Origin of the sequence: Mesorhizobium sp. NFR06 (assembly GCF_900115245.1) — a bacterium.
Lineage (GTDB): Bacteria > Pseudomonadota > Alphaproteobacteria > Rhizobiales > Rhizobiaceae > Mesorhizobium.
Window position 1 is genome coordinate 168,977 of sequence record NZ_FOVT01000003.1, and the last position, 115,343, is coordinate 284,319.

Consider the following 115,343-nt stretch of genomic DNA (forward strand, 5'->3'; position numbering starts at 1 on the left):
CCGGCAGCCGGGCAGCGCATCGCCGCGACGGCGCCGCGGTTGCCAAGCTGCTTTGCTGGCTCGATCGCCAGAAGCCCGGCTCACTCGACGAAATCGCCGTCGTCACCAAGCTCGAAGAGGTGCGCCGGCGGACCGGCGAGGAAACCCAGATGCCGCTGTGCGACGTCTCCTTCGACACGATTTCCGGCGCCGGCCCGAACGGCGCCATCATGCATTACCGCGTCTCGCGCGCCACCAGCCGCAAGCTGCAGGGCGGCGAGTTGTTCCTGCTCGATTCCGGCGGCCAGTATCAGGACGGCACCACCGACATCACCCGCACCGTGCCGATCGGTGAGCCGACGCAGGAAATGCGCGAGCGCTTCACCCTGGTGCTGAAGGGCATGATCGGCATCTCGACGCTGCGTTTCCCCGCCGGCACGCGCGGCTCGGAAATCGACGCCGTTGCCCGCATGGCGCTCTGGAAGCACGGCTGCGACTTCGCTCACGGCACCGGCCACGGCGTCGGCTCCTACCTTGCCGTGCATGAAGGGCCGCAGCGCATCGCCCGCACGGGAACTGAAAAACTGCTTGCCGGCATGATGCTGTCCAATGAGCCCGGCTACTACAAGGAAGGCGACTACGGCATCCGCATCGAGAACCTGATCCTGGTCACGCCGGCTCAGCCGATCGAAGGCGGCGACATCGCCATGCACGGCTTCGAGACGCTGACGCTGGCGCCGATCGACAAGCGGCTCATCCGCAGCGATCTGTTGCACCGCGATGAACTGCAGTGGCTCGATCGGTATCACGCCCGGGTGCTGGCCGAGATCGGCCCGATGGTCGACGGCGAGACGCTGGCCTGGCTGGAGAAAGCCACTGCGCCGCTGCCGCACGACGCGAAGATCTGATCTACCCGACGAACTGGCGCGCCAGGATCAGGACAGCGGCGCCGGCGAGGAACATCGCCATCAGGCCGCCGCGCAGCGACACCAGCGCGGTGACGACCAGCGCCGCCCATTCCGTCGGGCCGGCATGCAGCAGTTCCGGCGCGACGAGCGTCGTCAGCACAGCGGCCGGCACGGCGTTGAGGCCAGCCTCGACGCGCGGATGGATCGTCTCGAAGCGCGAGATGACGAGGTGGCCGCCGACGCGGGTTAGATAGGTGGCGACGGCGCCGGCAAGGATGATCCAGAAGGTCGTGCTCATGGCCGCTTGCCCACGCCGCTATGGTGTGGCGGCAGGATCACCGCCAGGAGAACGCCGGCGACCGCGCCGATCGAAACATGCCAGGGCGAGCCGACGGTTCGGTAGGCAATGATCGAGGCGGCGGCGCTGGCCGCGACGACGGGCGCCCAAAGCGGCCGCTTGCGGAAGCCAAGCACCAGGCCGAGGAAATAGATCGGCAGCAGGAAATCGATGCCCAGCGCATGCGTGTTCGGGATCAACTTGCCGAACACCGCGCCGAGGCCGCTTTCGATCACCCAGAAAACGTAGACCGGCAGGCCGAGGCCGAGATACCAGACGAAACCGACCGGACGGCCGGACTCTGCCCTAGCCTCCGCGATGGCATATTGCGGATCGGTCAGGATGAAATAGCCGACCGCCTGCTGCAGCACCGGCCAATGCGCGATGCGCCGGCCGATGCCGGCCGAATAGAGCACATGGCGAAAGTTCACCGCGAAGATCGACAGCACGACCAGCCATGGCGCGACATGCTGGCCGAACAGCTCGATGCCGACCATCTGACTGGCGCCGCCATAGATCATGGCGCTCATCAGGAAGGCTTCGAGGACGGAGAAACCATTGTCGACCGCGATCGTGCCGAACAGCAACGCGAACGGCGCCGAAGCGACGACGACCGGCATCGACAGCCGCACGCCGGCCCAGAAATCGCCCCCGGCCCGACCCTCAGAGATTGCTTCCGCTACCATCCATCGCTCCTTGAGCGGCCTCATGTAGGGAGCGTCGCCTTGCTTGTCACACGAATTCGCTTGAGCCGACGATCAGCGGAACTGATGGGCAGCCCTTGCTGACCGCGGATCAGCTGACGAATCAATGCTGCCATTCGGATTTTTTGCCCGCCCCCTATTGTCCCGCAGTCGCGTCTTGGCGCAAAACGCCTCCTGGCGCAAAACAAGAGAGGGGGCGACGGATGGTCGTCTTTGATTTCACCGGCAGGCATGCGGTTGTGACCGGCGCAGGCGGCGGCATGGGCGAAGCGATCGCGCTTGCGCTGCTCGAGGCGGGTGCCTCCGTCACCGCCATCGATGTCAAGCCGTGTCCGGCCTCGCTTTCCGGCTATAATGATAGGCTGACCTTCGCCCAGGGCAACCTCACCGACGCCGCTTTCGTCGAACAGGTCATCGGCGCCGCCGGCCGCGAACGCGGCGGCATCGACTATCTCGCCAATGTCGCCGGCGTGCTCTGGTTCGGTCGCGACAGGTCCGCGCTCGAGATGGATCTCGACGTTTGGGACGAGGTCTTCAACATCAACCTGAAGTCGTTCGTGCACACCGCGCGTTCCGTCGTTCCCCAGATGCGCGCTGGTGGCCGCGGCGGCGCCATGGTGCATTTCTCGACCATCCAGTGGTATCGCGGCGACCCGAAGCCGCAGGACGCCTATCAGGCATCGAAGGCGGGCGTTTGCGCGCTGTCCAAGTCGCTCGCCATGCAGCTCGCAGGCGAGCGCATCCGCTCGAATGCGATCTGCCCCGGCATGGCACTGACGCCGCTGCAAGCGCGTTGGGACACCGAGGAGAAGCGCGCCGCCGTGGCGAGCTATACTCCGCTCGGCCGCATCGGCACGCCGCAGGACATGGCCAACGCCGCGCTTTTCCTGCTTTCGGACGCCGCAAGCTATATCACCGGCATCGAACTTGCCGTCGACGGCGGCCTGCTGATGCGGATGTAAAACGCTGGCCTGATCCGCCAGGCCGGAGCGTCAGGCAGCGACCACCGTGCCTTGAATCGCCCTGCCCCAGTCGAGCAGCGGCTTGGCGCTAAGCGTGAAATCGACGAGGTCGTCGACCAGCGCCGGCGAATGGATCGTCGCCGGATCGATCTCGTGCCGGACGACAAAATGCCTGTTGCGCACGGCCTGGGCAAGATCGTCGTCGCTAACGTCCTCAAAGCCGCGCGGCGCGCGCTTCAGGCGGTCTTCCGCATCGAGCTCCAGGCCAGCCTTCTTGAGCAAGGAGACCATGCCGCGGAACGCGGCGGGCTTGGTCACGATCGCCTTGCGCATCGCCTGCAGCAGTTCCGGCGCCGGCTGCCACCAGGCAACGCCGGAAAAGCAGCGTTCGAGCCCGATATGCACATAGAAGACGCCTTGCGACATCTTGGTGCCGTCCGGCGACAGGATAGCCGACAGATGCCGGTTGTAGGGCCGCTTGTCCTTTGAGAAGCGCACGTCGCGGTTGATCCGGAACAGCGATTTCTTGCGGTCGCCGCGCAAGCCGAGCTTGGCCCCGTCGAAGCGCTCGGTAAGCGTCTCGACCAGATCGCAGAACGGCTCGTGCAGCTCGCTGTCGAAGAGCTCGCGGTTTTCCTGGAACCACTCGCGGCTCTGGTGGAAGTCGAGCGCCTTGAGGAAGGGAATGGCCTTCTGCCCAAAACCCTTGAATGAGCCCGCCATCAGCCACCCCTGCCGATGCGCTGCAGCCAGGTGTCCTCGTCGATCACCTCGATGCCGAGATCACTTGCGGTCTTGAGCTTGGAGCCGGCGCCAGGACCCGCCACCACCAGGTCGGTCTTGGCCGAAACCGAGCCCGCGACCTTGGCGCCGAGCCGCTCCGCCATCGCCTTGGCCTCGGAGCGCGTCATCTTTTCCAGCGAGCCGGTGAACACCACCGTCTTGCCGGAGACTTCGCTACCGGCTGAAATTTCCATGACATAGGGCTTCGGATGAACTTGGGCGAGCAAGGCGTCCAGCACGTCGTCATTGCGTTCGTTGCCGAAGAAGTCGCGCAACGCGTTGATCACCGTGTCGCCGATGCCGTTGATCGACGGGAACACTGTGTGCGGATCTTCGGCCTTGGCCGTCTCCTTGCCGATGCGGATCAGTTCCTCGATGGTCGAGAACTGGCGGGCAAGCACCGCGGCCGTCGTCTCGCCGATATGGCGGATGCCGAGCGCGAAGATGAAGCGGTCGAGCTCCGGTTCGCGGCGCGCGTCGATGGCCGCGAACAGCTTGTCGAGGCCTTCGTAGTTGCGCTCCTCGACGCTGCGGACATTCTTGCGGGTCTTGCCCGATGCCTCCTCGCGCAATCTCGCCTGCTCCTCGCGCCGTTCGGCCAGCGCCTTGGTGACGGCTGGGCGGCGATCTTTGAGCGTGAAGATGTCGGCGGCGGTCCTGACCAGCCCGGAATTGAAGAAGAGGTCGATGTTTTCCGCGCCCAACCCCTCGATATCGAGCGCGCCGCGCGACACGAAGTGGCGCAGCCTCTCCACGGCCTGCGCGGCGCAGATCAGCTCGCCGGTGCAACGGCGGCGCGAATCCTCCTTGCCGGTCTTCTCGTTGATCTCGCGCGTCGCGGGCGAGCCGCAGACCGGACAGGTGTGCGGGAATTCGTACGGCACCGCGCTCGCCGGCCGCTTGTCGACGACGACGCTGACGATCTGCGGGATGACGTCCCCTGCCCGCTGGATCACGACGGTGTCGCCGATGCGCACGTCGATGCCGTCGCGGATCGGCTGGCCGTTGCTGTCAAAACCCTTGATGTAGTCTTCGTTGTGCAGCGTCACGTTCTCGACCACCACGCCGCCGACCGTGACCGGCGCCAGCCGCGCCACCGGCGCCAGCGTGCCGGTGCGGCCGACCTGGATGTCGATCCTCTCGACCGTCGTCATCGCCTGCTCGGCCGGGAATTTATGGGCGACCGCCCAGCGCGGCTCGCCGGTGACGAAACCCCAGCGGCGCTGCAGCTCGAGCTGGTCGACCTTGTAGACGACGCCGTCGATGTCATAGCCGAGCGAGGAACGCTGCTCCTCGATCCTATGATAGTGGGCAATGAGCTCGTCTATGGACTTCGCCCGCACCATCAGCGGGCTGACCTTGAACCCCCACTCGGCGAATTTCTGCACCGAATCATATTGGGTCGGAGCGGGGTCGGCGGTGGTGTAACCCCAGGCATAGGCAAAGAATTTCAGGTTGCGGCTGGCGGTGACTGACGGATCCTTCTGGCGCAGCGACCCGGCCGCGGTGTTGCGTGGATTGACGTAGTCCTGGCCGCCGACGGCCGCCGAACGCTGCTTCAATGCCTCGAATTCGGCATAGGTCATGTAGACCTCGCCGCGGACTTCGATGACATCCGGCCAGCCGGAGCCCTGCAGCTTCTTCGGGATATCGGCAATCGTCTTCAGATTGGCGGTGATGTCCTCGCCGACGGCACCGTCGCCGCGCGTCGCGCCTTGCAAGAACACGCCGTTCTCATAGCGCAGCGAGGCCGACAGCCCATCGATCTTCGGCTCGGCGGTGAAGGCGATGTCGAGGTCCTTGTCGCGGTCGAAGAAGCGCCGGCCACGCTCGATGAAATCGGCGACGTCCTGGTCGGTATAGGCCTTGGCGAGGCTGAGCATCGGCACCGCATGGCGCACCTTGGCAAAGCCTTCCGCAGGCGGCGCGCCGACCCGGCGCGTCGGCGAATCGTCTCGCACCAGATCTGGGAACCGCTCTTCGATAGCGAGGTTGCGCCGGCGCAACGCATCGTACTCGGCATCGGTGATCGTCGGCGCGTCTTCCGCATGGTAGCGCCGGTCGTGCTCGGCGATCTCGGCGGCGAGCCGTTTCAGCTCATCCGCTGCCTCACTCTCGCTCAACGAATCGATGGATTTTTCCGACATGCAGCGCGGTCCTCGAACTATGGCGCGCCACTATAAATCACGATTTGTCGGGAGGGAGATAGCCTGTGGAAAAATCATTGCTCGACAGCAGGATACAGCCATCTGCTGACTCTGCCCACGAGAACAAGGGAATGCCTAAGCCGCGGCCGTGTTCTCGCGCAGCAACCGGTCCGCCGCGGCGCGCGCCTCGTCGGTGATGGTGGCGCCGGCCAGCATGCGCGCGATTTCTTCCTGGCGCGCTGCGCGGTCCATTTCGGCAATGCCGGTGGCGACACGGTCCTTGCCGCCGGATTTGGAGATCAGGAAATGTGTTGCCGCGCGCGCCGCGACCTGCGGCGCGTGGGTGACGGAAAGCACCTGCACCCGCTTCGACAGCCGCGCCAGCCGCTGGCCGATGGCGTCGGCCACCGCGCCACCGACGCCGGTGTCGATTTCATCGAACACAAGCGTCGGCGCCGAGCCGCGATCCGCCAGCGCTACCTTCAGCGCCAGGAGGAAGCGCGACAGCTCGCCGCCGGAAGCCACCTTCATCATCGGCCCCGGCCTGGTTCCCGGATTGGTCCGCACCCAGAATTCGACCTGGTCGATGCCTTCTTCCATGCGGCTTTCGGCATCGCTGCCGATCTCGACGATGAACTCTGCCCGTTCGAGCTTCAGCGCCGGCAGTTCCGCCATCACCGCTTTGGTCAGGCCGGCAGCCGCCGCATGGCGCAGCGAAGAAAGCTGCGCCGCGGAAATGTCATAGGCCTCGCGCCCGGCGGCGGCCTGTTTTTCCAGCGCATGCAGTCGCCCCTCGCCGGCATCGAGGTCGGCAAGATCGGCCACCATCGTGTCGCGCAGCTGCGCCAGATCGTCGACCGAGACATTGTGCTTGCGCGAGGCGGCGCGCAGGGCGAACAGCCGCTCCTCCGCCTTCTCCAGCCGCTGTGGGTCATATTCGGTGGCGCGAAGCGCCGCCTCGACGCCGGACTGCGCGGCGTCCAGCGAGATCATCGCCTCGTCGAGCGATTTGACCACGTCGTCGAGCAGGCCCGGCGCTTCAGCCGATTTGCGCTGCAGCCGTCGCAACAGGCTGGCAAGTTGCGGCAGGGGCGAGGACGGGCCTGACAGCGTGTCCTGCGCATCATGGATTTCGCCGGCAATCTTTTCGACGCGCATCATTTGCGCGCGCAGTTGGGCAAGCTCGGTCTCCTCGCCCGGCTGCGGATCGAGTCTTGCGAGCTCGGCGACTGAAGCGCGCAAATAATCTGCCTCCCGCGCCGCCGCCTCGACCTTGGCGCGATGCCGGGAAAGCTCCTGCTCGCAGTTTCGCCAATAGCGCCAGGCTTCGCCCGTGCCGCGCATGGCGCCCAGATGGCCGCCGAAACTGTCAAGCAATTCACGATGCGCGCCGGGATCGACCAGCGCCCGCTCGTCATGCTGGCCATGGATCTCGACGAGCGCCCGGCCGACGTCGCGCATCAGGGTGACACTCGAGGGCTGGTCGTTGACGAAGACACGCGTGCGGCCGTCGGCTGTCTGCACCCGGCGCAGGATGATGTCGCCGTCGTCCTCGATGTCGTTTTCGGCCAGCAGCGCGCGTGCCGGATGGTTGCGCGGCACGTCGAACACGGCGATGACCTGGCCTTGCGCGGCGCCGTGGCGGACGAGCGACGCATCGCCACGCGCGCCGAGCGCCAGCGACAATGCGTCGAGCAGGATGGATTTGCCGGCGCCGGTCTCGCCGGTGAGCACCGACAGCCCGGGCAGGAAGTCGATGTCCAGCTTCTCGATCAGGACGATATCGCGGATCGACAGTCTGGACAGCATCGCAAGCTTCAGGCGCCGGTGATCAGTTTCCCGGCCTTGGATATCCACGACCCGGCATTCTCGCGCGGCTCAAGCCCATTGCTCTGCAGGAGCTTGTAGGAATCCTTGTACCACTGGCTGTCGGGATAGTTGTTGCCGAGCACTGCCGCGGCCGTCTGCGCTTCCGAGGTCAGGCCCATGGCATAATAGGACTCGGTCAGACGCGCGAGCGCCTCCTCGACATGGCGGGTGTTGGAATAGCTCTCGACCACGGTACGGAAGCGCTTCACCGCGGCGATATAATCGCGACGCTCGAGATAATAGCGGCCGACCTGCATTTCCTTGCCGGCGAGCTGGTCGTTGGCGAAGCGGATCTTGTCCTTGGCGTCGGTGACATATTCGGAGTCCGGCCAGCGCGTCACCAGATCCTGCATGGTCTGGATGGTCTGGCGCGCTTCCTTCTGATCCTGTGTAACGTCCTTGATCTGTCGATAGTAGCTCAGGCCGATGATGTATTGCGCGTAGGCGGCCTCGTCGGTCGACGGATAGAGCGTCAGATAGCGCTTCGCCGTGCCGATCGCTTCGTCATAATTGCCGGCGCGATAGTCGGCGAAAGCACCCATCACCATCGATTTGCGCGCGAATTCCGAATAGGGGTGCTGGCGGTCGACCGCGTCGAACTTCTTGCTCGCTTCCTCGAGGCGGCCGGCATTCATGTTGGCCAGGCCCTGGTTGTAGAGAACGTCGGCCGGTTCGGTTTGGTCGACATAGGTCGCCAGATTGACATCCTTCTCGGAGGACATGCAGGCCGACAGCACGAGCGCGGGAGCAACCACCGACAGAGCCAGCAAAACACCCCGACGCGGCGCCATCGATTGACCAACTCGCGAAAACAACATGTTTGGATTCCGCCCCTTCGGCGTCGTTGAGATCCGGGCCGAAGCCATAGACCATTATCCCCTTGCCCGGCAACGCTATGGCCGGGCAATCGCACATTTTTGTGGCAGGCCGACGCTACGGCCCAAGCTTCGCGATTTGGCCGCCCTGTGATGCAGCCGTGCAACACAAGCCTGGCTACAAAGCCAGAAAACGGTTAAAAAATCAGATCACCCAAGGCGCATAGACCGGCCCGCTGACAGCGATCATCTCGGCCACGCGGCCGCGCTCGCGGCGCCTCGTCTCGACGATCTCGAAGGCCGTCCGGTCGGAAAGAAGCCGCCGCAGCGCCGAAGCATTCATTCGGTGCCCGCCGCGGTAGGAACGGAAGCAGCCGATGAATCGCGCCCCGGCCAGCGCCAGGTCGCCCATAGCATCGAGCGTCTTGTGGCGGGCGAATTCATTGGGGTAGCGCAGCCCGCCGACATTGATGACGCGGTTGTCGTCGCCGATGACCAGTGAATTTTCCAGCGACGAGCCGAGCGCATAACCGGCGGCCCAAAGCCGCTCGACATCCTTCATGAAGCCGAAGGTGCGCGAGCGCGCAATGTCGCGGCGGAAGATGTCGGGATTGATGTCGGAGGCGAATTGCTGCCGGCCGATCGCCGGGCTTTCAAAATCGATTTCGACCTCGAAACGCGTGCCGTCGTAGGGACGGAACTCGGCCCAGGATGCACCGGCTTCCACGCGCACCGGCTTGACCACACGGATGTAGCGCCGCTTCACCGCCAGCGTCTCGATGCCCGCCTGGTCGATGGCTTCGACGAAGGCCATGGCGCTGCCGTCGAGAATGGGCACTTCCGGGCCGTCGATCTCGATGATGAGATTGTCGATGCCGAGCCCGAACACCGTCGCCATCAGGTGCTCGACGGTGCCGATATGCTGACCCGCCGGATCGCCGAGCATGGTGCAAAGATCCGTAGCGCCGACTTCCGCGACCAGAGCGCGGAACTCGCGGCTTTCGCCGCCATTCGAAAGATGGAAGACGATACCAGCATCCGCGTCGGCGGGCAGGAACTGAACGGTGACGGGTTTGCCGCTATGGACGCCGATGCCGGTCAGCGTCGCGCGCGATTTCACTGTCGTCTGATAATCGTGCAAGAGTAACCCCATACGCCCCGACTGCCTGCGTCCGCGCCATCGGCCTTGGGTATCTTGCAGCCAGTTATCTGGCGCTCGCACAAATGCGGCAAAATAAGCAAGGGCATGCGGCTCTGATATGATCGGTAGGCCGGGCTACTCCCCGAATCCCGGCAAACCGACTTTAGTCCGTGGCGAAGATAATGGCCCGCCCTGGAGACTCCAAATCACGGTTTCTTACCCCGTGTAACCACGAAAAAATGTTAGAAACAGCTCATAACACGTTGTTTTAAATAGACTTTAAAAAGGCAACAGGCAGACGATTCTCGTCTGCCTGTTAACAACCGTTGCAGATCGTTACCGATCAGTTGGCCTGGCGGCGCAGGAAGGCCGGAATTTCCAGCTGGTCGTCTTCCTGGACCGTGCGGCTCTGCGGTGTCAGCCGGCCCTGGTCGTCGAGCTGGCCGCGGCGCGGCGCGTAGAGCTGCGGATCCTGGCTGGCTAGACGGCGCATCTCGGGCGCGGCCTGGCGCAGCTTCGGCTCGCGCGGCTGCGCCGGCTGGAGCCGGGCCGGCTCTTCCTCGCGGCGGGTGAGGCCGTTGGTCAGCCGCTTGATGAGCCCCATCGGACCGCTGTTCTCATGGTCGGCGGGCCGGGTCTTGGCTTCGACCTCGGCCCTTACGACCGGCGGAAAGTCCTCCACGCGCGGCATGCGCTGCGGCGCCGCGGCCACCGGCTGCGGCATCTCGCGCTGCGGCGCGGGCTGCTGCATGACCTGCGGCTGCGGCTGCGCCGGCTGCGGCTGGGCCGGCGGAGCCTGGAAGATCTTGCTATGCGGCCTGAAGTCGTCGACCGGCATGGGGCGCGGCTGCGCCATGGCGGCTGCGTTTGCCTCGGCAAGCTGGATCGCTTCGGCGACCGGATCGACCGCGCGCGGTTCGTAGGCTTGCTGCTGAACCGGTGCGGGGCGAATTTCCGCAGCGGGGGCCGCCGGGCGAGCGGCGGCCGGCTTCTGCGGCGCGCGGATCGAGATCGGCGCTGCGGCGATTTCGGCGGCCGACTTGTCGATGCCGGTGGCGACGACCGACACGCGGATCACGCCTTCCAGCTCCTCGTCGAAGGTAGCGCCCAGGATGATGTTGGCGTCTTGGTCGACCTCCTCGCGGATGCGGGTCGCGGCTTCGTCCACCTCGAACAAAGTGAGGTCGCGGCCGCCGGTGATCGAGATCAGCAGGCCCTTGGCGCCCTTCATCGAGGTTTCGTCGAGCAGCGGGTTGGCGATGGCGGCTTCGGCGGCGGCCATTGCGCGGCCCTCGCCCGACGCCTCGCCGGTGCCCATCATCGCCTTGCCCATCTCGCGCATCACCGAGCGCACGTCGGCGAAGTCGAGATTGATCAGGCCTTCCTTGACCATCAGGTCGGTGATGCAGGCGACGCCCGAGTAGAGCACCTGGTCGGCCATGGCGAAGGCATCGGCGAAGGTGGTCTTGTCGTTGGCCAGCCGGAACAGGTTCTGGTTGGGGATGACGATCAGGGTATCGACGCATTTCTGCAGCTCCTCGATGCCCATGTCGGCCGTCTTCATGCGCCGCTGGCCCTCGAAATGGAACGGCTTGGTGACGACGCCGACGGTGAGGATGCCCTTCTCGCGCGCGGCGCGGGCAACGACCGGAGCCGCACCGGTGCCGGTGCCGCCGCCCATGCCGGCGGTGACGAAGCACATATGCGTGTTGGAGAGATGATCGATGATCTCGTCGATGCACTCTTCCGCCGCCGCGCGGCCGACTTCAGGCTGCGAACCGGCGCCGAGGCCTTCGGTGACGTGCGCGCCGAGCTGGATGAGCCGCTCGGCCTTCGACATGGTCAGCGCCTGAGCGTCGGTGTTGGCCACCACGAACTCGACGCCGCGCAGGCCGGCTGTGATCATGTTGTTCACGGCATTGCCGCCGCCGCCACCCACACCGAACACGGTGATGCGGGGCTTAAGCTCGGTGATGTCCGGCTTTTGCAGATTGATGGTCATTGTCTCCGTCCTTTGCCTTTCCCGCCGCCTCGCCGCTGCGGCCGCCTATGGGGCTGTCCCCGTCAAATTAAAAACTGTCTCTCAACCACTGACTCATGCGATGCAGTTTTCCGCCCGTTCCGGTCATCCTGAAACCGGAAAGTCCTTTCGCCGAATGGCTCTCGAAGCTCGCCATCTGCGGATAGATCATTAGCCCGACCGCGGTCGAGAACGCCGGTCCTTTGGCCGCTTCCGGCAGGCCTGCCACGCCGAGCGGCCGGCCGATGCGCACACTGCGCCCCAGAATGCGGCGCGCCGCTTCCGGCAGGCCCGAAAGTTGGCTGGCGCCGCCGGTGAGCACGACGCGCTTGCCGACTGCATTGCCGTAGCCGGACTTGTTCAGCCGGTCGCGCAAGAGCTCCAGCGTCTCGTCGATGCGGGCGCGGATGATGCGCGTCATCACCGAGCGCGGGATTTGCAGCGGCACATCGCCCTCCTCACCGATCGGCTGGATCGAGACGAGGTCGCGGTCGTCGGCACTGCCCGGCAGCGCCGAGCCATGCATCACCTTCAAGCGCTCCGCGGCATCGAGCGAGGTCGACAGGCCCTTGGCCATGTCGAGCGTCACGTGGTTGCCGCCGATGGCGATGGCATCGCCATGGACGAACTTGCCTTCCGAGAAGACCGAGATCGTCGTCGTGCCGCCGCCCATATCGATGCATGCAGCCCCCATTTCGAGTTCGTCATCGACCAGCGAGGCAAGGCCGCTGGCATAGGGTGTCGCCACCATACGTTCGACCGACAGGTGCGAACGGTTGATGCAAAGCTCCAGATTGCGCATCGGCGCCGCGTCGCCCGTCAGCACATGCATGTCGACGCCAAGCGCGTCGCCCACCATGCCGCGCGGGTCGCGCATGCCGCGCTCGGCATCGAGCGAGAAACCGACGGGCAGCGAATGGATCACCTCGCGCTCGGCCCTCAGCGCCTGCTTGGCGCCGGCGGCGAGCACGCGCTTGATGTCGGTTTCCTCGACCTGATGGCCGCCGAGATTGATGGTCGCCGAGAAGGCTTCGCTCTTCAGCCGGCCCGCCGTCATGTTGACGAAGAGGGAATCGACCGTGAGCCCGGCCATACGCTCGGCCGCGTCGACGGCGAGCCGGACGGCATGTTCGGCGCGATCGAGGTCGACCACCACGCCCGACTTCACGCCCTGCGATTTCTGATGCCCGATGCCGATCACCTGGATGCGGTGCGAACGTCCGCGCAAGAGCTTGCCGTCCTCGTTCGGCTTGAGCTTCGCCACCACGCAGCAAACCTTGCTGGAGCCGACATCGAGCACCGTGAGCGTGCCCGACCGGCGCGAAGAAGCGTCACCGCCGCCGCCAAGCCAGCTCATATCTTTGTCTCCGCCTTGCGCTTGGCCAGGTTCTTCGGCTTGTCGCTGAGCGCCGCTTCACGCTGCGTCGCCGCTTCCGGCGAGAGCTCCACGACCAGCCGGTCGGAGAGGCGCATGTCGACGCCGGCGATGTCGCGCGTCAGCAACCCGTTGTCACGATCGAGCTTGACGAGCTCCGCGATCGCCTGGTCCTCGTTGTCTTCCGGCAGCTTGATCGTGATGCCGTTTTCAAGCCTCAGGTCCCAGCGCCGTTCGCCGACCCGGATGTAGCCTTTGACCCGTGCCGAGAGCTCGGGATAGCGCTTGATCTTGTCGAGAAATGCCGGCGCCATGGCCGGCGCGCTCGCGCCGATGATCAGCGGCAGCAGAGCCTGCTTGCCGCCCGAGAACGGCGCGATAACCTCGCCCGACCGCTCGATGACCGACACCGAAGTGCCCTGCTGCCACAGAGCGAAGGGCTCGCGCTCCTGGATGCGCACCTCCAGCGTATGCGGGTAGATCTTGCGCACTGCCGCGCCCTCGACCCAGGGCAAAGTGGCAATACGTTCCCGCGCAGCCTCCGCATCGAAACCGATCAGCGAGGTCCAGCCGTCGAGGCCGAGCCGGTCAAGCACATCGATCTCGGAAGTCTGACGGTTGCCGACCACCTTGATCTGGTCGACGGCAAAACCGGTGCGCGCCGTCACGCCCTGCACGATGCTGTCGGTATAGCCGCCGAGATAAGCGCCATAGGCGCTGCTCGACGCAATCAGCGCGGCGGAAAGGATCGCCGCCGAGAAGCGCGGCGCCTCATACTCGCCGCCGCACAGGCGCGCCAGCACGCGCATCGGCCGGCGAAGCTGACGCGGCAGGACGAAACGGTCGAATGACAGCGACATGCCGAACAGCGCGAAACCAGCCGCGCCGGCGCCATTACTCTGTCCCCACCTCAACGCAGACACGAAGCGTCCTCCACCATCCAACTCAACAAATCGCCGAACGAGTGCCCTGCTTGCGCGGCGATTTCAGGCACCAGAGACGTCGGCGTCATACCCGGCTGAGTGTTGACCTCGAGCCAGACAACCTCGCCGTTTTCAGAGTGACGGTCGTCGTAACGGAAGTCCGACCGGGAGACGCCCCGGCAACCGATGGCAAGATGAGCCTTGAGGGCCAGTGTCTGTATTTTTTGGTAAATATTCGGTGAAATTTTTGCAGGGATTTCGTGTTTTGATCCGCCGGGGACGTATTTTGAATCGTAGTCGTAGAAGGAATGCCCGGTCGGGATGATCTCGCAGACGCCAAGCGCCACATCGCCCATCACCGCACAGGTCAATTCCCGCCCGTGGATGTAGCGCTCGACCATGACGGTCTCGCCATATTGCCACTCCGTCGAACCGATCACCTGCGGCGGATGCGACTGACCCTCATGCACGATGACGACGCCGAAGCTCGACCCCTCATTGACGGGCTTGACCACGTAAGGAGGCTTCATCGGGTGCTTGTTCTTGACGGCGAAGCGATTGACCACCTTGGATTCCGCGACCGGAATGCCGGACGCCTTGGCAATTTTCTTGGCCTGCTCCTTGTTCATGGCCAGCGCCGAAGCGAGCACGCCCGAATGGGTGTAGGGAATTCCGAGATATTCGAGAATTCCCTGGATGGTGCCGTCCTCGCCGAACGGGCCGTGCAGCGCGTTGAAGGCGACGTCGGGCTTGAGCTCGGCAAGCACAGCCCCGACATCGCGCGAAACATCGACGCGGGTGACTTGATAGCCTTCATTCTCGAGCGCATCCGCACATGCCTTCCCCGAGGACAGAGACACGGGCCGCTCCGAGGAGAATCCACCCAGGAGAACAGCCACATGTTTCTTCTTCATTCCCGTCATCCCCTTCCACGCCGGGTCTGCAACCGATATTCGCGCACCGCATTTCCAAGCATTGAGTCCGAGTATTCCGGCAGGTTGCCCCCCAGACGGAAAACGCGACTTAACGCGTCGAACGACTCAAATCAGGAAACGCTTTAGGGCAGAGAATCAGAGAGTTGATTCGCTGGCAAGTACCTATGATTCCGAGAGATTCACTTTCCGCGAAAACGGATTGGAAAAGTGTGTTGTTGAGTCTTTGCGGCAACGGTTGACGCCGTTGCGACGCGCCGAAGTTCAAGTATTGCTTGAACGTCGCGAAGCGCTAAAGCAGCTGCCCGAGAAATTCCTGCACGGCGTGGCCCGGCCTGAAATTGCCGAGGCGCTTGATCTCCCAATGCAACCGGATGCCCGAATTTTCCAGCACCCTCGCCCGCACCGTCTCGCCGAGATATTCGAGGTCGTAGCCGGTGGCGGTGCCGGTGTTGATCATGAAGTTGCAGTGCATCGGCGACATCTGCGCGCCGCCGATCATCAGCCCACGGCAGCCGGCCTTGTCGATCTCCTTCCAGGCTGACGTGCCCTCCGGATTCTTGAAGGTCGAGCCGCCGGTCTTTTCACGGATCGGCTGTACCGTCTCGCGATGGTTCTGCACGGCATCCATCGCCGCCTTGATCGCCGCCTTGTCTTCTGTAACGCCTTCGAGCACCGCCGAGGTGAAGATCAGTCCGGCGGGAGCCGACGAATGGCGATAGGCATAACCCATGTCGGCATTGCTGAGCGTGTGGAGATTGCCCTTGCGGTCCAGCGCCCTCACCTCGACGACCCGCTCCCGGGTCTCGACGCCGTTGGCGCCCGCATTCATCCGCAGCGCCCCGCCGACGGCGCCGGGAATGCCATGGTAGAAGTGGAAGCCGCCGATACCGGCTTCGTAGGCCACGGCGGCGACGCGCTTGTCCGGCGTTGCCGCGCCGGCTGTGATCGTGGCCGGCCCGGTGACCTCGGCCTCGCCGAAGCCCTTGGCCGACAGTCTCACCACAAAACCGGGAATGCCACCGTCGCGCACCAGGAGGTTCGAGCCGACGCCGACCACCATGACCGGCACCTCTTCCGGCACGGCGCGCAGGAAAGCCGCGAGATCTTCTTCGTCGGCGGGCTGGAAAAGCCCCTCCGCGAGGCCGCCGGCGCGGAACCAGGTGATCTTGTCCATCTCGGCATTGGGCGTGATGCGGCCGCGCAGGCCGGAAAGCCGGTCGCCAAGCCTGTCGATGAGATCCTGGCCGCGCGTCATGAGGGTGTCCCGCCAAGTTCCTTGGGCAGCGCATAGGCCCATTGCGTGATGTTGCCGGCGCCGAGGAAGACGACGAAGTCGCCGGGCTTGGCAAGCTCGCGAATAGTTGGCGCGATCGCCGCCGCGCCATCGATATAGCGCGCGTCGCGGTGACCGCCGGAGCGGATGCGCGCAACCAGCGCGTCGGAGGTCACGCCTTCGATGGGTTCCTCTCCTGCCGCATAGACCGGCGCCACCAACACCGTGTCGGCGTCGTTGAAGCAGACCGAGAATTCCTCGAAGAGATCCCGCAGCCGGGTGAAGCGGTGCGGTTGCGCGATGGCGATCACCCGTCCATTGGTCGCGCCGCGTGCGGCCTTCAGCACCGCCGCGATCTCGACCGGGTGATGGCCGTAGTCGTCGAACACCTCGACGCCGTTCCACGAGCCGGTATGGGTGAAGCGCCGCTTGACGCCGGCGAAGGACGACAGGCCTTTCTTGATCGCCTCGGCCGAGAGGCCAAGCTCATGCGCGACGGCAATCGCCGCGGTCGCGTTGGACACGTTATGCCGGCCAGGCATCGGCAGGCGCAGGTCCTTGATCGTCGTTGAGCCACGCCCCTTGCGGTCGCGGATCGTCACATCGAACTCCGAGATCGCGCCCTGCATGCGATGGTTGGTGAAGCGCACGTCGGCCTGCGCGTTCTCGCCATAGGTGATGACGCGCCGGTCCTCGATACGGCCGACCAGCGCCTGGACTTCCGGATGATCGGTGCACATCACGCCGAAGCCGTAGAACGGCACGTTCTCGACGAATTGGCGGAACGCCTCGCGTACCTTGTCGAAGCTGCCATAGTGGTCGAGGTGCTCGGGATCGATGTTGGTGACGACGGCGATATCGGCCGGCAGCTTGAGGAACGTTCCGTCGCTCTCGTCCGCTTCGACCACCATCCACTCACCGTCGCCCATGCGCGCATTGGTGCCATAGGCGTTGATGATGCCGCCATTGATGACGGTCGGGTCGAGCCCGCCGGCTTCGAGCAGCGTCGCCACCATCGACGTGGTGGTGGTCTTGCCATGCGTCCCGCCGATGGCGACGGCCTGGCGAAAGCGCATCAGTTCGGCCAGCATCTCGGCCCTGCGCACGACCGGCAGCAGCTTTTCGCGCGCGGCCTTCAATTCCGGGTTGGACTTCTTGATCGCGGTCGAAACGACCACGACTTCGGCATCGCCGAGATTGTCGGCCTTGTGGCCGACGAAGCATTCGATGCCCTTGTCGCGCAGCCGTTGCACATTGGCGCCGTCGGCCTGGTCGGAACCCTGCACCTTGTAGCCGAGATTGTGCAGCACCTCGGCGATGCCGCTCATGCCGATGCCGCCGATACCGATGAAATGCACGAGGCCGATCGTCTGCGGCATCTTCATGCGCGCGTCCTCCTGTAGTCCGAAACCGTTTTGCCGGACGCAATAGCCTCTGTCAGATCGGCGAGCAACCGCGCCGCGTTCGGTTTTCCGGCCGAGCGGGCGGCGGCGGACATGGTCGTCAGCCGGCTCGGATCGTGCATCAGCCCGCCGACCAGCTCGGCGATCCGCTCCGGCGACAGCGTCGACTGCGGATGGACCTCGGCGCCGCCGGCGGCGGCAAGGGCCGCGGCATTCGCCGCCTGGTCATGGTCGAGCGCATGCGGATAAGGCACCAGCAGCGCCGGCCGGCCGATGACGGCGATCTCCGAAACGGTCGAGGCGCCGGAGCGCGACATCACCAGATGCGCCGCCGCCATGCGCGCCGCCATGTCGGTGAAGAAAGGCGAGACCTGAACGTCGACGCCGAGATCGGCATAAACGGCTTTCACCCGCGCTACGTCCTCGGCGCGCGCCTGCTGGGTGATCACCAGTCGCTTGCGCTGGCCTTCCGGCAGCAGCGCGATCGCCGCCGGAACGGCATCGGAAAAGAATTGCGCGCCCTGGCTGCCGCCGAACACCAGGAAGCGGAACGGCTCGCCCTCGCTCGATGCGACATAGGGGGTCTTGGCCGCCTCGAGCACCTGTGGTCTGACCGGATTGCCGGTGGTGACCGTCTTTGCGCTCGCGGCGCTCTCGCCTTCCGGCAGGAAGCCACCCGCGATCGCATCGACGCGGCTGGCAAGCGCCTTGTTGGCGCGGCCCATCACGGCATTCTGCTCATGGATCAGCGTCGGCACCTTGCGCCTCGTCGCCGCATAGAGCGGCGGCAGCGTCGGATAGCCGCCGAAGCCGACGACCGCCTCCGGCTTGATCCTGGCGATGATCCGACCCGCTTCGCGCACGCCCTGCCAGATTTTCCAGAAAGCCGAGACCACGGCGACCGGATTCTTCGAGCCCAGCGTGGCCGAAGCAATCGAGTGAACGTCCGCAGCCGGGAAATGACGGGAATAGCGCTCGGCACGGTGATCGGTGGCGAGATGCACCTTCCAGCCGCGCTCGTTCAGTTCATGCGCAAGCGCTTCGGCCGGGAACAGATGTCCGCCCGTTCCACCAGCCGCAAGCAGGATGACACCCTTCGACATCCAGCCTCATTCCGCCGGCATTGCGCGCTGGGAAAGGGCGAACCCCACCTGCTTGCGCTTTTCCGGACGCCTGCGCGTCAATGCGAGCACCATGCCCATCGAGACGGCGATGGCGATCTGCGAGGAGCCGCCGTAGGAGATGAAGGGCAGCGTCATGCCCTTGGCGGGCATCAGTTGCAGGTTCACGCACATGTTGATGGCCGATTGCAGGCCGAAGACGGTGACGAGGCCACCGACCGCGTAGCGGGTGAAATCGTCGTGCTCCTTGAGCGCGATGCTCAACCCCCGCAGCACGATGAAGGCGAAAATCGACATGATGAAGAAGCACATGATGAGGCCGAACTCCTCGCCCGCGACCGAGAAGACAAAGTCGGCATGGCTGTCCGGGATGACCCGCTTCACCGTGCCCTCGCCCGGGCCGACGCCGAACCAGCCGCCATTGATCAGCGCCTCGCGGCCCATATCGACCTGGAAGGTGTCGCCCTCGCCGGTCATGAATTTGTCGATGCGCGCGGCGACGTGCGGAAACACCGTATAGGCCGCGAACACGCCGCCGATGCCGGCAGCGCCGAGCGCGACGATCCAGAACCATGGCAGGCCGGCCATGAAGAACATCACGCCCCAGGTGCCCAGCACCAGCATGGTCTGGCCGAGGTCAGGCTGCGCCACCAGCAACGAGATCACCAGCGCAAGCAAAAGCATGGCGAAGAGGTTGCCCGGAATGTCGGGCTGGCGTTTATGCTCGGCAAACAGCCACGCGCAGATGATGACGAAGGCCGGCTTCAGGAATTCGGACGGCTGGATGGAAAGGCCGGCGAGCGAGACCCAGCGCCGCGCGCCCTTCACCTCGACGCCGATGTAGAGCACCGCCACCATCAGCACCAGCATGATGCCGATCATCACCAGCGACATGCGCCTGATCTGCCTCGCCTCCAGGAAGGAGACGGCCAGCATCACCACCAGCGCCGGAATGGTAAAGATGATCTGGCGCGTGGCGAAGTGGAAGCTGTCGAGGCCGATGCGCTCGGCCACCGCCGGGCTTGCGGCGAAGGACAAAACGATGCCCAGTCCCATCAGCGACAGGAATGCCGCCAGAAACCAGCGATCGATCGTCCACCACCAGGTTGCGACCGGACTTTTGTCGAGACGGCTTTGCATCAACGTGGCCCTCCGATGGGTTTCACCCCATCAATAGCAGTCGCAGCTTGCCTGAAGGCTTCGCCGCGAACCTCGAAATTCTTGAACTGGTCGAAACTGGCGCAGGCCGGCGACAGTAGCACCACGGCCTCGCCGCCGCTGTCGTTTGCCGCATCGTTGGCGGCATGCTCGACCGCCGCCGCCAACGTCCCGGATATTTCGTAAGGCACAGTCTCGCCGAGCGTGGCGGAAAAGGCGGGCGCCGCCTCTCCGATCAGATAGGCCTTGGCGATGCGCGGGAAGAAGCCGCGCAGCGGCTCGATACCGCCCTCCTTGGGCAGGCCGCCGGCGATCCAGTAGATGCGGTTGGCAAAACTCGACAGCGCCGGCGCCGCCGCATCGGCATTGGTCGCCTTGGAATCGTTGATGAACAGCACATGGTCCTTGCGGCCGACCTGCTCCATGCGATGCGCCAGCCCGGGGAAGCTTTCGAGCCCCGACTGGATCTCGCCGAGGTCGAGTCCGACACGCAGGCAGGCCGCGACCGCGGCCAGCGCGTTTTGCGCGTTGTGCTGGCCGCGCAGCGAGCCGATGCCTTCGAGGAAGGCGATGCGGCTGTAGCGGCCATCCACGGCTTCCATCAAATTGGTGCCGTCGGCGAAATAGCCGTCGGTCAAGGGCAGGCGCTTGGAAATGCGGACGACCTGCCGGCCCGCGCGCTCCAGCCGGTCGGCGATCTGCGCGCACCAAGAATCGTCGACGCCGACGATCGCGGTATCGCTGCCGGCGACCAGCCGCTCCTTGATCGAGGCGTAATGCGCCATCGTGCCGTGCCGGTCGAGATGGTCGGGCGTGAGGTTGAGCAGGATGCCGGCGGTCGGATTGATCGAGGGCGCGAGATCGATCTGGTAGGACGAGCATTCGACCACATAGTGCCGCGCCGGCGCCGGCGGATCGAGCGTCATGATGGCGCGGCCGATATTGCCACCCATCTGCGTGTCGCGTCCGGCCGATTTCAGAATATGCGCGGTCAGCGCCGTCGTCGTCGACTTGCCGTTGGTGCCGGTGATGGCAATGAAGGGCGCTGCGGGCGCGCTGATGATGCGCTCGCGGCAGAACAGCTCGATGTCGCCGATCACTTCGACGCCGGCGCCACGCGCGAGCTCGACCGTCCAATGCGGCTTCGGATGGGTCAACGGCACGCCGGGCGACAGCACGAAGGCGGCGAAGCGCGACCAGTCGGCGGCGCGCAGATCGCCGGTCGCAATGCCCGCCGCCGCTGCCTTGGCGACACTGTCGGGGTTGTCGTCCCAGGCAAGCACCTCGGCACCGCCGGCGATCAGCGCATGCGCGGTGGCAATCCCCGAGCCGCCAAGCCCAAAGAGCGAAACGCGTTTGCCTGAAAAGGAAGCGGCGGGGATCAAAACGGGCGTCCTATCTGAGCTTGAGGGTAGAGAGGCCGACCAGCGCCAGGATGACGGCAATGATCCAGAAGCGGATCACTACCTGGCTTTCGGTCCAGCCGAGCTTTTCGAAATGGTGATGGATCGGCGCCATCAGGAAGACGCGCTTGCCGGTCATCTTGAAGTAGCCGACCTGGATGATGACCGACAGGATCTCGACCACGAACAGGCCGCCGACGATGACCAGCACGATCTCGTGCTTGGTGGCGACCGCGATGGTGCCGATCAGGCCGCCCATCGCCAGCGAGCCGGTGTCGCCCATGAAGATCGCGGCCGGCGGCGCGTTGAACCAGAGGAAGCCGAGGCCGGCACCGATCACCGCGCCGAGCACGACGGCAAGCTCACCGGTGCCGGGAACGAAATGGATCTGCAGATATTCGGCGAAGACCGCGTTGCCCGAAAGATAGGCGATGACGCCGAAGGACGCCGCCGCGATCATGATCGGCACGATCGCAAGGCCGTCGAGGCCGTCGGTGAGGTTCACCGCATTGCCTGCGCCGACGATAACGAAGCAGGAGAATGGGACGAAGAACCAGCCGAGGTTGACGAGGAATTCCTTGGCGAAGGGAAAGGTCAGCGACGAGGAGAACGGCACCTGGCCGTTGTGCATGATCACCCAGGCGGCGATGGCCGCGATGATGAATTCGATCGCCAGCCGCGCCTTGCCGGAAAAGCCCAGATGCGACTGCTTGGTGACCTTGAGATAATCATCGTAAAAGCCGATCGAGCCGAAGCCGACGGTGACCAGCAGCACCACCCAGACATAGATGCTGGAAAGGTTTGCCCATAAAAGCGAGGATCCGATGATGCCGGACAGGATCATCAGCCCGCCCATGGTCGGCGTTCCGGCTTTCTTGAAATGCGTCTGCGGGCCGTCGGCGCGGATCGGCTGACCCTTGCCCTGACGCAGCCGCAGCGAATTGATGATCGTCGGTCCGAAAATGAAGACGATCAGCGCAGAGGTGATCAGCGCGCCGCCGGTGCGAAAAGTGATGTAGCGGAAGACGTTGAATAACGAGATCTTGTCCGCGAAATCGACGAGCAGTGTGAACATGGTCTTTCCGTCCCCCGGAGCCCGACCTAGGTCGGTTCAATGTTTGTGGCTTCCGCCGGAAATTTGCCGAGCAACGCCTCGACCAGTTTTGAAAACCCGATGCCTTTCGACGACTTGACCATCACCACGTCGCCGGGCCTGAGCGCCGCGATCACGATCGGCTTCAGCTCATCGGCGCCGGCGCGATACTCCGTCTGGACATCGGCGGGCAAGACCTCGGCCAGCGCCTGCATTTCCGGGCCGCCGAGAAAGACGTTGCGCGTGCCGGTGCCGACGATCAGTTCGGCAAGTGCGGCATGCAGCTTCGCCGAATGGCTGCCGAGCTCCAGCATGTCGCCGAGCACAGCGATGCGCCTGCCCCCACCCGAGACGGGCGTGGCGTTGAGCAGCGCCATGGCCGCCGCCATCGATGCCGGATTGGCGTTGTAGCTCTCGTCGATCAGCGTGATCGGCCCGTTTGGATGGTGCAACACATGCCGCTGGCCGCGCCCGCGTTCGGCGGAAAGATCGGCAAGTGCCGCGACCACTTTCTCAAGATCGGCGCCAACCAATTGCGCGACACCGAGAACGGCCAGCACGTTCTGCACCATGTGACGGCCCGGCGCCCCGATGCGGGCCGCTACGTCCTTTTTGCCGATCCTGGCGGTGATGTCGGAATGGTCGGCGAAAAGTTCGCAGCCGGTGAGCCGGAAGGTCGAGCGGGCGTTCTCGCCGAAGCCGAAGACGTGCTCGACGCCGGCTTCCTTCGCCATCTTCTCGAGCAGCTTCCAGCGCTGATCGTCGCGGTTGAGCACGGCGGCGCCGCCGGGCTCCAGCCCTTCGAAGATCTCGGCCTTTGCCTTGGCGATCTCGTCGAGATTCTTGAAGAAGCCGAGATGGGCGGCGGCTATCAACGTCACGATGGCGATATGCGGCCTGACCATCTTGACCAGCGGCGTGATCTCGCCCGGATGGTTCATACCGATCTCGAAGACCGCATAGTCGCAGTCCTGCGGCATGCGGGCCAGCGTCAGCGGCACACCCCAATGGTTGTTGAACGACTGCGCCGAGGCGTGCACCTTGCCGACCGCCGACAGCACGTGGCGCAGCGCTTCCTTGGTGGTCGTCTTGCCGGCCGAGCCGGTCACCGCAACGATCTTCGCCTTCGAGCGCGCACGCGCCGCAACGCCAAGCTTCTCGAGGGCGGCAAGCACATCCTGCACGACGACCATCGGCGCCGTCAGCCTGCCGAGCGAGGGCAGCTTGCGCTCGGCCACGACCAGCACGGCCGCTCCGGCCTTCACCGCCGCGGTCGCGAAATCGTGGCCGTCCATCGTCTCGCCCCTGATGGCGAAGAAGGCGTTTCCCGGCTCCAGGCTGCGGCTGTCGATGGAAATGCCGGTGATGCCTGACGGAAGCAAGCCGATCGGCCTGCCGCCCATGGCTTCGACCAGCGCTTCCGACGTCCAGAGCAGACTCATGCGGCGCGCTCCTTCAGCGCCTCGCGCACTTCCTCGTGGTCGGAGAAGTGGAAAGTTTCGGTGCCGATGGTCTGGCCTTCCTCATGCCCCTTGCCGGCAACGATGAGCGTGTCGCCGGCGCGAAGCAGCGCCACCGCCTCGTGGATGGCCTTGCGGCGGTCGCCGATCTCGATGGCGCCGGGCGCCGCGGCGAGGATCGCGGCGCGGATGGTTTCGGGCATCTCCGTGCGCGGGTTGTCGTCGGTGACGATGACGATATCGGCCAACCGCGTCGCGATCTCACCCATGATCGGCCGCTTGCCGCGATCGCGGTCGCCGCCGCAGCCGAACACCACGACGACGCGGCCCGTAGTGAAAGGCCGGACCGAGGTCAACACGTTTTCCAGCGCATCGGGCTTGTGCGCGTAGTCGACATAAACGGGAGCCCCGGCGGCAGTGGTGCCCACGAGGTCGAGCCGGCCCGGAGCGCCCTTCAATTTCTCCAGCGCGGCCAAGGCTTTATCGACCGGCGTTCCAGTCGAGATGGCAAGGCCGGCCGAGACCAGCGCGTTGGCGATCTGGAAATCGCCGGCTAAAGGCAGGTCGACCTCGTACAGCACGCCACCGGCCTCGACCTCGGCGCGCTGGCGGCGGCGCTCGTGCTCGACGCGCTTCAGCGTCAGGAATTCGCCATGGCGGCCGACCGTCAGCACCTTCAGGCCCGCAGCTTCCGCCGCCTTGATCGTCGGTTCCGACCACGGATCGTCGGCAAAGACGATCGCCGGCGCGCCCTTCGGCAGCAGCGCGTCGAACAGGCGCAGCTTGGCGCGGTGATAATCCTCGACCGTCGGATGGTAATCCATGTGGTCGCGGCCGAGATTGGTGAAGCCGCCGGCCGCGAGTTTCACGCCGTCGAGGCGGCGCTGGTCGAGGCCGTGGCTCGAAGCTTCCATCGAGGCGTGGGTGACGCCGGCATCCGCTAGTTCCTTGAGCAGTTGGTGCAATGCCACAGGATCGGGCGTTGTCAGCGAGCCATATTCGTTGCGCCCGGGCGCCACCACGCCGGTCGTGCCTATCGAAGCGGCGGCAAAACCCGCCTGCTCCCAGATCTGGCGGGTGAAGGCGGCGACGGACGTCTTGCCGGCGGTGCCGGTGACGGCGACCATGGTTTTCGGCTGGCGGCCGAAGAAGCGCGACGCGCTGAGTGCCAGCGCCTGGCGCGGATCATCGACGGCAAGAACCGGGACCGACAGACCGGGAACGGCCGTGCCCTTGCCGGCGACGATGGCGGCCGCTCCCCGAGCGGCGGCATCGGCGGCGTAGGTCGAGCCGTCGGCCTTGCTGCCGGCGAGCGCGAAGAAGAGCATACCCGGTCTTACCTGACGGGAATCGGAGGAAAGTCCGGTCACCTCCAGATCGGGGGAAGCTGTTCCCTCGACAGGCAGGACACCGGCTAGATCTTTTAGATGCATTGAGTCCCGTTCACCGCAACAAAATAGCGCGCAGTTGCCGGCGCGCCCCAAGAATCACTGATAGGAAACCAGCGTTGCACCATTTTCATGGCTGAAATCTGGCTTCACGCCAAGCATGGCCGCGGACCGCCTGATGATGTTGCCGGCCATGACGCCCGCATTGTTGGCTGCAACGTCCGTCATGCCAGGCTTTTCCGGATGCGGAGCGTCGGCAATCGTAAACACCAGATATTGCGGATCGTCCATCGGGAAGGCGGCCACGAAGGTGTTGAAATTCAAGTCCTTCGAGTAGCGGCCGTTGATGACCTTCTCGGCCGTCCCGGTCTTGCCGCCAACGCGGTAGCCGGGGACTCTGGCGTTTCTGGCGGAGCCCTTCTCCGCGTTGAGCGTGTAGAGGTAGCGCATGCCTTCGACCGTTTTGTCGCTGACCACTTTCTTGGCCACCGCCATTGCATCCTCCTGGCTGCGGACCAGGAATGTCGGTTCGATCAGATAGCCGCCATTCATCAAGGCGGCGCAACCGACGGCCGCTTGCAGGGGGGTCGTCGACACGCCATGGCCGAAGGCGATGGTGAATGAGTTGACCTGTTTCCAGACCTTCGGTTCGGTCGGCCGCGCGACTTCCGGCAGTTCAGTCTGCATCTTGTCCAAAATTCCAAGGCGATGCAGGAATTCGCGGTGCCCCTCGATGCCGACCAGCTCGGCCTCCCTGGCCGACCCGATGTTGGACGAATAGAGGAACACCTCCGGCAACGACAGCACACGGTTCTTACCGTGGAAATCGTGAATGGCCTGATGGCCGACCCGGATTGGATGCGAGGCGTCGAAGCGGCTCGCCATCGTTGCTTTGCCGGAATCGAGCGCCATGGCCGAGGTGAAGCTCTTGAAGGTCGAGCCCATCTCGTAGAGGCCCGCCGACATACGGTTCAGCCGGTCTTTCTCCTGCGCATTGTAAGGATTGTTCGGGTCGAAATCCGGAACCGAAGCCATCGCTATCACTTCGCCGGTCTTGACGTTCAGCACGACCGCGCCGGCGCCGATGGCGCGATAGCGCTCCAGGCCGGCGGCGATCTCGTCGCGCACCACATGCTGGACGCGCAGATCGATCGAAAGCTTGACCGGCTTGAGATCCTTGGCCACCGCCAGCCCCGACGCCTGCAGGTCGCTCAACCCCTGCTCGTCGATATACTTCTCCATGCCGGAGATGCCTTGGTTGTCGATGTTGGTCAGCCCGACGATATAGGACGATGTCTCGCCGCTCGGATAGAAGCGGCGCTTTTCGGTGCGGAAGCCGAGGCCGGGAATGCCCAGCGACAGGATGTCGGCCTGCTGCTTCGGCGTCAGCTGGCGCTGCAGCCAGACAAAGCCGGCGCCGCTCTTGAGCTTACGATAGGTCTGCTCGTAATCGATCTCCGGCAACACGGTCGACAATCTCTCGATCGCTTCGTCGGCGTCGACGATACGGCGCGGCTCGGCAAACAGCGACGCCGTCTTGATGTCGGTCGCCAACACCTCTCCATTGCGATCGACGATATCCGGACGCGATGCCGTGACCCGGCTCTCCGGACCGCCCGAAAGGTCCGGATTCTGCAGGCCGAGATAGACGAGCCTGCCGGCAATGGTCGAATAGATCGTGAAGAACACCGCCATCGTCATGACGATACGCGTCTTTGCCTTGCCGCCCGTCGCCTTACGGGCGGCGTCGACGACGATCGAGCCGTCCCCGGCTGCCTTCTTCCGGCGCTTCAGCAGGTCACCGATCCTTGGAAGCGTGCCGATCATTGAACCGTGCTCCCGGTGACCACTGAATCCTTGGCGTCCGAGGGCTCTTTGGCGGAATTGTCGGCCATGCCGCCAAGCCGTTGCGAGGAGAGGTCCTCGATGGTCACGGGTTTCACGGGAATGTCGTCAAGACCGCCGATCTGGTGCGCATTGACCGGCTCGAGTCCGAGCTGGCTCTTATAGACATCGGCAAGTTTCTGCAGCCGCGACGGCTGGGTGAGCAGGCTCCAGTCCGCCTTGAGGAGGTCGATCGTTTCTTCCTCGTAGTGGATCTGCGCCTGGATCTTCTGCACCGCCGCCAGTTGCTCTTCGGCTTCGCGCTTCGTCTTGTAGGTCAGGGCCGCGGCCGAGACCATCACGGCGATCAGGACTATGTCGCTGGTACGAAACACGTGCTCACCTCTCCCCCGACCGTTCGACGGCGGGAAGCTTTGGAAGGCCGAAGATCGAAAAATCGCCGGCGCGCGCCGGCGCCTCGGTGCGGATTGCCGCGCGCAGCCTGGCCGAGCGCGCCCGCGGATTGGCCGCTGTCTCGGCCTCCCCCGGCGTCACGCCACCGCCGGCTTTGCGGAAGGTGGCGACGCGCGTGGGTGCATCGGGCATGTGCCGCGAGCCGCTGGCCGCCTCGGAACGGTCGGCGATGAAGCGCTTGACGATGCGGTCTTCCAGGGAATGGAACGTCACCACGGCAAGCCTGCCGCCGGGCTTCAACACACGCTCGGCAGCCAGCAGCGCCCTCGCCAACTCGCCAAGCTCGTCGTTGACGAAGATGCGCAGCGCCTGGAAGACGCGCGTGGCCGGATGGATCTTGTCCTTCGGGCCTCGTCCGATATGCGTCTCGATGGCGTCGGCAAGATCGAGCGTGCGCTCGAACGGACGCTTCTCGCGCCGGCTCTCGATCATCCGCGCGATGCGGCCCGCGTGACGCTCCTCGCCGAGAAAGCCGAAGATGCGGGCAAGGTCGCCGGCCTTGAAGGTGTTGACGACGTCGGCGGCGCTCAGACCGGCTTGCGCCATGCGCATGTCGAGCGGTCCGTCGACGCGAAAGGAAAAGCCGCGCGCGGCCTGGTCGAGTTGCATCGACGAGACGCCGATGTCGAGCACGACGCCATCGGCGCTCTCGACATGCTCGTCCAGCGTCGAGAACGGCGCCTGGACAAGTCTCAGCCGGCCGCCGGCCCGCTGCTCGAGCGCCCTGCCCGACGCGATCGCGTCCGGATCGCGGTCGATGGCAACGACGGCGGCGCCGCTGTCGAGGATGGCCCTGGTGTAGCCGCCGGCGCCGAAAGTCCCGTCGACGATCGTCTCGCCGGCCTTGGGCGCAAGCGCCTCGAGCACCTCGGCAAGGAGGACCGGAATGTGACGGGCCAGTCCGCCAACGGCGTGAGGATCATCGCCGTGGCCAGCCATCATTCCGATCGCTCCGCTGGCTTCGTCCCCTGCCGAAGCTGCAAAAGCCTGGCCCGCGCCTGCGCCCCGTAGGCGGCAAGCCGTCCCGGCTCCCAAACTTGGAAGAAATTGCCGCGACCGACAAAGGCCACCTCGCTCGAGATGCCCGTATGCTCGCGGATGAAATCGGTCATGGTGATGCGGCCGTCCTGGTCGAGTTTCAAGAACGTCCCATCCCCATGGCAGAAGAACGACATGTCGTCCGCCGCCTGCAGAAAGGGGTCCTCCAGCGCGATCCGTTGCTCGTAGCGGTCGAGCAGGTCGAGCCCGCCGACATCCATCGCCGGCAGATCCAGGCAGCGCAGCGCGTAAAGCTCTGAATAGCCGCGTTTCTGGACCACCGCGCGGAAATGCGCCGGAACGGACACCCGCCCCTTCGCATCGATCCTGTTCACTGAGTTTGACAGAAATCGGTCCAAAACACACTACAGCCGCTGTCGCCGCCGCACCCCTTCCCATGTTGTTCTCCGCGCCGTCGCCGCACTCGCGACAAATCGCTTCGTTCACCGAGGCGAAAAACCACAAACGCGCAGCCGCCGCGGCTGCCCGATTGGCGTACGCTTCACCCTGACGCGGAACGAAAGCTTGATGCGATTGGGATATCATGGGGCACTATGGGCGTCAACGGGAGCAGGCATCACAAACACGCGCATCACAACCAGAAGGAGCAGGCTGAAGGCACGTCTCGTCTTTATCGTCTATTAAGCCTAACGAAGCGTTTAGAGCCCTCTGGCCCAAAAAGACGCAGCTTGCTGCGAACAGCCGCCGCGCCTAGCGTCGGTTGAGGCCTTTCTGGTCAAAAGAGGAACGAACCGATGTCTGACAATGCGAAGTCACGCGCCGCGTCACTTGCCCATCTGCGCAGCGCCGATTTCGCCAAGGGCGACCCCATCCCGTTGCCGCTGACCATGGCGTCGATCTTCCATGCGCCGGGCGACGCGACCGGATTCGACCAATATGGCCGCTTCAGCAACCCGACCTGGCATGCGGTCGAGCACGCGCTTGGCCATCTGGAAGATGCGCAATGCGTTGCCTTTCCTTCGGGAATGGGCGCGATTTCAGCGGTTTTCTTCGCGCTCCTCAAATCGGGCGACCGCATCCTCTTGCCGTCGGACGGCTATCACACGACGCGGGCGCTGGCCGAGCGTTTCCTGAAACCGCTCGGCATCGCCTATGAGGCGAGGCCGACGGCAAGCATGCTCGATGGCGGTTTCGCCGGCTACCGGGCGGTTTTTGTCGAAAGTCCGTCGAACCCCCGGCTGGACATTTGCGACATCGCCGCCGTCGCCAAGGCCGTCCACGCGCAAGGGGGGATCCTGATCGTCGACAACACGACGATGACGCCCTTTGGCCAGCGCCCGCTCGACCTTGGCGCCGACATTGTGGTCTCGGCTGATACCAAGGCCATCAATGGCCACTCTGACGTGCTCTTCGGCCATGTCGCCAGCCGCAATGCGGACATCGTTACTAGGGTGAAGGATTGGCGCGAGACGGCAGGCGGGATCCCCGGACCCTTCGAGGCCTGGCTCGTGCATCGCGGTCTCGAAACGCTGGAAGTGCGCTTCGACCGCATGTGCTCGTCGGCCGAAACGATCGCGCGGCGGCTGCAGGACCATCGCGCCGTCAGCGGCCTGCGCTTTCCCGGCCTCGAGGGCGATGCCTCGCACAATCTGGCGCGCGTCCAGATGGAGCGCTTCGGCTTTTTGATTTCTTTCGAGCTGGCCTCCGAGGAACAGGCCGAGGCATTTATCGACAATTGCGCACTGATTGAATCGGCGACGTCCTTCGGCGGCGTGCATACGTCGGCCGAACGGCGTTCGAAACGCGGCGATGCCGTGCCGCCGGGCTTCATTCGCCTGGCGATCGGCTGCGAGCCGGTGGAGGAACTCTGGCAGGCGATCGAGGCGTCGCTGGACAAGCTCGGCGCCTGATTTTCGAAACATCGACCCGTCGAACCGCGGCATTCGGATTTCGTTCGGTGAAATAGCCCCGGTGATTTCCAGGTCGGGTTGCGCCCGAGGCCGATGCTTCACTCCCCGATCGCACCGGCTTCAACGAGCGGGCCGACCCAAACACTGAATCAAAAGGCCCGCCTTTCGGCGTAACCTTCTGATTTCCTGTGGCCGTCGCAACTTTGGAAAAATGCCAGCTGGCCTGTAAGCCGGGTTCTGTATGGCCCTCGCCTTGCGGCGAGAACGTGGCGGCCATTCATCTTGGGCGCATGTTGCCATGCGCCTCACGCAACCTACCCGGGCGGTGGGCCGGAAACAGCCCTCGAAGGTTTCCCCTCGTACCGCCCCTATTCGGTTTTGCTCCCGGTGGGGTTTGCCCTGCCGCTCCTGTTGCCAGTCGCGCGGTGGGCTCTTACCCCACCCTTTCACCCTTGCCGCGGCCAAAGCCCCGGCGGTTTGCTTTCTGTGGCACTTTCCCTGGGGTCGCCCCCGCCGGCCGTTAGCCGGCACCGTGTCTCCATGGAGCCCGGACTTTCCTCACCCGCAGCCTTTCGGCTCTCGCGGGTGCGGCCGCCCGGCCAGCTGACAAGGGCGTATAAAGAGGTTCCCGCCTGAAAACGCAAACGAAAAGCTGGCCCGTCTCGCCCAAAATGCGCGGCGGTTTTTGGGACGACGACATGCATGACAACACGCATCGCCCAATTCCGCCCCGATGGATGCGCCTCAGGCAGGTGAGCCTAGCGCCACCAACTGCACCTTTACCTTGCTGCAATAGGCGGCCGAAACCGGGTTCATCCGCGTCGCGCCATGACCCGCATTGTATTTGAGGATCGTGCCGCAGGTGGTGCCGCCGCCGAGGTCTCGCGCCATGGCGAGGTACTTCATGCCGTATTTGATGTTGGTGTCGGGATCGAACAGTCCCTTGGCCGAACCGGTATAACCCATCATGCGCGCCGTGGCCGGCTTGATCTGCATCAGGCCGATCTCGCCGGCGCCGCCGACGAGGTTCGGCCGATAGTTGCTTTCGATCTTGATGACGGCCTTGGCCAGCGACACCGGCACGCCATAGCTTGCGGCATAGCGGGCAATGATCGTCGAATACTGGCCATCGCCGGCCGCGGCGGACGCGACTACGGCGGTCTTGCCGGAGTTGATCGAAGCGGTCGTGGTGAGGTCGATGGTCCTTCCGCCGCGTTTGGTGCGTTTGGCCGTCGATTTTGCCACCCTGGTCGCGGCGGCCTTCTGCACCCGTGCCGGAGCAGCTCTCGCGGTTTTTGGTGTTTTGGCGCTTGAGGCGGCCTTTGGCGTCAACGGGGCGACCGCAAAGCCATTGTCTGCCCTGGGGCTCAGAGGGGCACTGTTGGCCTGGTTGAAGGCAAAACTTATCACTCCGGCAGCAACAGCTGCCGCTACAACGGTCAATTTTTGCATGTAGTCCTGTTCTGTTGGACCGCGCGAAGAACTTCACGCAGTTTGTGTCAATTAAATATCGGAGCGTCCGGGAGGATAGATATCCGACGACTTGCGGAAGAGGCATTTGGCGGCGGAATTGGCGGCAATGAAGGCGGCGCAATTCACTTTAAATGACAGATTGTAACTTAAGGAGCTTATCGCGATTGTTTGATGGCGGCTGCCTTTACGGAAGCAAGCAGCCTCTCCAGCGTGCGGATCGTGGAGTTGTCCGCCACGCCATCCACCCGCCGCCGCCGGAAATGCCGCTGGAACGCCCCCACCACGATTTCCGTCTGCCTGTCGTAGGCACCCGATATCTCGACGCCATAGCCGTAGAGCGCCAGCATCGACTGCAGCGCCTCGACATCGGAGCCGGTGTCGCCGGTTTTCAGCGCGGCGCCCGGTACGATCGGCGCTGCCGGCACCAGGTGACCGACGCCGGCGGCAAACAGCGCCTTCCACGGAAATTTCTCGCCGGGATCGATCTTGCGGCCCGGCGCCACGTCGGAGTGGGCGAGCACCCTTGCCGCCGGTATGGAATAGCGGTCGACAATACCCGAGCAGAGCTCGATCACGGCATCGACCTGCCGTTTCGGGAAAGCCTTGTAGCCCAGCGAGTGCCCGGGATTGACGATCTCGATGCCGACCGAACAGGAGTTGATGTCTGTGTGCCCGAACCAGGAGCTCTTGCCGGCATGCCAGGCACGGTCGCTCTCGCGCACCATCTGGATAATGCGGCCGTCCTCGTGAACGAGGTAGTGCGACGACACTTCGCTTGCCGGATCGCACAACCACGCCTCGGCGCCGGCGCCGCTCGCCATGCCGGTATAGTGCAGTACGATCATGTCTGGCCGCGGCCTGTCGCGGCGCGGACCGAAATTCGGTGACACCCGGACCTCGGCACCTGGCTGGTCGGGCAGAAAACCGCTCATGCGTGCCTGAGGCCCCGCTCGATCATCTCATAGGCGGCATTGATCGCCGCGACCCTGGTCGTGGCGATCTTGATGAATTCCTGCGGCAGGCCGCGCGCGATCAATCTGTCGGGATGATTGTCCGAGATCAGCTTGCGATAACGTTTCCTGACCTCCTCGAACGGCTTGCCGCGCTCTATGCCCAGGACCACGTAAGGATCGGCGGCGCCAAGATTAACGTGCCGAGACAGGATCGTCTCGTAATGCGCCTCGTCGATCCGAAAAATCTCGGCGATCCGGTGCAGGAAGTGCCCTTCCCGCTCATGGATGAGGCCGTCCGCCTTGGCGATGTGGAACAGACCGTCGAGGATGTCTTCCAGCATCATGCAGTTCGCGTGGCCGGAACCGCAAAGTTGCGCCATGCGCTGGGCATAGATCTCAAACCCGGCAACGTCCCGCTTGGCGATGTCATAAAGCCGCGCCACGTTGCGTGTTTCGCTTGGCGGCACCTCGAAGATTTCCTGGAAGGCGCGCACCTCGTCCTGCGTGACGATGCCGTCGGCCTTGGCCATCTTGGCCGACAGCGCGATCATGGCGACCGAGAAGGCAACGCGCCGGCGCAGGTCCGGGTCGCCCGAAAATACCGTACGCACGGCTTCGACGACATCCGCGACGCCCGAGGACGCCGACGACGAAACACGAGCGATGAAGTCCCCAAGGCGGTCCCAAATCGACATGCGGGCTTCATAGTGCGAACCGGGCGGTTCTATCAAGCCGGGACGTTGCCGCAGGCTGTATGCATGATCAGCGCAAGAGGAAGGCCGGCAATGCCGGCCTTCCTCGATTATTCGGTCAGCTCTTACTTCGCAGGTGCGGCAGGAGCCGGATTTGTTGCCGGAGCCGGTTCAGCAGGCTTGGAAGCGTCGGGCGAAGCCGGCTTCATCGGCTGCTCGGCGGCCGGCGGGTTGGTGCTCTGGGTGGTGGTGTTGTCGGTGCCGGTGCCGCTCTCGCTGCAAGCCGCAACCCCCAGCAGGGCGAGCGCCGAAACAGACGCCAGAATGAGCTTCTTCATGGTATCTCTCCTTCAACAGACGCTCACATTTCGGTGAGCGGTCGGAAAGGAAATGCTTCAGTAGGCTGCCGGTTTCGTAACGATGCGTTTCCAGGTGTAACATCAACTTGCGATTGCTGGCGCCGAAATCCCGAACTAACAGAACATACGCTCGAAGACACAATGGATAATCAGAATGCCGGCAACCTCGGGGACGCAGAAATGGGACTTCTGGATCGACCGCGGCGGTACCTTCACCGACATCATCGGCCGTGACCCGCAAGGCCGGCTGCACCCCCGAAAACTCCTGTCCGAAAATCCCGAAGCTTATGCGGACGCCGCTATCCAAGGCATCCGCGACCTGCTGGGGCTGAAAGCAGGCGCCGCCATTTGCGCCGACGCGATTGGCGACGTCAAAATGGGCACCACCGTTGCCACCAATGCGCTGCTCGAGCGCAAGGGCGACCGCGTGCTCCTGCTCATCAGCAAGGGTTTTCGCGACGCTTTGCGCATCGCCTACCAGGCACGGCCGGACATCTTCGCCAAGCAGATCATCCTGCCGGAACTGCTCTACGAGCGGGTGATCGAGATCGACGAGCGCGTGCGCGTCGACGGTCGCGTCGAGCGCCTGCTCGACATCGCTGCCTGTCGCCCGGCGATCGAGCAGGCCAAGGCCGATGGCATCGACGCGGTCGCCATCGTCTTCATGCATGCCTGGAAATATCCCGATCACGAAAAGGCCGTTGCCAAGGTCTGCCGCAAGATCGGCTTCAGCCAGATCTCGGTCTCTCATGAGGTCTCGCCGATGATCAAGCTGGTCGGTCGCGGCGACACCACCGTGGTTGACGCTTACCTGTCTCCGATCCTGTCACGCTATGTGCAACGGGTGGCGGGAGAGCTGGGAGCCGGCCCGCGCCTGATGTTCATGATGTCGTCGGGCGGGTTGACCGCCGCCGACATGTTCCAGGGCAAGGACGCGCTGCTGTCCGGACCGGCGGGCGGCGTCGTCGGCATGATCGAGACGGCCAAACTCGCCGGCTTCGGCAAGGTGATCGGCTTCGATATGGGCGGCACCTCGACCGACGTCGCCCACTATGACGGCGAATATGAGCGCGCCTTCGACACCGAGGTCGCCGGCGTGCGCATCCGCGCGCCGATGATGCGCATCCACACGGTCGCCGCAGGCGGGGGCTCAATCCTGCATTACGAGGCGGGCCGCTTCCGCGTCGGGCCCGATTCGGCCGGCGCCAATCCCGGGCCGGCCGCTTACCGGCGCGGCGGCCCGCTCGCCGTCACCGATGCCAATGTCATGCTCGGCAAATTGCAGCCCGATTTCTTCCCGGCGATCTTCGGCCACGGCCAGGACCAGCCGCTCGACGTCGACACGGTTCGCGAAAAATTCACGGCACTTGCCGCCGAAATCGCCGACGGCCGGACGCCCGAGGCCGTCGCCGAGGGTTTCATCACCATAGCGGTCGAGAACATGGCCAACGCCATCAAGAAGATTTCGGTGCAACGTGGCTACGACGTCACCGAATATCTCCTCAACTGCTTCGGCGGCGCCGGCGGCCAGCATGCCTGCCGGGTTGCCGATGCGCTCGGCATGGAAGCTGTGCTGATCCACCCCTTTTCGGGCTTGCTTTCGGCCTATGGCATCGGGCTGTCCTCGGTCTTCGCCTCGCGCCAGCAGGCTTTGCTGCAGCCGCTTGCCGAGGAATCCCGCCCGGCGATCGAGGCACTTATCGTCGCCTTGCGAAACGACGTTGTCGCCGAGCTTGGCGAGCAAGGCATTGCCGCGGACGTTGTCTCAGCGAAGCCTGTCCTGCATATCCGCTACGATGGCACCGACACGGCGCTGCCGGTGAATTTCGAGCATGGTTCGATCTTCCGCGCCAGAAGCGATTTCGAGGCCGCGCACAAGTCACAGTTCGGCTTCGTCTATGACGACAAGCCCATCGTCGTGGAAACCGTCGCCGTCGAAGGCATCGAAGCCGCTCGACAGGACAAGGCTGAAGCCTATGCGCCTGCCGGACCGGCAGGGATCGAGGCCAAACCTCTGGAAAGCCGGCGCTTCCACACCGAGGGCGATTGGCACGAGGCCGGCGTCTACCGGCGCGAAAACCTGCGCCCTTCCCACACGGTCGCCGGACCCGCGCTGATCATCGAGCCGAACCAGACCATCGTCGTCGAGCCGGGCTGGCGCGCCGAAATCACCAATCTCAACCACGTCGTGATACGCCGCACGCAACGAAAAGCGCGTGCCGCCGCGCTCGGCACCGAAGCCGATCCGGTGATGCTGGAGGTCTTCAACAACCTCTTCATGTCGATCGCCGAGCAGATGGGCGTGACGCTGCAGAACACCGCCTATTCGGTCAACATCAAGGAACGGCTCGATTTTTCCTGCGCCGTGTTCGACCGCCATGGCGCGCTGGTCGCCAACGCGCCGCACATGCCGGTGCATCTGGGTTCCATGGACCGTTCCGTCGAAACCGTCATCCGCCTGAATTCCGGCGACATCCATCCCGGCGACGTCTTCGCGCTCAACGCCCCCTATAATGGCGGCACGCATTTGCCCGACATCACCGTGGTGACGCCGGTGTTCGACGATGCGCGCAGGCAGATCCTGTTCTGGGCGGCCTCGCGCGGCCACCACGCCGATATCGGCGGCACCGCGCCCGGCTCGATGACGCCTTTGGCCACCACGGTCGACGAGGAAGGCGTGCTGTTCGACAATTTCCGCATCGTCGATCGCGGCCGCTTCCGCGAGAAGGAGCTGGAGATCCTCCTGACCGACCACCCCTACCCGGCGCGCAATCCCGCCCAGAACATCGCCGACCTCAAGGCGCAGATCGCCGCCAACGAAAAGGGCGTCGCCGAACTGCGCAAGATGGTCGTGCATTTCGGCCTCGATGTCGTCGAGGCCTATATGGGCCATGTCCAGGACAATGCCGCCGAGAGCGTGCGCCGCGTGATCGAGCGGCTTCCTGACAGCGCCGCGTACGAATACCCCACCGACACCGGCCAGGTGATCAAGGTGAAGATCACCGTCGATCGGCAAAAGCGCGAGGCGACCGTCGATTTCACCGGCACCTCGCCGGTGATGAAGAACAATTTCAACGCGCCGGAGCCTGTCGCCCGCGCCGCCGTGCTCTACGCCTTCCGCGTCATGGTCGAGGACATGATCCCGATGAATGCCGGCTGCCTGAGGCCGATCAACATCGTCATCCCCGACGGCTGCATGCTCAAACCGTCCTACCCTGCCGCCGTCGTCGCCGGCAATGTCGAGACCTCGCAGCATGTCACCAACGCCTTGTTCGGCGCGATGGGTGCGATGGCCAACGCGCAAGGCACGATGAACAACCTCACCTTCGGCAACAATCAATACCAGTATTACGAGACGATCTGCTCCGGTTCGCCGGCCGGGCGGATGAATTCGGGGCGCGGCTTTGCCGGCACATCCGGCGTCCACACCCACATGACCAATTCGCGGCTCACCGACCCGGAAGTGCTGGAACTGCGCTTCCCCGTCGTGCTGGAAGACTTCCACATCCGCGAGGGGTCCGGCGGCAAGGGCAGGTGGAACGCCGGCGACGGCACCAGGCGCACGATCCGCTTCCTCGAAAAGATGGAGTGCGCAATTCTCTCCTCGCACCGCAACCGCCCGCCCAAGGGTCTGGACGGCGGCGGCGACGGTGAAGCGGGCTCGACCAAGGTCAGGCGCAATGACGGCTCGGTCGACGTCCTGAAGGCCTGCGACCAGACCACGCTCGACGCAGGCGAGGCCGTAATCGTCACCACCCCGACGCCCGGGGCCTTCGGCAAAAGCTGATGCATGTCGTCGAAAGCCGCGGAGCGGTTTTGGGACGACGACATGCGTAGAAACGAAGCCACGGCGGCAAGCGCACGCACCGGAGCGTCGACTTGCCGTCAACAGGCTGTCACCTGCCTGTCATGACGCTGCGCTACCCGCTTGCGCCAACGCGAACGGGGAATCACCTTGCCATGTCGGATGTTTCGGGAGAACTCGTTTATCGCCGGGGCAAGGAAGTCGGAAAGGCCGTCTACCAGAACCGCGCATTGTCGAAGGACGGCATTTCCGAGCGGTTGTTCGCTTTCCTGTTTTCCGGCCTCGTCTATCCGCAGATCTGGGAAGACCCGGATGTCGACATGGAGGCCATGCAGCTCGGCGCGGGTCACCGGGTCGTCACAATCGCGTCGGGCGGCTGCAACATTCTGGCTTACCTGACGCGCTCGCCGGCGAGGATCGATGCCGTCGATCTCAATGCCGCGCACATCGCGCTGAACCGCATGAAGCTGGAGGCGGTGCGCCACCTGCCGTCTCAAGGCGACCTGTTCCGCTTCTTCGGCGCCGCCGACACCAGCCACAATTCGGATGCCTATGATCGCTTCATTGCGCCGCATCTCGATCCGGTCAGCCGCCATTACTGGGAGCGCCGCAACTGGCGCGGCCGCCGCCGTATCTCGGTCTTCGACCGCAACTTCTACCAGACCGGCCTGCTCGGCCTGTTCATCGCCATGGGCCATCGCGCCGGCAAACTGTTCGGCGTCGATCCGGCCGGCATCATGAAGGCTGAGAACCTCGGCGAGCAGCGGCGCTTCTTCAACGAGGAACTGGCACCGGTCTTCGACAAGAAGCTCCTGCGCTGGGCGACGTCGCGCAAGGCTTCGCTGTTCGGTCTCGGCATCCCGCCGGCGCAGTATGACTCGCTGATTACGTCGGGCGACGGCTCGATGGCGAGCGTGCTCAAGGCACGGCTGGAAAAGCTCGCCTGCGACTTTCCGCTGAAGAACAATTATTTCGCCTGGCAGGCCTTCGCCCGCCGCTACCCCGAACCCGGCGAGGCGGCGCTCCCCGCCTATCTGGAACAGCGCAATTATAAGACGATCCGCGACAACATCGATCGAGTCCACATCCACCACGCCAACTTGATCAAGTTCCTGGCCGCCAAGGATGCCGGCACCGTCGACCGCTTCGTCCTGCTCGACGCGCAGGACTGGATGACCGACGATCTGCTCAACGCGCTGTGGACCGAGATCACCCGCACGGCTTCGGTCGGCGCACGCGTCATCTTCCGCACCGCGGCCGAACCCAGCTTGTTGCCCGGCCGCGTTTCCAGCTCGCTGCTCGACCAGTGGACCTACGAGAGCGACGCCTCGCGCGAGTTCTCAGCCAAGGACCGCTCGGCCATCTACGGTGGCTTCCACCTTTATGTGAAGCGCGCCGCATGAGCACGACGGAGCTGCAGGCCAGCCATGCCGAACTTATGGACGGCGTCTATCGCTGGCAGCGCCACATCTATGACCTGACCCGCAAATATTACCTGCTTGGCCGCGACCGGCTGATCGACGAGCTGGACGTGCCGCAAAACGGCAGCGTGTTGGAGCTCGGCTGCGGCACCGGCCGCAACATCGCGCTTGCCGCCCGGCGCTATCGAAATGCCCGCTTTTTCGGCCTCGACATCTCTGCCGAAATGCTGGAAACGGCGAATGCCGCAATGGCCCGCGAAGGTCTGGCGGCCCGGGTCGGCCTGGCGCGCGGCGACGCTACCGATTTCGATGCCAAGGCGCTTTTCGGTGTCGAGCGCTTCGACCGGGTTTTCGTGTCCTACTCGCTGTCGATGATCCCCGGCTGGGAGAAAACGGTTGCGGCCGCCCTTGCCGCGCTTGCGCCCGGCGGCTCGCTGCACGTGGTCGACTTCGGTCAGCAGGAAGGATTGCCGCGCTGGTTCAGGGCGCTGCTGCGCGGCTGGCTGCGGAAGTTTCATGTCATGCCGCGTGATTCACTACGCGACGTGCTTGAATCGGAATCCAAGCGGACCGGCGCAACCTTCCGTTTCAGAACACTTTATCGCGGCTATGCCTGGCTGGCGGTGGTCGGCGCGCCAAAATAGCAGCGCTACTGATGTAGCGCCTTGACCAACGCAGTCACCATCGTCTGCGGCCGGTAGTTGAGCTTGGTCGGTGTCAGCCCAAGCCTCACCACGACCAGTTGTTCCGAGGGAATGATCGCCACCGTCTGGCCGTCATGGCCTTCCATCCAATAGGTGTCCTTCGGCAAGCCGGCGGCAGTGCCCGCGCCGGGATTTTCCTCGTCGCCCGGGCCTTCGATCCAGACCTGGCCCTTGCCGTAGACCTTCGAAGCGGGCGCCGGCTCGCGCATCCAGTCGACGAAGCCGGCGGGCAGGATCTGCGCGCCGTTCCAGACACCGCCCTGCAGCAGGAACTGGCCGAAGCGCGCCCAGTCATGGGCCGTGGCGTAGAGATAGGACGAGCCGACGAACGTGCCCTGCTCGTCGGTCTCGAGAACGGCGCTGTCCATGCCGAGCGGCTCGAACAGCGCCGTGCGCGGCCATGCCAGCGCCTTTGCCTTGTCGCCGATCGCGTCCTGCCACAGTCGCGACAGCATCACCGCCGTGCCGCTCGAATAGGAAAACACCTTGCCGACCTCGCCGGTCAGCGGCTTGGCCTCGGCGAAGCCCGCCATGTCCGGCTCGAGATAGAGCATGCGCGTCACGTCGGCGACGTCGCCATAGTCCTCGTTGAACGCCAGCCCGCTCGACATCGCCATCATGTCGGCAAGGCTGATGGCGGCGCGGCCGTCTACCTTCCACGGTGCGAACAGGCCCTTGCTGTCGACCGCCATCTTGCCGTCCCTGACCAGCGTGCCGACGATCGCGGCATTCACCGTCTTGGTCATCGACCAGCCAAGCAGCGGCGTCTTGGCCGAGAACCCCTCGCCATAGCGCTCCGCGACGACGCGGCCGTTCTTTACCACCACGACGGCGCGCATGCCGACGCCGGCCATCGCAACGTTGCCAATGATCTTCGACACTTCCGGATTTTGCGAAGCATCCACCCGCTCACCTTCGGGCCAGAGCGCATCGGGCGGCGCGGCTGCCGTCGATGGCGCCGGTCGCAGCGATATCTGACGCACCTTGCCGGTATCGCCATCCGGAACCGACGCGCAGCCGACGCCGTCGCGCTCGACCGCGACGCTCTTGCCGAGAACCCAGAGCAGGCCCGCCGAAACCAGCCCCCTCTCCTTGTCGACCGAGACCTTCATCAGGCGCAGCAGCGGATGGCCCGGCGCCTGCACGTCGACCGCCAGAACTTCCTTCGGGTCTCGGCCGGCGATGAACACGTTCGAGCAGACGATCTTGGCCGAATAGCCGGAGCCGACGCGGATCAGTTCGGGCGGCGCCAGGTAAAGCCAGGCGAAGAGCGCCACCACCGCCAGCACAATGAGGGCCAGCAGCGATTTGATGAATTTCACGACAGCCCGCATCTTTTCGCGCCCTTGGATTTCCGGCCCGCTTTATGTCATCGATTTGCCGCCATTGCTTCCGCAAAATCATGACCGATGTCGAGCGCCGTCAATGGATTATCAACCATGTTCGGCGATCACGGAGGGATGTCGCCCAAAAGTGCCAAGCTGCTTTGGGACAACGACATGCATGAAGAACGGGCGGTCCTGTGGGGCGATCGTCCGGAGGGGGCACGCGCAAGCGACCACCATCAGTGAGGACCCATCAGCGGCCGGCTGATCCCGGCTCGGGGAATGCCATGCGCCGTCTTGCGGCCATCCTGATGCTGACGCTGTTGGGCGCCTGCTCGACGGTCGATGACCTTTCGCCGTTGTCGCCGTCATCGCAGACGGCCGTGGTGCGCGCGCCGAAGTTCGAGGACTCCAAGCCGCACGAGTGGGACAGCGGCACGCCGTGGAATTATGCCATCCACGGCACAGACGTCTCCAAATACCAGACCTCGGTCGACTGGCCGACAGCCCGGGCCAGCGGCATCTCCTTCGCCTTCATCAAGGCGACGGAAGGCGGCGACCGCTTCGACGACTATTTCAACGAGCACTGGGCCCGCTCCAGGGCCGCCGGTGTCCCGCGCGCCGCCTATCACTTCTTCTATTTCTGTACGCCGGCGGAAACCCAGGCGCGCTGGTTCATCGCCAATGTCCCCAACGACCCGTCGGCGATGCCGCCGGTGCTCGACATGGAATGGAACCCGAACTCGCCGACCTGCAGGCTGCGCCCCGACCCGGCGACGGTGCGCAGCGAGATGACGACCTTCCTTCAAATCGTCGAGCGCCACTACGGCAAGAAGCCGATCATCTACACTTCGCTCGACTTCTTCGACGACAACCAGTTGGCGACGTTCCGCGGCTATCCCTATTGGCTGCGGTCGGTCGCCGGCCATCCGCGCGAGAAATACGGCAGCCACCCCTTCACCTTCTGGCAGTACACCGGAACCGGCATCGTGCCAGGCATGACCGGCAAGTCGGACATCAATGTTTTCAACGGCTCGGAAGCCGCCTGGAAGAAGTGGCTGCGGCAGAACACCCGTTGACATCGGCCGCCCGGCCTGCTTTTCGACACGGCGGGCGGCGAACATGCAACCGCTGGTAATCTGGAGCGGCGCGCTCGCGCGAGTGCCTAACGCGGCTCCTGAATTTTGAAATCCTCGCATGCGCCTGTCCTATCCTGTCCGGGTTATGATGGGCTCATGTGCCGGTCTCGAAAGGAAAGCGATGCGATTGCGCGTTGAAATCCTGGCGGCGCTGTTCGTCGGCGCGTGCGCACTGCCCGCCGCGGCACAGGAATGCGGTGGGGATTTCGAGGCCTGGAAACAGGGCGTGGCGGCCGAAGCCAAGGCGGCAGGCGTCGGCGCTGTCGGCCTCGACGCGCTCGAAGACGCCACCATTGACCAGCGAGCGTTGGCGCGCGACCGCGCCCAGGGCGTCTTCACCCAGACTTTCACCGAATTCGCCAACCGCATGATTTCGGGCTACCGCCTGAAGCAGGGCGCGGCCAATCTGAAGAAATATGCCGACGTCTTCGACCGCGCCGACAAGCAGTTCGGTGTCCAGCCGGCGATCATCGCCGCTTTCTGGGGCCTGGAGACGGATTTCGGTGCCGTGCAGGGCGACTTCCATACATTGAACGCGCTGGTCACGCTTTCGCATGATTGCCGCCGTCCCCAGCTCTTCCGGCCGCAACTGGTGCCGCTGCTCACCCTGATCGACCGCGGCGTGCTGCCGACCGACGTCAAAGGCGCCTGGGCCGGCGAGATCGGCCAGACGCAGATCCTGCCGACCGACTACCTGGCGCGAGGCGTCGACGGCGACGGCGACGGCAAGGTCGACCTCAGGAACAGCGTGCCGGACGTGATCATGACGACGGCCGACAAGATCGCGTCGCGCGGCTGGAAGCGCGACCAGCCCTGGGTCGAGGAGGTGCGCGTCCCCGATGACATGCCCTGGGACCAGACCGGCCGCACCAACAAGCTGCCGCTGGCGCAGTGGGCTCAATGGGGCGTGACCTATCCGAACGGCACGCCCTTGATCGACAATGGCCTGAAGGCTGGCCTGGCGCTGCCGATGGGCCGCAAAGGCCCCGCCTTCCTGACCTATGACAATTTCGATGTCTATCTGGAATGGAACCAGTCCTTCACTTATGCGCTGACCGCGGCGGTGCTCGCGACGCGCCTGGCCGGCGCGCCGCAATTCGACCCGCGCACGCCCGAGCCCGGCCTCGACGGTGACCAGATGAAGGCGCTGCAGACCAAGCTCGAAGCCAAGGGCTACGACGTCGGCACCGTCGACGGCATCCTGGGCACCAACACGCGCGAAGCGGTCCGCAAGGAGCAGATGCGGCTTGGATTGCCGGTGGATGGCTGGCCGACAGCGGAGTTGCTGGCGAAGCTCTGAAGCGTAAGCGCTAACCGCGCCTAGAGCATTTCACCGTTCCACGGAAACGGCGAAACGCTCTATCTCTTTGTTTTGACGCAATTCCTGACGGAAAACCGTGTCACACTTTTCCTGGAATTGCTCTAGACCGCACGAAGTCGATGAACGCACGCAGCGCCGGCGGCACCAGCCTCCGGCTCGGATGGTATAGATAAAAACCCGGGAAGCCAGGCGACCAGGCTTCGAGAAACCGGACCAACCTGCCCCTCTCGATCCATGGCTGCACCTGGTAGTCGATCATGTAGGCTACGCCAGCCCCATCCAGCGCCGCCTTCAGCATCAGTTCCGTATCGTTGACGGTGAGGTTGCCCTTGACGGCGATTTCCAGGGAGCGCTTGCCGCGAGAGAACTCCCACCGGTAGATGTCGCCGCCGCCCGGCCACTGGAAATTGATGCAGCGGTGCTGATGCAGGTCCTGCGGGTGGCGCGGAATTGCGCGACCTTGGAGATAGGCCGGAGCCGCCACCGCCGCCATTTGAAGGTCATCGCCGAGTTTGACCGCCACCATGTCTTTCTCCAGCCGCTCGCCAAGGCGGATACCGGCATCGAACCGCCCCTCGACAATGTCGGTCAGCGGGTCATCGATGATGACCGTCAGCGCAATGTCGGGATAGGCGCGTTGGAAATCGCCGAGGATCGGCGCGATGAACCGCATTGCGGCAACACGGGGTACGTTGATGCGCAAAGAGCCGGCGGGCCGGTCACGCCCGGCCTGGGCTTCCGCCAAGGCGTCCTCCAGTTCATCGAACACAAGCGCAAGGCGTACAAACAGCGTTTCGCCGGCCGTGGTCGGCGAAACGCTGCGTGTCGTGCGGTTGAGCAAGCGAACCCCGACACGAGCCTCCAACTGCCGGATCGTCTGGCTGAGCGCCGGTGGCGACACCCGCAGCCGCGCGGCCGCGCGCACGAAGCTGCCCTCCTCCACGATTGCCGCAAACGCCTTGAGCTCGGCGAAGTCAGAGCCGCGCATTATGTATTCCCGAATTAACAACTCACTCAGATAATAGAGCATTATCCGACCAATTGCATGTCGCTATTTCTTGCATCGTCGGCCGCCGGGACCAGACCGGCAGGCCTGAAAGGTGAAGGAAAATCGAATCATGTCTCAGTCGCTGCAAGGCAAAACCGCGATCGTTACAGGCAGCTCGCGCGGCATTGGCCGCGCCATTGCCGAGAGGCTTGCCGCCAATGGCGCAGCCGTGGTCGTCAACTATCTTGGCAACAGGAATGCCGCAGACGAAGTCGTGTCGGCGATCACCAGCAAGGGCGGCAAGGCGGTAGCCATTCAAGCCGACGTTTCGGTTCTTGCCGATATCCGCCGCCTCTTCGACGAGGCAGGGAGCCAGCTCGGCGCCATCGATATCGTCGTTGCCAATGTCGGCATCGCCGTCATCAAGCCGTTCATCGAGGCTACCGAAGCCGACTTCGATCTGGTTTTTGGCACCAACGCCAGAGGAACCTTTTTCACGCTTCAGGAAGCGGCCAAACGTGTCCGCGACGGCGGCCGCATCATCGCGGTCTCGACGGGCGGCACCAAAATGTTCTTCACGCAGACGGCGCTCTATCTCGGCAGCAAGGGCGCCGTCGAGCAGTTCGTGCGGGTGCTCTCGCGCGAGCTCGGACCGCGCGGCGTCACCGTGAATGCGCTGTCGCCGGGCTTCACCGACACCGATCTGTTGCCGCAGCGGGATCGTGCCGTGGCGGCAGGCATGTCGCCCTTCGGCCGGATTGGCGCTCCGCGCGACGTTGCCGATGTCGCCGTCTTCCTGGCCAGCGATGAAGCCCGCTGGCTGACGGGCGAAAACATTCAGGCGGGTGGCGGGGTCGCCTAATCCGCCATCGTCTCCAGGCTCGCAAACCCCTGCGGCGCATCGCCCTCGTCGAAGGGCGTCGTCACCTCGACGAATGTATCGGGGAAGAAGCCGTTGAAGCGCGTCCTCAGCGACAGCGAGTAAGCGCCGATATGGCCGATCTCGATCCAGTCGCCAGTGTCGACCGTTTCCGGCAGCCAGAACGGCCGGGACAGGATATCGACGGAATCGCAGGTCGCGCCGCAGACCTTGAACGGCACGATGGCGCTTTCGTCGCCATTGCGCGCGCGGATCGCGGGATCGGGGATGAAGCGCGCCGGCAGGGTGATCTTGCCGGTCCATGAATCCGACAGCGACGCCCAGATGCCGTCATTGATGTAGAGCCGCTTGCCCTTGCGCAGCAGCACCCGCACGATCAGCGACAGGCAGCGCGCCACGATGACGCGACCGGGTTCGGCGACCAGCGGCATCTGGTCGAACTGGTATTCCGTGAGGTCGCCCGCCAGCCGCGACATGAGTTGGCCGAGCGATGGCATCTCAATGTGCCTGCGATTGGGGTCATGCCCGTATTCGGCCGGAAAGCCGCCGCCCACGTCGAGCCCGGCAATGTCGAATGTCAGCCGGTTTCGCACCCAGTCGGCCGACGCCAGCGCCCGCTCATAGGTGTCGGGATCCTCGATCTGGCTGCCGACATGGAAGCAGAGCCCCACCTTGTAGCCGGTGCGGTTGAGCCGCTCGGCAAGCTCGACCGCGTTGGCCGGCCCGGCGCCGAATTTCTTCGACAATTCGTAAGCCGCGTGGCCCTTTGTCTGGATGCGCACGAAGACGGTGATGGCGCCCGGGTCGATATCGAGGGCACGCACGACGCGCGTCAGCTTGGTGATCTCGTCCTCATGATCGATCGAGATCACCCGGATGCCGTATTTCTCCAGCGCCAGCTTGATATCGGACTGCGCCTTGACCGGATGCATGTAGAGCATCTCGGCATCCGCCGAGACCGTGCGCACGGCGGCGAACTCGCCAGGCGAAGCGACGTCGAATGTGCTGACGCCGGCCTCGACCAGCGTCCTCAAGACGATCTGCTCGCCGTTGGTTTTCACCGCATAGGCGGTCTTGCCGGGAAACATGTCCATGAACTGCAATGCATCCGCTTTGAGCACCTGAGGGCGAAAGCAGTAGACCGGGTCGTCCGGGCGAAGCGCCAGTGCCGCCTCGCGGGCATTTTCGAATCGCTGCATGGACGAATCCTCGATCAGGTGCGCACAATTAATCCTAGCTAACCGCCAAAGAAAACAGTTCTGTGTCTGGCTATCCCGCTCGGCCGGCCGCACTTTTTGCCAACGCTAGGCCACTGGTCAGGTTTCGGGTGGCCCTTGCCGCTGAATCCGATATCGGTTGGTTTAAGTTGAGAGCCGAGGTTGCGATCGGCCCTTGGGAGGGAACAAGACATGTCCATCACCGCCGGCGCCGCGCCGATGCGCGGACCGATGACGCTCAAGGACTGGGCGCAGCTTCTCTTGCTCGGCGCGATCTGGGGCGGTTCGTTCTTCTTTGCCCGCATTGCCGTATCCGAGATCCAGCCGCTGGCGCTGGTGCTGTTTCGTGTCGCCATCGCCGCCATCGCGCTTCAACTCTACCTGGCGGTCCGCGGTCCTTCGTTTGGCCTCGCCTTCCCGCATGCCGGCCTGTTCTTCCTGCTGGCGATCACCAACAATGTCATCCCCTTCTCGCTGATCTTCGCCGGCCAGACTCAACTCGGCGCCGGCGTCGCCTCGGTGCTCAACGCGACGACGCCGTTCTGGACGTTGATCCTGGCCAACGCGCTCACCACCGACGAAAAGTTGTCCTGGAACAAGCTGGCCGGTATCGCGCTGGGCGTTGCCGGCACCGCGGTTATGATCGGACCAGGCCTGCTTGCCGGGCTGGGCGGACCTGTGTGGGCCAAGTTCGCGCTGATCGGCGCCTCACTGTCCTACGCGTTCGCCCTGATGATCGCACGCCGCCTCAAGGGCGTGCCTTCGCCGGTCATCGCCACCGGCCAACTGACCGCATCGACCATCATCATGGTCCCGGTGGTGCTGATCGCCTATGGCCCGGCCGGAGTGTTTTCGGCCTCACCGCCGGTCTGGGCAGCCGTGCTGGCGCTGGCGCTGCTCTCCACCGCCTTCGCCTATATCCTCTATTTCAACCTCGTCGCCTCGGCGGGCGCCACCAACGCCTCACTGGTCACGTTGATCGTGCCGGTCAGCGCGGTGCTGCTCGGTTTCCTCTTCCTCGGCGAGCGGCTGGCGCTGTTCGAAATCAGCGGCATGGCGCTGATCGGACTCGGATTGGTCACCATCGACGGCCGTCTGTTCGGCCGATGGTAGCGGTGTCATGACACAGCGCCGCCACAATTTATTCACAACTCTCGAAACGGTTTTTGCCAAAGAGTTTCAACGGCTAACGGTAAATCGGAAGTCGCAAATTCCACAATCACGTCGCAATGCAGCACATTTTCCGCTTGCCTGTGACCCAAATGACCCTAGACTCCAGCCATAGCTCTTAGAGGAGGCTATGGCATGGGACTGACGAGGCCGATCAACGCATTGATGATTTGTGCCGCATTCGCATTCATCGGCGCCCTTATCATAGGCGTTCTTCCCTGACCCGCCAAAGACGGGAAGACCAGCACCGAAAATAGTCCGAGGAGTTCGAAAAGGCCGGGTTCTACCCGGCCTTTTCCATTTCAGCTTTGCTTTACGCGGCAGCCGATCCGGCCGCCTCGGTCTCATGCGAACGGATGCCGATCATATGGCAGACGGCAAACACCAGATCGGCGCGGTTCATGGTGTAGAAATGAAAATCGCCGACGCCGCGCTCGACCAGGTCGAGCACCTGCTCGGCAGCCACGGCCGAGGCGACGAGGGCATGCGTTTGCGGATCGTTCTCCAGTCCTTCGAAGCGCTCGGCCAGCCAGGCTGGCACCAGCGCCCCGCAGCGCGAGGAGAAATTCGCGACCTGCGTGAAATTATGCACCGGCAGGATGCCCGGCACGATCGGGATATAGATGCCGGCCCGGCGCGCCCGCTCGACGTAGCGCTCGTAAAGATCGTTGTCGAAGAAGAACTGGGTGATCGCCCGCGTCGCGCCATTGTCGACCTTGCGCTTCAGCATGTCGATGTCGGTGGCGAAATCCGGGCTTTCCGGATGCTTTTCCGGATAGGCCGAAACCGAGATATCGAAATCGCCGGCGCTCTTCAGCGCCCCGACCAGCTCGGCGCCGTTGGCGTAGCCGTCCGGATGCGGCCTGTAGATGGTTCCGACGCCGGCCGCTGGATCGCCGCGCAATGCGACGAACCGCTTGACGCCCATGTCGGCGAACTCGCGCACGACCCCGTCGACCTGATCGCGGGCGGCATCGACGCAGGTCAAATGCGCCGCTGGCGTCAGCGTCGTCTCGTTGAGGATGCGCTTGACCGTGCGCGCCGTGCGCTCGCGCGTCGAGCCGCCGGCGCCATAGGTCACCGAGACGAATTTCGGCTTGAGCGGCTCCAGCCGGGTGACCGTGTCCCAGAGCCTTGTCTCCATCTCGTCGGTCTTCGGCGGGAAGAACTCGAATGAGACCCTGACCTTGTCGCCGATGTCGGGGCGTCGGGAAAAGCGGAACTGGTTCATCAGGCTGTTTCCCTCGCTTGCAAGGAATCGTTGGACGGGTCGGCGATCAGCAGGCGGCGGTCCCGGGCGAGCCAGAGCTTTACGGTGAGCCTTGCTTCGTTGCCGCCACGCGGCTCGAATTCCTGGCTGTCCTCGAGATCGAGCCCGGCTTCCGCGAACCATTCCGAAATCTGCCGGTCGGAAAAACCGAGCCGCATATGCGCATGCTGGTCGCGCAGGAATTCGAGATTATGCGGCGCGAAATCGACGACGATCAGCCGACCGGACGGCCGCAGCAGTCTCGCCGCCTCGCCGATCGCGCGGGCCGGATCGTCGAGATAATGCAGCACCTGGTGGATGGTTACGAGGTCGAAGGCGTTGCGCTCGACCGGCGGCGAGAAAATGTCGCCCTGGCGCACCTGCGCATTGGCGATGCCCGCTTTGTCGAGATTGGCGCGCGCCACGGTCAGCATCTCGCGCGACATGTCGATGCCGACACCGCGCCGGTAGAGCGGCGCAAAGATTTCAAGCAGCCTGCCCGTGCCTGTGCCAAGGTCGAGCATCGACTGGAACGGCCGCTTGCCGACGAGCTTCAGAAGTGCTGCTTCCACCGCGCGATCCGGCACGTGCAGCGAGCGGATATGATCCCAGCTCGCTGCATTCTCGGAGAAATACTCGGCCGCCCGGTCCTGCCGTCTGCGCTTCACCGCCGCCAGCCGCTCGAGATCGCGCACCACCTGCGGATCGGCCTCGCTTATGCCGGAGACCAGACGCTGCACGAAGTCGCGAGAATTATCCGTATCGGTCAGCCTGAAGAAGGCCCAGGACCCCTCCTGGTAGCGGCCGATCAGCCCGGCATCGAGCAGCAGCTTGAGATGGCGCGAGACGCGCGGCTGCGACTGACCGAGGATTTCGGTGATGTCGGAGACGGTAAGATCGCCGCGCGACAGAAGCACCAGGATACGCAGCCGGCTGGATTCGGCCGCCGCCTTCAATGTATCTACCATTGTGTCGAGCGAGATATGCATCAGCGGGTTCTCGTTGAAAGATATAAAGATATGTTTATGTCGATTTTGAAACCCTGGCAAGCGCTATGTCGCTTCCGGACAAGAAAATGGCGCAGCCGTGATCCGCGCCCATGGGCGGGTCCTGCACAGGATGACCTGGATGTTTGAGACGCGCGAAGGCGAAACGCTTCTGGAAGCCGATCCGTCGGAACTGCCGCCGGACGGCCATGTCGTCTTCATCGGCCATATCGTCTCGCCTTGGACGAACCGCGAGGATTGTCCGAAGAACATGCGCGCCGCCCGCGAGAACGGACGGACGGCAACGGTTCTGATCGACGAGCCCTATCGTTCCGGATTGCAAAATCTCGACCGGGCCAGCCACATCGTCATCCTGTCCTGGCTCCATCGCGCGCCGCGCAATCTGATCGTACAGAAACCGCGCCACGCGACTGAGCCGAAAGGCGTTTTCTCGCTGCGCTCGCCTGCCCGGCCGAACCCTGTCGGCCTGCATGTCGCAAAGCTCATCGCTCTCGACATCGAGGCCGGTCGCGTCGAGATCGACGCCATCGACGTGCTGGACGGCACGCCGGTCATCGACATCAAGCCTTACTACGCTTCGACCGACGCATTCCCCGAAGCGGTCATTGCGGGGCGGGACGACAAATGAGCGCGCCCACCGGCCGCCGCCGCGCCATTGCCAAGGCGCTGACCGCGCTGTTGCCGCTCGCCCCTTATGCCGACATGGAGAAGATCCGCGCCGATGCCGGTTCGGTGCATATGAAGACCTTGCCGCCCACGATCGCTGTGTGGCTGGCAACGATCGCACATGTCCGCCACGCCCATACCGACTACGAGAAGCTGCTTGCAGAAGGCTATGACCGGGATTCGGCGCGCTTTTTCGTGATCGGCCGGACCAACGAGGTGCTCACCCGCTGGCGCGCGACACGGCTGCTCGAGGAAGACGAGGAGGACGAATGAGGCCAAGCGGCGCAGTCTGCCTGGCTCTACTTCATCCGCGACCGGACGCTAGCCTGCCTTGCCGGACCAACGAGGAGGAATGAAATGAGCCAAGCCGCCGCCGCATCGGCCGGATCGCTTCCCATTCTTTCAGATCGCTATCTCGACCCGCATGCCTATCCCGATGGCGTTGCCTTCCTGGACGGCCAATATCTGCCGATGTCGCAGGCCAAGGTCTCGGTGCTGGATTGGGGCTTTCTACATTCCGACGCCACCTACGACACGGTCCATGTCTGGGACGGACGCTTCTTCCGCCTCGACCTGCATCTCGACCGGTTCTTCGGCGGGCTGGAAAAACTGCGCATGACCATCCCGTTCGACCGCGACGGCGTTGCCAAAATCCTCCACAATTGCGTCGCGCTCTCCGGCCACCGCGCGGCTTACGTCGAAATGTTGTGCACGCGCGGCGCGTCGCCGACCTTCAGCCGCGACCCGCGCCAGGCGATCAACCGCTTCATGGCTTTCGCCGTGCCCTTCGGTTCGGTCGCCAATGCCGAGCAATTGCGCAGCGGCCTCAAGGTGGCGATCAGCGACAAGGTCCGCATTCCGCCCGCCTCGATCGATCCATCCATCAAGAATTACCACTGGCTGGACCTGGTGCGTGGGCTCTACGATGCCTATGACCGCGGCGCCGACACCGCGCTGGTCCTCGATTTCAACGGCAATGTCACCGAAGGACCGGGCTTCAACGTCTTCTGCGTAAAAGACGGCAAGCTGTCGACGCCGGCGGCGGGTGTGTTGCCCGGGATCACGCGCCGCACCGTGTTCGACCTGTGTGCCGAGGCGAGCCTTTCCGCGGTAGCGACGGATGTCAGCGTGGCCGCGCTCAAGACGGCGGACGAGGTCTTCATCACCTCGACTGCCGGCGGCGTCATGCCGGTCACCACCATCGACGGGGCGCCTATCGCAGGTGGCAAGGTCGGCGCGATAACGCAACGCCTGATGGCGCTCTATTGGAAAAGGCATGACGATCCGGCCTGGTCGAGCCCGGTGCATTATCCCTGACCCGTGCAGCCAAATAATTCCGGTGGCGCCCCTGGAAAAACGCCGGAAGCACCGTACATGGATGAAGCGGAGCATCCTCCGCTTACCTCCCGGAATTCATCGCCCCTAGAGCAATTCCAGGGAAAGTTCATCGCGGTTTTCCATCCGGAATTGCGCAAATCAAAAAGTTGGAGCGGATCGGCGTTTCCGTGAGGCGCTGGACGCCCTCAAGGCAAGGATCGCAGATCATGACTGATAAGGTTTGGTTCATCACCGGATCGTCGAAGGGCTTTGGCCGCGTGTGGGCCGAGGCGGCGCTCGCCCGTGGCAATCGCGTCGCCGCCACCGCCCGCGATACCGGCACACTCGCCGATCTCGTCGAAAAATATGGCGACAAGGTCGCCGCCATGAAGCTCGACGTCACCGACAAGAACGCCGTCGACGCCGCGGTCGCCGAGGCGCACAAGCGTTTCGGCCGGCTCGACGTCGTCATCAACAACGCAGGCTACGGCCATTTCGGCGCTATCGAGGAAGTCACCGAGCAGGAAGCGCGTGACCAGATCGAAACCAACGTGTTTGGCGCGCTTTGGGTCACCCAGGCCGCGCTGCCCATTATGCGGGCGCAGCGCTCCGGCCACATCATCCAGATCTCGTCGATCGGCGGCGTCAACGCCTTTGCTTCGCTCGGCCTCTACCATGCGTCGAAATGGGCGCTGGAAGCGTTCAGCCAGTCGCTCAGCCTCGAAGTCGCGGAGTTCGGAATACACGTCACCTTGGTCGAGCCGGGCGGCTTCTCCACGGACTGGGCCGGTCCGTCGGCCAAGGTCTCCAAGCCGTTGGATGTCTATGAACCGGCCCGCGCGGCGATGGCCGAGCGCCGCAGCCGCTCCGTCGCCGGCGATCCGGAGGCGACCGGCCCGGCGATGCTTGCGATCGTCGATGCCGCCGAGCCGCCGCTGCGGGTCTTCTTCGGCGATGGCGGCCTGCCGATGATCAGGCAGGAATATGCCAACCGCATCGCCACCTGGGAAAAGTGGGACGATGTCTCGGTGATGGCGCAGGGCGCCAACAAGAACCGCAAGGCCTGATCGAAGCACTGGGGCCACGCCGCTACCGGCGGCGTGGCCCTCAGGCCTGGTAGATCCATTGCTCCGGCACCCGCACCGAAATCTCTTCGCCAACCCTGATGATGCCTGGCTTCTCGACCCAGGCCACAAGGCCGCGCAGCCGCTTCGCCATCTTTGGAAACTGCAGCGCGGTGTCCTCGTGATCCGCCGCCCGGACGTGCTCGGCGATCGACTGACCGGCGATGCGGCAAGGCTTGTTCTGGGCGTCGATCTTGATCGTCACTCCACCCTTGAAGAACAGCAGCGAGCCTGCCGGCAGCATCGAAAGCCGCGGCACGCCCTCGACCAGCAGATTGGCGCCGATCCACTCCGGCCGGATTTCTTCGAGGCCCATGCGTTGCGCGACGATGGCGAGTTCATCCGCGGCGACAAGCGACAATTGACGCTCGTTGCGCATTTCGGTGCCGCGCGCATACCAGGGCTCGCGACCGCCGGAACGCCGCGTCGCGCCGGCATGGAAGTCGCCCGCGATGCCCTCGAAGCCGAGCCGCAGTTCCTCGACCGCGTGCGTTTCGAAATGATCGAACCGCGCAATGTAGAGCGCGTCCGCGCGTGCGGAAAGCTTGTTCGCCGGGATGATTTCGACCGGCTTCTCAAACTCTGGAAAGAGGTCCGGCATGGCTTTCTGCCCTTCAATCATGCGCCTTGGTTTTGCCCTTCGGCCGGCAGGGCCGCAAGAGCGGTTTGGGCCAAAGCGCGCAACTCATCGACCGAAGCGCCATCCCGGGCCTGGATCGACATGCCGTTCATGACACCGGCCAGGTATTTGGCGAAACCTTCCACGCAGAGCGTCTCGGGCAGGTCGCCCACCGCCCGGCCCTTGGCCAGCCGCTGCGCGATCGCCGCTTCATTTGCCTTGCGATAGGTCCTCAGTTCATCCGCAATGGCTTGCGCCTGCGGCGAGGCGGCCAGAGCCCCGCTGACGAACAGGCAGCCACCGGGCTTGCCGAGCCTGGTATAGGCCTCGGCCGCTCCCATCAGCAATCGCCGGATCGCCTCTGGCGTCGAGACCGGCGCGCTCAGCGCCTCCAGCGCAAATCCGATCTCGGTCTCGTGGTAACGCGTCAGCGCCTTGCGAAACAGCGTCTCCTTGTCCGTGAAAGCGTTGTAGATCTGCGGCGGCGTCAGCCCCATCGCCTCGCGCAGCATGGCAAGCGAGGTCGCCTCATAGCCATGTTCCCAAAAAAGATGCATGGCGGCATCGAGTGCGGCATCGGGGTCGAATGCGCGCGGTCTGCCCCCGCGCGGCTTTTCCGGATTTTCCATAGTGATCGATACGAAACCTGTTGACTCGTCGCTCCCGAGTAACGTAACAATCAATACGAAACATGGCAAGTGACAGGCATCCCGCCGTCGATGCCGCTCGACGCAAGGAAGGATAGAAGATGCCGATCACCGTTACCGCCCCCGAAGGCGTTCTGACCGCCACGGGAGAACGCGAGATCCTGCCCCGCCTCAGCGCGGCGCTCATTGAGGCTTCCGGCGCCACCGGGAATGCATTCTTCACCGGAATTGTCGGCGGCACGGTCCACGTCCTGCCTCATCACCGCATCTATGCCGGCGGCGGCAATCGGCCGGTGGTTATGGTGGAGTTGAAGCTACCGAATATCGGCCTTGGCTCGATCGAAACCCGCAACGCCTTCATCACCGCTGCCGCGGGGATCGTCGCCTCGCTTTGCGTGCCAGGCCACAAGCCTGAAAACACCTGGATCAACATCGTCAATGCACCCGATGGCGGTTGGGGCATCGGCAACCGGCAATTTACCGGCGACGCCCTGATCGCCGCTGCCACCGCCGCCGCGGTTTGATCCGGCATGACGCGGCCCTCGCTGTTCTTCACCGGCGATCACGACTTTCTTACCGGAAAAGCCGGGTGCCGTTCGTCGCGTGCCGCATTGCCGCCGTGCCGCGAGCATAGACGAAGGCGCCCGTATCGGGCGGAGGCTCCGTCATGCAGGTTGGACACGCCATCGCCGCGCTCTGGCTGTCCTGGGTGGTATCCTGGAGCCTTGCCGCGGCGTGGGCCGATCCGGCGCGCAAGCGCGCGGATTTTAGGTCGGAGGCGCGCTATCGGGTGCTTTGGCTTGCCGGCACGATCCTGCTGTTCGTCCCCGCGCACGGCTATGTCGGCCGGCTGCGGCTTTGGATGCCGACACTGACGGAAGCCTGGATCTGCGTTGTCGTGATCGCCATCGGCATCGCTTTCGCCTGGTGGGCGCGTCTGCACCTCGGCCGGCTTTGGTCGGCCACGGTGACGGCGAAGGCCGATCACCGCGTGGTCGATACCGGCCCTTATGGACTGGTCCGCCACCCGATCTACACCGGGCTGCTGCTTTCGGTCCTCGCCACCGTGGCGGTCAAGGGCACCGTCTGGGGCATTGCGGGCGCCGCGTTGATCCTGGTCGGCATCATCGTCAAGGCGCGGCTGGAAGAGCGTTTTCTGCGCGGCGAGCTTGGCCCGGCCTATGACGAGTATGCCAGGCGCGTACCGATGCTGGTGCCCTTCATGCCGGCCTGATCCGGCTACAGCATTCTCAACAGAGCGCCGCCGATCGAATAGCCGGCGCCGAAGGCGCAGATCAGGCCGAAATCGCCGGCTTTCATGTCGGCGTGGTTTTCCGACAGCGCCACGATCGCGCCGGCGCCGGCCGTGTTGCCGAGCCGCTCCAGCACCATCGGCGCGCGGTCATGGTCGACGTCGTGGCCGAAGGACAATTTCAGGATCATCGCGTTCATGCGCGCATTGGCCTGATGCAGCCAGAAGCGGCGAATCCCGTGCGGGGTGAGCCCGTGCTCGGCGAGGAACTCGACAATGAATTTCTGGCCGGCGACGGTGACTTCCTTGAACACCTTGTTGCCGACCTGCTTGATGAGATTGCCTTCCAGGTTGATCATGTAGGGATCTTCCTGGGCCGTGCGCGTGTGATAGCCGAGATTGGTGCGGATGTTGTTCGACATTTGCGTCCAGGTGCGCGTATCGAGCACCTCGAATCGCCCCGGCCGTTTCTCACCTTGCGCCAGCCCTTCGACGACCATGGCGACCGAAGCGTCGCCGAAAATGAAATGCGTCTGCCGGTCGCGGAAATTGAGATGGCCGGTGATGATTTCGGGCGTCGACACCAGGATGCGCTTGTGCGCCCCTGCCCTGACCAGGTTGACGGCGACATGCAGCGCGGCGGCGGCCGAAGAGCAGCCGAGGCCCATGTCGAAGCCGGCGCCCTTCGTGCCCAGCGCCTGCTGCATCTCGATGGCGATCGCCGGATAGGGCCGCTGGTGATGCGAGGCCGAGCAGATCACCAGATCGATGTCGGCCCCGTCGACCCCGGCATGGGCAAGAGCCTTCCTTGCCGAGGCGATGCCGAACTCCGCCTCCAAGGACAGCGCGTCGTCCGGCCGCGCCGGAATGCGCGGCGTCATGCGCGTCGGGTCGAGAATGCCCTCGCGTTCGATTACATGGCGGGTCTTCACGCCCGAGGCATGCACGATGAAGTCGCTGTCCGATTTCTGCAGCAGCGTCTCGCCGGTCGAGGCACGGCGCGCATTCTCGGCGTCGACCCAGCGATTGAAGCTTGCGACCAGTTCTTCATTGGTGATGACGGGCTCAGGGATTTCGGCGCCGATGCCGCTGATGATGACGCGATGCATGTCCAATCCGTCTAGGCACGGGCCGTGCGGCTCTGATGTGGGCGCGGAACCGGCCCGACGCAACCCTTGTCGCATTTGGCCGGTTTATGCCAGCTTAAATCGGCAACCCATGGGGCTGCACGCCGCATGGCGACAGATGGTCAGGCTCGCTTGGCGACAATGAAGATGCGCGGGAAGCGCAGCAGCACCTTGCCGTTTGCTGTCTTCGGATAGGCCTTGGCGATCTTCGCCGTATAGCTGTCGAGAAATATCTTCTTCTCATCCGGGTCGAGCGGATCGAGGAACGGCTTCAAGCCCGTCGCCTTGACCCATTCGACGATCGCCTCGGCATCGGCGAGCGGATGGTTGTAGATCGTGTGCCAGATGTCGAGCCGGTCGGCGAGCGGCGACAGAACATCGTAGTAGAAGGCCACCGGCGGCAGCGGCCCGCGCGCCGCACCCTCGAGCTTGGCCGAAAACGGCACTTCGGCCGCCGTCTCCCGCATCAGCTGGTGCGAGGCTTCGCCGAGATTGTCCGGCATCTGGATGGCCAACGCGCCACCCGGCGCCAGAAGTCCCATCAGGCGCTGGAACACCGCCGGATGTTCGGGCAACCATTGGAAGACGGCGTTGGCGAAGATGACGTCGACGGGATGTTCGGGCTGCCATTCGGTTGCGTCCGCCAGCTCGAAATTGACATTCGGCAGCCGCGCCCTCGCTTTCTCGATCATGTCGGGCGAGGTGTCGAAGCCGCTGACCTCGGCATCCGGCCAGCGTTCGACCAGAAGCTCGGTCGAATTGCCCGGACCGCAGCCGATATCGACGACGCGGCGCGGGAAATCGACAGGAACTTGCGCGACCAAGTCCCGTGCGGGGCGCGTGCGCTCATCCTCGAATTTCAGATATTGGGCGGCGGACCAATCAGCCATTTGAGAACCTCGCTCCTGTTCGCCGCCCTTGGACTGATCCTACCGCGTCAGCCTTTTGTGCGTCATGCGGTGCGGAGCCGCCGCTTCGGCGCCCAGGCGGCGCAGCTTGTCTTTCTCATATTCCTCGAAATTGCCTTCGAACCATTCGACATGCGCGTCGCCCTCGAACGCCAGCATGTGGGTCGCCATGCGGTCGAGGAACATGCGGTCGTGGCTGATGATGACGGCGCAGCCGGCATAGGCTTCCAGCGCGTCTTCCAGCGCGCTCAGCGTTTCGGTGTCGAGGTCGTTGGTCGGTTCGTCGAGCAAAAGCACATTGCCGCCACCCTTCAGCATCTTGGCCAGATGCACGCGGTTGCGCTGGCCGCCCGAAAGGTTGCCGACCTTCTGCTGCTGGTCGCCGCCGCGGAAGTTGAAGGACGAGCAATAGGCGCGGCTGTTGACCTCGTGCTTGCCGAGCTTGATGATTTCGGCGCCGCCCGAAATCTCTTCCCACACCGTCTTGCTCGGGTCGAGCGCGTCGCGGCTCTGGTCGACATAACCGAGCTTGACCGTCTCGCCGATGCGGATCGAACCTGAGTCCGGCTTTTCCTGACCTGTGAAGGTCTTGAACAGCGTCGTCTTGCCGGCGCCGTTCGGGCCGATGACGCCGACGATGCCGCCCGGCGGCAGCTTGAACGACAGGTTCTCGATCAGCAGCTCGTCGCCGAAACCCTTGTTGAGGCCTTCGACCTCGATGACGACATTGCCAAGGCGTTCGCTCGCCGGAATGACGATCTGCGTGTCGGTCGGCTTGCGGTTCTGCGACTGCTCGACCAGTTCCTCATAGGCCTTGATACGAGCCTTGGACTTGGTCTGGCGCGCCTTGGGAGAGGACTGGATCCACTCGCGCTCGCGCCAGATCGCCTTCTGGCGGGAGTCATCCTCCCGGCCTTCCTGGATCAGGCGCTTGGCCTTGGCGTCGAGATATTTGGTGTAGTTGCCCTCATAGGGAATGCCGCGGCCGCGGTCGAGCTCGAGGATCCAGCCGGTGACATTGTCGAGGAAGTAGCGGTCGTGGGTGATGATCAGCACCGAGCCCGGATAGTCGCGCAGGTGCTTTTCCAGCCATTGCGTGGTCTCGGCGTCGAGGTGGTTGGTCGGTTCGTCGAGCAGTAGAAGGTCTGGCTGCTCGAGCAGGAGCCGGCAGAGTGCCACGCGGCGGCGCTCGCCGCCCGAGAGATTGGTCACTTCGGAGTCAGGCGGCGGACACTGCAGCGCGTCCATCGCCATCTCGACCTGCTGCTCCAGGTCCCACAGATTGAGGCGGTCCATCTCGTCCTGGAGCTTGGCCGACTCGTCGGCCGTCTCGTCGGAATAGTTCATCATCAGCTCGTTGTAGCGCTCGATGATGGCGGTCTTCCTGGCAACGCCGTCCATGACGTTTTCACGCACGGTCTTCGTGTTGTCGAGCTGCGGCTCCTGCGCCAGGTAGCCGACGGTCGCGCCCTCGGCCAGCCACGCCTCGCCCTGAAACTCCTTGTCGAGCCCGGCCATGATGCGCAGGATCGTCGACTTGCCCGAGCCGTTGGGGCCGAGAATGCCGATCTTGGCGTCCGGATAGAACGACAGATGAACGTTATCGAGCACCTTCTTGGTGCCGTAGGCCTTCGACAGGCCGGACATGTGATAGATGAACTGGCGAGCCACGCGCGCTTTCCCTGGAACTGAAGTGTCAAGGTGGATGGGGGTTGCGCGCTATGTAGGCGATGAAGCGCCGAACGGCAATCGCTTTCGGCATGCCGGCAACCGATCGCGGCGCTTTGCGGGATTGGAAACCCAACTCTTTGCCCGCCAGGCTGCTCGGCGAGACCATCAGACGCGGCCAAGACCTCGGCGCACACCGGCCGCTTCAACATCACGGTGAGCGCCGGCGTCTCCACCGTCAGCGAGACCACGCGTTGCCGCGCCGACAATTTCGCGCTGGCCGACCAGCGCCTCTACAAGGCCAAGTTGAACGGCCGCGGTCGGGTGTTCGGCGAGCCCGGCAGCGAGGCGATCATCTTGCAGGCGGCGCCGAGGACGGCCTGAAGCAGTCCAGGAAAGTGTGAAGCGGTTGCGCCCGTCGCCTTCGCTTTAGTCTTCCGTTCGGAATTGCGCCAACGATCATAAGACCAAACGACGCTCGCTCTATTGGAAGCCGATCGCGTCGACCGTGCCCTTCGGACAACCGGCCTTGCCTGTCGGCGCGGACGCCAGCAACAGATCGGCGAGCTTACTGTCCGGGCCGACCGGACCCAACAGGCCAAGGGTGATCTCGCCGATCAGACGCCGGCCGCTTGACGGGTCGACCAGGCAGGAAACGCGCACGCGATCCCCGGCGCCGGCGCCGAAGGCCTCGTTGAAGGCGCCGCGGATCTCGTCCGAGGTCAGCTGCTTGCCGATGTTCTTGTTGAAGAGATCGCGCACCGCCGAGGCGTTCACCGCGCGCATCAGGTTGAGCGCGTCGGAGAAATACTCCTGCTGGCTCTTGCCGTAGCAGGTGCCGTGCTTGATCCATTCGTGGCGCTCTAGCTTGGAGGCTGTGCCCGGCATCACCTGGTCGAGCTCGGCGCGCGTGTTGGCGTCGAGATTGACCGGCGGCAGGTCTCCCCAATGCGCCGGATTGTCGTTGGCCTTGTCGCCCGCCGACACCTGGCAATAGAAATTGCCGTTCGGCTGCGGCCACAGCCCATGCAGCGTAAAGTGGGAAGCATCGAATTCGCCCGGGTTCTGCGCCTTGCATTCGGGCTTGCTGGCCTTGGTCTCGCAGAAAGCCGGTTGCCAGCTCATCGCAAAGACATATTCGGGTTTTCCAGAGGCTGACGGCTTGGTCTGGCCGGAGGGCGCCGGGGTCGTCTGTGCGCTGCCGCCGGTGACATGGCCGCAGCCGATCTTCACCCAGCGCCGTTCGGGATCGGCGCCCGGCACCTGGATAAGATAATGGGTGGGCTCGTCCTTGTTGCCGGCCAGAAGCTGGTAGCTCTGCCCGGTTTCGGTCGAGACATTGCCCGGGTTCTTGCCGCTCTTGATGGCTTGCGTCGCAGGACAGGCGCTGTCGGCCACGAAGGTGCCGCTCATCTTGACGTCGGCATGCGCCGCGCCGGCGCCGGGCAGAGCCAGCAGCATCGAACCCCACACTACCCAAACCCGCATTCCCGCTCTCCCGGCTATCATTGAACCGTATTGGATTCGTCACACTAGAACGGCCGACGTGTCAGAATTGCGATCTTTTTCGCCAGGCGAAAATAATCCCCAGGAGAGCGATAGGCGCATGCTCTCCCAATACGGTTGAAAGGATGTGCTCTCTTGACGCCGCCGAAACCCGCGCCCATCAGTCGCGTAGGGAGGAGACATGCCGTTCGACAGAAAGACCAAGCTGGCCTCACCGACGGGGGCCGAGCTCAACCTCTATGTGAAAGAAGCCGCGCGAAATGCGCGCGCCGTGGTCCAGATCAATCACGGCCTGGCCGAGCATGCGGCGCGCTACGCGCGCTTTGCCGATTTCCTGAGCGATCGCGGATTCCACGTCTATGCCCATGACCATCGCGGCCATGGCGCGACAAAGGCGCCCGACGCGCCGCTTGGCAGATTCGCGAACGGCGACGGCATCGCCAAGGTGATCGCCGATGTCGGCGCCGTCCATGACCTGATCGCGGCCGAGCATCCGGGACTGCCGGTGATCGCCTTTGGACATTCGCTGGGCGCCTCGATCGCGCTGAACTTTATCCTGCGCCATTCCCGGAGTGTCCATGCCGCCGCGATCTGGAACGGCAATTTCTCGCAGGGCCTGGTCGGCCAGCTGGCACTGGGCATCCTCGGCTGGGAACGCATGCGGCTGGGTTCCGACGTGCCGTCGCGGCTTCTGCCGAAACTCACCTTCCAGGCATGGGGCAAGGCCGTGCCCAACCACCAGACCTTGTTCGACTGGCTGTCGCGCGACCCGGTCGAGGTCGACAAATATGTCGCCGATCCGCTTTGCGGCTGGGATGCCTCGATCTCGATGTGGCGCGATGTGGTCGACATGGCGCTTCACGGCGGCAAGGACCAAAGCTTTGCCGGCGTCCGGCGCGACCTCTTCGTCAATCTTGTCGGCGGCGAGAAGGATCCTGCATCGGACTATGGCAAGGCCGTCGATCGGCTGGCAAAGCGCATGCGGGCAATGGGCTTTTCGAATCTGGCTTCAAAGATTTACCCGGAAACCCGCCATGAAAGCCTCAACGAGCTGAACCGCGACATTATCATGAACGATTTTGCCGCTTGGGCGGACAGTATCCTGAAAGCTTGATCCGGCGTGGCCCATCGCATGGGTCGTGACACAGCCGGTGCCTGTTGCTAGAGGCTGCGCTCTAAAGAACCACGGTGATCCATGGCCGAACCCCCGCTGAAAGGCATCCGCGTTATTGAACTCGCCCGCATCCTGGCCGGCCCCTGGGCCGGGCAGTTGCTGGCCGATCTTGGCGCCGATGTCATCAAGGTCGAGAGTCCGGACGGTGGCGACGACACCCGCAAATGGGGACCGCCCTTCGTCATGAGCCATGACGGCGAGAACCTCTCGGCCGCCTATTACCATTCCTGCAATCGCGGCAAGCGCTCGATCGCCATCGATTTCTCCAAGCCCGATGGCGCCGATACGCTGCGCAAGCTTGTCGCCACCGGCGACGTGCTGATCGAGAACTTCAAGCTCGGCGGCCTGAAGAAATACGGCCTCGACTATGAGAGCCTGAAGGCGATCAATCCGCGGCTCGTCTATTGCTCGATCACCGGCTTCGGCCAGGACGGTCCCTATGCGCCACGCGCAGGCTATGATTTCATCATCCAGGCCATGGCCGGCATGATGTCGATCACCGGCGAGCCTGGCCGCGAGCCGCAAAAGGCGGGTGTTGCCATCTCCGATCTGTTCACCGGCCTCTATTCGGTGATCGCCATCCAGGCGGCACTTCGCCATGCCGAAAAGACCGGCGAAGGCCAGTACATAGACATGGCGCTCTACGACAGCCAGATTTCCGCGCTCGGCAATCAGAACCTGAACTATCTGGTTTCCGGCAAGTCGCCGGTGCAGATGGGCAACGCGCATATGAACATCGCGCCCTACGAGGTGCTGCCGGTGAGAGACGGCCACATCATCCTGGCGGTCGGCAATGACGGCCAGTTCGGCAAATTCTGCGCCGCGGTCGGCCTGACCGACCTGCCCGCGAACCCCGATTTCGCCACCAATCCGGCCCGCGTCGCCAACCGCGCGAGGCTGCGTGAACGCATCATCGAGGCGCTGAACACGTTGGATCGTGATCCGCTGCTGGCGAAGCTCGAGGCCGCCGGCGTGCCGGCGAGCCCGATCAACACGATCGGCCAGATGTTTGCCGATCCGCAGACGATCGCGCGCGGCATGCGGCTCGACCTCGATGACGGCCACGGCAATTTCTTGCCGTCGGTTCGCGCGCCGATGGTGATGTCCGGCACGCCCCTCGTCTATGAGCGTCCCTCGCCGCGTCTTGGCGAGCACACTGGGGAAATCCTCGCCGAACTGGAGAGAGCAGCAAAATGAAGACCGGCGGACAACTGATCGTCGAGGCGCTTGAAGCCAACGGCACCGATCGAATCTTCTGTGTTCCGGGCGAATCCTATCTGGCGGTGCTCGACGCGCTGCACGATTCCTCGATCCGCACCATCGTCTGCCGCCAGGAAGGCGGCGCCGCGATGATGGCGGACTGCCAGGGACGGCTGACCGGCAAGCCCGGCATCTGCTTCGTCACCCGTGGCCCCGGCGCCACCAACGCCTCGGCCGGCATCCACATAGCGATGCAGGATTCAGTGCCGCTGATCCTGTTCATCGGCCAGGTCGCCAGCCATGCCAAGGAGCGCGAGGCCTTCCAGGAGGTCGACTACAAGCGCTTCTTCGGCGACATCGCCAAATGGGTGGTCGAGATCGACGATGCCGCGCGCATCCCGGAATTCGTCACCCGCGCCTTCGCGGTTGCGACCTCAGGCCGGCCGGGACCCGTGGTCATCTCGCTGCCGGAAGACATGCTGACCAGCGAGGTCGAGGCGCCGGAAGCGCTGCCGTACACGCCGGTCGAGACATACCCAGGCGAGACCGAGCTCGACGCGCTGGAAATGCTGCTCGCAGGGGCCAAGCGCCCGTTCGTCATCCTCGGCGGCACGCGCTGGGATGAGCAAGCAGTGGCGCGGATGCGCGCGATCGCCGAGACCTGGTCGCTGCCCGTCGGCTGCTCGTTCCGCCGCCAGATGCTGTTCGATCATCTGCATCCGAACTATGCCGGCGACGTCGGCATCGGCATCAATCCGAAGCTGGCGGCGCAGATCAAGGCGGCCGACGTCGTGCTGCTGATCGGCGGCCGCATGGGCGAGATGCCGTCTTCCGACTACACGCTGCTGAAAAGCCCCTATCCCGACCAGGCACTGGTGCATGTCCATGCCGATGCCGGCGAGCTCGGCCGCGTCTACCGGCCGACGCTGGCGATCAACGCCTCGCCCGCCGCCTTCGTCGAGGCGTTCGCCAGGCTCAGGCTGGCCGGCGCGCCGTCCTGGGCAGCCGAGACGGCGAAGGCGCACGCCGCCTATCTCGAATGGTCGACGCCGCCGCAGACAGGTCCTGGCGACGTCCACATGGGCCCGATCATGGACTATCTGGAGAAGGTTCTGCCGGAAGACGCCATCCTCGCCAACGGCGCCGGCAACTATGCCACCTGGGTGCATCGCTTCCACCGCTCCCGCCGCTTCGCCACGCAAGCGGCGCCGACTTCCGGCTCGATGGGTTACGGCACGCCGGCGGCGGTGGCCGCCAAGGCGCTGCACCCGGATCGAGAAGTCATCGCCTTTGCCGGCGACGGCTGCTTCCTGATGAATGGCCAGGAGTTCGCGACCGCCGTCCAATATGACCTGCCGATCATCGTCATCGTCGTCAACAACGGCATCTACGGCACGATCCGCATGCACCAGGAGCGGGAATATCCAAGCCGCGTCGTCGCCACCGACCTCAAGAACCCCGACTTCGCCGCCCTTGCCCGCGCCTATGGCGGGCACGGCGAGACGGTTGCGAAGACCGCCGAATTCGCGCCGGCCTTCGAACGCGCGCGCGCCAGCGGCAAGCCGGCGATCGTCGAGATCAAGCTCGATCCCGAAGCGATCACGCCGACCCGCACGCTGACGCAGATACGCGACAAGGCCTGAGTGCCGACAAAGGCACAGGCAAAGTTCCTTCGCGCCCCCCTCTGGCCTGCCGGCCATCTCCCCCACAAGGGGGGAGATCAGATGTCCGCCGGGTTTCGCCAATCGCCAGCGTTGCGAGAATGAGCGAGGCGATGGAACAGCTAATCTCCCCCCTCGTGGGGGAGATGTCCGGCAGGACAGAGGGAGGCGCTGTCCCGCCGACTTCCGCATGGATCGCGATCCTATCGGGCGCTACATCGCTTTCTCGATCTGCCCGCGGATCTCGCCGTCCTTGTTCTTGGCGGTGTGGACGTTGACGTAGTATTTGCCGGCCTCCAGATCGGCCGCTTGCGCGTCGGTCAGCGTTGCCGACCCCTTGATCGGGCTCTTCAGCTTCTTGAACGGAATCACGGGATCGGCATTCGCGCCCATGTCCGCCGGACCGTGGATGTGGGCCGCCACGGCGGGTCCGCTGAGACCGGAATATTTGACGTTCCAGGTGAGCTTTTTCGTGGTGGTATCGAAGGTGAGGGTGGCGGTTCCCTTGCCCTTGGTGGTGACAGGCGGGCTCTGCTGGCCGCCGTCGAGTGTCGCCTTGAGCTTCATCGTCTCGGCCATGGCCGGCATTGCGAGGAGGAAAGCGGTCGAAACGGCGAGGGCCGAAAGCATCGGCACGGATAGGATGCGCATGAAGAACCTCCGTTGGTTACAGCATCCCGCACTGCTCCCCGGCGGGGCGGATGCATCACTGCAACGGTTGGCGAGCCGGATGTATCCCCGCACACAGTTATTTTACCGCAACCCACGAGAAAGGGGCGGTCGCCCGCCCCTTTCCACCTTCTGCCTCGAGAGCAGATTTTACTTGATCGCCTTGTCGGTGACAGCGGTCGTGTAGGCGCCGCTCGGCTCCTTGCTGATGATCTTCTGATCGAGCAGAGCCTTGGCGGTGCGCTCGTAGGCTGCCGGGATCAGTTTGCCATCCGCATTGTCGACCAGCTTGGCCACCTCCTTCATCATGAATTTCTGGTGGTTCTCGTCCTGGCCGCCATTGTCCACGACAATCCCGGCCGCCTCGTCGGGGTTCTCGGTGGCATATTTCCAGCCCTTCATCGAGGCGCGCACGAAGCGCACCATCTTGTCCTCGAAGGCCGGATCCTTGAGCTTGTCCTCGAGCGTGTAGAGCCCATCCTCCAACAGGTCGTTGCCCATGGCCGAGTAGTTGAAGACGATGAGGTCTTCCGGCTTGTAGCCGGCATCCAGCACCTGACCGTATTCGTTGTAGGTCATGACCGAAATGCAGTCGGCCTGTTTCTGGATCAGCGGCTGCACGTCGAAGCTCTGCTTGAGCACGGTTACGCCGTCCGGCCCGCCATCGGTCTTGAGGCCGATCTTGTTCATCCAGGCGTAGAAGGGATACTCATTGCCGAAGAACCAGACGCCGAGCGTGTGGCCCTTGAAGTCGGCCTCGGTCTTGATCGGTCCGTTCTTGGGGCAGACCAGTTCCATGCCCGCCTTCTTGAACGGCTGGGCGATGTTGACGAGCATCACGCCCTTGTCGCGGGCCGCGAGCGCCCCGCCCATCCAGTCGACGATGACGTCGGCGCCGCCGCCGGCGATCACCTGCTCTGGGGCAATGTCGGGACCGCCCGGCTTGATGTCGACGTCGAGGCCTTCGGCATCATAGAAGCCCTTGGCCTTGGCGACATAGTAGCCGGCGAACTGGGCCTGCGTGACCCATTTCAGCTGCAGTGTCACCTTGTCGGCGGCCATCGCCTGGAAGGCGGCCAGCGACATGGCGCCGGCCAAAGCAGAAATCAGCAGTCTTTTCATGTTTTTACCCTCTGAAGTTAGCACCCAAACCCACCGCCCCTATCCACCTCGGACAGAGGGATGCCAAAACGTGACGGCTCTCTCGATGAGAGCGACCACGCCATAAAAGACCGAACCCGCAAGGGCTGCAACTGCGATTTCGGCCCAAACCATGTCGATGTTCATCCGCCCGACTTCCGTCGAAATGCGGAATCCCATGCCGACCACCGGCGTGCCGAAGAACTCCGCGACGATGGCGCCGATCAGCGCCAGCGTCGAGTTGATCTTCAGCGCATTGAAGATGAACGGCATTGCCGCCGGCAGCCTGAGCTTCAACAAGGTCGGCCAATAACCCGACGCGTAGGTGCGCATCAGGTCGCGTTCCATGTGCCCGGAGGCGGCAAGCCCGGCGACCGTGTTCACCAGCATCGGGAAGAATGTCATGATGATGACGACAGCGGCCTTGGACGGCCAGTCGAAGCCGAACCACATGACCATGATCGGCGCGACACCGATGATCGGCAGCGCCGAAACCATATTGCCGATCGGCAGCAGACCGCGCCGCAGGAACGGCACCCGGTCGGCGAGGATGGCGACGACGAAGCCGGCGAGGTTGCCCACGACATAGCCGATCAGCACCGCCTTGAAGATCGTCTGCCGCACATCCGACCCCAGGATCGGCAGCGAATTGGCGATGCGCGCGCCGATGGCGCTTGGCGGCGGCAGCAGGATGAAAGGGATCCCCGCGCCGCGCGTCACCGCTTCCCAGATAATCAGGATCCAGGCGCCGAAGATCGCCGGGATGATCAGGCGCAGCGCTATCGACATCGGACGCGCCGTTGCGCGACGACCTGAAAGGATCGTAACACAGCGCCAAGCCAGCAGCCACGCGGAAGCAAGCAGCAAGTAGTATGCGGGACCTGCGGTTCCTTCATGGCCTTTGATACCGGCAAGCAGGAAAAATGCCGCGCCATGCGCACCGGCAAAAAGGAAAACCGCCTCCAACAGCCTGTTTGAGGTGTAGTTTGCCGCCAAAGTCGAGATCAGAACCAAGGCTATCGCGACCCCGCCGGAAAGAGTGCCGTAGGGCGGCGGAGCGCTTGGAACGCCGTTCATAGAAGCGAATAGAAAAGCAAGGAGTCCGGCAAACGGGAGAACAATCCAAGTCTGCCAACTGTGGTTCGGAAACCTCATGCCGGCCTCCCGCCCATGGCGCGATCGACGAGTCGTCCGGCAATACCCACCACCATCACCAGCAGCGCGGCAACGATGGAGCCCGCAACCAAGGCCGACCAGATATCGACGGTCTGGCTGTAATAGGCGCCGGCGAGCAGCTTGGCGCCAATACCGGCAACGGCGCCCGTCGGCAGTTCACCGACGATGGCGCCAACCAGGCTTGCCGCCACCGCCACCTTCATCGAGGTGAAAAGGAACGGCACCGAAGCCGGCACACGCAGCTTCCAGAACGTTTGCGAGCGGCTGGCATTGTAGGTGTGCATCAAATCGAGATGCATGAGTTCGGGCGAGCGCAGGCCCTTCACCATGCCGACGGCGACGGGGAAGAACGACAGATAGGTCGAGATCAGCGCCTTCGGGATCAGGCCGGTGATGCCGACAGCCGCCAAAACCACGATGATCATCGGCGCCACCGCCAGGATGGGAATGGTCTGCGAGGCGATGATCCATGGCATCAGGCTGCGGTCGAGCGTCGCCACATGCACGATGCCCACGGCAATGACGATGCCGAGCGCGGTGCCGAAGGCAAAGCCGAGCAGCGTCGAGGACAGCGTCACCCAGGCGTTGTAGACCAGGCTGCGGTTCGAGGTGACGCTGCGCAGGAAGGTGTTTTCAAAGAAATTCACCGCCACCTGGTGCGGCGCCGGCAGCGTCGGCTTCGGCTGCGCCAGGGTCTTGCCGACGAATTCGACGACACCCGGCGTCTCATTGGCGCGGCTGTCGAGATCGCGCTGGAACGGCGCGTTGAGGATGACGGCGAAGACGTACCAGAGCACGACCACGCCGGCGAGGATGGCGGTCACGGGGAAGATCTTGGAGCGGAAGCTATCCATGGGCGCCCCCTCCTCTCCCCGCCGGGGAGAGGGTGGCCGGAGCGAAGCGAAGGCCGGGTGCCTTCGCTTTCGGTGCCGCAGCGCTCGTTCCTTTCGTCATCCTAGGGCGAAGCAGGCGCGAAGCCGCGCGCGTAGTGGGAGCCGCCCAACGCGATTTCGTCATCCTAGGGCGGAGCGACGCGAAGCGGAGCGCAGACCCTAGGATGACGACAGCGCGATCAGTCGCTCGCTCGCAAAGGCCCTCAATCATCATAGCTGTGCCCAGCCCTCAGCCCGTCGCGCACGCGCGCGGCGATCGCCAGGAATTCCGGCGTCTCGCGGATATCGAGCGGCCGCTTACTCGGCAGCGTGGATTCGATGATGTCGGTGACGCGGCCGGGTCGCGGCGACATCACCACGATGCGCGTCGACAGATAGACCGCCTCGGGAATCGAGTGGGTGACGAAGCAGATCGTCTTGTTGGTCCTGCCCCAGAGGTCGAGAAGCTGCTCGTTCAGATGGTCGCGCACGATCTCGTCCAGCGCGCCGAACGGCTCGTCCATGAGCAGCAGGTCGGCGTCGAAGGCCAGCGCGCGCGCGATCGAGGCGCGCTGCTGCATGCCGCCCGAGAGCTGCCAGGGATATTTCTTCTCGAAGCCGGAGAGGTTGACGAGTTCCATCGTGCGCTTGATGCGCTCGGCCTGTTCGGCCTGGCTGAGCCCGATGATCTCCAGCGGCAGCGCCACATTGCGCTCGATCGTTCGCCACGGAAACAGCGCCGCCGCCTGGAACACATAGCCGTAGGCCCGCTTCTCGCGCGCCTGTTCCGGCGTCATTCCGTTGACCGAGATTGTCCCCGATGTCGGCTTTTCGAGGTCGGCAATGACGCGCAGCAAGGTGGTCTTGCCGCAACCCGATGGGCCGATGAAGGAGACGAACTCACCTTTGCCGATGGTCAGATCGACATTGGACAGCGCCCGCACCGGACCGTCGTTGGTCTGGAAGGTGAGGTCGAGCTTGCTTGCCGAAACGACGGCTGGCGAATTCCCCGTCATCGGCTGGAGCCCGCCTTTTCCCACCGCTGCTGCGCAGGCCGGAATCCGATTGCATTTGTCGCGATGTTGTTTTCCACTCGCCCCGTCCCATTGGCCTTCCCGTCAGATTGACGCCCGGAGTTGCCCCGATGTCGCCCAAACCGACCTGTCATCTTATCCGCCCTGAAAGCACTTATGAAGGCAAGCAGGGGCTGAGCTATTTCGCCGGCATCGCCGCCGAGACCGTCGGCTCCTCCGGCATCTGCATGCATGTGCTCACCATGCCGCCCGGCGCCCGCGCCAAGGCGCATATGCATGAAAACCACGAGACGGCGATCTACGTGCTCTCCGGCGAAGTCCACACCTGGTACGGCGACCGGCTCGAGCATCACATCGTCGTCAAGGCCGGCGACCTGTTCTACATTCCGGCCGGCGTGCCGCATCTGCCTGCCAATCTGAGCGGCGCCCCGTCTTCGGCGGTCATCGCCCGCACCGATCCCAACGAACAGGAGAGCGTCGTCCTGCTGCCGGAACTGGATGCGCTGGTTGCCTGAAGTCGTCAAATGAGGAAAGCTGGCCGTCATCGGCACCGGGAGACTTCCCCGTAGACAGTGCCGTCCTCGTCAGCGATCACCAACTTCTTGGCGTTCTTGGGACTGCGCCTTATGGTGAATTGGACTGGCGACTGGCCGTCCTCGCCTTCCGCCTCGCACATCGACTTCACCACCAGCGAACCATCAGCCTGCGTCTTCTTCTCGGTGAAGGTGCAGGCGCTGGCGGCCGTGATCAGTTCCTTGTCGGTGACAAGCAGCATCCTATCGGCGGCGACTTGCTGGCCGTTTTTGTTGATGCAGCCATATTTGTCGCCATAAGACTTGGACAGGTCGATGCCGGCCGCGAAGGCCGGGACGGCGGCCAGAATTGCGGATGCCGCGATTGCCAGATGAATGGCGCGCACGCTCAGACCCCCGTCGCCGGAATGCCGGAGCGCTCGACCTTGCGCGGCGCCGAGATCTCCTTCCAGGTCGACAGCGCTCGGTTGACCGCCGCGTTCGGCTCGCGGGCGACGAACTCGCCATGGCCGATCTTGGCCTTCACCTCAGCCTCCTCGATCGAAAGCTCACCGCGCGAAAAGACGAAGCGCGGCAGGCCGGTGACCTCAAAACCTTCAAAGACGTTGTAGTCGATCACCGACTGCTGCTTCTTGGCCGTGATCGTCTTCTTGCGCTTCGGATCCCAGACCACGATGTCGGCGTCCGCGCCTTCGACGATCGCGCCCTTCCTCGGATACATGTTGAGTATCTTGGCGATGTTGGTCGAGGTCACCGCGACGAACTCGTTCATCGTCAGGCGTCCGGTGTTGACGCCGGTCGTCCACAGCACCGGCAAGCGGTCCTCGAGCCCGCCCGTGCCGTTCGGGATCTTAGTGAAATCGCCGACGCCGTTGCGCTTCTGCTCGGTGGTGAAGGAGCAGTGGTCGGTCGCCACCACCTGCAGCGACCCGGCCTGCAAGCCAGCCCAGAGCGAATCCTGGTGCAGCTTGTTGCGGAAGGGCGGGCTCATCACACGGCGCGCCGCGTGATCCCAGTCCTTGTTGAAATATTCGGTCTCGTCCAGTGTCAGGTGCTGGATCAGCGGCTCGCCATAGACGCGCATGCCCTTCTGGCGGGCGCGACGGATGGCTTCATGGCTCTGCTCGCACGAGACGTGTACGACATAGAGCGGCACGCCGGCCATGTCGGCGATCATGATGGCGCGGTTTGTGGCCTCGCCCTCCACTTCCGGCGGACGCGAATAGGCGTGGCCTTCGGGGCCGTTGTTGCCGGCGGCGAGCAGCTTTTGCGAAAGTGCTGCAACCACGTCGCCGTTCTCGGCATGGACCAGCGGCAGCGCGCCGAGGTCGGCGCAGCGCTGGAACGACGAATACATCTCGTCGTCGTCGACCATCAGCGCGCCCTTATAGGCCATGAAGTGCTTGAACGAGGTGATGCCTCGATCGACGACATCCGCCATCTCGTCGAACACCTGCTTGCCCCACCAGGTGATCGCCATGTGGAAGGAGTAATCGCAAGACGCCTTGGAGGTCTTGTTGTCCCACATCTGCAGCGCCTCGAGCAGCGACTGCTGCGGCGCAGGCAGGCAGAAATCGACGACCATGGTCGTGCCGCCGGAGAGTGCCGCGCGCGTGCCGGATTCGAAATCGTCGGCCGAATAGGTGCCCATGAAGGGCATTTCGAGATGGGTGTGCGGATCGATGCCGCCCGGCATGACGTAGCAGCCGGTAGCGTCGAACTCGTGATCGCCGTGCAGGTTCGAGCCGATGGCGACGATCTTGCCGTGCTGCATCAGCACGTCCGCCTTCCACGTGCGGTCGGCTGTGACGATGGTGCCGTTCCGGATGACTTTGGTCATTTTCTTGTTCCCATGTTCTGTCGCGCTTCTTTGCGAGCGGTTTTGGCGAGGCGATTTGGCTCTAGTCGGTCATTCTACGATTCCCGCCGTTTCGACCACCGCGTGGAACAAGACGTCGGCGCCCGCCGCCGCCCATTCTTTGCTGATCTCCTCGGCCTCATTATGGCTGAGCCCGCCGACGCAGGGACACATGACCATAGTCGCCGGCGCGACCTTGGCCGCCCAGCAGGCGTCGTGCCCGGCGCCTGAAATGATGTTCATGTGGCTGTAGCCCAGCTTTTCGGCTGCCGTGCGCACGCGGCCGACCAGCGTCGGATCGAAGGTCACCGGGTCGAAATGGCCCACAGCCTCGACCGAGCATTTGACGCCCAGCGCCTCGCAGATCTCCGGCGCTTCCTTCTCGATACGGGCGCGCATGCCGTCGAGCTTTGCCTGATCCGGCGAACGGATGTCGACGGTGAAGACGACGGTGCCCGGCAAGACGTTGCGCGAATTGGGCGAGAATTTCACCTGTCCGACTCCGCCGACGGCGCCGGGCTGGTTTTCCATGGCGACAGTCTGCACCATCTCCAGGATGCGGGCCATGGCGAGGCCGGCATTGACGCGCATGTTCATCGGCGTCGAGCCGGTATGCGCCTCCCTGCCGGTCAGCGTGAATTCCAGCCACCACAGGCCCTGGCAGTGGGTCACCACGCCGATCTGCTTGTTCTCGGCCTCGAGGATCGGCCCCTGCTCGATGTGGTACTCGAAATAGGCATGCATCTTGCGCGCGCCGACCTTCTCGTCGCCCACCCAGCCGATCCGCTTCAGCTCGTCGCCGAAAGAGGCGCCATCGAGATCCTTGCGGGCGTAGGCGTAATCGAGCGTATGCATGCCGGCGAACACGCCCGAGGCGAGCATGGCCGGCGCGAAGCGTGCGCCCTCCTCGTTGGTCCAATTGGTGACGACGATCGGATGCTTCGTCTTGATGCCGAGATCGTTGAGCGAGCGCACGACCTCCAGGCCTGAGAGCACGCCGAGCACACCGTCATATTTGCCACCGGTGGGCTGGGTATCGAGGTGTGAGCCGACATAGACGGGCAGTGCGTCCAGATCGGTGCCGGCGCGCGTCATGAACATGGTGCCCATCTGATCGACGCCCATCGAGAGCCCGGCCTCGTCGCACCAGGACTTGAACAATTCGCGCCCTTGCTTGTCGGAATCGGTGAGCGTCTGGCGATTGTTGCCGCCGGCAATGCCGGGGCCGATCTTCGCCATCTCCATGATGGAATCCCACAAGCGGTCTGAATTGATTCGCAGATTTTCGCCGGGTGCGGCCATTTGCGGTTCCCATTTTCACCAGGGGTCTTGTCGCCCCTTGAGTGGTTTGCATCCTGACCGTATGGTCAGCTTTCAGACTACACAACCTGACCAAGCGGTCAACGAGAATCTTGGGGAAGACATGAGCGAACTCACCCGCCCCATGCGGCGCCAGGACATAAGGCGGGAGAATGAGAAAGCCATTCTGCTTGCCGCCGAAAAAGTCTTCGCGGAGGCCGGGTTTGGCGGCGCCACGATGCAGCTGATCGCCGATCTGGCAGGGCTGCCAAAGGCAAATCTCCACTATTATTTCGCCACCAAGGAAGAACTCTACCGGTCCGTCGTCCAGAACATTTTTGAGATCTGGCTGCAGGCGGCCAATTGCTTCGACGTGGCGCGCGGCCCGGTGGACGGCATCAGCGCCTATATCGACGCCAAGATGGAAATATCGCGCCGCCACCCGGACGGTTCGAAAGTCTGGGCCTCGGAAGTGATGCACGGCGCGCCGGTGCTTCAGGACTATATGGAATCGACGCTGCGCGAATGGACCGACGGCCGCGTCGAGATCATCAGGCGCTGGATCGAGGAAGGCCAGATGGATCCGGTGGACCCGCGCCATCTACTCTACATGCTTTGGGCCACGACCCAGCATTACGCCGATTTCGGCCATCAGATCGAGACGCTCAATGGCGGCAAATCCCTGTCCGACCGGCAATGGCGGGAAGCCAAGGAAAATATCAAACGGGTGATCCTGAAAGGTATAGGCGCACTGCCCGCTTGAATTATCACGTCGCCTTCGAGGTCAGGTCGGCGCGTCGCCCGCGCCCCGGCCGTTCGCGGCGCGGACACCCTCCCTCGACCGGGGGGTATCCGCGCCTGGTTGGTCAATCGATCGACCTCAAAACATCCCGAACATGGTCGATCAGCTCGTTGATCTGGCCCTTGGTGATGATCAGCGGCGGCGACAGCGCGATGATGTCGCCGGTGGTGCGGATCAGCGCGCCGCGCTCGAACGCCTTCACGAAGGCCGAGAACGCCCGCTTGGTTGGGCTGCCGGCGATCGGCGCCAGCTCGATCGCGCCGATCAGGCCGATGTTACGGATGTCGATGACGTGTGGCTCGCCCTTCAGCGAATGCAGCGCATCTTCCCAATAGGGCGCCAGTTCCTCGCCGCGCGTCAGCAGGCCCTCTTCCTTATAGGTGTCCAAGGTGCCCAGCGCGGCGGCGCAGGCGATCGGATTGCCCGAATAGGTGTAGCCGTGGAAGAACTCGATCATGTGCTCGGGGCCGGTCATGAAGGCGTCGTGGATTTCCTTCTTCACGAACACCGCGCCCATCGGGATGACGCCGTTGGAGACGCCCTTGGCTGTGGTCATGATGTCCGGCGTGACGCCGAAATAGTCCGCCGCGAACGCCGCGCCGAGGCGACCGAAACCGGTGATCACTTCATCGAAAATCAACAATATGCCGTGCTTGGTGCAGATTTCCCGAAGCTTCTGCAGATAGCCCTTCGGCGGCAGGATGACGCCGGTGGAGCCGGCGACCGGCTCGACGATGACGGCTGCGATGGTCGAGGCATCGTGCAGCGCGACGAGACGCTCGAGCTCATTCGCCAGTTCCGCGCCATGTTCCGGCACGCCCTTCGAGAAGGCGTTCTTTTCCGGCAGATGCGTATGCGGCAGGTGGTCAACGCCGCCGAGCAGCGTGCCGAACATCTTGCGGTTGCTGACGATGCCGCCGACCGAGATGCCGCCGAAATTGACGCCGTGATAGCCGCGCTCGCGGCCGATCAGGCGGGTGCGCGAGCCCTCGCCCCTGACACGATGATAGGCGATCGCCATCTTGAGCGCGGTGTCGACCGATTCCGAACCGGAATTGGTGAAGAAGACGTGGTCCATGCCCTTCGGCGCGATATCGACCAGGCGGTTCGCCAGCTCGAACACGATCGGGTGGCCCATCTGGAAGGCCGGCGCGTAGTCGAGCTCGGCCGCCTGATGCTGAATGGCTTCGGTGATCTTCGGCCGGCAGTGGCCGGCATTCACGCACCACAAGCCGGCGGTGCCGTCGAGCACCTTGCGGCCGTCGCTGGTCGTGTAGTGCATGTCCTTGGCGGACACGAACATGCGCGGCGCCTGCTTGAACTGGCGATTTGCCGTGAACGGCATCCAGAATGCGCTGAGATCGTTCGGCGTGACTTTCAGCCGGTTGGACATGACCAAGACTTCCCCTTGTAACCTGTTTCGGTGCGGCCAACGCTTGGTCTTCGCTGCGTTTTCGTGCTACGCAAAATTTTGACCGGTTGGACAAACGTTAGCGCCGCCTGTCGGCGCTCAAGGGATTACTAGCGGAAATGCCGCATAGAAAGCGCGCTCCACAGCCCAAGGAAAAACTGGTCCAGACAATTGGTCCAGACAGTCGGCACGACCTGCAAGGATGACGGACGCGATGGAAGGCTCCGCTCCCCGCCGCACCCGCATCCAGCAGGAAAAGCGCGAGCTCATCCTGGAAGCCGCCCTCGAAGTCTTCTCCACCAACGGTTTTCGCGGCTCGACCATCGACCAGATCGCCGAGGCCGCCGGCATGTCGAAGCCGAACCTCCTCTATTACTTCCGCCGCAAGGAAGACATTCACGAGACGTTGATGCAGCGGCTCCTGGACACCTGGCTGGCGCCGCTGCGCGAACTCGACGACATCGGCGATCCGTTGACGGAGCTCAGAAGCTACATCCGCAGGAAGCTTGAAATGGCGCGCGATTTCCCGCGCGAAAGCCGGCTGTTCGCCAATGAGATCCTGCAGGGCGCGCCGCGCATCAAGCCGATGTTGGAGGGCGAACTCAAATCGCTGGTCGACGAGAAGGCCGCCGTCATCAAGGGCTGGATGCGCGCCGGCAAGATCGCCCGCACCGATCCCTGGCACCTGATCTTCTCGATCTGGGCGACGACGCAGCATTACGCCGATTTCGACGTCCAGGTGCGCGCCGTGCTCGGCGAGGATCGCGGCGGCGATGGCCGCTTCGAGGACGCGGCACGGTTCCTGGAGCAGCTGTTCCTCGACGGGCTGAAGCCGAAGGGCTAACGTCTCGTCATGACGGATCAACGGGCTTGAGCACTTGCGAGCCGTTGGTTGTTGCGGCCCGTGGAGATTGACCGAAGCCTCTCAGCTTCGTCATCCACGGGCGGAGCAAGGAGCGTAGCGACGCAGCGCAGACCCGAGGATCCATTCCGTGACTTCAGCGCGCCGCTGCGGTGCAGAATTCTGCTCCGCTGCGCCCTTCGATCAAGGTAACGGAATGGATCCTCGGGTCTCCGCGGCCGCTTCGCTCCCGCTCCGCCCGTGGATGACGAAGTTGAGAGGTTGCCGCCGCCCAACTTCAGGCGCTGCGCTTCTCAGCAGGCTGCGCCTCCAGCAGCTTCTTGAGCTTGGCAACCGAGTTGTGCTCGGCGAGCGGCGTGTAGACGATCAATCGCATATCCGAACCGTCGTCGATCGACAGGCTCATATGCTCGAACGTCATCGCACCGGCGATCGGGTGGCGCAGATGCTTCAGGCCGGATAGGCGATGCACCACATCGCGCTGTGGCCACCATTCACGGAACTCGGGACTTGAGCGCATCATCAGCGCGATCAGCCGCTCGAAATCCGGATCGCCGACATATTTCGCGCTCTCGGCGCGGAACGCGGCAAGGGTTGCGCGCGCCAGTTGTTCCCAGTCGACCAGCAGGTGGCGCCATTGCGGATCGGTGAACAGGCCATGGATGATGTTGCGGGCGTCGCCTTCCAGCAAGCCGTAGTCGCCAAAAATGGCAACGGCCGCGTCATTCCACGCCAGCACGTCCCAGCGCGGGCCGACGACATAGGCGGGTTGCAGGACCAGACTCTGCAACATGTGCAGCAGCGGCCCCTCGACCTTCGCCTGCACGATGCGACGCCGCTCCGGCTGCTGGCGGCCGGCGAGCGTGAACAGATGCCGCCGCTCGGCCGTGTCGAGCCGCAGCGCCTCGCATAGTGCGGTCAGCACCTCGACCGAGGGCCGCACGTCCCTGCCCTGCTCCAGCCAGGTATACCAGGTCGTGCCGACCCCGGCGATCATCGCCACTTCCTCGCGCCTTAGCCCGGGCGTGCGTCGCCGCTGCCCGGCGGCGATGCCGGTATCCGACGGCGAGAGCCTCTCGCGGCGCGAGCGCAGGAACGCGCCGAGCTCGCGGCGGCGATGATCTTCAGGGGAATGGGAAACGGCTTCCATGAGCTTATTATAGCAGTACCGATACCAGGATAAAGTTTGAACTGTTTGAGATGCGCCTGGTGTCCCATCTTTGCGTTCAGAGCAGCGTAAGGAGGCTCTGAACATGGAACTCAAGGACAAGACGATTCTCATCACCGGCTCGACCGACGGGGTCGGTCGCGTGGTCGCCGAAAGGCTGGGCGCCGCCGGCGCCCGCGTGCTGCTGCATGGCCGCGATGAAGGCCGCGGCAAGGCGACCGTAGCTGCCATAGAGGCAAAAGGTGGCAAGGCGGAATTTCTCGCCGCCGACCTCGCTTCGCTTGCCGAAGTGCGCCGCCTCGCCGAAGCCGTTCGCAAAAGGACAGATCGGCTCGATATCCTGATCAACAATGCCGGCGTCGGCACAGGCGGCCAGGGCGCCAAACGGCAGGTCAGCGCCGACGGATATGAACTGCGCTTCGCCGTCAACTATCTCGCTGGTTTCCTGCTGACATCGGAACTCTTGCCGCTGCTCAAGGCAAGCACACCGGCGCGCATCGTCAATGTCGCTTCGGCCGGCCAGCAGGCGATCGATTTCGACGACGTCATGCTGACGCAAGGCTATAGCGGCGTGCGCGCCTACTGCCAGAGCAAACTGGCGCAGATCCTGTTCACCGTCGACCTGGCGGAACAGCTCGAAGGCACCGGCGTCACCGTCAATGCCTTGCATCCGGCCAGCTACATGGACACGACCATGGTCCGCCAGGCGGGCATCACGCCGTGGAGTTCGGTCGAGACCGGCGCCGACGCCATCCTCAACCTGGCGACCTCGCCGGCGCTCGAAGGACGCAGCGGCCGCTATTTCGACGGCCAACGGGAATCGCGCGCCGACGCCCAGGCCTATGACCAAAAATCGCGTCGCCGGTTGCGCGCGCTTAGCTTCGACCTGACTGGGCGCCTATCTTCAAAGTCCAAGGAACAGCAATCATGAGCGAGACCATCGAACATTGCGTGATCATCGGCGGCTCGTCCGGCATCGGCCTCGCCACGGCCAAGCGGCTGGTCAGCCCTGCGATGAAAGTGACGATCACCGGCCGCGACGAGGAGAAGCTCAAGGGAGCCTGGAAGGCCCTTGGCGGCGCCGTCGGCAAGGCCGCTTTCGATGCAAGCAGGCCAGACGAGGTCCGGCGCTTCTTCGACGGCCTCGGACCGTTCGATCATCTCGTTCTCGCCGCCAGCGGCGGCAAGGGGCTCGGGCCGTTCGCGACGCTCGACCTCGCCGATATCGGCAGCGGCGTCGATGAGAAGATCAGGCCGCAGCTGGCTTGCCTGCAGGCTGCCCTGCCCATCTTGAACAAGACAGGCTCGGTTACTTTCATCTCGGCTGTCTCGGCGCAGCTCGCGGCGCCCGGGGTCGCCGGCATCGGAGCCATCAACGGCATGTTGCTCACCGTGGCGCCGATCCTTGCGGTCGAGCTGAAGCCGCTACGCGTCAATGTCGTGGCGCCCGGCGTCATCGACACGCCATGGTGGGATTTCCTGGCGGACGACCAGCGTCAGGCGGTGTTTGCCGAGTATGCCGGCAAGACGCCGGTCGGCCGCATCGGCCGCGCCGAGGACGTCGCCGACGCGATAGCCTTCCTGGTCTCCAACGGCTTCATGACCGGCCAGGTGCTGACCTGCGACGGCGGCCTGCGCTTTGCGGCGTGACGGACGCGCCATGGCGGCTGCTTTGCGGCAGCCGCTACGCCGCTTGCGCGATCAGCGCCATGAACCCGCCAGCCAAGGCGACATTACCGACGAAGCCGTTGATGCGAGAGGCTCGATCCGGGCCCTGGTGGTTCCAGAAATTGTGGAACATCGGCGTCGCCGCGATCAGGAACAGGATCAGGCAGGCCGCCGCCAGTGCGGTCCATATGCCAGCGATCACCAGCGAGCCCGCTACGACTTGCAAAACGATGCCCAGTGATAGAACCAGCCTCGCCTGCGGCACGCCACGCGCGGTCATCAATGAGGCGACCAGGTTTCTGTTTTGAATGTTGCGCAGGCCGGCGAAGACGAAAGCGCCGCCGAGCAGCAGGCGAGCGGCCAACAGGATCTCGTTTTGAAAACTCTCAAACATGTCGTTGATCTCGCGAACGAAAACGCGCGGGCCTGCAACAGGCCCGCGCGTCGGCAAAACGCTCAGGCAGCCTTGGCGGCCGGCATCGGATGGATGGCATGGAAGGACACGCAGAGCCGGTTCCAAGTGTTGATCATGCCGATCACCACCGTCAACTTGACCAGCTCCTCCTCCGAGAAATGCTCGAGCGTGCTCGCGTAGAGATCGTCCGGAACGCCGTTGTCGGAGATGTTCGTCACCTTCTCGGTCCAGGCGAGCGCGGCGCGCTCGCGCTCGGAAAACAGCGGCGATTCCTTCCAGGCAGCGACGAGATAGAGCCGGGTCTCGGTCTCGCCGTCGCGCCGCGCCTCGCGGCTGTGCATCTCGACGCAATAAGAGCAGCCATTGATCTGCGAGGCCCGGAGCTTGACGAGGTGCATCAGGCCTACCTCGAGCCCGCACTCCTCGACCGCCGAGTTGAGCGCCGATACCGCCTTCATGATTTGCGGCGCCTTGGCGAAAAATTGCAGCCTCTGTTTCATTGTTTTTGCCTTTCACATCTGTTTGGCGGGTTAAATCCGTTTGGTTGAACCGGTTTTCTGCGGCCGCTGGTGCTGTGCGACAAAAGCGCAACTCGCGGCAAACGAGCGTGGATCGCCCTCCGCCGCGTAATTCGCCACGATGTCGGACAGTCTTGTTTCGGCGAGCGCCGCCCGGTAGGCGCGCTCGGCCTTCAGCATCGCGGCATTGATGCCGCACGGTTTGACATAGGCCGAGGCATCGATCTTGACCGGGCCGTTGCGGCGGATTTCGCCGCAGCGGAACGCAGGCTCGGGCCCTTCGACGGCCAGCACGATATCGAGCAGCGTGATGCGTTCGGCAGGCCGCGCCAGCCTGTAGCCACCCGCCGGGCCCGGCACCGATTCCAGGATACGCGCCGCCGTCAGCATATTGAGATGCTTCAGGAGATAGCTCGGCGACAGGCCAAAGCACTCCGCCAAGGCAGCCCCCGGCATGGTGCTGTTGCCGTCCACGCTTGCGAGCGTAGCCGCGCAGTGAATGGCTGCCTCGACGCCTTCACCCAGTTTCACGGTGCTGATATCCTATTCATGGATATCTTTTATCATGGATAAATTTTATCTGCAATAAGAAAATGGAGTGTCCTCTGCTTTCGAAACGACAATACGTCGGTGATTGGCGAAATCGGCGAGGACTGCGTCTTTCGCCCCGTCACATACGAGGAGAAATGCCCGGCAGGGCAATGAGGGGCAGCGCCAACTGAGACCGTACAAAATCGCCCTGTGCGAACACACAGGACGATTGCGCCAGATCGTCAGTGATGCATGAGATGCGGCAGCGACTGGTGCGCAGGTTATCTCAAAAGGTAGCGCTGCCCCTCATCCGCCTGCCGGCACCTTCTCCCCGTATTGTGACGGGGAGAAGGGAAGCTGCTGCGCCCTCGGCGCTCTTCTCGTGACGAAACCTACTCCGCCGCCACCTTGGCCATCGGATTGTTCGGGTGCGTCGTCCAGTTGGCGTAGATCGGCGACACCGGCTTGCCGGTGCGCTGGTCCATCGCGCCGGCCGGCAGCGGCTCCATGGTGATGCAACCTTCGACCGGGCAGACATTGACGCAGAGATTGCAGCCGACACATTCGGCCTCGATCACCTCGAAATGCCTGACACCATCAACCATGCTGGTGATCGCCTGGTGCGAGGTGTCCTCGCAGGCGATGTGGCAGCGGCCGCATTTGATGCAGGCATCCTGGTCGATCCGCGCCTTGGCGACGTAGTTGAGGTTGAGATACTGCCAGTCGGTGACGTTGGGGGTCGCGCGACCGATGATGTCGGACAGCGAGGCATGGCCTTTCTCGTCCATCCAGTTCTCGAGCCCGGCGATCATCTCCTGGACGATCTTGAAACCGTAGGTCATGGCCGCGGTGCAGACCTGCACATTGCCGGCGCCGAGCGCCATGAATTCGGCGGCGTCACGCCAAGTGGTGATGCCGCCGATGCCCGAGATCGGCAGGCCATGCGTTTCCGGGTCCCGCGCGATCTCGGCCACCATGTTCATGGCGATCGGCTTCACCGCCGGGCCGCAATAGCCGCCATGCGAGCCCTTGCCGTCGATGGTCGGCTGCGGCGCGAAACTGTCGAGATCGACGCCGGTGATCGAGTTGATCGTGTTGATCAGCGACACCGCGTCCGTGCCGCCGGCGTGCGCGGCCCGCGCCGGCTTGCGGATGTCGGTGATGTTGGGCGTGAGCTTGGTGATCACCGGCATGCGCGTGTACTGCTTGCACCAGCGCACCACCATCTCGATGTATTCGGGCACCTGGCCGACCGCCGAACCCATGCCGCGCTCGCTCATGCCGTGCGGACAGCCGAAATTGAGCTCGATACCGTCGGCGCCGGTCTCTTCGACCAACGGCAGGATCGCCTTCCAGCTCTCCTCCACGCAAGGCACCATGATCGAGGCGATCAGCGCCCGATCAGGCCAGTTCATTTTCACCTGCTTCATTTCGCGCAGATTGGTCTGCAGGTCGCGGTCGGTGATCAGCTCGATGTTGTTGAGGCCGAGCAGGCGGCGATCGGCGCCCCAGATCGCGCCGTAGCGCGGGCCGTTGACGTTGACGACCGGCGGCCCCTCTTCGCCCAGCGTCTTCCACACCACGCCGCCCCAGCCGGCCTTGAAGGCGCGCTCGACATTGTAGGCCTTGTCGGTCGGCGGCGCCGAAGCCAGCCAGAATGGATTGGGCGACTTGATGCCGACGAAGGTGTTGCGGATGTCTGCCATGCTCATGCCCTCCCGTTAGAGGTCAGTGCCCGGTGGATGGATTCAGCCGCGTCGCGGCCCTGCGCCACTGCCGAAACCGTCAAGTCGTCGCCGCCGAAGATGCAGTCACCGCCGGCCCAGACTTTCGCCAGCGAGGTGCGGCCCTCGGCGTCGACCTTGATGCGTCCGCCTTCGAGCTCGATCGAGGCGACGCTGCCGTCGAGGTGAGCCGGCACGAAACTCTGGCCGATCGCCTTGAACACCTGGTCTGCCGCGAGCGTCAGCCGTTCGCCGGTGCCGGCGAGCTTGTCGCCATCCATAGCAGTATATTCGAGCTCGATCGCCGACACCTTGCCGTTCTCGGCAATGACGCGCCTCGGCTGCAGCCAGTGGCGGATGGTGACGCCATTGGCGGCGGCCAGATCCTGCTCGAAGCCGGAAGCGTTCATATGCTCCTGGCCGCGCCGGTAGCAGATCGTCACCTCCTCGGCGCCGAGCAGCTTCGACTGCACCGCGGCGTCGATCGCCGTCATGCCGCCGCCGATGACGACGACGCGCCGGCCGACCGGCAGGCCGGAAAGGTCGCTTGCCTGGCGAAGCTCGGCGATGAACTCGACCGCATTGGTGACGCCATCGGCGTCCTCGCCTTCGGCGCGCAGCGCATTGACGCCGCCGAGCCCGAGGCCGAGGAACACCGCGTCGTAGTTGCGCATCAGGTCGGCCAGTTGGAAGTCGCGGCCGAGCGCCTTGCCGTTCTGGATGTCGATGCCGCCGATCGCGGTGACATAGTCGACCTCGGCCTGGGCGAAATCGTCGACGCTCTTATAGGCGGCGATGCCATATTCGTTGAGGCCGCCGGCCTTCGGCCGCGCCTCCAGGATCGTCACGTCATGGCCGTGGCGGGCAAGTCGATGCGCCGCCGCCAGCCCCGCCGGCCCGGCGCCGACCACCGCGACCGTCTTTCCGGTTGGTTCGGCGCGTTTGTAGAATTGCTTGCCCTCGCTCATGGCGACGTCGGTCGCATAGCGCTGGAGCCGGCCGATCTGCACCGGCTTGCCTTCTGCCACTTCACGCACGCAGACTTCTTCGCACAGCGTCTCGGTCGGGCAGACGCGGGCGCACATACCGCCGAGGATGTTCTGGTCGAAAATGGTCTTGGCCGAGCCCAGCGGATTGCCCGTCGCGATCTGCCGGATGAAAAGCGGAATGTCGATCGAGGTCGGGCATGCATTCATGCACGGCGCGTCGTAACAGAAATAGCAGCGATCGGACTCGACCAGCGCCTCGTGATGATCGAGCGGTGGATGCAGGTCGGAAAAATTGTCGGCATACTCCTCGGCCGACAGCCTGCCGCCGGCAATGCCTTCGATGAAATGACCAATCGCCATTCCAGTTCCCCTTGTTGTTGTTTTGGGGAAGGCTAGCACGTTTTATTTTTTTATCAATTGGTCAATTTTCGGCCAAGCCACTGTAATGTCTACATAAAAACATGATAATCCTACTCATGTTATCGCGGCAACTTCCACGGCCGGCCGTTCGCCGCTTGCGATCCTGTGCCCGTGGATCGATCGGATCTCGTCCGCGACCAGTCCCTGCAGTCGCCACAGATTGCGGTCGTGGATGCCGAATGTCTCGAGGTGGCTGACGGTGTTGTAGAGGTACTCGGCGCCGGAGCCGACATGGCCGCAGGCACGCGCCAGCACCCAGGCCACCTTTTCCAGCGGCTGCCCCAACGAAGTGCCGTTACCGGTCACGCCAACCCAAAAACCCAGCGCCCGCAGCCGACCTTGCGCCGTGCGCACCGGAACCCATCTCACAGAACTGATGCTCTCGTCGTCGCCGACTTCACGTCGCAGCAGTCTTTCGATCTGTGCCGGCTTTTCACCATCCGGCAGGCGGTAGATGACGCCGTCGCATCGACCGCCGCGTTCCAGCGCCATCATCAGCCCCGGCTGCGCGGCGCTGCCCCTCCAGCGGACGATGTCGAGGCAGAACGAGCGATGCCAGCCGTAGGCCGAGGCGCGTCGTTGCTCGACGGAGTCGAAGGCCGGCTTCCAGATCAGCGAGCCATAGGCGAACACCCATAGCGGACCTTCGTCGGCTTCGCCGGACAGGCGCGTGGCGAGATCGCGGAAATCATCATCGCTCAATTGCGTCCAGCTGCCATCGGGACCAGGGTCGACCTCCTCCCGGTGGCACAGAGCGACGAGCTCTGGCGTGAGCGACATTCGACGCATGAAGACAGCCCCTCTTTGAGGGCAGCAAAGTCGAAAAGCGCCGGACACGCAAGATCGTAGTCCCGGCCGCCTTGCCGTCTGCGATTTCCGACCCAGATGTCGGATTTCTGTCGCCAATGTCGTCCTAGGATGGATCGAACGATGATCGCTGCCTGAACCGGTGAGGAGACCGACCAATGCCTGATACCCCAAAGCCCTTCTTCTGGTACGAACTGATGACCACCGACCTCGACGCCGCCGAGGCTTTTTACACCGCCGTCGTCGGCTGGAGGGCCGAGCCCTTCGACAAGGCGCCGGGCATGCCGCGTTACATCGTCATGAATTCCGCCGTGCGCGGCGTCGGCGGGCTGATGACCATACCGGAAGACGCCGCCAAGATGGGCATGCCGCCGGCATGGCTCGGCTATATCCACACCAAGGATGTCGACGCTTCGACGAAGGCGCTCCAGGAAGCAGGCGGTGCGGTGCATCGCGCGCCGGACGATATCCCAGGCGTCGGCCGCTTCGCGGTCGTTGCCGACCCGCAGGGGGCGACCTTCATGTTCCTGCAGCCCAACCAGCCCGAGCAGCCGCCGGTGCCGGCGACCACGCTTGGCCATGTCGGCTGGCACGAACTTTACACCTCGGACTGGAAAGCAGCCTTCGACTTTTATTCCAGCCAGTTCGGCTGGGAGAGCGCCGGCCAGTTCGACATGGGCGAAATGGGCATCTACCAGACATTCGGCGCCGGTCCCGAATCCGGCGGCGGCATTATGAACAAGCCGCCGCAGATCCCGGTTCCGGTCTGGCAGTTCTATTTCAATGTCGATGCCATCGACGCTGCCGCCAAGCGTGTCACCGACAACGGCGGCAAGGTGCTGATGGGACCGATGGAGGTGCCCAGCGCGCAGTGGATCGTCCAATGCCAGGACCCGCAAGGCGCGCATTTCGCATTGCTCGCCCCGGTGAGGTAGCGGCGCCTGGAGCGCTCACCGTTTCACGCAAACGGCGAACCGCTCTATCTCTTTGTTTTGACGCAATTCCGCACGGAAAACCGCTCACACTTTTCCTGGAATTGCTCTAGCCGATCGGCTGGCGCCGGATCACTCCGGCGTCAGCACCGCCACTTTCAGATCGGCCTTTTTCGCACCGCTGAGCTGGATGATGGCCGCGCCGCCGGCGAGCTTGAAGCGCACGCTCTTGCGAATTCCCGGGCAGGTCTTCACGCCGCTGAAACCCGCCGGCTTCACGACATGGCCGTCCTGGACGACATCGATCCAGGCCTCATCGGACAGGCTGAACTGGAGCTCGCCTTCAGGTGGTACGAGCACGCTTGCCTTTGCGCCGAACGTTCCGGATGCCGGTGCGCGGCCCGGCGGCACGTCAAAGCTGATCGTGTCCACCGCCGCCAGGGAGAAATCCACCGCTTGCCCGACAGCGAGCGTGGCGCCGGACTGCGCGGCAGGCGCCGCCGGAAACAGGGACTGCTCGCGCGTGACCGGCCATTTGAAGGCATCGCAACCGGCATCGCCGGCCATGGCGAAGCTCGTGCCTGCGAGGATTGCGAATAGGCTGATGGCGACTTTTTTCATGGCACCGGAACTCGCATGGTTTGGTGAATCGACAATACATCTATACAACCATAGCGATATAAATGCAACCAATGCGAGAAGAAATGTGGACTGACCATTTCCACTCACCGATTGTTGATGGCAGGCCATGGGAAGTGAATGGTCCGTTGCGGGGCGGTAATTTATGGCCGACCGGGGGTAAAATGGAGTTTTACATGAAGCTTTTCGAACGCCTTGCTCAGTACCGGCCGCAGGCGCTGGGCGTGCTGCGCATCATGACCGCCTCGCAGTTCATCGAACATGGCTCGCAGAAGCTGTTCAACTTCCCGGTCAGTGCCGAGCCGCACGTCCTCACCGGACTGACGACGGCTGCAGGCATTCTCGAATTCGCCGGCGGCATTTTGCTGGCGCTTGGCCTTTTCACCCGCCCGGTTGCGTTCCTTCTGGCCGGAGAAATGGCAATCGCCTATTTCATGGCGCATTTCCCGCGCGATTTCTTCCCCGTCAACAATGGCGGCGACTCGGCAATCTCCTTCTGCTTCATCTTCCTCTATCTGATCTTCGCCGGTGCCGGCGCCTTCGCGCTGGACAACCGCAGAAGCTGACAAGGATGCGCAACAGTGCATGTCGCCCAAAAGTGCTCAGTGGTTTTGGGATAACGACATGCACAAATCAAGAATCTGAAGCGCATCGGCGAAGCCGCGGCGCTTCAGGCGCGCATCCGCTCGAAATTGGCGTCGAACAGCGGTGTCGCCTGAATGCGCGCCGCATGGCGCTTGCCGAGGATCTCGATCTCGAAACCGTCCGGCTTGTCCGCGATGTCCTTCGGCACATATCCCAGCGCCACCGACTTCTTCGAATGATGAGCATAGCCGCCGGATGTGACCCAGCCACGCACGACGCCGTCATGCCAGATTGCCTCGTCGCCGATCACATCGGCATCGTCTGCCTCGACGATGAAGGCGCGCAGCCGAAGCTTGCCGCCCTCTCTGCGCTCGGCAAGCGCCGCTTCCTTGCCGATGAAATCGGCGTCCTTGCCATACGCGACGAAGCGGTCGAGCCCGGCCTCTAGCGGCCCATAGATCGGCCGGTATTCGCGCGCCCATGAGCCGTAGTTCTTTTCAAGTCTCAACGCATTGAGGGCGCGCGAGCCGAACAAGCCGACGCCGAATTCCTCACCTGCTGCGATCAGCGCCTGATAGGCGGCGCGCTGATATTCCGGCGCCACCCAGACCTCGTAGCCGAGATCGCCGGTATAGCTGACGCGACCGACGAGGCACGGCGCCATGCCGATATCCATCCTGGCCACCGCCATGAACGGAAACGCCGCGTTGGAAACGTCGGCGCGGGTGACCTTGGACAGAACGTCCCTCGCCTTCGGTCCGGCGATGGCGAGACCCGTGAGCTTGTGCCCCAGCGCCTCGATATGCACCGAACCGTCGCTCGGCAGATACGCTTCGAACCAGCGCATATGGTATTGCTCGGCGATGCCGGAGCCGGCGATGAACCACTCGCTGCGGTCGATGTTGGCAAGCGTGAAATCGCCGATCAGCTTGCCGTCGTCCTTCAGCATCGGCGCCAGCGTCATGCGCCCGAGCTTGGGCAGCTTGCAGGCAAGCATCCGGTCGAGCCAGGCGGCCGCACCATCTCCCGTCACCCTGTATTTGGCGAAGTTCGAAATCTCCGACAGGCCGACACCGTTGCGTACGGTCGCGACCTCCTTGCTGACATGTTCGAAATCGGTCGAACGTCGCCACGAGAACTCGTCCCTGACCCCTTCCGGCGCATACCAGAGCGGCACTTCGAGCCCGTAGGACACGCCCCATTGCGCGCCCTTGGCCGACAGCGTGTCGTAGATCGGCGTCGTCTTCAGCGGACGCCCGGCCGGCAGTTCCTCGTTCGGGAAACGGATCGAGAAGCGGCGCGAATAGTTCTCGCGTACCTTGGCATTGGTATAGGCCATCGTCGCCCAGTCGCCATAGCGCGCCACGTCCATCGCCCAGATGTCGGCGCCGGGGTCGCCCTCGATCATCCAGTTGGAGAGCGCCAGGCCGACGCCGCCACCCTGGCTGAAGCCCGCCATGACGCCGCAGGCGACCCAGAAGCCCGGCAGGCCGCGTACCGGGCCGACCAGCGGATTGCCGTCGGGCGCGAAAGTGAAGGGGCCGTTGATGATCTGCTTGATGCCGGTCTTCTGGAAGGCGGGGAAATGACGGAAGCCGACTTCCAACGACGGCGCGATGCGGTCGATGTCGGGCTCCAGCAGCTCGTGGCCGAAATTCCACGGTGTGGAGAATTCGGACCACACCTTGTTGGCCTTCTCGTAGGTGCCCATCAGCATGCCGCCGCGTTCTTGGCGGAGATACAGCTCGCCGTCGAAATCGACGGCGTGGATGATCTCCGTGCCGGTCTTCTTGTTCCAGTCGGCGACCTCCGGCATATCCTCGGTGATCAGGTACATGTGCTCCATGGCCAAGACCGGCAGCTCGAGCCCGACCATGCGGCCGACCTCGCGGGCCCACAGCCCGCCGGCATTGACGACATGCTCGCTCACCACCTCGCCCTTGTTGGTGATGACGCGCCACAGGCCGTCCGGCCGGCGCACGATATCCTCGACCTTGGTGAAGCGTTCGACCTCGGCGCCCAGCTTGCGCGCGGCCTTGGCGTAAGCATGCGTCACGCCGGACGGGTCGAGATGGCCGTCTTCCTTGTTGCGCACCGCGCCGACGAATTGCTTCGGATCGATGAGCGGCATCAGTTCGGCCGCCTCCTTCGCCGAGATGACTTCGAGGTCGATGCCGAGGTAGCGGCCCTTCGAAACGACGCCGCGTAGCCAGTCGAGCCGCGCCTCGGTCGCGGCCAGAAGCACGCCGCCGGTGAGGTGCACGCCAGTCGCCTGTCCCGAAAGCTCCTCGATCTCCTTGTAGAGGTTGATCGTGTACTTCTGCAGCTTGGCGACGTTGGGGTCGCCATTGATGGTGTGCATGCCGCCCGCCGCATGCCAGGTCGACCCGGAGGTCAGCTCATCGCGCTCCAGAAGCACGACGTCGGTCCAGCCGTGCCGGGCAAGATGGAACAGCACCGAGCATCCGACGACGCCACCGCCGATGACCACGACCTTTGCATGCGACTTCATGAGTTTCTTCTCGTTAATTCAGTGAGTTGGGATGATGAATTGAATCAGAAAGGCAGCCCCAAGGAACTCACGGATCGCCCTGCCCGATCGCTTCCTTGCGGCGCGCCATATAGGCTTCGAGCGCCTCGCGCACGGCGGGATCCATGACCGGCTGGACATACTCCTCCAGCGCTTTCTTCCAAAGCCGCGTCGCGCGCGCGGTCGTGTCGAGCGCGCCGGCTTCCTGCCAGGCTTCGTAATTCTGCCAATTGGAAAGCATGGGCTGGTAGAACGCGGTGGCATAGCGCTCCAGCGTATGCGGCTCGCCAAAGAAATGGCCGCCGGTCGGCACCGCACCCAGCGCCTCCACGGCAAGCTCGCTCTCATCGACCACGATCGGCCGCAGGAATTCCATCATGTGCTGGATCATCTCGACGTCGATGATGAACTTTTCGAACGACGCCGTCAGCCCACCTTCCTGCCAGCCGGCGGCATGGTAGACGAGATTGCCGTGGCCGAGCACCGCGCCCCACAAGGCCATCAGCGTCTCGTAGGCGCCTTGCGCATCGGCGGCATTGGAAGCCGAGCCCGGCGTCGTGCGATACGGCAATTTATAGCGCCGCGCCAACTGCCCCGAGGCGATATTGGCCTTGGTGTTTTCCGGCGTGCCGAAGGCCGGTGCGCCCGACTTCATGTCGACATTGGAGGTGAAGGCGCCATACATCACCGGCGCGCCTGGCCGCACCAGTTGCGTCAGCACGACGCCGAACAGCGCTTCGGCATTCTGCTGCGCCAGCGCCCCGGCAAGCGTCACCGGGCTCATCGCTCCCATCAGCGTGAACGGCGTCACCGCCACCGACTGGCCGAACTCGGCCATCGTCATAAGCCCTTCCGCCATCATCTCGTCGAAGCGGCGCGGCGAGTTGACCGAGATGATGGTGGTGACGCCGGGATCATCGCGCATCTCGTCGAGCGTCAGCCCGCGCGAGATCGCCATCATCTCGATGCCGTCCAGCGCCCTGCCCCTGCCAATCGCCGAAACGTGGAAGCATTTGTCGGTCAGCGTCAGATTGGCGAAGTAGGTGTCCATATGCCTGGTGTTCGCCGGCAGCTCGATCGGCGCGCAGACCTGGTTGCCGAGCATGTGGATGCAGTTGAAATGCTGCGCCAGCCGCACGAGGTCCGAGTAGTCGGCGAGGTTGCCGGCGCGGCGGCCGCGCTCCATGTCGTGCACATTGGGCGGTCCTGCCACCAGTGTGAAGTTGATGGTGCTGCCGCCGAGATGGATGGCATGTGCCGGATTGCGGGGCCTCAGCGTATAGGTAGAGCGCGTCATCCTCAGCGCTTCCTCGACCATGCCGCGATCGACGCGCACGTTCATCGAGCCGTGGTCGACGTTGGCGCCGGCGCGCTCGAACAGCGACAGTGCCCGCGCGTTCATCACCTCGATGCCGAAGTTTTCCAGGATATGCATCGATGCCTGGTGGATGGCTTCGATCTGGTCGGCCGACAGCAGCGCCATCGGCGGGTAAGGATTCTCCACCCGTCGCAGAGGTAGTTGCGGGATGGCGGCTGGCCCGCGATTGCTGGTGCGCTCGGCGCCGCGCTTGCGTCTTGGCTCGGTCATACGTGCATCAGAACGCCGGCTCGTTGTCTGAGCTGTCAGGAATTCGCCATTTGCCGGCGTGATTTTAGCCAAGGCGGCATTTTTCAAACCAGACAGAAAGGATAGCGACATAAGAAGTCGTAATATCGATACTCGTTTTTTCGGGCCTTCCGCGCCGGCGTTAAGGAACCGCGCAACACTCCCTTTATGATTTCGGCCTATTCGTCTTCCAATGTATAGGTCGAGTTTTACTAAAATTGTCGCTGTGTCTGTGCTGCTGGCGCTTTCGGCCTGCGCGACGGCGCCCAGCCACATCAACAATGTCTGTGCCGTCTTCGACCAGAATGACGGCTGGTTCGACAACTGGCAGTCCGCCGCCGAGCGAACCGAGCAGAAATACGGCATTCCCGTTCCCGTGCTGATGGCGACGGTGCGCAAGGAATCCGGCTTCAAGAGCAATGCCCGCCCGCCGCGCACCAAGCTGCTCGGCTTCATCCCGTGGACGCATATCTCCTCGGCGACCGGCTTCTCGCAGGCGCTCGACGGCACCTGGTCGCAATATCAGAACGAGACCGGCAACTGGGCGGCGCGGCGAACCAAATTCGCCGATGCCGTCGATTTCGTCGGCTGGTACCATTCCAAAACCGCCGACACCTTCGGCGTCGCCCGCAACGACACCTATAATCTCTACCTAGCCTATTATCTCGGCTGGACCGCCTATGGTCGCGGCAATCGCGGCGATGCCGGTGTGCAGAGCTATGCCCGCGCAACCGACAAGATGGCCCGTGACTACGCAGCGCAGCTGCAGCAATGCGGAAATTGACGGCAGCGTCGGATTGAAACCGGCGCCGATAGCTTAGTTCGGCTTCTTGCCCCTCGGACGCTTCGGCGGCGGGCCGGCAAATCCCGGGCCTTCGCCATGCGGCGCATCGTCCGGCACGCCTTCATGCGCGGCATGTTCCTTGTCGAACTTGATGACCGGCTCCATCCTCGCCAGCACGTCGTCCGAAAGCCAGCACAGACTCATGTGGCCGTCGCCGAGATTCTTCACCGGCGGCACCTTCGTCTCGCACAGATTGTCCGGCACCAGCTTCTTGTAGCCGCAGCGCGTCTGGAACGGGCAGCCGGTCGGCGGGTTCATTGCCGAGGGAATGTCGCCTTCCAGCACGATGTGCTTCTTGACCACGCTGGTGTCGGCGATCGGGATCGCCGACAGCAACGCCTCGGTATAGGGGTGGTAGGGCGGCGAGAATATCTGGTCGGTCGTGCCCTGCTCGACGATGTAGCCGAGATACATGACGACGACGCGGTCGGCGATGTAGCGCACCACCGACAGATCGTGGCTGATGAACAGCATCGTCGTCTTGTTCTTGCGCTGGATGTCCATCAACAGCTCGGTAACCGCCGCCTGCACCGAGACGTCGAGCGCCGAGACCGGCTCGTCGGCCACCACCACCTTGGCATCGCCGGCGAAGGCGCGCGCCACGCCGATGCGCTGCTTCTGTCCGCCCGAGAGCTGCCGCGGTTTGCGGGTCTCGAAAGCCCTCGGCAGCTTGACCAGGTCGAGCAGTTCCAGCATGCGCTTGCGCCGCTCGGCGACATTCTTGCCGACCTTGAACTTCTCCAGGGTGCGGATGATCTGCGAGCCGACCGTGTGGCTGGGATTGAGCGTATCGAACGGGTTCTGGAACACCATCTGGATCGATGACACGGTCTCGACATTGCGGCGCTCGATACCGGTCGACTGAATCTGCTTGTTGCCGAGCGTCACAGTGCCCGAGCTGGCCGTCTCCAGGCCGAGCAGCACCTTGGCCAGCGTCGACTTCCCGCAACCCGATTCGCCGACGATCGCGACCGTCTCGGATTCGCGCGCGGTGAAGGAAATCGTCTCGTTGGCCTTGACGACGCGGCCCTCGCTGGAGCCGAATACCTCGCTGCCGCCGACCTTGTAGTATTTCTTGAGATTGTCGATCTTGAGCACCGGCGCGCCGGGCTCGACCTTTTCGTTGACCTTCTTGGCGCCCGGCGGCAGCGCCTCCCAGTCGATCTCGTTGAAGCGCACGCAGCGCGAGAAATGGCCCTCGTGCCCTTCGACAGGCACCATCGGGATTTCCGCTGCGTTGCAGACGCCCTCGACGAAATGGTGGCAGCGCGGCCCGAAATTGCAGCCCTTCGGCCGCTCGTGCGGCAGCGGCAACTGACCGGGAATGGAGATCAGCGGCCGTGAATTCTTGTCGGCGCCGGGCAGCGGGATCGAGCGAAACAGCCCTTGTGTGTAGGGATGACGCATCCGATCGAACACGTCCTCGATCTTGCCGGTCTCCACCGCCTCGCCCGAATACATCACCGTGATCTTGTCGCAGGTCTCGAGGATGAGGCCGAGATTGTGCGACACGAAGATCATAGAGGTGCCGAACTTCTCGCCGAGCCCCTTGACCAACTCGACGATGCCGGCCTCGACGGTGACGTCGAGCGCGGTGGTCGGTTCATCGAGCAACAGCAGCGCCGGCTTAGACAGCAGCGCCATGGCGATGACGATGCGCTGCTGCTGGCCGCCCGACAGCTGGTGCGGATAGGAGCGCATCATGCGCTCCGGATCGGGCAGCTTCACCGCCCGCACCATCTCGAGCGCGCGCTTATAAGCCTCTTCCTTCGACACCTTGTCGTGGATCAGCGGCACTTCCATTAATTGCTGGCCGATCTTCATCGCCGGGTTGAGGCTCGCCATCGGCTCCTGGTAGATCATGGCGATCTTGTTGCCGCGGATGGCGCGAAGCTCCTCTTGCGAGAGCTCGCCCATATCCTTGCCCTGGAACTTGATCTTGCCGCCAACGATCTTTCCGATGTTGGAGAGGTCGCGCATGATGCCGAGCGACACGGTCGACTTGCCGCAACCGGACTCGCCGACGATGCCCATCGCCTCGCCCGGCATGACCGTGCAGGAAAAATCCATCACGGCCGGAATCTCGCCCTTGCGGGTGAAGAAGGAGATCGAGAGGTTCTCGATCTCGATGATCGGCTGACCGCTCGCCTTGGCTGGATCTCGAACTGCCTCGTTCATGGGTCGCTCCAATCCTTGGTTCTTCGTTTGAGCAAGATCTTGTCCGAAAACCGGATGCCACTTTCCGGGATCATGCTCTGGGCAAGTAGGGCCCATGGCCCCGCCATCAATCCTTCATCGACTGTTCGCGCAGCGAATCCGCCAAAAGGTTCAGCCCCAGCACGAACGACATCAGCGCGATCGTCGGAGGCAGCGCCGGGTGGATGAAGGAGCGCAATAGCCGGCTTGCATCCTTGATCGCGGTGCCCCAGTCGGGGCTTTCCGGCGCGAGGCCCAGACCGAAATAGCCGAGCGTTCCAAGCAGGATCGTCGTGTAGCCGATGCGCAGGCAGGCATCGACGATCAGCGGACCGCGCGCATTGGGCAGGATTTCCCACAGCATGATGTACCAGGGCGATTCACCGCGTGTCTGCGCCGCCGCCACATAGTCGCGCGTCTTGATGTCCATTGTGAGCCCGCGCACGATGCGGAACACGCCGGGACTGGAGGCGAACACCACCGCCACGAAGATGTTGAGCTGGTTGGGATCGATGTGGACGATCTTGAGCGGGTCCTTGTCGAAGACGAGGCCCGCGTAGACCCAGCCGCCGACGACGAGCGTGATGCCGAGCAGGATATAGAGCCGGTCCGGCCGGTTCTTGTAGCGCGTCCAGAACAGGACGCTGAAGAAGATGATCGGGAACAGGAAGAACAATCCCGCCATCGCATAGGGGATCGGCGTGTCCATGATGCCCGGCGTCACCAGCAGGTAGAACAACAGGATCACCGGGAAGGCTAGCACAAGATTGGCGAGGAACGACAGCAACGTGTCGATCTTGCCGCCATAGTAACCGGCCGGCAGGCCGAGCGTGATGCCGACCATCAGCGCGAAGCCGGTGGCGGCCGGCGCGATGATCAGTACGATCTGGCTGCCATAGACCATGCGCGAGAACACGTCGCGGGCAAGCTTGTCGCCGCCGAAATAGTAGATGAGCTTCGACGTCGGCTCGATCGCGCCGGGCAGCGTATCCTTCATAACCGAGACCTGCGCCAGCGGATCGAAGGGCGAGATGGTCGAGGCGAAGATCGCGGTAAAGAGCCAGAACAGGCAGATGAACACGCCGGCAATGCCGACGCCGCTGTCGAAGAGCTGGCCGTAGAGGCCCAGCCGCTTCTTGTAGGAAAAGCTCGCGCCCATCACCAGGATGAGCGCGACCCATACCGGCCAGAAGCGCCAGAGCACGCCGATGACGACGTCGAAGGCGCTGATATACTCGATCTGCATCGGCCCTGTCCCCTATTGAACCCTGATGCGCGGATTGAGGAACGCGTAGCCGACATCGGAGATGAGCTGCGTGATCAAAACGATGAACACCGAGACCAGCGAACAGCCGAGCAGAAGGTCGATGTCGTTGTTGCCGGCGGCTTCGACCAGCGTGTAGCCAAAACCCTGGTAGCGGAACATCACCTCGACGATGACGACGCCGGTGAGCAGCCACGGGAACTGCAGCATGATGACGGTGAAAGGCGCGATGAGCGCGTTGCGCAACGCATGCTTGATCACGACGCTGCCGAAGGACAGGCCCTTGAGCCGGGCGGTGCGGATATATTGCTGCGTCATCACCTCGACCATCGAGGCGCGCGTCATGCGCGCAATGTAGCCGATGCCGTAGATGGCCAGCGTGATCACCGGCAGCGTGAAATTGTAGAAGGTGATGCCCTGGCTGGCCGAGGCCGCGGAGCCGTTCAGCCAGCCGAGCCAGGATGCGAAGATGACGGTGAAGATGACGCCCGACACATATTCTGGCGTCGCCGTCGAGGCGATCGAGGCGACCGACAGCACACGGTCCGTGCGCGAGCCTTCGCGCATGCCGGCCAGGATGCCGATCAGCAGCGAGATCGGCACCATGACCGCCAGCACCCAGAACATGAGCAGTCCCGTGGCGCCGAGGGCAGGGAACAGCTTGGCCGCGACCGTCGTCTTGAACTTGGTCGAGCAGCCGAAATCGCCCTGCAGCACCCCGGAGAACGTCGGCTCGGTCGGGTCATTGCAGAAGGAGAAGCGTTGCGTCGTCTTGCCCGTCGCCGGATCGGTGATCGGGTGCTTGGGCAGGACGCCCAGCCACTGGCCGTAGCGAAGGAAGAAGTTCTGCCGGTAGCCATGATTGACCAGCCAGCTTTCAAGCTGGTCGGCGGGCGTATGCATCTCGGTCTGGCTGATCGCCAGCTTCTTCAGATTGGGTTCGAGATTGACGAGGAAGAAAACGACCAGCGTCAGGCATAGCATCGTGAGCAGAATGGTGCCGATGCGTCTGGCGATGAATGAGAACATTATGCCCCCCTGCCGGCCGGGTTGGGGTCAGATACGGTCAACCCTGTTTCGAAAAGCCAATGACGCCCCGCCACCGATGCAGCATATGCAACGGCGACGAAGCTGCAAATACGAGGGGCTGCAGCCCCTCGTATTCATCGCGCCATGGATCACGCCTGATCGAGCCAGACCTTGCCGAAGTCGTGCTCGTAGGTGGGGTGCATCGAGTGGTTCTTCACCTCGGGCTTGATGTTGATGTAGAGCTTGCGCCAGTAAGGCTGGATGATGATGCCGGAATCCTGTAGAGTCTGCTCGATATCCTTCATCACGACCTTGCGCTTCTCCGCATCGGCGATGCCGAGCGCCTCATTCACCTTCTTGTCGAAGTCCGGATTGGCATAGGCCGTCTCGTTCCACGCTTCGCCGGAGCGGTAAGCGATGGCGATCACCTGGATGCCGAGCGGGCGCATGTTCCAGTTGGTTTCCGAGAAGGGATACTTCGTCCAGTCGTTCCAGAAGGTCGAGCTCGGCAGCACGGTGCGCTTCACCTTGATGCCGGCCTCGCGCAGCTGGGCGGCGATCGCGTCCGTGGTGTTCTTGTGATAGTCCTCGTCGTTGCTGATCAGCTCGTGTTCGAAGTCGATCGCGCCGGCTTCCGTCAGCATCTGCTTGGCCTTGGCGATGTCGCGCTTGACCTCCGGCAGCTTGACATATTCCGGATGGATCGGCGCGACATGGTGGTTTTCGGCCGGCGTGCCGGCATTGCCGTAGCCGAGCTGCAGCACGGTGGCGTTGTCGACGGCAAGCAACATTGCCTGACGAACCTTCTGGTCGTCATAAGGCTTGTGGGTGACATTGAAGCGCGACACCACGGTGGCCGCGGTCACCACTTCCGACGGCGGAGCGCCGACATCCGCGATGATCTTGACGTAGTCGGCGGTCGTTTCGTGGTTGGTGTGCACCTCGCCGGATTCGAAGGCCGAGACGGTCGCGGCCGGATCGGTGCCGTAGTCGATGAACTCGACGCCGTCGAGGAAGGCTTCGCCCTGCCACCACTTGCCGGTCTCGCGGCGCTTGTAGACCACCTTCTGGCCGACGTCGTAAGAGACGAGCTCGAACGGACCGGTGCCGATCGGGCAGTTCTTGAAGTTCGCGCCCTTCTCATCGAAGGTCTTGTGGACGACCAGGCCGGGATAGTCGCACAGGTTCGGGATGATGGCGATGTCGGGCTTGGTCAGCTTGAGCTTGACAGTCATGTCGTCGACCTTGACGACGGAACCCTCGCGCAGCTTCTTGGTCGTATCGTCGACGAGGCTGCCCAGGCGACCGGGCATCGAGTTGCCTTCCGCTGACTTGTCGGCCCAGCGGGTGAAATTGTAGATCACGTCGTCGGCGGTGAACTTGTCGCCATTGTTCCATTCGACGCCCGGCCGCACGTGGAGCGTGTATTCGGTGGCGTCGTCATTGATGTCCCAGCTTGCCAGGAGGTACGGCGCAAAGGTGTAATCCTTCGTGTACTTCACCAGCGGTTCGAGCGCCTGACGCTCGGCATTGGCGATTTCGGACCAGTCTGCGGTGCGCGGGTCCTTGGGATCCTTGACCGACATCGCGACCTTGAGCACGCCGCCCTTCTTGCCCTGCACGTCCTCGGCTCTGGCCGGGGTCGGAGCGGCGAGGCCGAGCAGGCCATAGGCCATTGCCGTCGATGCGCCGAAGACGCTTGCGAGCGCCAGGAATTCGCGGCGGTCCACCGTGCCGGTCTTGGCTTCTTCGGCCATTGCCAGGATGTGATCCGGAACACGGTCACCATTGCTTTTATAGATTGCCATGACTTACTCCCATTGTTGGCTTTCTGCCTTTTAACATTCCGCATCCAGACCGCGTTGTCAAAAGACGGTGTGGAGTAGGAACATGGTAGGGAATGTGCATCTTTGAGTGCAACCCGGTTCGCGCGATAGCGACAGTCTTGGCGCAAATTTGTTAGCGCGACGCGGATTTCCCAAAAAATCGCCGCGGGCGATTAAATCAATACATTTTACATGGATAGGCACCCCGCCTCCGCGGCGAGGAACCTGTTCGGCAGGCCGCGGAAGGGGCGTCGCAGCCTCAATATTCGCGTTCGTAAAAGACGCCGCCCTTCGCTTCGCCGGCGTCGTTGGCCTCGCCGCGCAGCTTCACGCCGCGCCCGACATTGAGGTCGATCGTCGCCTTGCCGGAGCCTGGTTTGTCGCCCTTCTGGATCGTCACATAGGTGCGGTCGTTGAGGTACTTCCCAGCCGAGACCGCCGTGCCGCCCTTCTCGTCCGTCGTCACGTCGAGATCGTCGATGCCAATCGCATTGCGTAGATTGTCGAGTAGCGAGGTCGCGCCGCCGGCCCCGGCCAGTTGCGCGGCCGCGTCCGCAAGCTGGGCGATCTGCAGCGGCGACAGATTCGACATCGAGCGGCCGAAGATAAGCTGTGCCAGCACCTCGTCTTCCGGCAGCGCCGGCACGGAGGAGAAAGTGAACTTCGGATTGGTCGCCTCGCCCGAAACCACGATCGTGACGGTGGCGCTGCTGGTCGTGGTGGTCGCCGTCATGTTGAGGTAGGGCACCAGCGAGCCCTGGAACCCGACCGTGCCCTCGGTGAAGGTCAGCCGCTTGGCAAGGATCGTCAGCCGCCCTCGCTGCAGGGTGAAAGTGCCCACCGCTTGCGGCGACGACGCGGGGCCGCTGAGCTTAAGCGAGCCGCCGAGTTCGGCATCGAGGCCCCTGCCCTGAATGAATATCTGGTTCGGCGCGTTGACCGTCACGTCGAGGAGGAAGCCGCTGCCGCCCTTGCCGCCGCCGGATGTCGGCGGACGCAACGCCTTATCCTGCGCCCGCACGGCTGCCGGCGCATTCTTGTGCTTCACGTCCAACGCCGAAAGCGACCCCGGCAGCTTCTCCGGAACAGTGATCACCGTCTTGGCCAGGTTGATCGTGCCGGCTATCACGGGCGCCGACGCGAGCGAACCCTTGATCGTCAGGTCGCCGTCGAGATTGGCGGTCACCACCTTGCCATCCGTGTAGCGGCCATTGGTGAGCTTGACCGAAAGGTCGGCCGGGAAGCCCTGCGCCGGAACGATACCGACAGTGCCGCTTGCCGACAGGCTGCCGCGCGTCGATAGCGTGCCGGTAAGGCGGTTGATCCTGGCGACACCGCCGTCGATCGAAATGTCGGCCGCGATGTCGTTGACGGCAAGCCCGGAACGCGCATCGATAAGTCGCGCGCCCGAAGTTGTGACTTTGCCACTGATCACGGGCGATGATGCGGGACCGCGCACCTGCACGTCGACATTGGCGGTGCCGTTGAGCGCCAGACCTTGCGCCGCCAGCTTGGCGGCAAGGAAGGAAAACGGCACCTTGCCGTTGAAATCGAGCGCCAGCGTGGGTGTGCCCGCCGTCGTCACCGTACCGCCGCCCTTGAGGCCGAGCCCGGCGCCGTCGCTGATGTTGGCATCGAAGGCGAGCTTGTTGCCGGCAAATGTTCCCGATGACGAGACATTCATGCCGCCGAGCCCGGCGCCACGCGTCTGCGATGTCTGCACGCCGGAGGCATCGATGTTGAAGGCGACGGACGGGCTCGCCGGCGCGCCGGTCACCTTGACCGTGCCGGAGATCGACCCGGCCCCATCGAGGCCCGGCGAGAAACTGTTGGCAAGCGAGATCGGCACCCTGGCCAGATTGGCGTTGATGTCGAGCGCCTGCGCGACCTTGCCCGTCACCGTTGCCGTACCGCCGCCAAGATTGAGCACCAGCCGGTCGAGCGTTGTCACGCCATTGGCAATGGTTACGGTCGAGGCCTGCGCGATCGCAGTCTTGATGCCTTGCACGGTCGCCTGGCCTGACGCCAGTTCGATAGTCGTCGTGCCGTTCGCCGCCTTCACGCGGCCGGCCGCCTTGGCCGGGATGTTCTTCACGGTCGCGCCGCCCGAAAAGCCGGTCCAGTCGCCGTCGCGCTTGAGATCGACATCGATGCCGGTAATGGCGGTGCCGCCGGAAGTGACGCTCTCGGCGTGCACCGTGCCGGCGATGACGGGTGCCGCCATGTAGTTCGCGATCTGCGCGTCGATCGCGACATTCCTGGCGGAGAGATCGCCGCGCTTGATGGCCGAGGTGTTCGCCTTGACCGCGACGTTGGGCCCGTTGGCGGCCTTGGAGAAAGCGATCGTGCCGCGCACATTTCCCTCGGCCTTTTCCAGCGCCAGCGCGGCGAGCGGCCCGATATCGGGCAGGTCGAGCGAAACCGTGCCGACCGGCACGAAGGCATCGTCCAGCGTAAGATCGCCTGAAATCTTGTTCGGGCCGAGCGACAGCAAGAGCCCGTTGATCGCGCGGCTGCCATTGGTCGTGGCGAGCACGGCGTTGCCCTGCAGCGGCTGGCCGGCGACATTGCCGGTGAGCTGCACATTGGCTGCCGGATTGGCGGCATCGGCCTTGCCGGTAGCAGTCAGCTTCAGCCCGGTGATCTCGCGCTCCGCAACCGAAAGCCGGTCGCTGTTCACATTAAGCGACAGGTCCGGCGCTGTCGGCGCGCCTTGCGCATCAAGTGTGAAAGTGATGGCGCCCTTGGCATCCTTCGACAGCAGCGAAATGTCGGCCAACGCGCCCTTGACGGCGGCACTGAGCTTGTTGTCGGCAATGCTGGCCTGGCCGTCGGCGGTGAACGCGCCCGAGACTACCTTGACCGGACCGAGGCTGACATTGCCCTTGGCGTCGCGTTGCGTCGTGGCGCTGAGTTGGGTGCGTTCGGCGAGCACACCGCGCACCCCGGCCGGCAGTGCCGCCGAGAGCACATCCGCCTTGACCGTGAAATCGACGGAGCCGTCGGCGAACGACACACGGCCGTTGAAGGCGCCGTCCACCGCGCCGGTCGTCGCCGAACCGCTGGCGATGGTGATGGCGTCGACAGCGAGGTTGCCGACGACCTTGGCCGTAACCTTGCCGGCGACCAGCGGCGCGACGGTCGGATTGTCGAGATCAATCTTGTCGGCCGCGACCGTCCCGGAGATCGGGCCGGTCCTCGCCTTGACGTCGAAGCCGTCGGACTGGAGCGCCAGCGCCAGGCCTTCGACTTTCACATGATTGGCCGTGGCGGAAGGCAGCGTCGCGGAGATGTCGAGCCGTGGCGCGGTGCCCTGCCCCGCGGCTTTCACCGAGATGGACTGCAATTCGAGATCGACGGGGCTCTGAGGCGTGCCGAATTTGAGCGGCAGGCTCGGCCCGTTGGAGGCGAGGTCGGCCGAGAAATCGCTGGCGCCGTTCGGATTGATGGTGCCGGCCGCCTTGCCCGACATCTTGTCGCCGGAAAGCGTCGCGTGCTCGATGACGAGGCCGCTTGCCGCCGAGGCGCTGCCCGCCGCATCGAGATTGAGCCGCCCGAGCCCTGCTTGCCGAGTCTGGCTGGTCTCGGCGCCGGCGAGCCGTGCGTTGAATCGGACCTCTGGGCTGGTGGAAGCGCCCGTGACTTGCGCCGTGCCGTTGAGCAAACCGGCGGCATCGAGGCCAGGCACGAAATCATTGGCGAGCGCCGCCGGCAGGTTGGCGAGGCTGGCCGTCAGGTCGAGGATCTGACCGGCGCTGCCGGAAACCGTCGCCGACCCGCCGCCAAGATTAAGGACGAGCTTCTCGACCGTGGTTACGCCATTGGCGACGGAGAGGCTGGAGGGCTCGGTGATCGCCGCCTTGATGCCGCGCACCGTCGCCTCGCCGGAAGCGAGTTCCACGCTTGTGGTGCCATTGGCGATCTTCACGCGTCCGGTGGCTGTCGCCGGAATTCCCGACACCGTGGCGCCGCCTGAAAAATCGGTCCAGTCGCCATCGCGCTTCAAATCGATGCCGATGTTGCTGACCACGGTGGAGCCGGAGGTCACGCTGTCGGCCTTGATCGTGCCGGAGATCGCCGGGCCTTTCAGATAGTTGGCGATCAGCGCGTTGACGGTGATCGTCTTTGCCGCCAGCTCACCCCGCGCGATCGAGGAGCTGGCCGCATTGATGGTGACGGTCGGGGCCTCGCCGTCCTTGGCGAAGGCGATCGTGCCGTTGATGTCGCCGGTGGCGCTCTGGTTGCCGAGCGCCGCGAGCGGTCCGATGTCAGGCACGGCAAGCGTCAGAGTGCCGAGCGGCAGGTATTGATCGTCGAGCGCAAGATCGCCCGAAACCTTGTTGTCGCCGAGCGCCAGGCTGAGGCCCTTGATTGAGCGCTTGCCGTCGGCCGTCACCAGCGACGCCCCAATGTCGAGCGCCTGCCCCTCGGCGCTGCCGGTCAGCGAGACGTCGGCCGACGGATTGGCGATGTCGGCCTTGCCTTTGGCCGAAAGCTTGATGTCCTTCACCGTGCGGCCGGCCGCCGTCAGGCTGGCGCTGTCGGCCGAAACGGAGAAATCCGGCGCCAGGCGCGGACCGGTGGCCGTCAGCGCGAAATTGACCCCGCCGGCAAGCGGCGTGCCGGCGAGTGACGACAGCGGCGAGACATCGCCCAACGTGCCCTTGACGCTGGCCTCGATGTCCGATCCTTGCATGCTGCCGGTGCCGCTGGCGGTGAGCGAGCCGGAGCTGAGTTCCAGGGAGTTGGCGGCGAACGCGCCCTGCGGATCGCGGGTCGCGGTCGCCGAGAACTTCACCCGCTCGCCGAGCAGCGAGCTGATCTGCGGCGGCAGTGCCTTCGAGACGGCGTCGGCATTCATCCTCAGCGTCATCGACAGATCGGCGAGCGACACAGCGGCCGTCAGCCCGGCATTGAGCGCATCGCTGCGCAAGGTGCCTTTGTCGATGGTCACCGTCTCGCGGCTGATCGTGCCGGAAAGATCGGCGGCGAGCTTGCCGGTCACCAGCGGCGCCAGCGTCGCCACGTCGGTCTTCAGGCCGGCGGCCGCAAGACTGACACTGACCGGGCCGCTGCGGTTCTCGACGTCGAAGCTGTCGGAGTGGATCGCGGCCGTCACGTTGTTGAGTTGCGTGCCGCCGACGGCGACGGAGGCAAGGGACGTGCCGATATCGACCATCGGCGCCTTGCCGTCGCCGAAGGCGCGCACCGTGGCCTTTTCGACCGCAACCAGGATGGGAACGGCGCTGTTGCCGACATCGATGGTGACCGGCTTGTCCTTGGCGGAGAGCTCGACGGCCAGGTCGCTGGCGCCCTTCGGATCGACATTGCCGGTCGCGGCGCCGTGCACCGTATCGCTCTCTATGGTGGCGCGCTCGATATCTATTCCACCCGATGTGGTCGCTGTCCCAGCGACATCGAAGCTCGTCTTGCCGGCAAACAGCGACTTTATTTTCTCCGGCAGGAAGCCTTCGAACTGGCCGTCGCCCGCGGCCTCGATGCGGTGGCCCTTGTCCGTCAGCTGATGCCGGCCGGTCAATTGGCTGACGATCCGGCCATCGACCATGAAGGTGCCGATGCCGCTCCAATTGGCGAGCGGCCCAGTGCCGGAAACGACGATGTTGACGGGCGGCGCGTCGGGTAGCTTGAGCAGGTTGGCGATGATGCCCCCGGCCGGCTCCGATGCCTTCAGATCGAGGTCGAGCTTGTTGTCGGCCGGCGCGAAATGGATTTTGGCGTCGACATTGCCCTGCTTGCCGTCATGGCGGCTCACATACAGCGCGCTCTCGATCGCCAGCGGCGACGGATCGGCCTTGAACGAGCCCTTGGCGGCAAGCTCGGCAATGCCGCTGCCGGCCAGCTCCTGGCCGAGCGCGATCTCCGGCAGGTCGATCTCCCTGACATCGATCGAGACGGGCAGGCTGGTCGAGCCGCCCTGCGGTGGCTGCTGGCTCGGCTGCGGCAGCCGCGCCAGTTCGATGCGATCGGCGGCAAAGCGATCGGCATTGAAATTCCAGGAGAGCAGCGCGGTCGGGGACCAGTCGAGCGCCACCTTGCGCGCCACCATCCAGGGGCCGGCGCGGTCTTCCAGCACGACATGGTCGAGCCTGAGCGCACCTGACCAAATGCCTTCGATGCCGCTGACCGTCACCTTGCGGTCCTCGCTCGAGGCCATCTTCGAGATCAGGCCGGCGAGATTCTGGCGGCCGCCTTCGGTGCCGGTAAGCACGACAAGCGCGCCGACCGCCATCACCAGCAAAAGGAGCAGCGTGTAGAGACAGATACGAACGATGCGCCAGAAAATCTTCATCGTTAGAACGCCTGGCCGATGCCGGCATAGATGCCGAAATGCGGATCGCCGGGATCGCGGTTGAGCGGCACGGCAGCATCGATGCGCAGCGGCCCGAACGGCGTAATATAACGCAGACCGACGCCGGCGCCGACCTTAACGTTCGAGAAGTCCGGGAAGGATCTGGTCGAGACCGTGCCGGCATCGACGAACGGAACGATGCCGATCGTGTCGGTGACGCCGATGCGCATCTCGACCGAGGTTTCGAAGAAGGAGAGACCGCCGATCGGCTGGCCGTTGATGTCCTTCGGGCCGATGCCCTGGTAGGAATAGCCGCGCACCGAGCCGCCGCCGCCGGAATAGAAGCGCCGGTCGGCCGGCACGTTCTGCAGGCCCGTGCCGACGATCGAACCGAGCGTGGCGCGCTCCGCGAGCACGAACCTGCTTGCCGTATCGAGCGACTGGTAGGTGTAGCCCTCGCCCTTCAGCTTCAGGAAGGTCGCGCCGTTCAGTATGTCGTGGCTTGGCTCGGCATAGGCGAGGAAACGGAACCCTCTGGTCGGGTTCAGCTTGTTGTCGCGGCTGTCATAGACATATTGCAACGGCACGCTGGCAATCAGGTAGGTGTGCTTGCCGAAAGCGTCGGTGATCCTCGAATAGTCGAGATCGAATTCAGCCGAGACCCGCTGCGTCTTGTCGAGGTCGTAGGAAACACCGACGTCGCCCTTGACCGAGAAGTGGTCATAGGCATCGGGGTGTTCGAACACCGTCTTGATGCCGGTGAAGAATTTAGATGTCGGCCCAAGCACGCCCGGCTTTTCGAACATGACGCCGGCATTGTAGTTGAGCGCCGAAATGCTGTTGCTGCCGATGCCGCTGATCGAGCCGTCGATACGCAGCTTCTCGGCCTGGCCAAACAGGTTGCGGTGTCCCCAATAGCCTTCCAGCCCCAGGCCTTCCGTATTCGAGAACGTGCCGCCGATGCCGAAGAAGCGCGGCTTGCGCTCGCTCACCTGGACGTCGATCGGGATGTTGCCGTTGGCGTCGAGGCTGTCGCCTTCCTTGATGGTCACGCTGTTGAAGACTTCGAGCCCGAGCAGCCGGTCGCGGGCATCGTCGATTTCCTGCGGCGAATATTGCTGGCCCCGCTTCAGCCCGGTCATGTATTCGGTGAAGTCGCGATCGACCTTTTCGGTGCCCTCGACTGTCGTGTCGCCATAGCCGGCGACCGGACCGGCCGCCACCGTCAGCGTCACGTCCAGCGTCGAGCTGGCGTGCTCGGCGACGATCTCGCGGTCTGTCACCTTGGCAAGCGGCCTGCCCTCTTCCTTCAGCGCCCGCACGATCAGGGCTTCTGCCTTGAGCACGGCGCCGGAGCCGGCATCGCCGCCGGCGATCAGCCCGAAATCGGGTCCCGCCAACCCGGCCGCATCACCCTTCAGCCGGATGTTGCCCAGCGTGAATTTCGGTCCGGCGGCAATTGTGACGACCACCGGTATCGGCTGCGGCCCCTTGAACTCGGCATCCGGCGGCAACTCGTCGATCGACTTGCCCTGGATCGTGATCGTCACCACGCCTTCGTAGCGGGCATCGGCATAGAGCGCGGCGACGAGTTGTTCCCGGTCGCTGCGCGCCTTGGCCATCAGGCCGAGCGACCCCGACACCGGATGGTCCTCGTCGCTCTTCAGCGCCGAGGCGTTTTCCAGCCTCTTGACCAGATCCTTGTCGGCGTCCGGGGCGTCGATGATCACCGAGTAGCGCAGCGGGTCGACGATGTCGGCGTCCTCGTCCTTGGACGAGCCCCAAAGCTTGATGCCGAAAATCTCGAAAGCCGCCGCCGGCCGTATCTCGCAGGCCAGCACGGTCGAGCAGACGAGCGTCAAAAGCAGGGCGCGCGGAAGCACGCGCCCTGGCGCGAACCCCCCTGACATCTGCGTTTCATGCGCCGGCATTAAGACAACCTAGTCGACAAAACTAAAATTGGAATGAAGTTCCGAAACGTTCGTAAAGGGGCCACAATCCAATTGTCTGAAATAGACCGGGCTTGGAATTCACACCTTTTGCATTTTCGCAAGAATGTGTGATCCGTCTCACAGAGGTTCTGTCGAAATACCGGCCTTTGGCCGGCATGGAAACCGTTCGCAGGTGATAAACCTGCGGGGCTCCGGCGTTGACAAGCCTATGAAGCTTGATCATGCCCGGACGCCGGCAATGTCTGGAGGGTGATGTGGCAATGCGCGCGGCTCGTGGTCTCTCTTTCCTTCTCGTCGTCTTTTTCGCCTTGGGCGGGGCGGCACTTGCGGCCGAAGCCCGGCGAATCGTGACGACCGACAATTCCGACTATTTCGGTTTCGACCTGAGGTCGGAGCAGAATGTCAGCCTCGACCAGTGCAAGACCACCTGCCTCGGCGATCCCGCCTGCCGTGCCTTCACCTACAACACCAAAGCAAAGTGGTGTTTTCTCAAATCCGACTATAACCAGCTGAAACCGTTCACCGGCGCCATCGCCGGCAAGATCGCCAACGTCGATGGCGACCCCGATATCGGCGCCCCGCCGGCACTGGCCTTTTTCCCGAACTGGATGGCCGACCAGGCCCAGCAGTTCCGCAACCATCTGACCGACCCGGCCTATGACAAGCCGACCGAAGGGCTTTCCGCCCTGCAGGCCGCCGCCGAGCAGGCGGCGCTGACCGGCGACAATCGGCTTGCCATGCAGACATACCAGGCCGCGGTCTCCGTCCTGCCCGATGACGGCGCGCTGTGGCTGGCGCTGGCGCACGAAACGCTTGCCGTGCAGCCGGCTGCCAACACCTCCGAGCCATCGACCTTGCCGGCCAACGCCACCTCGGCCGCCTTCAACGCCTATAGGCTGGTGCGCACCGCAAAGACCCGCGCCGAAGCGCTGGCGCTGCTTGCCGCCGGCCTCGACAGGCGCGACCTCTACCGGCCTTCGATCCAAGCCTATGAGGCGAGCCTTGCGCTGGTGAGTTCGCCGGCTGTCCAGGCCGACTATGCGGACCTCAAGGCGCGCAAGGGTTTCCGCGTCGTCGAACACACCGTCGATGCCGATTCCTCCTCGCCGCGCATCTGCGCCCAGTTTTCCGAGGAATTGGTCAAGACCGGCGTCGACTATTCGCAGTTCGTCACCGTAGACAACGCCGCGCCCAAGGCGGTCGAGGCCAAGGACAAGCAGATTTGCGTCGAAGGGCTTGAGCACGGCCAGCACTATGACGTGACCTTCCGCGCCGGCCTGCCCGCGGCGATCGGCGAAACGATCGCGGCGCCAGTCGTGCTGTCGATCTACGTCCAGGACCGCGCCCCGTCGGCCCGCTTCACCGGCGACAGCTTCGTGCTGCCGGCCGGCGCCCGCCGCGGCATTCCGGTCGTCACCGTCAATATGAACGCCGCCAAGATGACGCTCTATCGCATCGGCGATCGTTCGCTGGCGCAGCTTCTGTCCGGCTATCAGTTCCTGCATCAGCTCGACGGCTATGACGTTTCCACCATTTCCGACCAGATGGGCGCGCCCGTCTGGTCGGGCACGCTCGACATCGCCAACGATCTCAACAAGGAAGTCACCACGTCCTTCCCCGTCGACCAGGCGATCCCGCAGCGCAAGCCCGGCGTTTATGTGCTGACCGCACAGCCGGTCGACGACAAGACCGACGATTATGGTTCGCGTGCCACGCAGTGGTTCGTCGTCTCCGACATCGGTCTTTCCACCTACACCGGACAGGACGGTCTCAACGTCTTTGCCCGCTCGCTGGGCTCGGCCAAGCCGATTTCCGGCGCCGAGCTGACGCTGCTTGCCAGGAACAACGAAATCCTCGGCACGGCGACCACCGATGCCGAGGGCCACGCCATCTTCAATCCAGGCCTTACCCGCGGTGAAAACGGCATGGTTCCGGCGGTGCTGATGGCCAAGCAGGGCGACAACGACTTCGTCTTCCTCGACATGGGCAAGGCCGGCTTTGATCTGTCGGATCGCGGCGTTGAGGGCCGAGCCTCGCCCGGCGCGCTCGACGTCTATGCCTGGACCGAGCGTGGCATCTACCGCGCCGGCGAGGACGTGCATGTCGCGGCCCTTGCGCGCGACGGCGCCGCCAAGGCGGTCGAGAACCTGCCGCTGACCTTCATCTTCACCCGTCCCGACGGCGTCGAGAACCGCCGCATCGTCAGCAATGGCGAGTCCGCGGGCGGCCACGCCGTCGAACTGCCGCTCGAGGCCAACGCCATGCGCGGCACCTGGACGGTGTCGATCTACACCGATCCCAAGCAGGCCCCGGTCGCCAGCCAGATGTTCCTGGTCGAGGATTTCGTGCCGGATCGCATCGAATTCGACCTGACCGCCGACAAGAAGGAGATCGCTCAGGGCGAGACCGCCAACGCCACCGTCGACGGCCGCTTCCTCTATGGCGCGCCGGCCGCGGGTCTAGCGCTCGAAGGCGAAATGACGCTGTCGACCACAAGCAGCTGGGACAGTTTCAAGGACTTCACCTTCGGCCTCGCCGACGAGCAGTCGAGCGAGCCGACCGTGACGCCATTCACAAACCTTCCCGTGGTTGGCGACGACGGTAAGGCGACCTTCCCGGTCACGATCGACCAGTTGCCGTCGACCACCAAGCTGGTCAACGCCAAGGTCACCGTGCGCATGCGCGAGGCCGGCGGCCGCGCGGTCGAGCGCTCGCTCGACATCAGCGTCCGCCCACAACGCGACGTCATCGGCATCAGGCCGGATTTCGACGGCGATGAAGTGCCGCAAGGCGGGACCGCCAAGTTCAGCATCATCGCCGTCGACCCGAATGGCAAGCGCGAAGACCTGAAGGGTGCCCAGTGGTCGCTGGTCAAGGTCGAGCGAAACTATCAATGGTACCGTTCCAACAATTCCTGGAATTACGAGGCGGTGAGCCTCACCAAGGCCGTCGCCAATGGCACGGTCGACCTCAAGGCCGACGGTGAGGCGACGGTGTCGCTGCCCGTCGATTGGGGCCGCTACCGGCTCGAGGTGGAGACGGCCGATCCGGATGGCCCGGCGACCAGCTACGAGTTCGATGCCGGCTGGTACGTCGCCTCCACCACCACCGAGACGCCCGACGGTTTGGAGATCGCGCTCGACAAGGACACTTACGCCGCCGGCGAAGTCGCCAAGCTGAAGGTTTCGCCGCATTTTGCCGGCGAACTTCTGGTCACCATCGGCGCCGAAAAGCTGCTGAAGACCGTCACCGCTTCGGTGCCGGCCGGCGGCAGCACCGTCGATATCCCGGTCGGCGACGACTGGGGCGCCGGCGCTTATGTCACGGCGACGTTGTTCCGGCCCGGCGACTCGCAGGAATCGCGCATGCCCGCCCGCGCCATCGGCGTCAAATGGCTGACGGTCGATCCGGGCTCGAAGAAGCTGTCGGTCGCCTTGACGCCGCCTGAAAAGACGGTGCCGCGCCAGCAGCTGTCGATCCCGGTCGCCGTCAACGGCGCTCAAGCTGGCAGCAACGCCTATGTGATGGTGGCGGCCGTCGATGTCGGCATCCTAAACCTCACCAACTACAAGGCGCCCGATCCGGAGGACTGGTTCTTCGGCCAGCGCATGCTGGGGCTTGAGATCCGCGACCTCTACGGGCGCCTGATCGACGGCTCGCTTGGCACCACCGGCAAGATCAGGACCGGCGGCGACGGCGCCAACATGCAGGCACAAGGCAGTCCGCCGACCGAAAAGCTGGTTGCCTTCTTCTCCGGCCCGGTCGAGCTCGACGGCAACGGCAAGGCACGCGTCGACTTCGACATCCCGCAGTTCAACGGCACCGTGCGCGTCATGGCCGTCGCCTGGACCAAGGACGCCGTGGGCCATGCCCAGACCGACGTCATCGTGCGCGATCCGGTGGTGATCACCGCCGGCCTGCCGCGCTTCCTGGCGCCCGGCGATGCTGCCACCATGCGCCTCGACATCGCCGATACCGATGGCCCGGCCGGCGACTACGCCCTGTCGGCCACCACGACCGGCGATCTTTCGACCGGCGACAAGCCCCTGCCCGGGAAGCTGACGCTCGCCCAGGGCAAACGGCAGTCGCTCACCTTCCCGCTGGTCGCGAAGACCGCGGGCGACGCCTCGGTCACCGTCAAGCTCGCGCATGCGGACGGCACCGAGGTCGAGCAGACACTCTATCTGCCGGTCCGCCCGGCGCAACTCCCGGTCACCAACCGCATGGTAGTCGACCTGAAGCCCAATGGCGGCTCGTTGCGCGTCGACAAGGAGCTGCTTGCCGCAAGCGTGCTCGATGGCGCTTCGGTGAGCGTCGGCGTGTCGCAGTCATCCGCGCTCGACGCCCCGTCTCTGCTGATGTCGCTCGACCGCTACCCCTATGGGTGCGCCGAGCAGACCACCAGCCGCGCCATGCCGCTGCTCTATGTCAACGACATGGCCAAGAGCATCGGCATGGAGAGCGACCCGGACCTGCATGGCCGCGTCCAGGATGCGATCTACAAGGTGCTGTCCTACCAGGCGGCAAGCGGCAGCTTCGGCCTCTGGGGTCCGGGCTCCGGCGATCTGTGGCTCGACGCCTATGTCACCGAGTTCCTGACCCGGGCGCGCGAGCAGAAATACGATGTCCCGGCGCTTGCCATGAACCAGGCGCTGAACAACCTGCAGAACTCGCTCGGCTACGACCAGAGCGTCCAGGATCGCGGCAGCGAGATCGCCTACGCGCTCTACGTGCTCGCCCGCAACAAGAAGGCCTCGATCGGCGATCTGCGCTATTACGCGGACACGCAGCTCGAAGCCTTCTCCAGCCCGATGGCGGTCGCCCAATTGGCGGCAAGCCTCGCGCTCTATGGAGACACGCAGCGTTCGGAAACCACCTTCCAGACGGCGCTGCGGCTGGCGCAGGCCGACACCGAATACGACTACTTCCGCGCGGACTACGGCTCGCCGCTGCGTGACGGCGCGGCGATGCTGGCGCTGGCAGCGGAAGCGAAGCCGGTGCCGAGCATCATGCCGCAGTTGATCAAGCTGGTGGCAAGGGAGCGCGCAGACGCCCGCTGGACGAGCACGCAGGACGAATCCTGGATGCTGCTCGCCGCGCGGGCGCTGAAGGAGGGCAATGATTCCATCACGCTTACCGTCAATGGCGCGCCGCATTCGGGCGGCTATTCCGACCGGGTCGCCGGCAGCGACCTCGAGGGAAACCCGCTCACCATCGCCAACACCGGCGCGACGCCGCTGCAGGCGGTGGTGACCGCGGTGGCAGCGCCGGTCGAGCCGCTGCCGGCCGGTGGCGACGGCTTCACCATCCAGCGCACCTACTACAAGCTCGACGGCAACGAGGCCAACGTCACCGAGGCCAGGCAGAACGAGCGCTACGTGGTCGTGCTCAAGGTCTATGAGCAGAACAAGTGGCCGTCGCGCCTCCTGATCACCGACCTGTTGCCGGCCGGCTTCGAGATCGACAATCCGAGCCTGGTTTCCAGCGCGCAATTGTCGAACTTCTCCTGGCTGGCGCAGACCGACGCCGCGCATCTGGAGTTCCGCGACGACCGCTTCGTCGCCGCCTTCAACCCGAACGAAGGCGACGGCGACCGCAACATCACGCTCGCCTATGTCGTGCGCGCCGTGACGCCGGGCACTTACGCCCATCCGGCGGCGACGGTGGAAGACATGTACCGGCCGCAATATTCGGCCCATACCGCCACCGGCGTCATGGAGGTCAAGGCGGAGTAGCGATGAACAAGCTCGCCGCCCGCGAAGCTTACCCCTTCTCCCCGTCACTATGCGCGGAGAAGGTGCCGGTCCACCCTCCGCGGCTGCAGCGCAGCTGCTGCGGAGGACGGGCAGGCGGATGAGGGCCAGCGCCATGCTCGCCAAAAAAGTCCTCAGACGCGGTGCGATCGCAGGCATTTCGCTTGCTTGCGCAGCGGCCGCGTCGAGCGCCGCGCTCTGGGAACTCGACCGCGCCTTTCCACCGCCGCTGCCGGCAAAGCTGACGGTCTCCACCGAGGTCCTGGACCGCGACGGCCAGCTCCTGCGCGCCTTCGCCACGCCAGACGGCTACTGGCGGCTCGAAACCAGGCTCGACCAGGTCGACAAGCAGTTCGTCGACATGCTGGTCGCCTATGAGGACAAACGCTTCTGGGATCACCGCGGTGTCGACGTCCTCGCACTTTGCCGAGCCGCCGGCCAGCTCGTCACCAACGGCCATATCGTGTCGGGCGGCTCGACCTTGTCGATGCAGCTTGCCCGGCTGATCGAGCCGCGCGACAGCCGCAGCCTCGGTTCGAAGGTCAAGCAGATGCTGCGCGCCATCCAGATCGAGCGTCGGCTCTCCAAGCGCGAAATCCTCGAGCGCTATCTGACGCTGGCACCCTATGGCGGCAATCTCGAAGGCATTCGCGCCGCCTCGCTCGCCTATTTCGGCAAGGAGCCGAAGCGGCTCACCGTCTCGGAAGCCGCCCTCCTCGTCGCCCTGCCGCAATTGCCGGAAAAGCGCCGGCCCGACCGCAACCTCGACATCGCCCATGCCGCGCGCGACCGTGTGCTGACCCGCATGGTCTCGGCCGGCCTGCTTGGCGAACGCGAGGCCGCGCGCGCCGCGCTGGACGACGTCTCCGGCCTACGCCGCAAGCTGCCGGCGCTGGCCGCGCACGCCTCCTATGCCATGCTGCCCAGGGCCATTCCCGGCCAGCCGCTACAGCTCACCATCCGCAAAAGCGTGCAGCAGGGGCTGGAACAGGTGGCAAGGGACGCCGCCAGGAAGCTCAGCCCGAAACTTTCCGTCGCCATGGTCATGGCCGATGCGCGCACCGGCGACATTCTTGGCGAGGTCGGCTCGGCCGACTTCTTCGACGCCGGCCGTTCCGGCTGGATCGACATGACCAAGGTCGTGCGCTCTCCCGGCTCGACGCTGAAACCTTTCATCTACGGACTTGCCTTCGAGCAGGGACTGGTAGCGCAGGAAACCATCATCGAGGACAGACCGGCCGATTTCGGCGGCTACCGTCCAAAGAACTTCGATATGGGTTACCAAGGCGACGTTTCGATCCGCCAGGCCCTGCAATTGTCGCTCAACGTACCGGCGATCCGCGTGCTCGACGCGGTCGGTCCGGCGCGCCTGACGGCGCGCTTCCGCCAGGCCGGCGTCAACCCGATACTGCCCGCCAACGAGGCGCCGGGCCTGGCGATCGGCCTTGGCGGGGTCGGCGTGACTTTGCGCGATCTGGTGCAGCTTTATGCGGGCCTCGCCAATGGCGGGAAGATGCACACGCTACATGACGGCACCGAGCCGGCCAGTGCCGAACGCATCACCGCCACCATCCTCGACGACCAGGCGGCCTGGCAGATCAACGACATCCTGTCCGGCGTGAAGCCGCCGGAGGGCGCCATGCAGCGCGGCATCGCCTACAAGACCGGCACCTCTTACGGCTATCGCGATGCCTGGTCCGTCGGCTTCGATGGCCGTTACGTTCTGGGTGTGTGGGTCGGCCGCGCCGACGCCGGCCCTGTTCCCGGCCTGTCGGGCTATGTCTCGGCAGCACCCATCCTGTTCGAAGGCTTCGTCCGCTCCGGCCTTGCCAGCGTGCCGCTGCCTAGCCGGCCGCCTGGCGTCTTCAACCCCAAGCGCGAAGAATTGCCGGTGACGCTTGCCCGCTTCGGCGCCGGGTCCGACGGCCTGGTGCAGGCCACCGCCACCGAGCCGGCGCCGACCATCATCTTTCCGCCCAATGGCGCTCGCGTCGACCTCGGCACCGGTTCGGCCGATGCCACGCCGCTGGTTCTGAAACTGCAGGGCGGCCGGGCGCCTTTCCGCTGGCTCGCCAACGGCAAGCCGCTCGCCGGCATCGACCGGCGCCGGACCGCGACATGGCAGCCCGACGGCACCGGCTATTCGACGCTCACGGTTATCGATGCCGCCGGACGCGCGGCGAGCGTGAAGGTGTTCGTTGAGTAGAAAGCGGCAAGCGATTCAGAGGATTGCGCTTCTTAAGGCTTCGGCTCGCGGAATTTCTCGCCTGATGCATGGCGCGAGGCGTCCCCCTCTGGCCTGCCGGGCCATCTCCCCCTCAAGGGGGGAGATCAGCAGCTTCGGTGTCGCGCTCAACCTTTGGCGGTTGGCGAAAGGCGATGCGAAATCCAATCTTCCCCCTTCTGGGGGAGATGCCCGGCAGGGCAGAGGGGGGGGTGCCTCGCGCCAACTTTCGTTGAGAGCGTTCTTTGTAGCGATAACGCTCACGCTGCTGCCTCTCTCCGCTTACGCCGATCCCCTCCCCGCCGGCTTCGTCAGGCTGGCCGATGTCGACCCGGCCATTCGCCAGGACATCCGCTACGCCGGTCTTGAAAACTTCCTGCACCGAAAAGCCGACGGCTACGACGCGCCGGTCTGCATCCTGACCGCGCGGACCGCGAAGGCCCTCTCCAGCGTCCAGAAAGCAATGACCGCCAAAGGCCTGACGCTGATCGTCTTCGACTGTTATCGCCCGGCGCGCGCTGTTGCCGACATGGGCAAATGGACAAGACAAGGGGGGCCGCCGGACCCGCAATGGTATCCGACGGTCCGGCGCGGCGATCTTGTCGCCAAGGGCTATATCGGCGAGTTGTCCAGCCATTCGCGCGGCTCGACAGTCGACCTCGCCGTCGCCGAAGCCGACAGGAAGAGCGCGGGGCATCCGGCCTGCGGCGCGCCGGACGGCGGCACGCTCGATTTCGGCACTGGCTTCGACTGTTTCGATCCGATGAGCGAGACGGCGCAC

General features: G+C 64.1%; 93 protein-coding genes, 1 other RNA gene and 1 pseudogene (2 of these 95 running past the window's edge). 31 read left to right on the forward strand and 64 right to left on the reverse strand.

The annotated features are described in order from the left end of the window. A protein-coding gene (locus tag F3H96_RS07575; protein WP_149791323.1) for an aminopeptidase P family protein crosses the window boundary here: on the forward strand, positions 1-887 show its 3' end. The gene continues 958 nt to the left of window position 1, outside the view; only the last 887 of its 1,845 coding nucleotides appear in the window; the start codon falls outside the window, past its left edge; its stop codon occupies positions 885-887. A gap of 1 nt (position 888) precedes the next feature. On the opposite strand, the gene F3H96_RS07580 is transcribed toward F3H96_RS07575, so the two are convergent. Together F3H96_RS07580 and F3H96_RS07585 are read right to left on the reverse strand one after the other, a co-directional pair. Then, positions 889-1,185, reverse strand: a complete 297-nt coding sequence (locus F3H96_RS07580; protein WP_149791324.1) for an AzlD family protein — start codon at positions 1,183-1,185, stop codon at positions 889-891. Further along, on the reverse strand, positions 1,182-1,910 hold the full coding sequence (locus tag F3H96_RS07585) for an AzlC family ABC transporter permease (protein WP_149791325.1): 729 nt from the start codon (positions 1,908-1,910) through the stop codon (positions 1,182-1,184). The genes F3H96_RS07580 and F3H96_RS07585 overlap by 4 nt, the downstream gene beginning before the upstream one ends. Before the next feature lie 221 nt (positions 1,911-2,131). On the opposite strand from F3H96_RS07585, the gene F3H96_RS07590 reads away from it, so the two are divergent. Continuing rightward, on the forward strand, positions 2,132-2,890 hold the full coding sequence (locus tag F3H96_RS07590; RefSeq protein WP_149791326.1) for an SDR family oxidoreductase: 759 nt from the start codon (positions 2,132-2,134) through the stop codon (positions 2,888-2,890). Between the two features lie 30 nt (positions 2,891-2,920). Here the strand turns inward: F3H96_RS07590 and F3H96_RS07595 are convergent, their stop codons facing one another. The 21 genes from F3H96_RS07595 to mraZ form a co-directional block, all read right to left on the reverse strand. Further along, on the reverse strand, positions 2,921-3,613 hold the full coding sequence (locus F3H96_RS07595) for a TIGR02453 family protein (RefSeq protein WP_149791327.1): 693 nt from the start codon (positions 3,611-3,613) through the stop codon (positions 2,921-2,923). Continuing rightward, positions 3,613-5,820 carry an NAD-dependent DNA ligase LigA gene (gene ligA, locus F3H96_RS07600; RefSeq protein WP_149791328.1) on the reverse strand — a complete coding sequence of 736 codons (2,208 nt, stop codon included), beginning with the start codon at positions 5,818-5,820 and terminating at the stop codon, positions 3,613-3,615. The genes F3H96_RS07595 and ligA overlap by 1 nt, the downstream gene beginning before the upstream one ends. Before the next feature lie 135 nt (positions 5,821-5,955). Further along, positions 5,956-7,629 (reverse strand): DNA repair protein RecN, encoded by a 1,674-nt coding sequence (gene recN / locus F3H96_RS07605; protein WP_149791329.1) that lies wholly within the window; start codon positions 7,627-7,629, stop codon positions 5,956-5,958. A gap of 8 nt (positions 7,630-7,637) precedes the next feature. Continuing rightward, the gene (locus tag F3H96_RS07610; RefSeq protein WP_149791330.1) at positions 7,638-8,507 is read right to left on the reverse strand and encodes an outer membrane protein assembly factor BamD; all 870 of its coding nucleotides are present in this window, start codon (positions 8,505-8,507) and stop codon (positions 7,638-7,640) included. A gap of 202 nt (positions 8,508-8,709) precedes the next feature. After that, entirely contained in the window at positions 8,710-9,657 is a 948-nt protein-coding gene (lpxC, locus tag F3H96_RS07615) for a UDP-3-O-acyl-N-acetylglucosamine deacetylase (protein ID WP_149791331.1), read from the reverse strand. A 331-nt stretch (positions 9,658-9,988) separates the two neighbouring features. Further along, positions 9,989-11,647 (reverse strand): cell division protein FtsZ, encoded by a 1,659-nt coding sequence (gene ftsZ, locus F3H96_RS07620; protein WP_149791332.1) that lies wholly within the window; start codon positions 11,645-11,647, stop codon positions 9,989-9,991. Positions 11,648-11,714: 67 nt separating this feature from the next. Next, the gene (gene ftsA, locus F3H96_RS07625) at positions 11,715-13,022 is read right to left on the reverse strand and encodes a cell division protein FtsA (RefSeq protein ID WP_149791333.1); all 1,308 of its coding nucleotides are present in this window, start codon (positions 13,020-13,022) and stop codon (positions 11,715-11,717) included. Next, on the reverse strand, positions 13,019-13,963 hold the full coding sequence (locus F3H96_RS07630; protein WP_149791334.1) for a cell division protein FtsQ/DivIB: 945 nt from the start codon (positions 13,961-13,963) through the stop codon (positions 13,019-13,021). Before F3H96_RS07630 ends, ftsA begins: the two co-directional genes overlap by 4 nt. Then, positions 13,951-14,877 (reverse strand): D-alanine--D-alanine ligase, encoded by a 927-nt coding sequence (locus F3H96_RS07635; protein WP_149791335.1) that lies wholly within the window; start codon positions 14,875-14,877, stop codon positions 13,951-13,953. The genes F3H96_RS07630 and F3H96_RS07635 overlap by 13 nt, the downstream gene beginning before the upstream one ends. 310 nt (positions 14,878-15,187) lie before the next feature. Further along, entirely contained in the window at positions 15,188-16,153 is a 966-nt protein-coding gene (murB, locus tag F3H96_RS07640) for a UDP-N-acetylmuramate dehydrogenase (RefSeq protein ID WP_149791336.1), read from the reverse strand. Continuing rightward, positions 16,150-17,556 carry a UDP-N-acetylmuramate--L-alanine ligase gene (gene murC, locus F3H96_RS07645; protein WP_149791337.1) on the reverse strand — a complete coding sequence of 469 codons (1,407 nt, stop codon included), beginning with the start codon at positions 17,554-17,556 and terminating at the stop codon, positions 16,150-16,152. The genes murB and murC overlap by 4 nt, the downstream gene beginning before the upstream one ends. Beyond that, positions 17,553-18,677, reverse strand: a complete 1,125-nt coding sequence (gene murG, locus F3H96_RS07650) for an undecaprenyldiphospho-muramoylpentapeptide beta-N-acetylglucosaminyltransferase (RefSeq protein ID WP_149791338.1) — start codon at positions 18,675-18,677, stop codon at positions 17,553-17,555. Before murG ends, murC begins: the two co-directional genes overlap by 4 nt. A 6-nt stretch (positions 18,678-18,683) precedes the next feature. Beyond that, positions 18,684-19,835, reverse strand: a complete 1,152-nt coding sequence (ftsW, locus tag F3H96_RS07655) for a putative lipid II flippase FtsW (protein ID WP_149791339.1) — start codon at positions 19,833-19,835, stop codon at positions 18,684-18,686. Continuing rightward, on the reverse strand, positions 19,835-21,238 hold the full coding sequence (gene murD / locus F3H96_RS07660) for a UDP-N-acetylmuramoyl-L-alanine--D-glutamate ligase (RefSeq protein ID WP_149791340.1): 1,404 nt from the start codon (positions 21,236-21,238) through the stop codon (positions 19,835-19,837). Before murD ends, ftsW begins: the two co-directional genes overlap by 1 nt. 10 nt (positions 21,239-21,248) lie before the next feature. After that, the gene (mraY, locus tag F3H96_RS07665; RefSeq protein WP_149791341.1) at positions 21,249-22,331 is read right to left on the reverse strand and encodes a phospho-N-acetylmuramoyl-pentapeptide-transferase; all 1,083 of its coding nucleotides are present in this window, start codon (positions 22,329-22,331) and stop codon (positions 21,249-21,251) included. Positions 22,332-22,357: 26 nt separating this feature from the next. After that, positions 22,358-23,791, reverse strand: coding sequence for a UDP-N-acetylmuramoylalanyl-D-glutamyl-2,6-diaminopimelate--D-alanyl-D-alanine ligase (locus tag F3H96_RS07670; RefSeq protein WP_149791342.1), 1,434 nt, complete (start codon positions 23,789-23,791; stop codon positions 22,358-22,360). Further along, positions 23,788-25,242, reverse strand: coding sequence for a UDP-N-acetylmuramoyl-L-alanyl-D-glutamate--2,6-diaminopimelate ligase (locus F3H96_RS07675; protein ID WP_149791343.1), 1,455 nt, complete (start codon positions 25,240-25,242; stop codon positions 23,788-23,790). Before F3H96_RS07675 ends, F3H96_RS07670 begins: the two co-directional genes overlap by 4 nt. Before the next feature lie 54 nt (positions 25,243-25,296). Continuing rightward, the gene (locus F3H96_RS07680; RefSeq protein WP_149791344.1) at positions 25,297-27,024 is read right to left on the reverse strand and encodes a penicillin-binding protein 2; all 1,728 of its coding nucleotides are present in this window, start codon (positions 27,022-27,024) and stop codon (positions 25,297-25,299) included. Next, positions 27,021-27,416, reverse strand: a complete 396-nt coding sequence (locus F3H96_RS07685) for a hypothetical protein (RefSeq protein WP_149791345.1) — start codon at positions 27,414-27,416, stop codon at positions 27,021-27,023. The genes F3H96_RS07680 and F3H96_RS07685 overlap by 4 nt, the downstream gene beginning before the upstream one ends. Before the next feature lie 4 nt (positions 27,417-27,420). Continuing rightward, positions 27,421-28,437, reverse strand: a complete 1,017-nt coding sequence (gene rsmH, locus F3H96_RS07690; RefSeq protein ID WP_149791346.1) for a 16S rRNA (cytosine(1402)-N(4))-methyltransferase RsmH — start codon at positions 28,435-28,437, stop codon at positions 27,421-27,423. Further along, positions 28,434-28,892, reverse strand: coding sequence for a division/cell wall cluster transcriptional repressor MraZ (mraZ, locus tag F3H96_RS07695; protein WP_149791347.1), 459 nt, complete (start codon positions 28,890-28,892; stop codon positions 28,434-28,436). The genes rsmH and mraZ overlap by 4 nt, the downstream gene beginning before the upstream one ends. Before the next feature lie 396 nt (positions 28,893-29,288). Between mraZ and F3H96_RS07700 the strand changes: the two genes are divergently transcribed. Then, entirely contained in the window at positions 29,289-30,404 is a 1,116-nt protein-coding gene (locus F3H96_RS07700) for a cystathionine gamma-lyase (RefSeq protein WP_149791348.1), read from the forward strand. A gap of 210 nt (positions 30,405-30,614) precedes the next feature. Here the strand turns inward: F3H96_RS07700 and rnpB are convergent. From rnpB to F3H96_RS30995, 5 genes are all read right to left on the reverse strand, one after another. Next, positions 30,615-31,011, reverse strand: an RNA gene (rnpB, locus tag F3H96_RS07705) — RNase P RNA component class A. Between the two features lie 137 nt (positions 31,012-31,148). Beyond that, positions 31,149-31,856 carry a lytic transglycosylase domain-containing protein gene (locus tag F3H96_RS07710; protein ID WP_149791349.1) on the reverse strand — a complete coding sequence of 236 codons (708 nt, stop codon included), beginning with the start codon at positions 31,854-31,856 and terminating at the stop codon, positions 31,149-31,151. A 176-nt stretch (positions 31,857-32,032) separates the two neighbouring features. After that, entirely contained in the window at positions 32,033-32,809 is a 777-nt protein-coding gene (locus F3H96_RS07715; protein WP_149791350.1) for an N-acetylmuramoyl-L-alanine amidase, read from the reverse strand. Further along, complete coding sequence (locus F3H96_RS07720; protein ID WP_149791351.1) at positions 32,806-33,525, reverse strand: DnaJ family molecular chaperone; 720 nt, start codon at positions 33,523-33,525, stop codon at positions 32,806-32,808. The genes F3H96_RS07715 and F3H96_RS07720 overlap by 4 nt, the downstream gene beginning before the upstream one ends. Positions 33,526-33,647: 122 nt before the next feature. Further along, positions 33,648-33,860, reverse strand: coding sequence for a hypothetical protein (locus tag F3H96_RS30995; RefSeq protein WP_149791352.1), 213 nt, complete (start codon positions 33,858-33,860; stop codon positions 33,648-33,650). A gap of 175 nt (positions 33,861-34,035) precedes the next feature. On the opposite strand from F3H96_RS30995, the gene F3H96_RS07730 reads away from it, so the two are divergent. The 3 genes from F3H96_RS07730 to F3H96_RS07740 all read left to right on the forward strand — a co-directional run bounded on the left by F3H96_RS07730 (position 34,036) and on the right by F3H96_RS07740 (position 39,751). After that, complete coding sequence (locus F3H96_RS07730) at positions 34,036-37,668, forward strand: hydantoinase B/oxoprolinase family protein (RefSeq protein ID WP_149791353.1); 3,633 nt, start codon at positions 34,036-34,038, stop codon at positions 37,666-37,668. 122 nt (positions 37,669-37,790) lie between these two features. Then, the gene (locus tag F3H96_RS07735) at positions 37,791-39,089 is read left to right on the forward strand and encodes a DUF3419 family protein (protein WP_149791558.1); all 1,299 of its coding nucleotides are present in this window, start codon (positions 37,791-37,793) and stop codon (positions 39,087-39,089) included. Beyond that, positions 39,086-39,751: a class I SAM-dependent methyltransferase gene (locus F3H96_RS07740; RefSeq protein ID WP_149791354.1), complete on the forward strand. Its 666-nt coding sequence runs from the start codon at positions 39,086-39,088 to the stop codon at positions 39,749-39,751. The genes F3H96_RS07735 and F3H96_RS07740 overlap by 4 nt, the downstream gene beginning before the upstream one ends. Positions 39,752-39,756: 5 nt before the next feature. On the opposite strand, the gene F3H96_RS07745 is transcribed toward F3H96_RS07740, so the two are convergent. Then, the gene (locus tag F3H96_RS07745; protein WP_149791355.1) at positions 39,757-41,145 is read right to left on the reverse strand and encodes a serine hydrolase; all 1,389 of its coding nucleotides are present in this window, start codon (positions 41,143-41,145) and stop codon (positions 39,757-39,759) included. Between the two features lie 278 nt (positions 41,146-41,423). Here F3H96_RS07745 and F3H96_RS07750 point away from each other — a divergent pair, with 278 nt between their 5' ends. Then, complete coding sequence (locus F3H96_RS07750) at positions 41,424-42,215, forward strand: GH25 family lysozyme (RefSeq protein WP_149791356.1); 792 nt, start codon at positions 41,424-41,426, stop codon at positions 42,213-42,215. A gap of 181 nt (positions 42,216-42,396) precedes the next feature. After that, positions 42,397-43,575 carry a lytic murein transglycosylase gene (locus tag F3H96_RS07755; RefSeq protein WP_149791357.1) on the forward strand — a complete coding sequence of 393 codons (1,179 nt, stop codon included), beginning with the start codon at positions 42,397-42,399 and terminating at the stop codon, positions 43,573-43,575. A 100-nt stretch (positions 43,576-43,675) separates the two neighbouring features. Here the strand turns inward: F3H96_RS07755 and F3H96_RS07760 are convergent, their stop codons facing one another. Then, positions 43,676-44,584 carry a LysR family transcriptional regulator gene (locus F3H96_RS07760; RefSeq protein ID WP_149791358.1) on the reverse strand — a complete coding sequence of 303 codons (909 nt, stop codon included), beginning with the start codon at positions 44,582-44,584 and terminating at the stop codon, positions 43,676-43,678. 130 nt (positions 44,585-44,714) lie between these two features. Here F3H96_RS07760 and F3H96_RS07765 point away from each other — a divergent pair, with 130 nt between their 5' ends. Beyond that, on the forward strand, positions 44,715-45,446 hold the full coding sequence (locus F3H96_RS07765) for an SDR family oxidoreductase (RefSeq protein WP_149791359.1): 732 nt from the start codon (positions 44,715-44,717) through the stop codon (positions 45,444-45,446). Here F3H96_RS07765 and F3H96_RS07770 read toward each other — a convergent pair. Further along, a complete protein-coding gene (locus F3H96_RS07770; RefSeq protein WP_149791360.1) occupies positions 45,443-46,663 on the reverse strand; it encodes an alanine racemase in 1,221 nt (406 codons plus the stop codon). The two genes, F3H96_RS07765 and F3H96_RS07770, sit on opposite strands and share 4 nt — an antisense overlap. Positions 46,664-46,873: 210 nt before the next feature. On the opposite strand from F3H96_RS07770, the gene F3H96_RS07775 reads away from it, so the two are divergent. Beyond that, positions 46,874-47,794: a DMT family transporter gene (locus F3H96_RS07775; protein WP_149791361.1), complete on the forward strand. Its 921-nt coding sequence runs from the start codon at positions 46,874-46,876 to the stop codon at positions 47,792-47,794. A 370-nt stretch (positions 47,795-48,164) separates the two neighbouring features. Here F3H96_RS07775 and metF read toward each other — a convergent pair whose 3' ends face one another. Beyond that, a complete protein-coding gene (metF, locus tag F3H96_RS07780) occupies positions 48,165-49,082 on the reverse strand; it encodes a methylenetetrahydrofolate reductase [NAD(P)H] (protein WP_149791362.1) in 918 nt (305 codons plus the stop codon). Beyond that, positions 49,082-50,089 carry a metalloregulator ArsR/SmtB family transcription factor gene (locus tag F3H96_RS07785; protein ID WP_149791363.1) on the reverse strand — a complete coding sequence of 336 codons (1,008 nt, stop codon included), beginning with the start codon at positions 50,087-50,089 and terminating at the stop codon, positions 49,082-49,084. Before F3H96_RS07785 ends, metF begins: the two co-directional genes overlap by 1 nt. Positions 50,090-50,228: 139 nt before the next feature. On the opposite strand from F3H96_RS07785, the gene tsaA reads away from it, so the two are divergent. From tsaA to F3H96_RS07805, 4 genes are all read left to right on the forward strand, one after another. Beyond that, positions 50,229-50,735, forward strand: coding sequence for a tRNA (N6-threonylcarbamoyladenosine(37)-N6)-methyltransferase TrmO (gene tsaA, locus F3H96_RS07790; protein WP_149791364.1), 507 nt, complete (start codon positions 50,229-50,231; stop codon positions 50,733-50,735). Then, on the forward strand, positions 50,732-51,046 hold the full coding sequence (locus F3H96_RS07795; RefSeq protein WP_149791365.1) for a DUF2293 domain-containing protein: 315 nt from the start codon (positions 50,732-50,734) through the stop codon (positions 51,044-51,046). Before tsaA ends, F3H96_RS07795 begins: the two co-directional genes overlap by 4 nt. A gap of 84 nt (positions 51,047-51,130) precedes the next feature. After that, a complete protein-coding gene (locus tag F3H96_RS07800) occupies positions 51,131-52,090 on the forward strand; it encodes a D-amino acid aminotransferase (protein ID WP_149791366.1) in 960 nt (319 codons plus the stop codon). A 227-nt stretch (positions 52,091-52,317) separates the two neighbouring features. Next, positions 52,318-53,157 (forward strand): SDR family oxidoreductase, encoded by an 840-nt coding sequence (locus F3H96_RS07805; RefSeq protein ID WP_149791367.1) that lies wholly within the window; start codon positions 52,318-52,320, stop codon positions 53,155-53,157. A 40-nt stretch (positions 53,158-53,197) separates the two neighbouring features. Here the strand turns inward: F3H96_RS07805 and F3H96_RS07810 are convergent, their stop codons facing one another. Both F3H96_RS07810 and F3H96_RS07815 read right to left on the reverse strand, forming a co-directional pair. Continuing rightward, on the reverse strand, positions 53,198-53,815 hold the full coding sequence (locus tag F3H96_RS07810) for an MOSC domain-containing protein (protein WP_149791368.1): 618 nt from the start codon (positions 53,813-53,815) through the stop codon (positions 53,198-53,200). Between the two features lie 17 nt (positions 53,816-53,832). Then, on the reverse strand, positions 53,833-54,390 hold the full coding sequence (locus F3H96_RS07815) for a TetR/AcrR family transcriptional regulator (protein ID WP_244619932.1): 558 nt from the start codon (positions 54,388-54,390) through the stop codon (positions 53,833-53,835). 191 nt (positions 54,391-54,581) lie between these two features. Between F3H96_RS07815 and F3H96_RS07820 the strand changes: the two genes are divergently transcribed. After that, the gene (locus F3H96_RS07820; protein ID WP_149791370.1) at positions 54,582-55,004 is read left to right on the forward strand and encodes a tautomerase family protein; all 423 of its coding nucleotides are present in this window, start codon (positions 54,582-54,584) and stop codon (positions 55,002-55,004) included. Between the two features lie 143 nt (positions 55,005-55,147). After that, positions 55,148-55,714 (forward strand): isoprenylcysteine carboxylmethyltransferase family protein, encoded by a 567-nt coding sequence (locus F3H96_RS07825; RefSeq protein ID WP_149791371.1) that lies wholly within the window; start codon positions 55,148-55,150, stop codon positions 55,712-55,714. A 5-nt stretch (positions 55,715-55,719) separates the two neighbouring features. Here F3H96_RS07825 and F3H96_RS07830 read toward each other — a convergent pair whose 3' ends face one another. The 3 genes from F3H96_RS07830 to ettA form a co-directional block, all read right to left on the reverse strand. After that, entirely contained in the window at positions 55,720-56,841 is a 1,122-nt protein-coding gene (locus F3H96_RS07830; RefSeq protein WP_149791372.1) for a beta-ketoacyl-ACP synthase III, read from the reverse strand. A 140-nt stretch (positions 56,842-56,981) separates the two neighbouring features. Further along, entirely contained in the window at positions 56,982-57,749 is a 768-nt protein-coding gene (tam, locus tag F3H96_RS07835) for a trans-aconitate 2-methyltransferase (protein WP_149791373.1), read from the reverse strand. 39 nt (positions 57,750-57,788) lie between these two features. Continuing rightward, positions 57,789-59,438 carry an energy-dependent translational throttle protein EttA gene (gene ettA, locus F3H96_RS07840; protein ID WP_149791374.1) on the reverse strand — a complete coding sequence of 550 codons (1,650 nt, stop codon included), beginning with the start codon at positions 59,436-59,438 and terminating at the stop codon, positions 57,789-57,791. A gap of 213 nt (positions 59,439-59,651) precedes the next feature. Between ettA and F3H96_RS07845 the strand changes: the two genes are divergently transcribed. Continuing rightward, positions 59,652-59,819 (forward strand): hypothetical protein, encoded by a 168-nt coding sequence (locus F3H96_RS07845; RefSeq protein WP_244619933.1) that lies wholly within the window; start codon positions 59,652-59,654, stop codon positions 59,817-59,819. 99 nt (positions 59,820-59,918) lie between these two features. On the opposite strand, the gene F3H96_RS07850 is transcribed toward F3H96_RS07845, so the two are convergent. Further along, positions 59,919-60,923 carry a ribonuclease gene (locus F3H96_RS07850; RefSeq protein ID WP_149791375.1) on the reverse strand — a complete coding sequence of 335 codons (1,005 nt, stop codon included), beginning with the start codon at positions 60,921-60,923 and terminating at the stop codon, positions 59,919-59,921. A 199-nt stretch (positions 60,924-61,122) separates the two neighbouring features. Between F3H96_RS07850 and F3H96_RS07855 the strand changes: the two genes are divergently transcribed. The 3 genes from F3H96_RS07855 to F3H96_RS07865 all read left to right on the forward strand — a co-directional run bounded on the left by F3H96_RS07855 (position 61,123) and on the right by F3H96_RS07865 (position 64,958). Continuing rightward, the gene (locus F3H96_RS07855) at positions 61,123-62,055 is read left to right on the forward strand and encodes an alpha/beta hydrolase (RefSeq protein ID WP_149791376.1); all 933 of its coding nucleotides are present in this window, start codon (positions 61,123-61,125) and stop codon (positions 62,053-62,055) included. A gap of 81 nt (positions 62,056-62,136) precedes the next feature. After that, on the forward strand, positions 62,137-63,312 hold the full coding sequence (locus F3H96_RS07860) for a CaiB/BaiF CoA-transferase family protein (RefSeq protein ID WP_149791377.1): 1,176 nt from the start codon (positions 62,137-62,139) through the stop codon (positions 63,310-63,312). Further along, on the forward strand, positions 63,309-64,958 hold the full coding sequence (locus F3H96_RS07865; RefSeq protein ID WP_149791378.1) for a thiamine pyrophosphate-binding protein: 1,650 nt from the start codon (positions 63,309-63,311) through the stop codon (positions 64,956-64,958). The genes F3H96_RS07860 and F3H96_RS07865 overlap by 4 nt, the downstream gene beginning before the upstream one ends. A gap of 231 nt (positions 64,959-65,189) precedes the next feature. Here the strand turns inward: F3H96_RS07865 and F3H96_RS07875 are convergent, their stop codons facing one another. From F3H96_RS07875 to F3H96_RS07895, 5 genes and pseudogenes are all read right to left on the reverse strand, one after another. Next, positions 65,190-65,627, reverse strand: coding sequence for a CHRD domain-containing protein (locus F3H96_RS07875; RefSeq protein ID WP_149791379.1), 438 nt, complete (start codon positions 65,625-65,627; stop codon positions 65,190-65,192). Positions 65,628-65,795: 168 nt separating this feature from the next. Then, positions 65,796-66,767: an ABC transporter substrate-binding protein gene (locus F3H96_RS07880; RefSeq protein ID WP_149791380.1), complete on the reverse strand. Its 972-nt coding sequence runs from the start codon at positions 66,765-66,767 to the stop codon at positions 65,796-65,798. Positions 66,768-66,806: 39 nt separating this feature from the next. Next, positions 66,807-67,736: pseudogene (locus tag F3H96_RS07885) on the reverse strand (ABC transporter permease); the annotation flags it as partial. Between the two features lie 200 nt (positions 67,737-67,936). After that, positions 67,937-68,815, reverse strand: a complete 879-nt coding sequence (locus F3H96_RS07890) for an ABC transporter permease (protein ID WP_149791382.1) — start codon at positions 68,813-68,815, stop codon at positions 67,937-67,939. Between the two features lie 242 nt (positions 68,816-69,057). After that, positions 69,058-69,849 (reverse strand): ABC transporter ATP-binding protein, encoded by a 792-nt coding sequence (locus F3H96_RS07895; RefSeq protein WP_149791383.1) that lies wholly within the window; start codon positions 69,847-69,849, stop codon positions 69,058-69,060. Between the two features lie 128 nt (positions 69,850-69,977). Here F3H96_RS07895 and F3H96_RS07900 point away from each other — a divergent pair, with 128 nt between their 5' ends. Beyond that, a complete protein-coding gene (locus tag F3H96_RS07900; RefSeq protein WP_149791384.1) occupies positions 69,978-70,382 on the forward strand; it encodes a cupin domain-containing protein in 405 nt (134 codons plus the stop codon). Between the two features lie 26 nt (positions 70,383-70,408). Here F3H96_RS07900 and F3H96_RS07905 read toward each other — a convergent pair whose 3' ends face one another. The 3 genes from F3H96_RS07905 to F3H96_RS07915 all read right to left on the reverse strand — a co-directional run bounded on the left by F3H96_RS07905 (position 70,409) and on the right by F3H96_RS07915 (position 73,560). Further along, the gene (locus F3H96_RS07905; RefSeq protein WP_149791385.1) at positions 70,409-70,786 is read right to left on the reverse strand and encodes a hypothetical protein; all 378 of its coding nucleotides are present in this window, start codon (positions 70,784-70,786) and stop codon (positions 70,409-70,411) included. Positions 70,787-70,788: 2 nt separating this feature from the next. Continuing rightward, positions 70,789-72,240 carry a dihydropyrimidinase gene (gene hydA, locus F3H96_RS07910; RefSeq protein WP_149791386.1) on the reverse strand — a complete coding sequence of 484 codons (1,452 nt, stop codon included), beginning with the start codon at positions 72,238-72,240 and terminating at the stop codon, positions 70,789-70,791. 69 nt (positions 72,241-72,309) lie between these two features. Further along, positions 72,310-73,560, reverse strand: coding sequence for a Zn-dependent hydrolase (locus F3H96_RS07915; RefSeq protein ID WP_149791387.1), 1,251 nt, complete (start codon positions 73,558-73,560; stop codon positions 72,310-72,312). Between F3H96_RS07915 and F3H96_RS07920 the strand changes: the two genes are divergently transcribed. Beyond that, positions 73,475-74,320: a TetR/AcrR family transcriptional regulator gene (locus F3H96_RS07920; RefSeq protein ID WP_244619934.1), complete on the forward strand. Its 846-nt coding sequence runs from the start codon at positions 73,475-73,477 to the stop codon at positions 74,318-74,320. The two genes, F3H96_RS07915 and F3H96_RS07920, sit on opposite strands and share 86 nt — an antisense overlap. 103 nt (positions 74,321-74,423) lie before the next feature. Here F3H96_RS07920 and F3H96_RS07925 read toward each other — a convergent pair whose 3' ends face one another. Beyond that, positions 74,424-75,752 carry an aspartate aminotransferase family protein gene (locus tag F3H96_RS07925; RefSeq protein WP_149791389.1) on the reverse strand — a complete coding sequence of 443 codons (1,329 nt, stop codon included), beginning with the start codon at positions 75,750-75,752 and terminating at the stop codon, positions 74,424-74,426. 232 nt (positions 75,753-75,984) lie between these two features. On the opposite strand from F3H96_RS07925, the gene F3H96_RS07930 reads away from it, so the two are divergent. Further along, the gene (locus F3H96_RS07930) at positions 75,985-76,614 is read left to right on the forward strand and encodes a TetR family transcriptional regulator C-terminal domain-containing protein (protein ID WP_149791559.1); all 630 of its coding nucleotides are present in this window, start codon (positions 75,985-75,987) and stop codon (positions 76,612-76,614) included. A 295-nt stretch (positions 76,615-76,909) separates the two neighbouring features. Here F3H96_RS07930 and F3H96_RS07935 read toward each other — a convergent pair whose 3' ends face one another. Next, positions 76,910-77,782 carry a helix-turn-helix transcriptional regulator gene (locus tag F3H96_RS07935; RefSeq protein WP_149791390.1) on the reverse strand — a complete coding sequence of 291 codons (873 nt, stop codon included), beginning with the start codon at positions 77,780-77,782 and terminating at the stop codon, positions 76,910-76,912. Positions 77,783-77,885: 103 nt separating this feature from the next. On the opposite strand from F3H96_RS07935, the gene F3H96_RS07940 reads away from it, so the two are divergent. Beyond that, positions 77,886-78,731 (forward strand): SDR family oxidoreductase, encoded by an 846-nt coding sequence (locus F3H96_RS07940; RefSeq protein ID WP_149791391.1) that lies wholly within the window; start codon positions 77,886-77,888, stop codon positions 78,729-78,731. Next, positions 78,728-79,450: an SDR family oxidoreductase gene (locus tag F3H96_RS07945; protein WP_149791392.1), complete on the forward strand. Its 723-nt coding sequence runs from the start codon at positions 78,728-78,730 to the stop codon at positions 79,448-79,450. The genes F3H96_RS07940 and F3H96_RS07945 overlap by 4 nt, the downstream gene beginning before the upstream one ends. A 34-nt stretch (positions 79,451-79,484) precedes the next feature. Here F3H96_RS07945 and F3H96_RS07950 read toward each other — a convergent pair whose 3' ends face one another. From F3H96_RS07950 to F3H96_RS07975, 6 genes are all read right to left on the reverse strand, one after another. Beyond that, entirely contained in the window at positions 79,485-79,862 is a 378-nt protein-coding gene (locus tag F3H96_RS07950) for a DoxX family protein (RefSeq protein ID WP_149791393.1), read from the reverse strand. A gap of 62 nt (positions 79,863-79,924) precedes the next feature. Then, positions 79,925-80,383, reverse strand: a complete 459-nt coding sequence (locus F3H96_RS07955) for a carboxymuconolactone decarboxylase family protein (protein ID WP_149791394.1) — start codon at positions 80,381-80,383, stop codon at positions 79,925-79,927. A gap of 30 nt (positions 80,384-80,413) precedes the next feature. After that, positions 80,414-80,932 carry an Rrf2 family transcriptional regulator gene (locus F3H96_RS07960; protein WP_149791395.1) on the reverse strand — a complete coding sequence of 173 codons (519 nt, stop codon included), beginning with the start codon at positions 80,930-80,932 and terminating at the stop codon, positions 80,414-80,416. Between the two features lie 392 nt (positions 80,933-81,324). After that, a complete protein-coding gene (gene preA, locus F3H96_RS07965) occupies positions 81,325-82,638 on the reverse strand; it encodes an NAD-dependent dihydropyrimidine dehydrogenase subunit PreA (protein ID WP_149791396.1) in 1,314 nt (437 codons plus the stop codon). Between the two features lie 2 nt (positions 82,639-82,640). Further along, positions 82,641-84,005, reverse strand: coding sequence for an NAD(P)-dependent oxidoreductase (locus F3H96_RS07970; protein ID WP_149791397.1), 1,365 nt, complete (start codon positions 84,003-84,005; stop codon positions 82,641-82,643). A 114-nt stretch (positions 84,006-84,119) separates the two neighbouring features. Next, positions 84,120-84,854, reverse strand: a complete 735-nt coding sequence (locus F3H96_RS07975) for a gamma-glutamylcyclotransferase (protein ID WP_149791398.1) — start codon at positions 84,852-84,854, stop codon at positions 84,120-84,122. 176 nt (positions 84,855-85,030) lie between these two features. On the opposite strand from F3H96_RS07975, the gene F3H96_RS07980 reads away from it, so the two are divergent. Continuing rightward, the gene (locus F3H96_RS07980; RefSeq protein WP_149791399.1) at positions 85,031-85,807 is read left to right on the forward strand and encodes a VOC family protein; all 777 of its coding nucleotides are present in this window, start codon (positions 85,031-85,033) and stop codon (positions 85,805-85,807) included. 129 nt (positions 85,808-85,936) lie between these two features. On the opposite strand, the gene F3H96_RS07985 is transcribed toward F3H96_RS07980, so the two are convergent. Next, positions 85,937-86,425, reverse strand: a complete 489-nt coding sequence (locus F3H96_RS07985; protein ID WP_149791560.1) for a hypothetical protein — start codon at positions 86,423-86,425, stop codon at positions 85,937-85,939. A 194-nt stretch (positions 86,426-86,619) separates the two neighbouring features. Between F3H96_RS07985 and F3H96_RS07990 the strand changes: the two genes are divergently transcribed. Continuing rightward, a complete protein-coding gene (locus F3H96_RS07990) occupies positions 86,620-87,009 on the forward strand; it encodes a DoxX family protein (RefSeq protein ID WP_149791400.1) in 390 nt (129 codons plus the stop codon). A gap of 104 nt (positions 87,010-87,113) precedes the next feature. On the opposite strand, the gene F3H96_RS07995 is transcribed toward F3H96_RS07990, so the two are convergent. Then, positions 87,114-89,540 carry an FAD-dependent oxidoreductase gene (locus tag F3H96_RS07995; protein WP_149791401.1) on the reverse strand — a complete coding sequence of 809 codons (2,427 nt, stop codon included), beginning with the start codon at positions 89,538-89,540 and terminating at the stop codon, positions 87,114-87,116. 67 nt (positions 89,541-89,607) lie between these two features. Next, positions 89,608-91,146, reverse strand: a complete 1,539-nt coding sequence (locus tag F3H96_RS08000) for a trimethylamine methyltransferase family protein (RefSeq protein WP_149791402.1) — start codon at positions 91,144-91,146, stop codon at positions 89,608-89,610. Between the two features lie 211 nt (positions 91,147-91,357). On the opposite strand from F3H96_RS08000, the gene F3H96_RS08005 reads away from it, so the two are divergent. Continuing rightward, the gene (locus F3H96_RS08005) at positions 91,358-91,948 is read left to right on the forward strand and encodes a transglycosylase SLT domain-containing protein (protein WP_149791403.1); all 591 of its coding nucleotides are present in this window, start codon (positions 91,358-91,360) and stop codon (positions 91,946-91,948) included. Positions 91,949-91,981: 33 nt separating this feature from the next. On the opposite strand, the gene F3H96_RS08010 is transcribed toward F3H96_RS08005, so the two are convergent. The 6 genes from F3H96_RS08010 to F3H96_RS08035 form a co-directional block, all read right to left on the reverse strand. Continuing rightward, positions 91,982-94,186, reverse strand: a complete 2,205-nt coding sequence (locus tag F3H96_RS08010; RefSeq protein WP_149791404.1) for an ABC transporter ATP-binding protein — start codon at positions 94,184-94,186, stop codon at positions 91,982-91,984. A gap of 106 nt (positions 94,187-94,292) precedes the next feature. After that, the gene (locus tag F3H96_RS08015) at positions 94,293-95,450 is read right to left on the reverse strand and encodes an ABC transporter permease (protein ID WP_149791405.1); all 1,158 of its coding nucleotides are present in this window, start codon (positions 95,448-95,450) and stop codon (positions 94,293-94,295) included. Between the two features lie 12 nt (positions 95,451-95,462). Then, the gene (locus F3H96_RS08020; protein ID WP_149791406.1) at positions 95,463-96,497 is read right to left on the reverse strand and encodes an ABC transporter permease; all 1,035 of its coding nucleotides are present in this window, start codon (positions 96,495-96,497) and stop codon (positions 95,463-95,465) included. A gap of 149 nt (positions 96,498-96,646) precedes the next feature. Further along, positions 96,647-98,305 (reverse strand): ABC transporter substrate-binding protein, encoded by a 1,659-nt coding sequence (locus tag F3H96_RS08025; RefSeq protein WP_149791407.1) that lies wholly within the window; start codon positions 98,303-98,305, stop codon positions 96,647-96,649. A gap of 277 nt (positions 98,306-98,582) precedes the next feature. After that, positions 98,583-104,633 carry a translocation/assembly module TamB domain-containing protein gene (locus F3H96_RS08030; RefSeq protein WP_149791408.1) on the reverse strand — a complete coding sequence of 2,017 codons (6,051 nt, stop codon included), beginning with the start codon at positions 104,631-104,633 and terminating at the stop codon, positions 98,583-98,585. Positions 104,634-104,635: 2 nt separating this feature from the next. Next, positions 104,636-106,564, reverse strand: coding sequence for an autotransporter assembly complex family protein (locus F3H96_RS08035; RefSeq protein ID WP_149791409.1), 1,929 nt, complete (start codon positions 106,562-106,564; stop codon positions 104,636-104,638). 275 nt (positions 106,565-106,839) lie between these two features. Here F3H96_RS08035 and F3H96_RS08040 point away from each other — a divergent pair, with 275 nt between their 5' ends. The 3 genes from F3H96_RS08040 to F3H96_RS08050 form a co-directional block, all read left to right on the forward strand. Further along, on the forward strand, positions 106,840-112,320 hold the full coding sequence (locus tag F3H96_RS08040; RefSeq protein WP_149791410.1) for an alpha-2-macroglobulin family protein: 5,481 nt from the start codon (positions 106,840-106,842) through the stop codon (positions 112,318-112,320). Between the two features lie 133 nt (positions 112,321-112,453). Then, positions 112,454-114,544 (forward strand): penicillin-binding protein 1C, encoded by a 2,091-nt coding sequence (pbpC, locus tag F3H96_RS08045; RefSeq protein WP_244619935.1) that lies wholly within the window; start codon positions 112,454-112,456, stop codon positions 114,542-114,544. Positions 114,545-114,794: 250 nt separating this feature from the next. Continuing rightward, positions 114,795-115,343: the 5' portion of a M15 family metallopeptidase gene (locus tag F3H96_RS08050; protein WP_244619936.1), read on the forward strand. It continues 159 nt past the right edge of the window; only the first 549 of its 708 coding nucleotides appear in the window; the start codon lies at positions 114,795-114,797; the stop codon falls past the right edge of the window.

Excerpts from the sequence above, each read along its gene's own strand:
- F3H96_RS07760 (WP_149791358.1), bottom strand. The coding sequence starts at position 44,584 with ATGCGCGGCTCTGACTTCGCCGAGCTCAAGGCGTTTGCGGCAATCGTG.
- F3H96_RS07580 (WP_149791324.1), bottom strand. The coding sequence starts at position 1,185 with ATGAGCACGACCTTCTGGATCATCCTTGCCGGCGCCGTCGCCACCTAT.
- F3H96_RS07795 (WP_149791365.1), top strand. The coding sequence starts at position 50,732 with ATGAGCGCGCCCACCGGCCGCCGCCGCGCCATTGCCAAGGCGCTGACC.
- mraY (WP_149791341.1), bottom strand. The coding sequence starts at position 22,331 with ATGTTCACACTGCTCGTCGATTTCGCGGACAAGATCTCGTTATTCAAC.
- F3H96_RS08015 (WP_149791405.1), bottom strand. The coding sequence starts at position 95,450 with ATGCAGATCGAGTATATCAGCGCCTTCGACGTCGTCATCGGCGTGCTC.
- F3H96_RS07710 (WP_149791349.1), bottom strand. The coding sequence starts at position 31,856 with ATGCAAAAATTGACCGTTGTAGCGGCAGCTGTTGCTGCCGGAGTGATA.
- F3H96_RS07895 (WP_149791383.1), bottom strand. The coding sequence starts at position 69,849 with ATGACGGGGAATTCGCCAGCCGTCGTTTCGGCAAGCAAGCTCGACCTC.
- recN (WP_149791329.1), bottom strand. The coding sequence starts at position 7,629 with ATGCTGTCCAGACTGTCGATCCGCGATATCGTCCTGATCGAGAAGCTG.
- F3H96_RS07730 (WP_149791353.1), top strand. The coding sequence starts at position 34,036 with ATGCCGGCAACCTCGGGGACGCAGAAATGGGACTTCTGGATCGACCGC.
- F3H96_RS07985 (WP_149791560.1), bottom strand. The coding sequence starts at position 86,425 with ATGAAAAAAGTCGCCATCAGCCTATTCGCAATCCTCGCAGGCACGAGC.
- F3H96_RS07805 (WP_149791367.1), top strand. The coding sequence starts at position 52,318 with ATGACTGATAAGGTTTGGTTCATCACCGGATCGTCGAAGGGCTTTGGC.
- F3H96_RS07925 (WP_149791389.1), bottom strand. The coding sequence starts at position 75,752 with ATGTCCAACCGGCTGAAAGTCACGCCGAACGATCTCAGCGCATTCTGG.
- ftsW (WP_149791339.1), bottom strand. The coding sequence starts at position 19,835 with ATGCAAAGCCGTCTCGACAAAAGTCCGGTCGCAACCTGGTGGTGGACG.
- ftsZ (WP_149791332.1), bottom strand. The coding sequence starts at position 11,647 with ATGACCATCAATCTGCAAAAGCCGGACATCACCGAGCTTAAGCCCCGC.
- F3H96_RS08025 (WP_149791407.1), bottom strand. The coding sequence starts at position 98,305 with ATGGCAATCTATAAAAGCAATGGTGACCGTGTTCCGGATCACATCCTG.
- F3H96_RS07610 (WP_149791330.1), bottom strand. The coding sequence starts at position 8,507 with ATGTTGTTTTCGCGAGTTGGTCAATCGATGGCGCCGCGTCGGGGTGTT.
- F3H96_RS08000 (WP_149791402.1), bottom strand. The coding sequence starts at position 91,146 with ATGACCGAGCCAAGACGCAAGCGCGGCGCCGAGCGCACCAGCAATCGC.
- F3H96_RS07775 (WP_149791361.1), top strand. The coding sequence starts at position 46,874 with ATGTCCATCACCGCCGGCGCCGCGCCGATGCGCGGACCGATGACGCTC.
- F3H96_RS08035 (WP_149791409.1), bottom strand. The coding sequence starts at position 106,564 with ATGCCGGCGCATGAAACGCAGATGTCAGGGGGGTTCGCGCCAGGGCGC.
- F3H96_RS07825 (WP_149791371.1), top strand. The coding sequence starts at position 55,148 with ATGCAGGTTGGACACGCCATCGCCGCGCTCTGGCTGTCCTGGGTGGTA.
- F3H96_RS07720 (WP_149791351.1), bottom strand. The coding sequence starts at position 33,525 with ATGTCGATTTGGGACCGCCTTGGGGACTTCATCGCTCGTGTTTCGTCG.
- F3H96_RS07675 (WP_149791343.1), bottom strand. The coding sequence starts at position 25,242 with ATGCATCTAAAAGATCTAGCCGGTGTCCTGCCTGTCGAGGGAACAGCT.
- F3H96_RS07990 (WP_149791400.1), top strand. The coding sequence starts at position 86,620 with ATGAAGCTTTTCGAACGCCTTGCTCAGTACCGGCCGCAGGCGCTGGGC.
- murB (WP_149791336.1), bottom strand. The coding sequence starts at position 16,153 with ATGACGCGCGGCCAGGATCTCATCGACAGGCTTGGCGACCGGCTTTCC.
- F3H96_RS07935 (WP_149791390.1), bottom strand. The coding sequence starts at position 77,782 with ATGGAAGCCGTTTCCCATTCCCCTGAAGATCATCGCCGCCGCGAGCTC.
- F3H96_RS07945 (WP_149791392.1), top strand. The coding sequence starts at position 78,728 with ATGAGCGAGACCATCGAACATTGCGTGATCATCGGCGGCTCGTCCGGC.
- tsaA (WP_149791364.1), top strand. The coding sequence starts at position 50,229 with ATGTTTGAGACGCGCGAAGGCGAAACGCTTCTGGAAGCCGATCCGTCG.
- tam (WP_149791373.1), bottom strand. The coding sequence starts at position 57,749 with ATGGCTGATTGGTCCGCCGCCCAATATCTGAAATTCGAGGATGAGCGC.
- F3H96_RS07980 (WP_149791399.1), top strand. The coding sequence starts at position 85,031 with ATGCCTGATACCCCAAAGCCCTTCTTCTGGTACGAACTGATGACCACC.
- lpxC (WP_149791331.1), bottom strand. The coding sequence starts at position 9,657 with ATGGGGTTACTCTTGCACGATTATCAGACGACAGTGAAATCGCGCGCG.
- F3H96_RS07820 (WP_149791370.1), top strand. The coding sequence starts at position 54,582 with ATGCCGATCACCGTTACCGCCCCCGAAGGCGTTCTGACCGCCACGGGA.
- F3H96_RS07740 (WP_149791354.1), top strand. The coding sequence starts at position 39,086 with ATGAGCACGACGGAGCTGCAGGCCAGCCATGCCGAACTTATGGACGGC.
- F3H96_RS08010 (WP_149791404.1), bottom strand. The coding sequence starts at position 94,186 with ATGAACGAGGCAGTTCGAGATCCAGCCAAGGCGAGCGGTCAGCCGATC.
- F3H96_RS07670 (WP_149791342.1), bottom strand. The coding sequence starts at position 23,791 with ATGAGTCTGCTCTGGACGTCGGAAGCGCTGGTCGAAGCCATGGGCGGC.
- F3H96_RS07785 (WP_149791363.1), bottom strand. The coding sequence starts at position 50,089 with ATGCATATCTCGCTCGACACAATGGTAGATACATTGAAGGCGGCGGCC.
- F3H96_RS07875 (WP_149791379.1), bottom strand. The coding sequence starts at position 65,627 with ATGCGCATCCTATCCGTGCCGATGCTTTCGGCCCTCGCCGTTTCGACC.
- metF (WP_149791362.1), bottom strand. The coding sequence starts at position 49,082 with ATGAACCAGTTCCGCTTTTCCCGACGCCCCGACATCGGCGACAAGGTC.
- F3H96_RS07995 (WP_149791401.1), bottom strand. The coding sequence starts at position 89,540 with ATGAAGTCGCATGCAAAGGTCGTGGTCATCGGCGGTGGCGTCGTCGGA.
- F3H96_RS07940 (WP_149791391.1), top strand. The coding sequence starts at position 77,886 with ATGGAACTCAAGGACAAGACGATTCTCATCACCGGCTCGACCGACGGG.
- F3H96_RS07920 (WP_244619934.1), top strand. The coding sequence starts at position 73,475 with ATGCCGGGGCCGATCTTCGCCATCTCCATGATGGAATCCCACAAGCGG.
- F3H96_RS07890 (WP_149791382.1), bottom strand. The coding sequence starts at position 68,815 with ATGGATAGCTTCCGCTCCAAGATCTTCCCCGTGACCGCCATCCTCGCC.
- F3H96_RS07950 (WP_149791393.1), bottom strand. The coding sequence starts at position 79,862 with ATGTTTGAGAGTTTTCAAAACGAGATCCTGTTGGCCGCTCGCCTGCTG.
- F3H96_RS08030 (WP_149791408.1), bottom strand. The coding sequence starts at position 104,633 with ATGAAGATTTTCTGGCGCATCGTTCGTATCTGTCTCTACACGCTGCTC.
- F3H96_RS07930 (WP_149791559.1), top strand. The coding sequence starts at position 75,985 with ATGGAAGGCTCCGCTCCCCGCCGCACCCGCATCCAGCAGGAAAAGCGC.
- F3H96_RS07830 (WP_149791372.1), bottom strand. The coding sequence starts at position 56,841 with ATGCATCGCGTCATCATCAGCGGCATCGGCGCCGAAATCCCTGAGCCC.
- ligA (WP_149791328.1), bottom strand. The coding sequence starts at position 5,820 with ATGTCGGAAAAATCCATCGATTCGTTGAGCGAGAGTGAGGCAGCGGAT.
- F3H96_RS07680 (WP_149791344.1), bottom strand. The coding sequence starts at position 27,024 with ATGATCGGCACGCTTCCAAGGATCGGTGACCTGCTGAAGCGCCGGAAG.
- murC (WP_149791337.1), bottom strand. The coding sequence starts at position 17,556 with ATGAAGATGCCGCAGACGATCGGCCTCGTGCATTTCATCGGTATCGGC.
- F3H96_RS07715 (WP_149791350.1), bottom strand. The coding sequence starts at position 32,809 with ATGAGCGGTTTTCTGCCCGACCAGCCAGGTGCCGAGGTCCGGGTGTCA.
- hydA (WP_149791386.1), bottom strand. The coding sequence starts at position 72,240 with ATGACCAAAGTCATCCGGAACGGCACCATCGTCACAGCCGACCGCACG.
- F3H96_RS07915 (WP_149791387.1), bottom strand. The coding sequence starts at position 73,560 with ATGGCCGCACCCGGCGAAAATCTGCGAATCAATTCAGACCGCTTGTGG.
- F3H96_RS07850 (WP_149791375.1), bottom strand. The coding sequence starts at position 60,923 with ATGCGGGTTTGGGTAGTGTGGGGTTCGATGCTGCTGGCTCTGCCCGGC.
- F3H96_RS07750 (WP_149791356.1), top strand. The coding sequence starts at position 41,424 with ATGCGCCGTCTTGCGGCCATCCTGATGCTGACGCTGTTGGGCGCCTGC.
- F3H96_RS07635 (WP_149791335.1), bottom strand. The coding sequence starts at position 14,877 with ATGAAGAAGAAACATGTGGCTGTTCTCCTGGGTGGATTCTCCTCGGAG.
- F3H96_RS07735 (WP_149791558.1), top strand. The coding sequence starts at position 37,791 with ATGACGCTGCGCTACCCGCTTGCGCCAACGCGAACGGGGAATCACCTT.
- F3H96_RS08005 (WP_149791403.1), top strand. The coding sequence starts at position 91,358 with ATGTATAGGTCGAGTTTTACTAAAATTGTCGCTGTGTCTGTGCTGCTG.
- F3H96_RS07860 (WP_149791377.1), top strand. The coding sequence starts at position 62,137 with ATGGCCGAACCCCCGCTGAAAGGCATCCGCGTTATTGAACTCGCCCGC.
- F3H96_RS07810 (WP_149791368.1), bottom strand. The coding sequence starts at position 53,815 with ATGCCGGACCTCTTTCCAGAGTTTGAGAAGCCGGTCGAAATCATCCCG.
- F3H96_RS07595 (WP_149791327.1), bottom strand. The coding sequence starts at position 3,613 with ATGGCGGGCTCATTCAAGGGTTTTGGGCAGAAGGCCATTCCCTTCCTC.
- F3H96_RS07800 (WP_149791366.1), top strand. The coding sequence starts at position 51,131 with ATGAGCCAAGCCGCCGCCGCATCGGCCGGATCGCTTCCCATTCTTTCA.
- F3H96_RS07700 (WP_149791348.1), top strand. The coding sequence starts at position 29,289 with ATGTCTGACAATGCGAAGTCACGCGCCGCGTCACTTGCCCATCTGCGC.
- pbpC (WP_244619935.1), top strand. The coding sequence starts at position 112,454 with ATGCTCGCCAAAAAAGTCCTCAGACGCGGTGCGATCGCAGGCATTTCG.
- F3H96_RS07970 (WP_149791397.1), bottom strand. The coding sequence starts at position 84,005 with ATGGCGATTGGTCATTTCATCGAAGGCATTGCCGGCGGCAGGCTGTCG.
- F3H96_RS08020 (WP_149791406.1), bottom strand. The coding sequence starts at position 96,497 with ATGTTCTCATTCATCGCCAGACGCATCGGCACCATTCTGCTCACGATG.
- F3H96_RS30995 (WP_149791352.1), bottom strand. The coding sequence starts at position 33,860 with ATGAAGAAGCTCATTCTGGCGTCTGTTTCGGCGCTCGCCCTGCTGGGG.
- F3H96_RS07745 (WP_149791355.1), bottom strand. The coding sequence starts at position 41,145 with ATGCGGGCTGTCGTGAAATTCATCAAATCGCTGCTGGCCCTCATTGTG.
- rsmH (WP_149791346.1), bottom strand. The coding sequence starts at position 28,437 with ATGATGGCTGGCCACGGCGATGATCCTCACGCCGTTGGCGGACTGGCC.
- F3H96_RS07590 (WP_149791326.1), top strand. The coding sequence starts at position 2,132 with ATGGTCGTCTTTGATTTCACCGGCAGGCATGCGGTTGTGACCGGCGCA.
- F3H96_RS07765 (WP_149791359.1), top strand. The coding sequence starts at position 44,715 with ATGTCTCAGTCGCTGCAAGGCAAAACCGCGATCGTTACAGGCAGCTCG.
- F3H96_RS07975 (WP_149791398.1), bottom strand. The coding sequence starts at position 84,854 with ATGCGTCGAATGTCGCTCACGCCAGAGCTCGTCGCTCTGTGCCACCGG.
- F3H96_RS07585 (WP_149791325.1), bottom strand. The coding sequence starts at position 1,910 with ATGGTAGCGGAAGCAATCTCTGAGGGTCGGGCCGGGGGCGATTTCTGG.
- F3H96_RS07755 (WP_149791357.1), top strand. The coding sequence starts at position 42,397 with ATGCGATTGCGCGTTGAAATCCTGGCGGCGCTGTTCGTCGGCGCGTGC.
- F3H96_RS07865 (WP_149791378.1), top strand. The coding sequence starts at position 63,309 with ATGAAGACCGGCGGACAACTGATCGTCGAGGCGCTTGAAGCCAACGGC.
- F3H96_RS07900 (WP_149791384.1), top strand. The coding sequence starts at position 69,978 with ATGTCGCCCAAACCGACCTGTCATCTTATCCGCCCTGAAAGCACTTAT.
- F3H96_RS07815 (WP_244619932.1), bottom strand. The coding sequence starts at position 54,390 with ATGCATCTTTTTTGGGAACATGGCTATGAGGCGACCTCGCTTGCCATG.
- F3H96_RS07880 (WP_149791380.1), bottom strand. The coding sequence starts at position 66,767 with ATGAAAAGACTGCTGATTTCTGCTTTGGCCGGCGCCATGTCGCTGGCC.
- preA (WP_149791396.1), bottom strand. The coding sequence starts at position 82,638 with ATGGCAGACATCCGCAACACCTTCGTCGGCATCAAGTCGCCCAATCCA.
- F3H96_RS07855 (WP_149791376.1), top strand. The coding sequence starts at position 61,123 with ATGCCGTTCGACAGAAAGACCAAGCTGGCCTCACCGACGGGGGCCGAG.
- F3H96_RS07770 (WP_149791360.1), bottom strand. The coding sequence starts at position 46,663 with ATGCAGCGATTCGAAAATGCCCGCGAGGCGGCACTGGCGCTTCGCCCG.
- F3H96_RS07955 (WP_149791394.1), bottom strand. The coding sequence starts at position 80,383 with ATGAAACAGAGGCTGCAATTTTTCGCCAAGGCGCCGCAAATCATGAAG.
- murG (WP_149791338.1), bottom strand. The coding sequence starts at position 18,677 with ATGTCGAAGGGTGTCATCCTGCTTGCGGCTGGTGGAACGGGCGGACAT.
- ftsA (WP_149791333.1), bottom strand. The coding sequence starts at position 13,022 with ATGAGCTGGCTTGGCGGCGGCGGTGACGCTTCTTCGCGCCGGTCGGGC.